96 protein-coding genes and 2 pseudogenes (2 of these 98 only partly in view) are annotated in these 115,343 nt (G+C 60.2%); 41 read left to right on the forward strand and 57 right to left on the reverse strand.

Features of this window, described 5'->3' with window-relative positions; all coding sequences use genetic code 11:
- Window positions 1-1,083, reverse strand: the 5' portion of a protein-coding gene (locus J5278_RS22630; RefSeq protein WP_219258378.1) for a sugar ABC transporter substrate-binding protein. The gene continues 231 nt to the left of window position 1, outside the view; 1,083 of the gene's 1,314 nt are visible here — the first part of the coding sequence; its start codon is at window positions 1,081-1,083; its stop codon lies beyond the left edge, outside the window.
- A gap of 312 nt (window positions 1,084-1,395) precedes the next feature.
- On the opposite strand from J5278_RS22630, the gene J5278_RS22635 reads away from it, so the two are divergent.
- Together J5278_RS22635 and J5278_RS22640 are read left to right on the forward strand one after the other, a co-directional pair.
- Window positions 1,396-2,385, forward strand: coding sequence for a sugar kinase (locus J5278_RS22635; protein WP_209207154.1), 990 nt, complete (start codon window positions 1,396-1,398; stop codon window positions 2,383-2,385).
- Window positions 2,385-3,689 (forward strand): D-tagatose-bisphosphate aldolase, class II, non-catalytic subunit, encoded by a 1,305-nt coding sequence (locus tag J5278_RS22640; protein ID WP_219258380.1) that lies wholly within the window; start codon window positions 2,385-2,387, stop codon window positions 3,687-3,689. Before J5278_RS22635 ends, J5278_RS22640 begins: the two co-directional genes overlap by 1 nt.
- An 85-nt stretch (window positions 3,690-3,774) precedes the next feature.
- On the opposite strand, the gene J5278_RS22645 is transcribed toward J5278_RS22640, so the two are convergent.
- Window positions 3,775-5,046: a dicarboxylate/amino acid:cation symporter gene (locus J5278_RS22645; RefSeq protein WP_244615553.1), complete on the reverse strand. Its 1,272-nt coding sequence runs from the start codon at window positions 5,044-5,046 to the stop codon at window positions 3,775-3,777.
- A gap of 289 nt (window positions 5,047-5,335) precedes the next feature.
- Between J5278_RS22645 and J5278_RS22650 the strand changes: the two genes are divergently transcribed.
- Both J5278_RS22650 and J5278_RS22655 read left to right on the forward strand, forming a co-directional pair.
- Window positions 5,336-7,195 carry an ATP-binding protein gene (locus tag J5278_RS22650; protein ID WP_257623411.1) on the forward strand — a complete coding sequence of 620 codons (1,860 nt, stop codon included), beginning with the start codon at window positions 5,336-5,338 and terminating at the stop codon, window positions 7,193-7,195.
- Window positions 7,192-8,541 carry a sigma-54 dependent transcriptional regulator gene (locus J5278_RS22655; protein ID WP_209186329.1) on the forward strand — a complete coding sequence of 450 codons (1,350 nt, stop codon included), beginning with the start codon at window positions 7,192-7,194 and terminating at the stop codon, window positions 8,539-8,541. The genes J5278_RS22650 and J5278_RS22655 overlap by 4 nt, the downstream gene beginning before the upstream one ends.
- Window positions 8,542-8,552: 11 nt before the next feature.
- Here the strand turns inward: J5278_RS22655 and hydA are convergent, their stop codons facing one another.
- From hydA to J5278_RS22680, 5 genes are all read right to left on the reverse strand, one after another.
- Window positions 8,553-9,962: a dihydropyrimidinase gene (hydA, locus tag J5278_RS22660; RefSeq protein WP_219258384.1), complete on the reverse strand. Its 1,410-nt coding sequence runs from the start codon at window positions 9,960-9,962 to the stop codon at window positions 8,553-8,555.
- A gap of 29 nt (window positions 9,963-9,991) precedes the next feature.
- Window positions 9,992-11,254, reverse strand: a complete 1,263-nt coding sequence (locus J5278_RS22665; protein ID WP_219258386.1) for a cysteine desulfurase-like protein — start codon at window positions 11,252-11,254, stop codon at window positions 9,992-9,994.
- 30 nt (window positions 11,255-11,284) lie between these two features.
- Window positions 11,285-12,022: an amino acid ABC transporter ATP-binding protein gene (locus J5278_RS22670; RefSeq protein WP_142832192.1), complete on the reverse strand. Its 738-nt coding sequence runs from the start codon at window positions 12,020-12,022 to the stop codon at window positions 11,285-11,287.
- Window positions 12,019-12,693, reverse strand: a complete 675-nt coding sequence (locus J5278_RS22675) for an amino acid ABC transporter permease (RefSeq protein WP_143123379.1) — start codon at window positions 12,691-12,693, stop codon at window positions 12,019-12,021. Before J5278_RS22675 ends, J5278_RS22670 begins: the two co-directional genes overlap by 4 nt.
- Window positions 12,694-12,761: 68 nt before the next feature.
- Complete coding sequence (locus tag J5278_RS22680; RefSeq protein ID WP_142832194.1) at window positions 12,762-13,559, reverse strand: ABC transporter substrate-binding protein; 798 nt, start codon at window positions 13,557-13,559, stop codon at window positions 12,762-12,764.
- Between the two features lie 173 nt (window positions 13,560-13,732).
- Here J5278_RS22680 and J5278_RS22685 point away from each other — a divergent pair, with 173 nt between their 5' ends.
- Together J5278_RS22685 and J5278_RS22690 are read left to right on the forward strand one after the other, a co-directional pair.
- On the forward strand, window positions 13,733-14,422 hold the full coding sequence (locus J5278_RS22685) for a FadR/GntR family transcriptional regulator (RefSeq protein ID WP_142832195.1): 690 nt from the start codon (window positions 13,733-13,735) through the stop codon (window positions 14,420-14,422).
- A 204-nt stretch (window positions 14,423-14,626) separates the two neighbouring features.
- A complete protein-coding gene (locus J5278_RS22690) occupies window positions 14,627-14,983 on the forward strand; it encodes a universal stress protein (RefSeq protein WP_244615552.1) in 357 nt (118 codons plus the stop codon).
- A 24-nt stretch (window positions 14,984-15,007) separates the two neighbouring features.
- Here J5278_RS22690 and J5278_RS22695 read toward each other — a convergent pair whose 3' ends face one another.
- Window positions 15,008-15,640, reverse strand: coding sequence for a TetR/AcrR family transcriptional regulator (locus tag J5278_RS22695; RefSeq protein WP_142832197.1), 633 nt, complete (start codon window positions 15,638-15,640; stop codon window positions 15,008-15,010).
- 288 nt (window positions 15,641-15,928) lie between these two features.
- Here J5278_RS22695 and J5278_RS22700 point away from each other — a divergent pair, with 288 nt between their 5' ends.
- The 6 genes from J5278_RS22700 (at window position 15,929) to J5278_RS22725 (ending at window position 22,283) form a co-directional block, all read left to right on the forward strand.
- A complete protein-coding gene (locus J5278_RS22700; protein WP_143123378.1) occupies window positions 15,929-17,506 on the forward strand; it encodes an ABC transporter substrate-binding protein in 1,578 nt (525 codons plus the stop codon).
- A gap of 130 nt (window positions 17,507-17,636) precedes the next feature.
- Entirely contained in the window at window positions 17,637-18,584 is a 948-nt protein-coding gene (locus tag J5278_RS22705) for an ABC transporter permease (protein WP_142832199.1), read from the forward strand.
- Window position 18,585: 1 nt separating this feature from the next.
- A complete protein-coding gene (locus J5278_RS22710) occupies window positions 18,586-19,431 on the forward strand; it encodes an ABC transporter permease (protein ID WP_142832200.1) in 846 nt (281 codons plus the stop codon).
- A gap of 185 nt (window positions 19,432-19,616) precedes the next feature.
- On the forward strand, window positions 19,617-20,435 hold the full coding sequence (locus J5278_RS22715; protein WP_142832201.1) for an ABC transporter ATP-binding protein: 819 nt from the start codon (window positions 19,617-19,619) through the stop codon (window positions 20,433-20,435).
- Window positions 20,432-21,202 (forward strand): ABC transporter permease, encoded by a 771-nt coding sequence (locus J5278_RS22720; RefSeq protein ID WP_142832202.1) that lies wholly within the window; start codon window positions 20,432-20,434, stop codon window positions 21,200-21,202. Before J5278_RS22715 ends, J5278_RS22720 begins: the two co-directional genes overlap by 4 nt.
- 49 nt (window positions 21,203-21,251) lie before the next feature.
- The gene (locus J5278_RS22725; RefSeq protein ID WP_219258388.1) at window positions 21,252-22,283 is read left to right on the forward strand and encodes an ABC transporter substrate-binding protein; all 1,032 of its coding nucleotides are present in this window, start codon (window positions 21,252-21,254) and stop codon (window positions 22,281-22,283) included.
- Between the two features lie 87 nt (window positions 22,284-22,370).
- Here J5278_RS22725 and J5278_RS22730 read toward each other — a convergent pair whose 3' ends face one another.
- Both J5278_RS22730 and J5278_RS22735 read right to left on the reverse strand, forming a co-directional pair.
- Entirely contained in the window at window positions 22,371-24,533 is a 2,163-nt protein-coding gene (locus J5278_RS22730) for a malate synthase G (RefSeq protein ID WP_219258391.1), read from the reverse strand.
- A gap of 110 nt (window positions 24,534-24,643) precedes the next feature.
- Entirely contained in the window at window positions 24,644-25,540 is an 897-nt protein-coding gene (locus tag J5278_RS22735) for a LysR family transcriptional regulator (RefSeq protein WP_219258392.1), read from the reverse strand.
- 180 nt (window positions 25,541-25,720) lie between these two features.
- Between J5278_RS22735 and J5278_RS22740 the strand changes: the two genes are divergently transcribed.
- The 4 genes from J5278_RS22740 to J5278_RS22755 all read left to right on the forward strand — a co-directional run bounded on the left by J5278_RS22740 (window position 25,721) and on the right by J5278_RS22755 (window position 30,429).
- Entirely contained in the window at window positions 25,721-27,160 is a 1,440-nt protein-coding gene (locus J5278_RS22740) for an FAD-linked oxidase C-terminal domain-containing protein (protein WP_219258394.1), read from the forward strand.
- Window positions 27,157-28,353: an FAD-binding protein gene (locus J5278_RS22745; RefSeq protein ID WP_219258395.1), complete on the forward strand. Its 1,197-nt coding sequence runs from the start codon at window positions 27,157-27,159 to the stop codon at window positions 28,351-28,353. Before J5278_RS22740 ends, J5278_RS22745 begins: the two co-directional genes overlap by 4 nt.
- Window positions 28,354-28,384: 31 nt before the next feature.
- Window positions 28,385-29,728, forward strand: coding sequence for a glycolate oxidase subunit GlcF (glcF, locus tag J5278_RS22750; protein WP_219258397.1), 1,344 nt, complete (start codon window positions 28,385-28,387; stop codon window positions 29,726-29,728).
- Window positions 29,729-29,889: 161 nt separating this feature from the next.
- Window positions 29,890-30,429 carry an RES family NAD+ phosphorylase gene (locus J5278_RS22755; RefSeq protein ID WP_257623412.1) on the forward strand — a complete coding sequence of 180 codons (540 nt, stop codon included), beginning with the start codon at window positions 29,890-29,892 and terminating at the stop codon, window positions 30,427-30,429.
- A 442-nt stretch (window positions 30,430-30,871) separates the two neighbouring features.
- Here the strand turns inward: J5278_RS22755 and J5278_RS22760 are convergent, their stop codons facing one another.
- Genes J5278_RS22760 through J5278_RS22810 form a run of 11 tightly spaced genes read right to left on the reverse strand, consistent with a single transcriptional unit; the run spans window position 30,872 to window position 40,845 of the window.
- Window positions 30,872-31,291, reverse strand: a complete 420-nt coding sequence (locus J5278_RS22760; RefSeq protein ID WP_142832233.1) for a heme-binding protein — start codon at window positions 31,289-31,291, stop codon at window positions 30,872-30,874.
- A gap of 53 nt (window positions 31,292-31,344) precedes the next feature.
- On the reverse strand, window positions 31,345-32,430 hold the full coding sequence (locus tag J5278_RS22765; protein WP_209186308.1) for an ABC transporter ATP-binding protein: 1,086 nt from the start codon (window positions 32,428-32,430) through the stop codon (window positions 31,345-31,347).
- Window positions 32,417-33,454 carry an ROK family protein gene (locus tag J5278_RS22770; protein WP_219258401.1) on the reverse strand — a complete coding sequence of 346 codons (1,038 nt, stop codon included), beginning with the start codon at window positions 33,452-33,454 and terminating at the stop codon, window positions 32,417-32,419. The genes J5278_RS22765 and J5278_RS22770 overlap by 14 nt, the downstream gene beginning before the upstream one ends.
- Window positions 33,451-34,176: a ribulose-phosphate 3-epimerase gene (locus tag J5278_RS22775; protein ID WP_219258403.1), complete on the reverse strand. Its 726-nt coding sequence runs from the start codon at window positions 34,174-34,176 to the stop codon at window positions 33,451-33,453. The genes J5278_RS22770 and J5278_RS22775 overlap by 4 nt, the downstream gene beginning before the upstream one ends.
- Window positions 34,173-35,003, reverse strand: a complete 831-nt coding sequence (locus J5278_RS22780) for an alpha/beta fold hydrolase (protein WP_219258405.1) — start codon at window positions 35,001-35,003, stop codon at window positions 34,173-34,175. Before J5278_RS22780 ends, J5278_RS22775 begins: the two co-directional genes overlap by 4 nt.
- Entirely contained in the window at window positions 35,000-35,821 is an 822-nt protein-coding gene (locus J5278_RS22785) for a sugar phosphate isomerase/epimerase (RefSeq protein ID WP_219258407.1), read from the reverse strand. The genes J5278_RS22780 and J5278_RS22785 overlap by 4 nt, the downstream gene beginning before the upstream one ends.
- Window positions 35,821-36,897 (reverse strand): Gfo/Idh/MocA family protein, encoded by a 1,077-nt coding sequence (locus J5278_RS22790; protein ID WP_219258409.1) that lies wholly within the window; start codon window positions 36,895-36,897, stop codon window positions 35,821-35,823. The genes J5278_RS22785 and J5278_RS22790 overlap by 1 nt, the downstream gene beginning before the upstream one ends.
- Window positions 36,898-36,909: 12 nt before the next feature.
- Complete coding sequence (locus J5278_RS22795) at window positions 36,910-37,728, reverse strand: sugar phosphate isomerase/epimerase (protein ID WP_219258410.1); 819 nt, start codon at window positions 37,726-37,728, stop codon at window positions 36,910-36,912.
- Between the two features lie 3 nt (window positions 37,729-37,731).
- Entirely contained in the window at window positions 37,732-38,568 is an 837-nt protein-coding gene (locus tag J5278_RS22800) for a carbohydrate ABC transporter permease (RefSeq protein ID WP_219258412.1), read from the reverse strand.
- On the reverse strand, window positions 38,565-39,497 hold the full coding sequence (locus tag J5278_RS22805; RefSeq protein ID WP_142832224.1) for a carbohydrate ABC transporter permease: 933 nt from the start codon (window positions 39,495-39,497) through the stop codon (window positions 38,565-38,567). The genes J5278_RS22800 and J5278_RS22805 overlap by 4 nt, the downstream gene beginning before the upstream one ends.
- A 1-nt stretch (window position 39,498) precedes the next feature.
- Window positions 39,499-40,845, reverse strand: a complete 1,347-nt coding sequence (locus tag J5278_RS22810) for an ABC transporter substrate-binding protein (RefSeq protein WP_219258420.1) — start codon at window positions 40,843-40,845, stop codon at window positions 39,499-39,501.
- A gap of 177 nt (window positions 40,846-41,022) precedes the next feature.
- Here J5278_RS22810 and J5278_RS22815 point away from each other — a divergent pair, with 177 nt between their 5' ends.
- Together J5278_RS22815 and J5278_RS22820 are read left to right on the forward strand one after the other, a co-directional pair.
- Complete coding sequence (locus J5278_RS22815; protein WP_219258421.1) at window positions 41,023-42,171, forward strand: Gfo/Idh/MocA family protein; 1,149 nt, start codon at window positions 41,023-41,025, stop codon at window positions 42,169-42,171.
- A 14-nt stretch (window positions 42,172-42,185) separates the two neighbouring features.
- The gene (locus tag J5278_RS22820) at window positions 42,186-43,139 is read left to right on the forward strand and encodes an alpha/beta hydrolase (RefSeq protein ID WP_219258423.1); all 954 of its coding nucleotides are present in this window, start codon (window positions 42,186-42,188) and stop codon (window positions 43,137-43,139) included.
- Window positions 43,140-43,154: 15 nt separating this feature from the next.
- On the opposite strand, the gene J5278_RS22825 is transcribed toward J5278_RS22820, so the two are convergent.
- The gene (locus tag J5278_RS22825; RefSeq protein ID WP_209186299.1) at window positions 43,155-44,189 is read right to left on the reverse strand and encodes a LacI family DNA-binding transcriptional regulator; all 1,035 of its coding nucleotides are present in this window, start codon (window positions 44,187-44,189) and stop codon (window positions 43,155-43,157) included.
- A 321-nt stretch (window positions 44,190-44,510) separates the two neighbouring features.
- Between J5278_RS22825 and J5278_RS22830 the strand changes: the two genes are divergently transcribed.
- Window positions 44,511-47,036 carry a HAMP domain-containing methyl-accepting chemotaxis protein gene (locus J5278_RS22830; RefSeq protein ID WP_219258426.1) on the forward strand — a complete coding sequence of 842 codons (2,526 nt, stop codon included), beginning with the start codon at window positions 44,511-44,513 and terminating at the stop codon, window positions 47,034-47,036.
- 149 nt (window positions 47,037-47,185) lie between these two features.
- Here J5278_RS22830 and J5278_RS22835 read toward each other — a convergent pair whose 3' ends face one another.
- The 10 genes from J5278_RS22835 to J5278_RS22880 all read right to left on the reverse strand — a co-directional run bounded on the left by J5278_RS22835 (window position 47,186) and on the right by J5278_RS22880 (window position 58,780).
- Complete coding sequence (locus J5278_RS22835; RefSeq protein WP_219258428.1) at window positions 47,186-48,760, reverse strand: amidohydrolase family protein; 1,575 nt, start codon at window positions 48,758-48,760, stop codon at window positions 47,186-47,188.
- A complete protein-coding gene (locus J5278_RS22840) occupies window positions 48,757-49,806 on the reverse strand; it encodes a questin oxidase family protein (protein ID WP_219258430.1) in 1,050 nt (349 codons plus the stop codon). The genes J5278_RS22835 and J5278_RS22840 overlap by 4 nt, the downstream gene beginning before the upstream one ends.
- A gap of 16 nt (window positions 49,807-49,822) precedes the next feature.
- Complete coding sequence (locus J5278_RS22845) at window positions 49,823-51,481, reverse strand: CocE/NonD family hydrolase (RefSeq protein WP_219258432.1); 1,659 nt, start codon at window positions 51,479-51,481, stop codon at window positions 49,823-49,825.
- Between the two features lie 2 nt (window positions 51,482-51,483).
- The gene (locus tag J5278_RS22850) at window positions 51,484-52,302 is read right to left on the reverse strand and encodes a creatininase family protein (RefSeq protein WP_219258434.1); all 819 of its coding nucleotides are present in this window, start codon (window positions 52,300-52,302) and stop codon (window positions 51,484-51,486) included.
- Window positions 52,299-53,813, reverse strand: coding sequence for an NAD(P)-binding domain-containing protein (locus J5278_RS22855; RefSeq protein ID WP_219258436.1), 1,515 nt, complete (start codon window positions 53,811-53,813; stop codon window positions 52,299-52,301). Before J5278_RS22855 ends, J5278_RS22850 begins: the two co-directional genes overlap by 4 nt.
- Complete coding sequence (locus tag J5278_RS22860; protein WP_142832213.1) at window positions 53,810-54,607, reverse strand: ABC transporter permease; 798 nt, start codon at window positions 54,605-54,607, stop codon at window positions 53,810-53,812. Before J5278_RS22860 ends, J5278_RS22855 begins: the two co-directional genes overlap by 4 nt.
- Window positions 54,604-55,482 (reverse strand): ABC transporter permease, encoded by an 879-nt coding sequence (locus J5278_RS22865; RefSeq protein WP_219258437.1) that lies wholly within the window; start codon window positions 55,480-55,482, stop codon window positions 54,604-54,606. The genes J5278_RS22860 and J5278_RS22865 overlap by 4 nt, the downstream gene beginning before the upstream one ends.
- Window positions 55,482-56,564, reverse strand: a complete 1,083-nt coding sequence (locus J5278_RS22870) for an ABC transporter ATP-binding protein (RefSeq protein WP_219258439.1) — start codon at window positions 56,562-56,564, stop codon at window positions 55,482-55,484. Before J5278_RS22870 ends, J5278_RS22865 begins: the two co-directional genes overlap by 1 nt.
- Before the next feature lie 2 nt (window positions 56,565-56,566).
- A complete protein-coding gene (locus J5278_RS22875; protein WP_257623413.1) occupies window positions 56,567-57,649 on the reverse strand; it encodes a PotD/PotF family extracellular solute-binding protein in 1,083 nt (360 codons plus the stop codon).
- A 138-nt stretch (window positions 57,650-57,787) separates the two neighbouring features.
- Window positions 57,788-58,780 (reverse strand): LysR family transcriptional regulator, encoded by a 993-nt coding sequence (locus J5278_RS22880; protein WP_224129450.1) that lies wholly within the window; start codon window positions 58,778-58,780, stop codon window positions 57,788-57,790.
- Between the two features lie 336 nt (window positions 58,781-59,116).
- Between J5278_RS22880 and J5278_RS22885 the strand changes: the two genes are divergently transcribed.
- From J5278_RS22885 to J5278_RS22920, 8 genes are all read left to right on the forward strand, one after another.
- On the forward strand, window positions 59,117-60,760 hold the full coding sequence (locus J5278_RS22885; RefSeq protein WP_257623414.1) for an ABC transporter ATP-binding protein: 1,644 nt from the start codon (window positions 59,117-59,119) through the stop codon (window positions 60,758-60,760).
- Window positions 60,761-61,048: 288 nt separating this feature from the next.
- A complete protein-coding gene (locus J5278_RS22890) occupies window positions 61,049-61,534 on the forward strand; it encodes a MarR family winged helix-turn-helix transcriptional regulator (RefSeq protein ID WP_142832293.1) in 486 nt (161 codons plus the stop codon).
- 24 nt (window positions 61,535-61,558) lie between these two features.
- Window positions 61,559-62,257 (forward strand): SDR family NAD(P)-dependent oxidoreductase, encoded by a 699-nt coding sequence (locus J5278_RS22895; RefSeq protein WP_219258441.1) that lies wholly within the window; start codon window positions 61,559-61,561, stop codon window positions 62,255-62,257.
- 1 nt (window position 62,258) lies between these two features.
- Complete coding sequence (locus J5278_RS22900) at window positions 62,259-63,590, forward strand: FAD-binding oxidoreductase (protein WP_219258443.1); 1,332 nt, start codon at window positions 62,259-62,261, stop codon at window positions 63,588-63,590.
- 87 nt (window positions 63,591-63,677) lie between these two features.
- The gene (locus J5278_RS22905) at window positions 63,678-65,354 is read left to right on the forward strand and encodes a peptide ABC transporter substrate-binding protein (RefSeq protein WP_209186288.1); all 1,677 of its coding nucleotides are present in this window, start codon (window positions 63,678-63,680) and stop codon (window positions 65,352-65,354) included.
- A gap of 96 nt (window positions 65,355-65,450) precedes the next feature.
- Entirely contained in the window at window positions 65,451-66,401 is a 951-nt protein-coding gene (locus tag J5278_RS22910) for an ABC transporter permease (RefSeq protein ID WP_219258445.1), read from the forward strand.
- Between the two features lie 10 nt (window positions 66,402-66,411).
- Window positions 66,412-67,296, forward strand: coding sequence for an ABC transporter permease (locus tag J5278_RS22915; RefSeq protein ID WP_219258447.1), 885 nt, complete (start codon window positions 66,412-66,414; stop codon window positions 67,294-67,296).
- A gap of 10 nt (window positions 67,297-67,306) precedes the next feature.
- Complete coding sequence (locus J5278_RS22920) at window positions 67,307-68,629, forward strand: FAD-binding oxidoreductase (RefSeq protein ID WP_219258449.1); 1,323 nt, start codon at window positions 67,307-67,309, stop codon at window positions 68,627-68,629.
- Between the two features lie 39 nt (window positions 68,630-68,668).
- Here the strand turns inward: J5278_RS22920 and J5278_RS22925 are convergent, their stop codons facing one another.
- The 7 genes from J5278_RS22925 to J5278_RS22955 form a co-directional block, all read right to left on the reverse strand.
- Entirely contained in the window at window positions 68,669-69,667 is a 999-nt protein-coding gene (locus J5278_RS22925) for an ABC transporter permease (RefSeq protein WP_142832300.1), read from the reverse strand.
- A 3-nt stretch (window positions 69,668-69,670) separates the two neighbouring features.
- Window positions 69,671-70,693 (reverse strand): ABC transporter permease, encoded by a 1,023-nt coding sequence (locus J5278_RS22930; protein WP_219258451.1) that lies wholly within the window; start codon window positions 70,691-70,693, stop codon window positions 69,671-69,673.
- Complete coding sequence (locus J5278_RS22935; RefSeq protein WP_219258452.1) at window positions 70,683-72,227, reverse strand: sugar ABC transporter ATP-binding protein; 1,545 nt, start codon at window positions 72,225-72,227, stop codon at window positions 70,683-70,685. Before J5278_RS22935 ends, J5278_RS22930 begins: the two co-directional genes overlap by 11 nt.
- A 70-nt stretch (window positions 72,228-72,297) precedes the next feature.
- On the reverse strand, window positions 72,298-73,311 hold the full coding sequence (locus J5278_RS22940) for a sugar ABC transporter substrate-binding protein (protein ID WP_209186283.1): 1,014 nt from the start codon (window positions 73,309-73,311) through the stop codon (window positions 72,298-72,300).
- A gap of 150 nt (window positions 73,312-73,461) precedes the next feature.
- Window positions 73,462-74,859: an LLM class flavin-dependent oxidoreductase gene (locus tag J5278_RS22945; RefSeq protein WP_219258453.1), complete on the reverse strand. Its 1,398-nt coding sequence runs from the start codon at window positions 74,857-74,859 to the stop codon at window positions 73,462-73,464.
- A 50-nt stretch (window positions 74,860-74,909) separates the two neighbouring features.
- Window positions 74,910-75,968, reverse strand: coding sequence for an ABC transporter permease (locus tag J5278_RS22950; RefSeq protein ID WP_219258454.1), 1,059 nt, complete (start codon window positions 75,966-75,968; stop codon window positions 74,910-74,912).
- The gene (locus tag J5278_RS22955) at window positions 75,965-77,446 is read right to left on the reverse strand and encodes a sugar ABC transporter ATP-binding protein (RefSeq protein ID WP_219258455.1); all 1,482 of its coding nucleotides are present in this window, start codon (window positions 77,444-77,446) and stop codon (window positions 75,965-75,967) included. Before J5278_RS22955 ends, J5278_RS22950 begins: the two co-directional genes overlap by 4 nt.
- A 240-nt stretch (window positions 77,447-77,686) precedes the next feature.
- On the opposite strand from J5278_RS22955, the gene J5278_RS22960 reads away from it, so the two are divergent.
- Together J5278_RS22960 and J5278_RS22965 are read left to right on the forward strand one after the other, a co-directional pair.
- Window positions 77,687-78,733 (forward strand): substrate-binding domain-containing protein, encoded by a 1,047-nt coding sequence (locus J5278_RS22960; protein WP_219258460.1) that lies wholly within the window; start codon window positions 77,687-77,689, stop codon window positions 78,731-78,733.
- A gap of 67 nt (window positions 78,734-78,800) precedes the next feature.
- On the forward strand, window positions 78,801-80,012 hold the full coding sequence (locus J5278_RS22965; protein ID WP_219258461.1) for an acyl-CoA dehydrogenase family protein: 1,212 nt from the start codon (window positions 78,801-78,803) through the stop codon (window positions 80,010-80,012).
- A 126-nt stretch (window positions 80,013-80,138) separates the two neighbouring features.
- Here J5278_RS22965 and J5278_RS22970 read toward each other — a convergent pair whose 3' ends face one another.
- Window positions 80,139-81,356: an SfnB family sulfur acquisition oxidoreductase gene (locus J5278_RS22970; protein ID WP_219258464.1), complete on the reverse strand. Its 1,218-nt coding sequence runs from the start codon at window positions 81,354-81,356 to the stop codon at window positions 80,139-80,141.
- Between the two features lie 375 nt (window positions 81,357-81,731).
- Between J5278_RS22970 and J5278_RS22975 the strand changes: the two genes are divergently transcribed.
- Both J5278_RS22975 and J5278_RS22980 read left to right on the forward strand, forming a co-directional pair.
- Window positions 81,732-83,159, forward strand: coding sequence for a mannose-1-phosphate guanylyltransferase/mannose-6-phosphate isomerase (locus J5278_RS22975; protein WP_209184901.1), 1,428 nt, complete (start codon window positions 81,732-81,734; stop codon window positions 83,157-83,159).
- Between the two features lie 573 nt (window positions 83,160-83,732).
- A complete protein-coding gene (locus tag J5278_RS22980) occupies window positions 83,733-84,647 on the forward strand; it encodes a recombinase family protein (protein ID WP_257623489.1) in 915 nt (304 codons plus the stop codon).
- 960 nt (window positions 84,648-85,607) lie between these two features.
- On the opposite strand, the gene J5278_RS22985 is transcribed toward J5278_RS22980, so the two are convergent.
- The 4 genes from J5278_RS22985 to repA (J5278_RS23000) form a co-directional block, all read right to left on the reverse strand.
- Entirely contained in the window at window positions 85,608-85,919 is a 312-nt protein-coding gene (locus tag J5278_RS22985; RefSeq protein WP_143123450.1) for a KTSC domain-containing protein, read from the reverse strand.
- A gap of 1,986 nt (window positions 85,920-87,905) precedes the next feature.
- Window positions 87,906-89,120 carry a plasmid replication protein RepC gene (gene repC, locus J5278_RS22990; protein ID WP_219258466.1) on the reverse strand — a complete coding sequence of 405 codons (1,215 nt, stop codon included), beginning with the start codon at window positions 89,118-89,120 and terminating at the stop codon, window positions 87,906-87,908.
- A 153-nt stretch (window positions 89,121-89,273) separates the two neighbouring features.
- Window positions 89,274-90,311, reverse strand: coding sequence for a plasmid partitioning protein RepB (repB, locus tag J5278_RS22995; RefSeq protein ID WP_219258468.1), 1,038 nt, complete (start codon window positions 90,309-90,311; stop codon window positions 89,274-89,276).
- A complete protein-coding gene (repA, locus tag J5278_RS23000; protein WP_142832361.1) occupies window positions 90,308-91,477 on the reverse strand; it encodes a plasmid partitioning protein RepA in 1,170 nt (389 codons plus the stop codon). Before repA (J5278_RS23000) ends, repB (J5278_RS22995) begins: the two co-directional genes overlap by 4 nt.
- Window positions 91,478-91,972: 495 nt before the next feature.
- On the opposite strand from repA (J5278_RS23000), the pseudogene J5278_RS31510 reads away from it, so the two are divergent.
- Window positions 91,973-92,780 (forward strand): annotated as a pseudogene (locus tag J5278_RS31510) (type II toxin-antitoxin system HipA family toxin); the annotation flags it as partial.
- A gap of 132 nt (window positions 92,781-92,912) precedes the next feature.
- On the opposite strand, the gene J5278_RS23010 reads toward J5278_RS31510, so the two are convergent.
- From J5278_RS23010 to J5278_RS23045, 8 genes are all read right to left on the reverse strand, one after another.
- Window positions 92,913-93,374 (reverse strand): MEKHLA domain-containing protein, encoded by a 462-nt coding sequence (locus tag J5278_RS23010; RefSeq protein ID WP_219258469.1) that lies wholly within the window; start codon window positions 93,372-93,374, stop codon window positions 92,913-92,915.
- 322 nt (window positions 93,375-93,696) lie between these two features.
- Window positions 93,697-94,110 (reverse strand): curlin, encoded by a 414-nt coding sequence (locus J5278_RS23015; RefSeq protein ID WP_143123453.1) that lies wholly within the window; start codon window positions 94,108-94,110, stop codon window positions 93,697-93,699.
- A 169-nt stretch (window positions 94,111-94,279) separates the two neighbouring features.
- Complete coding sequence (gene csgH, locus J5278_RS23020) at window positions 94,280-94,678, reverse strand: curli-like amyloid fiber formation chaperone CsgH (RefSeq protein WP_209186272.1); 399 nt, start codon at window positions 94,676-94,678, stop codon at window positions 94,280-94,282.
- 61 nt (window positions 94,679-94,739) lie between these two features.
- Window positions 94,740-95,177: a curlin gene (locus J5278_RS23025; RefSeq protein ID WP_142832365.1), complete on the reverse strand. Its 438-nt coding sequence runs from the start codon at window positions 95,175-95,177 to the stop codon at window positions 94,740-94,742.
- A 252-nt stretch (window positions 95,178-95,429) separates the two neighbouring features.
- Entirely contained in the window at window positions 95,430-95,963 is a 534-nt protein-coding gene (locus tag J5278_RS31675) for an acyl-CoA thioesterase (RefSeq protein WP_374109195.1), read from the reverse strand.
- A gap of 3 nt (window positions 95,964-95,966) precedes the next feature.
- Window positions 95,967-96,824, reverse strand: a complete 858-nt coding sequence (locus J5278_RS23035) for a DUF3313 domain-containing protein (RefSeq protein ID WP_247750714.1) — start codon at window positions 96,822-96,824, stop codon at window positions 95,967-95,969.
- Window positions 96,825-96,896: 72 nt separating this feature from the next.
- Window positions 96,897-100,001, reverse strand: a complete 3,105-nt coding sequence (locus J5278_RS23040) for an efflux RND transporter permease subunit (RefSeq protein WP_219258472.1) — start codon at window positions 99,999-100,001, stop codon at window positions 96,897-96,899.
- Window positions 99,998-101,074, reverse strand: coding sequence for an efflux RND transporter periplasmic adaptor subunit (locus J5278_RS23045; RefSeq protein WP_219258474.1), 1,077 nt, complete (start codon window positions 101,072-101,074; stop codon window positions 99,998-100,000). Before J5278_RS23045 ends, J5278_RS23040 begins: the two co-directional genes overlap by 4 nt.
- Before the next feature lie 237 nt (window positions 101,075-101,311).
- Here J5278_RS23045 and J5278_RS23050 point away from each other — a divergent pair, with 237 nt between their 5' ends.
- Both J5278_RS23050 and J5278_RS23055 read left to right on the forward strand, forming a co-directional pair.
- Complete coding sequence (locus tag J5278_RS23050; RefSeq protein WP_219258479.1) at window positions 101,312-102,037, forward strand: response regulator; 726 nt, start codon at window positions 101,312-101,314, stop codon at window positions 102,035-102,037.
- Complete coding sequence (locus J5278_RS23055; RefSeq protein WP_219258480.1) at window positions 102,030-103,355, forward strand: ATP-binding protein; 1,326 nt, start codon at window positions 102,030-102,032, stop codon at window positions 103,353-103,355. The genes J5278_RS23050 and J5278_RS23055 overlap by 8 nt, the downstream gene beginning before the upstream one ends.
- A gap of 449 nt (window positions 103,356-103,804) precedes the next feature.
- On the opposite strand, the gene J5278_RS23060 is transcribed toward J5278_RS23055, so the two are convergent.
- The 4 genes and pseudogenes from J5278_RS23060 to repA (J5278_RS23075) all read right to left on the reverse strand — a co-directional run bounded on the left by J5278_RS23060 (window position 103,805) and on the right by repA (J5278_RS23075) (window position 107,792).
- Window positions 103,805-104,143 carry a hypothetical protein gene (locus J5278_RS23060; protein WP_219258481.1) on the reverse strand — a complete coding sequence of 113 codons (339 nt, stop codon included), beginning with the start codon at window positions 104,141-104,143 and terminating at the stop codon, window positions 103,805-103,807.
- A gap of 239 nt (window positions 104,144-104,382) precedes the next feature.
- Window positions 104,383-105,386 (reverse strand): annotated as a pseudogene (gene repC, locus J5278_RS23065) (plasmid replication protein RepC); the annotation flags it as partial.
- 156 nt (window positions 105,387-105,542) lie between these two features.
- Window positions 105,543-106,520, reverse strand: a complete 978-nt coding sequence (repB, locus tag J5278_RS23070; protein WP_219258482.1) for a plasmid partitioning protein RepB — start codon at window positions 106,518-106,520, stop codon at window positions 105,543-105,545.
- Window positions 106,521-106,595: 75 nt separating this feature from the next.
- Window positions 106,596-107,792: a plasmid partitioning protein RepA gene (repA, locus tag J5278_RS23075; RefSeq protein ID WP_142831347.1), complete on the reverse strand. Its 1,197-nt coding sequence runs from the start codon at window positions 107,790-107,792 to the stop codon at window positions 106,596-106,598.
- A 303-nt stretch (window positions 107,793-108,095) separates the two neighbouring features.
- On the opposite strand from repA (J5278_RS23075), the gene J5278_RS23080 reads away from it, so the two are divergent.
- Window positions 108,096-108,881: an SDR family oxidoreductase gene (locus J5278_RS23080; protein ID WP_143123302.1), complete on the forward strand. Its 786-nt coding sequence runs from the start codon at window positions 108,096-108,098 to the stop codon at window positions 108,879-108,881.
- A gap of 5 nt (window positions 108,882-108,886) precedes the next feature.
- Here the strand turns inward: J5278_RS23080 and J5278_RS23085 are convergent, their stop codons facing one another.
- Window positions 108,887-109,528, reverse strand: coding sequence for a GntR family transcriptional regulator (locus tag J5278_RS23085; protein ID WP_219259201.1), 642 nt, complete (start codon window positions 109,526-109,528; stop codon window positions 108,887-108,889).
- 361 nt (window positions 109,529-109,889) lie between these two features.
- Between J5278_RS23085 and J5278_RS23090 the strand changes: the two genes are divergently transcribed.
- The 6 genes in view from J5278_RS23090 to J5278_RS23115 are tightly spaced (at most 23 nt apart) and all read left to right on the forward strand, a layout consistent with a single transcriptional unit that may run on beyond the window.
- On the forward strand, window positions 109,890-111,020 hold the full coding sequence (locus J5278_RS23090) for a BMP family ABC transporter substrate-binding protein (RefSeq protein WP_143123301.1): 1,131 nt from the start codon (window positions 109,890-109,892) through the stop codon (window positions 111,018-111,020).
- 23 nt (window positions 111,021-111,043) lie between these two features.
- Window positions 111,044-112,174 carry an ABC transporter permease gene (locus J5278_RS23095; RefSeq protein WP_219258483.1) on the forward strand — a complete coding sequence of 377 codons (1,131 nt, stop codon included), beginning with the start codon at window positions 111,044-111,046 and terminating at the stop codon, window positions 112,172-112,174.
- Window positions 112,174-113,100, forward strand: a complete 927-nt coding sequence (locus J5278_RS23100) for an ABC transporter permease (RefSeq protein WP_219258485.1) — start codon at window positions 112,174-112,176, stop codon at window positions 113,098-113,100. The genes J5278_RS23095 and J5278_RS23100 overlap by 1 nt, the downstream gene beginning before the upstream one ends.
- 10 nt (window positions 113,101-113,110) lie before the next feature.
- Window positions 113,111-114,127: a formamidase gene (locus J5278_RS23105; RefSeq protein WP_219258486.1), complete on the forward strand. Its 1,017-nt coding sequence runs from the start codon at window positions 113,111-113,113 to the stop codon at window positions 114,125-114,127.
- 10 nt (window positions 114,128-114,137) lie between these two features.
- A complete protein-coding gene (locus J5278_RS23110; RefSeq protein ID WP_219258488.1) occupies window positions 114,138-114,839 on the forward strand; it encodes a cysteine hydrolase family protein in 702 nt (233 codons plus the stop codon).
- Window positions 114,839-115,343: the start of a ring-opening amidohydrolase gene (locus J5278_RS23115; protein ID WP_219258494.1), read on the forward strand. 554 nt of this gene lie beyond the right edge of the window; 505 of the gene's 1,059 nt are visible here — the first part of the coding sequence; it begins with the start codon at window positions 114,839-114,841; the stop codon falls past the right edge of the window. Before J5278_RS23110 ends, J5278_RS23115 begins: the two co-directional genes overlap by 1 nt.

A 115,343-nucleotide genomic window follows, 5' to 3' on the forward strand; every position in this document is an offset into this window, starting at 1 on the left:
GGCAAATGGCGCTGCCTTCTGGTACTCCGGCAGGTCATAGGTCGATTTGCGCGTGCCCGGCGGCACGGCGACCCAACCTTCCTTCTCTCCCACCAGCTTCACATAGTCCTTGGAGGTCGCCCATTTGACGAACGACTTGGCGGCCTCGACCTTGGTCGATGTTGCCGGGATCGCCAGGTTCCACGACCACGACCAGCTGGCGCCGTTCGGGGTGACCGCTATCGGGGCGGCCGTGAAAGCGATCTTGTCGGCGACTTTGCTCTGTTTCGGATCGAACACGCGGCCGGCGGCCGACGTCGCGTCGATCCACATGGCGCAATGGCCGGTCGCAAACAGCGCCTGGTTTTCATTGAAGCCATTCGATGTCACACCGGGAGGACCGTATTTGGTCAGCAGCTCGACGTAGTCGGTGACGGCCTTCTTCCAGGGTGCCGAATTGATCTGCGGCTTCCATTTCATGTCGAACCAGCTGCCGCCATAGGTGTTGATCATGGTTCCGAGGAACGCCATGTTCTCGCCCCAGCCCGGCTTGCCGCGAAGGCAGATACCGTACTGCTCCTTCGACTTGTCGGTGAGCTTGGCCGCGTATTCCTTGATCTGGTCGTAGGTCGGCTGCTCCGGCATCTTGAGACCGGCCGCATCAAACAGGTCCTTGCGGTACAGCGTGAACGAGCTTTCGGTGTAGAACGGTACTGCGTAGAGCTTGCCGTCGACTGTCAGGCCGGCCTTGATCGGTGCCAGAAGGTCGTCGTAGTCATAGTCGCTGCCGAGATCGCCAACCGGCTCCAGCCAGCCGGACTTGCCCCAGATCGGCGCCTCGTAGCCACCGATGGTCATGATGTCAAACTGGCCGCTCTTCGTGGCAATGTCGGTGGTCAGCTTCTGGCGAAGGACATTTTCCTCGAGCACCACCCAGTTCAGCTTGTTGCCCGTCTTCTTCTCCCACTCGGGCGCCAGCTTCTGCATGATGATCATGTCACCGTTGTTGACGGTGGCAATCGTCAGTTCCTCGGCCTGGGCCATTCCCGCCATCAGGCCGATGCCGACGGCGGATGCGGTCAGCGTGCGAATAGTTGTTGTCATGACTTCGTTTCTCCTCCCGAAAGGAAACCTAAACATAAAATTACATGCGTAAAGTTTTATCGCAACGAAGCGCCCTGCTGTCAACCGACCGGAGATGGCCGCTGCCGAATTTTCGGTCATATCTCGAAAATCACTTAGCATAATGGCTATTTCGTTTGCTTGATTGCGCTTACCTGCACAGGCGATAAGCAATTCGTAAGGCGTGCTTTAATTTACTCGCGTCAAATTCTGTTGACTCGCGATTTCCCTTTCTTTAGCCAAGACGGACCGCCGCATTGCATTATCCGTCCTTGGCGGGGCGAGGGAGGTAAGATGTCTGCTTTACAGACCGGAGGGCTTGCGCCTGAAGCGCTCGGGCCGACGATCACGATCGGCGAAATCCTGGTGGAGATCATGGCAACGACGGTCGGCCACGGTTTTCTGGAGCCGCAGGCCCTGATCGGCCCCTTTGCCAGCGGCGCGCCCGCGATCTTCATCGACCAGGTCGCGCGCATGGGCGGATCGGCTGGCATCATCGCCAGCGTCGGTAACGACGATTTCGGCAAGCTCAATATCGACAGGCTGCGGCGCGACGGTGTCGACGTCTCAGCCATATCTGTCATCGGCGATCTCCCAACGGGGAGCGCTTTCGTACGTTACCGGCCGGATGGCGCCCGCGATTTCGTGTTCAATATCGCCAGCTCCGCTGCCGGCCGGATCCAGCTGACGGCGCCTGCAACGGCGCTGATCGAGCGCAGCGGCCACTTGCATGTCATGGGATCGGCTTTCGCCATTCCGGGCGCCTCCGACATCATCCATTTTGCTGTCTCGGCGATAAAGGCCCGCGGCGGCTCGGTATCCTTCGACCCTAATGTTCGCAAGGAACTGGCGAATGGCGGGGAGGGCAGGCAGCTGCTCGACGATATGCTCGCCGTCACCGACCTCCTGCTCCCGTCCGACGACGAACTGCTGATCGCAGCCGATACCAGCGACGAACCGACGGCCATCGACAAGCTCCTTGGTATTGGCATTGGCGAGATCGTGCTGAAGCGCGGCCGCCATGGGTCTTCCTGTTTCGCACCCGGCTCGCCGCCGCTTCATGCAGCCGCCTTCGCGGTTTCCGAAGTCGATCCGACCGGCGCCGGCGATTGTTTCGGCGCCACCTATCTTACTGCCCGGCGAATGGGCTCGACGCCGGAGCGTGCGCTGTTGCTGGCCAACGCCGCCGGCGCCCGCAACGTCACGCGGCAAGGGCCGATGGAAGGTGTTTCCAGCCTTGAGGAACTGCAGGAATTTGCGCGAACCACACCGAGGGTGATCTGATGAACCAGCTGCTGACACGCCTCGCTTCTTCCCGGCAAGAGGGCTCGCCGTTCGGCATCACCTCTGTCTGCTCCGCCCACCCGACGGTGCTGCGGGCAGCGTTGCGCCGCGCCAGAAACAGCGGCCGGCAGGTGCTGATCGAGGCAACGTGCAACCAGGTCAACCAGTTTGGCGGCTACACCGGCATGACGCCGGCAGACTTCATCGGCTTCGTCTGCGGGATCGCCGCAGACGAAGGCCTCGAGCGCTCCCGCATCCTTTTCGGCGGCGATCATCTCGGTCCAAACCCCTGGAAGAAAGAGACTGCCGAGGCGGCCATGTCGAAATCTGAGACGCTGGTCCGACACTACGTTCTGGCAGGCTTCAGCAAGATCCATCTGGATACGTCAATGGCTTGCGCCGGCGAGCAAGCGAGCCTCGGCGACCGGATCATCGCCGAGCGGGCAGCCCGCCTTGCCGCAGTCGCCGAGCAGGCCGCCCGGGCCAACGGCCTCGCCATGCCGGTCTACGTGCTCGGCACCGAGGTACCGACACCCGGCGGCGCCGACCACGCCCTCGATACAGTGGCGCCGACTTCAGCCATTGACGCACGTTCGACCATCGAGATCCACCGCGAGGTATTCGAGCGGGCAGGACTTGCCGATGCCTTCTCCCGGGTAATCGCCTTCGTCGTCCAGCCCGGCGTCGAATTCGGCAATGCCAACGTCATAGCCTACAGGCCAGAAGCGGCATTCGATCTCGGCGCTGTCCTCGACGCGGTCCCGCAATTTGTCTTCGAGGCCCATTCCACTGACTACCAGACCGTCGAGGCGCTGTCGGCTTTGGTGCGCGATGGCTATCCGATCTTGAAGGTCGGACCGGGCCTAACTTTTGCCTACCGCGAATCGCTGTACGGGCTCGACCTGATCGCGTCGGAACTGGTCCCGGGCTATGGCGACCGGTCGCTTATGCGAGCCATGGAAGACACGATGCTCGCCGATCCCGCGAACTGGCTTGGCCATTATCATGGGGAGGCGAATGCGCTGAGAGTGGAGCGGCATTACAGTTACAGCGACCGGATCCGCTATTACTGGGGCAAGCCGCAAGCGACGGAAGCAGTGGAAAATCTGCTGATGGCGTTGCGGGGCGTCGTCATCCCGGAAACCGTCGCCAGGCAGTTCCTACCGAGCCTTGTCATTCCGTCGGGGCGGCCGATAGATGCCGAACTCGTTCTCATCCAGTCTGTCGATGCCGTCCTTGAGACGTACGACGCCGCGTGCCTGGAGCAACCGACGTCGGCTCGATGCGGCGGCGACATCGCTTAGCGCATCGGCGGATAGGTGATTTTCAGGGGGGGGGCATGGCGATCGAGGTGCGAGCGCCATGCCGAAGATCAATAGATGCCTGGGATCACTCTGCGGCCTGCAACGCGGGGATCTCGGGGGTACCCGAAAGCTCCCCCCTCATCGCGGCCGCAAACTGGACTTCGTCCAGCTCGTTTTCCCAACGTGCCACGACCACAGTCGCGACCGCATTGCCGACCAGATTGGTCAGCGCACGGCATTCCGACATGAAGCGGTCGATACCGAGGATAAGCGCCATGCCGGCGATCGGCACAGAGGGGACAACCGACAGTGTTGCGGCCAGCGTGATGAAGCCCGCGCCGGTGATGCCTGCAGCGCCCTTGGAGCTCAGCATCGCCACTGCCAGGAGCAGGAGCTGGTCGCCGAGCGTCAGCGGTGTGTCGGTTGCCTGGGCAATGAACAGTGCCGCCAGCGTCATATAGATATTGGTGCCATCGAGATTGAACGAATAACCGGTCGGAATGACCAGCCCGACGACCGACCGCTTGACGCCGGCCCGCTCCATCTTGTTCATCAGGCCCGGCAAAGCAGCCTCCGAGGACGACGTGCCGAGCACGAGCAGAAGCTCTTCCTTGATATAACGGATCAGGTTGAGGATTGAGAATCCGTTGTACCAGCCGACGGCCCCGAGCACGACCAGCACGAACAGGAGCGACGTCAGGTAGAACGTCCCGATCAGGAAGGCGAGATTGGCAATGGAGCCGATCCCGTATTTGCCGATGGTAAAGGCCATGGCACCGAAGGCGCCGATGGGCGCAAAGCGCATCAGGATGGCGACGAGACGAAAGATCGGGGCCGTAAGGGCCTGAAGGAAATCCGAAACCACGCGTCCACGCTCACCGACGGCACCGAGCGCGATGCCAAAGAACACCGAGAAGAACAGCACCTGCAAGATATCGCCCTTGGCAAAGGCGCCGACGATGGTATCGGGGATGATGTTCATCAGGAAGCCGATGATCGTCGCATCGTGCGCCTGGGCGGCATAGGTGTTGACCGCCTTGGTGTCGAGAGTGGCCGCATTGATATGCATGCCCGCGCCGGGCTGCAGGACATTCGACACCACGAGGCCGACGACGAGAGCAAGCGTCGAGAAGATGAGAAAGTAGAGCAGCGCCTTGCCGACGACGCGACCGAACTTCTTCAGGTCCGACATGCCGGCGATACCCGTCGTCACCGTCAGGAAGATGACGGGGGCGATGACCATGCGTACAAGCTTGATGAAGGCATCGCCAAGCGGCTGCATGGAAGCGCCGACCTGGGGATAGAAATGGCCGAGCAGAATACCGGCGGCAATGGCCGTCAGAACCTGCACGTACATCTGTCGATAAAAGGGAAGTTTGCCCTTGGTCGGGCTACCAGCGTCAGGAATTATCACAAGATCCTCCTCTTCGCCCAAACCGATCTCTCGGCCCTCCGGGCTGCAAATGACAAGCAGCCCTCCGACTGCAAGCTACATGACTAGCAACATCCATGCCAAACTCCCCAAGCGTCATAAGTGTTTGCTTAAAATAGACTTTGGTGAAAGCCGTTCGGCCAATTGGGCGCTTGCAGTGCGGAAATCCGCACAAAACCGTTGAGGTCTGGCCGGGATTATGCACAGATGCAGCATGCTTCATCGCCCCCAACCTCACAACCAGACGCCTCTGGACCTTGCCAAGCGACACCGCCGCGTATGGCTTGCCTTTGCTGCTACCAGCGCGCTGGTCCTGACCGTTGTCCTTTATACGGCCGGCGTCTATGGACGCTCGGTTGCAGTACATGCGCTGGCAGACCAGGGGCGGACCGATGCCAATCTGAAAATCGCCTTGCTGCGGGCAGTCCTCGAGCGGCCACGCGCCCTGCCGTTGCTGCTGGCCGACGACCTGCAGGTTCGCGACGCCCTTGCTACCGCAGACGACCAGCCCGTGCGGCTACTGGATCGCAAACTTGAAAGCCTGGTCTCCGGCACCAAGGCCTCCGTGCTCTATGTCATCGACCGAAACGGCATCGCGATTGCCTCCAGCAACTGGCAGGACCAGCTGACATTCGTCGGCAAGGATTACTCCTTCCGCGACTATTTTCGCCGCGCCATTGTCGACGGAACGGCCGAACATTTTGCCCTCGGCAACACCAGCAATCGGCCCGGCCTCTATATCTCCCGCCGCGTCGGAGACCCTCGGTCACCCATCGGCGTGGTCGTCGTCAAGATGGAGTTCGATCAGCTGGAAGCCGACTGGCGCGAGACGGCGCGCCCTGCCTATGTCACCGACGACCGGGGCATCGTCCTTGTGACCAGCATCCCGTCCTGGCGTTTCATGACGGATGCACCGCTGGCAAGCGACCGCCTGTCGGCCATCCGCCGAAGCCTGCAGTTTGGCGACGCGACGCTCACTCCCCTGCCGATCACCGCGCCGGTGGCGCTCGATGCGGATGCCTCGATCGTCCGCGCCGTGCTGCCTGGCACCAACGCTGGAGAATATCTGCGCCTGAAAGCGCCGGTGCCCTCGACGCCGTGGACGCTGAACTATCTCGTGCCGACGGACGCTGCGATTGCGACCAATATCCGCGAGGATCGCTTCATCGCGCTTGCGATAGTCCTGCCGGTGCTGGCGCTTGCCGCCTTCCTGTTGCGTCGCCGGCATGTCTCGGCGATGGAGCTTGCCGTCGGACGGGTGGCGCGGGAGGAACTGGAACGCCGGGTGCTCGAGCGCACCGACGATCTCAGCCGCGCTCGGGATCGCCTCGAGGCGGAGATCTCCGGCCACCGGACCACCGAGGCAAAGCTACAGGTGGTCCAGCAGGAACTCGTCCAGGCGAACCGGCTGGCGATCCTCGGCCAGGTCGCGGCCGGCGTCGCCCATGAAATCAACCAGCCGGTTGCCACCATCCGTGCCTATGCCGACAACGCCCAGATCTTTCTGGAACGCCATCAGCCCGGGCCGGCCAGGGAAAACCTCAGCCTGATCGCCGCGCTGACCGAGCGGATCGGCACGATTACCGAGGAGCTGAAGGCCTTTGCCCGCAAGGGCCGGACCTCGCCCGTGCCGGTCGATGTCCGCGGCATCATCGAAGGTGCCGTGGTGCTGCTCCGCAGCCGTTTTGCCGGGCAAATCGAGGCCCTGGCGATCGACCTGCCGCCACGGGGTATGATGGTCATGGGCACCCGCGTCCGCCTCGAGCAGGTGCTGATCAATCTCTTCCAAAATGCGCTGGAAGCGCTCGAGGGGCGCAACGACGCGCGGGTTGCGGTATCGGTCTGCGAGACAGCGCACGAAATCGCCATCAGCATCGCCGACAACGGGCCGGGCATCGCGCCGGAAATTCTCGATTCGCTGTTTACCCCGTTCAACACCTCGAAGCCCGGCGGCCTTGGTCTTGGCCTCGTCATCTCCAAGGACATCGCGGCCGATTTCGGCGGTCGCATCGATGTCGACAGCGGCGAGACCGGCACGCGCTTCGTCCTCCATCTGCCAAAGGCACCCTCATGAAAGAAGCGCCGCTCATCCTGCTCGTCGACGACGATACCGACCTGCTGCGGGCAACGGCCCAGACACTTGAACTTGCCGGCTTTTCCGTCAGCGCATTTTCGCGCCCACGCGATGCGGTCGAGGCCCTCGACATCGCTGCCGTCAGCGTCGTCGTTTCGGATATCCGGATGCCGCAGATGGACGGGCTGGAGCTTTTTGCCCGCGTCCAGCAACAGGACGACGACCTGCCGGTGATCCTGATGACCGGCCACGGCGATATCCCGATGGCGGTGCAGGCCATCAAGGACGGCGTCTACGACTTCATTCCGAAACCCTTCGCGGCGGACAGGCTGGTGCAGAGCGTGCGGCGGGCCATCGAGAAACGGCGGCTCGTTCTCGACAACAGGAGGCTGCGCGAAGCAACGGACCAGGCGCAGGACGGCCTGCCGCTGATCGGCCAGACACCGGCGATGGAGCGGCTGCGGCGCACCCTGCGCCAGATTGCCGATACCGATGTCGACGTGCTCGTGACAGGCGAGACGGGTAGCGGCAAGGAGGTCGTGGCAAGCCTGCTGCATCGCTGGAGCCGCCGCTCGAAGGGAAATTTCGTCGCGCTCAATTGCGGCGCGCTGCCGGAAAGCGTGATCGAGAGCGAGCTGTTCGGCCACGAAGCCGGCGCTTTCACCGGCGCCCAGAAGAAGCGCATCGGCCGCATCGAACACTCCGGCGAGGGCACGCTGTTTCTGGACGAGATCGAGAGCATGCCGCAGTCGGCGCAGGTCAAGATGCTGCGGGTGCTGGAGATGCGCGAAGTCACACCGCTCGGCACCAATGACATCCGGCCGGTCGATCTTCGTGTCGTCGCGGCCGCCAAGGTCGACCTGAGCGATCCTGGTCAGCGGCAAGGCTTTCGCGAGGATTTGTTCTATCGGCTCAACGTGGTGACCATCTCCATTCCGCCGCTGCGCGACCGGCGCGCCGACATCCCGCTTCTTTTCGGCCATTTCGTCGATCGCGCCGCCGTCCGGTTCAACAAGCCGCCACCGGCCGTGCCGCCGGACGTACACCGCTATCTCCAGGCGCACAAATGGCCGGGCAACGTCCGAGAACTGGCGCATTTCGCTGAGCGCTTCGTCCTCGGCCTCGCCGACACCGGCCCTGCGGCGCCTGGAACCCATGACGGGTCCAGCCCGATCCTATCGCTGCCTGCGCGGATGGAGCAATACGAAGCCGATCTGATCCGAAGCACTCTCCGGGATCATGACGGCGACATCAGGCTGACGATCGAAGCACTCGGTATCCCCCGCAAGACGTTCTACGACAAGCTGCAAAGGCACGGTATTACGCGCGGAGACTATGTGAAGTAGGGGCTGGCGCCTCAGGCACGCTCGGCGCTGACACCACCCGGACGCTGGAGGTAGCGGCCCATCTGCTTGGTGCCTTTCAGACTATCGCCGTTGACGATGGTCTTGCCCCGGAGGATGACACGCACCGGCCAGCCGGTGACCTCGAGGCCCTCATAGGGCGTGTAGTCGGCGCCGTGATGCAGGATATCGTTGGTGATGGTTACGGACCGCAGGGGATCCCAGAGAGCGATATCGGCATCCGAGCCAATGGCGATGGTGCCCTTCTGCGGATAGAGGCCGTATTGTTTCGCATGATTTGTGGACGACAGCGCGACAAAGCGGTTGAGATCGATCCGCCCCTTGCCGACACCCTCGGAGAACAGGATCGGCAACCGCGTCTCGACACCCGGAATGCCGTTCGGTATCCAGCGGAAATTGCGCTTTCCCTTCTCATTGAGCTTGCCCTGGTCGTCGTCGTAGCGGAACGGGCAATGGTCAGACGAGAACAATTCGAACGTACCGTTCTGCAAGCCTTCCCAGCAGGCGATCTGGCTTTCCGCATCGCGCGGCGGCGGCGAGCAGACGAACTTGGCGCCTTCCAGCTCGGCCGCATCGAGATCGTCAGCGGTCAGCATGAGATATTGCGGGCAGGTTTCGCCGGCGACATTGACGCCGCGTGAGCGCGCCCGCTGGATCTCTTCCATCGCCTGACGATTGGAGACATGCACGATAACGATCGCCGTCTCGACGATTTCGGCAAGCGACAGGGCGCGATGGGTGGCTTCCCGCTCGGCGGCAATCGGCCGGCTGGAGGCGTGGTATTTCGGCGCGAGCTCGCCTTGCGCCTCGTGCTTGCCGATCAGAAACTGGATGGCGTCTTCGTTCTCGCAATGGACCATGACGACAGCACCGGACCGTCTTGCGGCGTCGAGCGTATCGAGGATCTGGTCATCGCGAAGCCGCAGGCTTTCATACGTCATAAACACCTTGATCGAGGTGTAGCCGTCATTGACCAGCGCCGGAAGCTCCTGGCCGAGCACGGCCGCGGTCGGGTCGGTGACGACGAGATGAAAGGCGACATCGACGTAGCACTCCCCATCGGCCTTGGCGTGATAGACTTTCAGGCCTTCGCGCAGGCTGGTGCCCTTCTCCTGCATACAGAAAGGCAGCACCGTCGTGTTGCCGCCAAAGGCCGCTGACAACGTGCCGCTGGCAAAATCGTCGGCCATGACGATACCGTCGCCGGAAGGCTGGGCAAGATGTACGTGGCTGTCAATGCCTCCCGGCATGACATAGAGCCCTGTCGCGTCGATAATCTCGGCGGCATCAGCGAGACCAGTCTCAATCGCCGCGATCCGGCCATCGATAATGCCGACGTCGCATTTGAACGTTTCGCTATCGGTTACGACAGTTCCGTTCCTGATGATCGTATCGAACCGCATGCTGCACTCTCTCTTTTTCAGGCTCTTCTTCAGGCTGTCGCGCTGAGCATGCCGACGTCACTGCCAAGGATCGCGTCAAGCGACGCAATCAACCGGTCGACTTCCTCCAGCGTGTTGTAGTGGACCATGGAGACGCGCACCGCCCCATGATATTGCGGCAAGCCGATGTGGTCGCCAAGCCGTCGCGCGTGGAAATCTCCGAAGCGGATGGCGATCTTGTGGGCATCCATGGCCTTGCAGATGCTTTCGGAATTGCGCCCCTCGAATGCAAAGCTGATGGTCGGTATGCGGCTTCCGCGCGCATTATCGCGTTCGCCGAAAATACGGCAGTCGTTGCGGCTGCCGAGATAGGCGAGCAGCCGGTCCGCCAACGCGTTTTCCTGCTTCGCGATGACGTCGAAGGCCGCGACGATCTTTTCACGGAGACTGCCGCTTGCGCCAGCGCGTTCACCGAGTTCGGCAAGATAATCGACGATGCCGGTCAGCGAATAAGCGAGCTCGTAGTTGGCATTGCCGGGCTCGAGCTTGCCGGGTACTTTGTCCCGCCCGTAGAAGAAATGATAGAGCGGATCCAGCTCGAGCAGATGATCGTATTTGCCGTACATCATCGCGTAGTGGGGGCCGTAGGTCTTGTAGAGGCTGAAGACGTAATAATCGACATCCCATGCCTGCACGTCGATGGCGCGGTGTGGCGCGTAGGCGACGGCGTCGACGCAGATGCGGGCGCCGCGTGCATGGACGAAAGCGGCGATCTCGGCGATTGGATTGATCGATCCGAGAATATTCGAGACATGGGTGACGCAGACGAGCTTCGTCCGCTCCGTCATCAACGGCGCGAGATCGGCCATGTCGAGCACGTAGGTCTCGGTATCGAGCGGCCAGAACTTGAGGACGATACCGGCATCCGTCAGACCTTCCCAAGGGCCGATGTTCGATTCGTGGTCGGAGATCGTGACGATGATCTCATCGCCCGGCTTCAGCTGGCTGCGCATGCCCTTCGCCAGGTTCTGCAGCAGGACAGTCGTCGAGCCGCCGAAGACGATTTCCTCGGGACGCGACGCATTGACCAGCAGCATTGCCGCCATACGCCCGTCCGCAAGCGCCTTTGCCGCCTGCAGCGAGACGTCATAGCTGCCGCCGATCTGGACGTTCTTGTCATAGAGGAAGCTGGTCATGCGATCGACCGCCGGCTTCAGGATTTGCGAACCACCGGCGTTGTCGAAAAATGTCCATCCGTTGCCGAGCCCTGGAAACTGGCTTCTGGCAAAATCGATGTCGAGGGGGCGTTGCATGAGGTGATCTCTCCCGGAATATTTTGTTTTTCAGTGATTGAGAACGGCGCGCAGGAAGCTTTTGGTGCGCTCCTGTTGCGGCGCGTCGAATATCTCCGCCGGCGTGCCGGCCTCGATGATGCGCCCGCCATCCATGAAGATCACCCTGTCGGCTACCTGGCGGGCAAAGCCCATCTCGTGGGTGACGACGATCATCGTCACGCCGGTGCCGGCGAGCTTGCGCATGACGTCAAGCACCTCGCCGACCATTTCCGGATCGAGCGATGAGGTCGGTTCGTCGAACAACAGCACCCGCGGCTCCATGGCCAGCGCCCGGGCAATGGCGACGCGCTGCTGCTGGCCGCCGGAAAGCTGCTCCGGATATTTGTCAGACTGCTCGGAAATGCCGACACGGGTCAGCAACTCGCGCGCCTTGCGGGCGGCATCCGCAGTTGTCGTGCCGCGCACCCGCATTGGCGCCAGCATGACGTTTTTCAGCACGGTCAGGTGCGGAAACAGGTTGAACGACTGAAACACCATGCCGACTTCGGCGCGGACCTGCGCCAGCGCCTTGCCGCGCTCGACCTTGATGCCGTCAACATGGATTGTGCTCTCCGGCGAAAATCCCTCGAGATGGTTGATGCAGCGGATCAGCGTCGACTTGCCGGAGCCGGATGGCCCAATGACGCAGACCACCTCGCCTTCGCCGATCTCGAGATCGATGCCGTGTAGCACCTCGAAATCGCCGTATGACTTCTTGAGGCCCTGGATGCTGATGATCGGTCTCATGAGCGCCTCCCGACATTGAAGCGTTTCTCAAGCCGGGCAACGATGGTCACCAGCGGCCAGAGGAAGGCGACATAGATAATGGCAGCGCCGATCAACGGAGAGGGGTTGGCCATCAGCGCCTGCGCCTGTGTCGCCTGCTTCAGCAGATCCGGCATGGCGACGACGGAGGCGAGCGCCGTGTCCTTGATGACGTTGATGCAGTTGTTGGTCAGCGGCGGGATGACGATCTTGATCGCCTGCGGCAGGATGACGTCGATCATCATCGGCCGGTAGGAAAGACCCAGCGCCTCCGAAGCCTCGAACTGGCCACGAGGGATAGCCTCGATGCCGGCCCGGAAAATCTCCGCAGTATAGGCAATCGACACGAGTGTCAGGGCTGCCACCGCCGAGAAGAACGGCGAAAAGCGGATGCCGACGAAGGGCAGGGCATAGTAGACGATGATCAACAAAACGAGCAGCGGGATGGACCGAAAGAAATCCGTATAGATCTTGGCGATCGCCCGCACCGGTGCCGGCGCGTAGAGGCGAAGCAGCGCCAGGAACATGCCGCCGACAAGGCCGGCGAAAATGCTGGTGATACCGATCTCCAGCGTCACCCAGAGCCCCGATATCAAAAGTGGAAACGCCCTGATGAGGACAGGAACGTTGAAGAATGTCGTGAATATATCCATGAAACCGCCGGTCAGATCGTCGGGAAAAGGATGGCGACATCAGCCGCCATCCCCGTCGGGCTAGCCGGTTACTTGGCGGCCGGCATATCCATGACCTTGACCGTCGAGGTGGTGTCTTCGGCCTTTGCGCCGAACCATGTCTGGTGCAGCTTGGCGATATAGCCTTCGCCCTTCAGCGTGGTGATGACGTCGTTGACCTGCTTGGCAAGAGCATCGCCCTTGTTGAACATGATCGAATACTTCTCGCCCGTCGGAATACGCTCGACGACTTTCAGGTTCGGCTTGTCCTTGACGTAATACTGCAGAGCCGGGATGTCGCTGATGTAGCCGTCGATGCGGCCGGCAACGAGATCGAGCATCGCAGGCTGCAAGCCTTCGAAGCGGCGGATTTCGCCGAGCCCGTATTTGCCGGTGTTCTCGGTCGCCCACATGTCGCCGGTGGAACCGGTATCGACACCCACGACCTTGCCCTTCATCCCGGCAAGATCGGCAATGCCGCTGGCTGCCGTCACCGTCAGCGACTGGTCGCTATCGTAGTAGGGCTGGGCGAAGGTGACGGATTCGAGGCGCTTGGGCGTGATGGTGATCGACGAAACGGCCATGTTAATGCGGCCGGATTGCACCGCTGAGAATAGCCCGTTGAACGGGATGTTGACGAACTCGACAGACTTGCCGAGACGCTTGGCAATCTCGGTGACAAGATCGACTTCAAAGCCGACAGTCTTGCCGGTATCGTCCTGGAACTCCCAGGGGACATTGCCGATGTTGGCACCGACCGAGAGATCGGCTGCGAAAGAGATCGAAGATCCGGCAAAGGCCAGGATTGCTGTGAGAATGGTTGTTTTTAGAAATGACGGAGTGCGCATGGGTTCCCCTTGATTTATTTTACCCATCAGTTTTATGTGGTCGAACTGGTCAGACCAGTTCGACCAATCAAGCATGGCGGCCTGGCATTTGCAAGACGGCAATAAAGTAAAATAGAGTTCACGACATTAGTGGCACGACATCATCGGCCGCGCCGGCACAAAGAAGACGTTGAATGCTCACCAGAACACTCGTTCCCCAATCGGCCGCCCGGCTTATCCAGGATATGATCAAGGCCGGGGAGTTGAAGGCAGGACAAAAGATCCCCTCGCAGCGGGAGTTTTCCGTTCGACTTGGCATCAGCCGGGCATCGCTGCGCGAGGCGCTGCTGACGCTCGAAACGCTGGGCCTGCTCAAGACAGAGGCGGGCAGGGGCACCTTCGTGGCCGGCAACCGCCCGTCGGCGACCAACGCCATGGCACCGTGGCGCTACGCCGACAGCTATTCGGTGTTCGATGTCTTCCAGACGCGCATCATGCTCGAAGGCAACATTGCGGCCCTTGCGGCCGGACGGTTGACGGGAGGCCAGCTGCAGGCAATGGAGGACGCGACGAGGACCATGGAGGAGTGCTGGGCCAGCGAGGATCTGCTGACGAATGTCGAAGCCGATCTCGAATTCCATGGCATCATCGCCTCGGGCTGCAGCAATGCAATGCTGCGGGCACTCTACCAGACGGTCCGCGAGCAGCTGACCGAAACGCAGCGACAGCCAATCCCGATCACCGAACCCTCGCGCATGCTGGCATCGGTGGCCGAGCATCGCGCCATCATCGCGGCGCTGAAATCCAACGATGTCGAACGCGCCAGGCTGGCCATGGAAACCCATGTGCGCAACACCGCGCGCTGCGCAGGTCTGTTTCCATGACACGCCACATGACCAGGTTTATTGCGCCGGCTATACAATAGAGCGACCAAAACAGCTATTCCGGTTGATCTTTGTCAAAGCCAAGCCGAGGGTGGAAGGTCCAAGTGATCTTGGACGGATCAACTCTCTCTCGGTGGTAAAGACAGCATGTATTCCAGGATAATTTGCGCCATAGGACTAGGCCCGCGTGAAAAGGCGGAACACATGTTGCGTCGCGCATCCGCGCTGCTCGACAGTGATGGCGAGATCATTGCGCTGCACGTCGTGGAATCAGTTCCGCATTACACACCCCAATCCGCGCCATCGAGCGCCGATATGGACTGGATGAGCGACGTCGAGGCAAAGTTAAAATCCCTCTGCTCGCGCCTCAACATCGAAGCCACCTACATGATCAAGGCCGGCCGCGTTGCCCCGACGATCCTCGATGCAGCCCGTGAGCGCAATGCCGACCTCGTCATCGTCGGCACCCATGTGCAGGACATCACGGATGCCCTGTTCGGGTCGATCGTCGACCGCGTCACGCGCGCGGCCAGTTGCTCGGTACTTGTTGATCGCCACTGAAACGGCGACCTGGGTTGCCTGCCGTCAGGAGACGGAAATCCCGCGGCAGAATATTGTTACGAACTCCCTGAGGTAGGGCACCCGCGTCAGGGGTCCGACCACAGCCTCGGATCGGTTTGGCGGATAGCCGAGGGCGACGTTCATGAGCATCTGGGCGATCATCGTTGCATCGTCGATGATCAGCCGTCCTTGCGCCTGCTGCTTCAGCAGCCAGGCCGTCAGCCGCTCGGACTCCTTGCTAGTCGTGCACCGGTAGATCTCCCAGAGCTCGGGATGGTCCTGCCCTTGGGTGTATACGATCCGTAGGATGGCATCCCGGTCGTCCAGCTCCGACTCATGACCGTCGGACGGTGGCAGAAGGATCGTCTCGAGGGTCTTGGCAACCGAGCCACCTTCGATTTCATCCGGAATTTCCAGGCGGACGGCAACCTCAACCACCGATGTGAAAAGGTCACGCTTGCTGGAGAACGCACTATAGAGCGTGGCCTTGGAGATTGCGCAGCGTGCGGCGATCATTTCCATCGTCGCGTCGACGAAACCCACCTCGATGAAAACCCTGAGGGCGGTCTCGACGATACTTGTCTTGCGGAGATCGGGGTCCAGGCGGGGTCGGCCGCGAGGCAACCGGTGAACCGTTTCATTTTCAGTGACAGACATATCTGTGCCGCTTAAATCTTTATAGCGTGAACGCCGTCACGCCGACGGAGCCGAACAAGCCTGCAAATGCAATGACTGACAAAAGTCACACAGTTAAATATCGAACCGAACCGTACAGTTCGATATACCATCGCGGCGGGCGTTGCAAGTCACATCCTTTCGCGGTGCAGCATGGAGACGGATGCCTCTATGATCGTATGGCGCGACCTGCCATGTGTCAGCGGACTTGCATCGACCCGCAAATTCCGCTGTAGCTTTCCAGATATCGCCGTCAAGGAAAGAATCTCCATGAGGAACTGGACGAGAGCAAGGCGCAACGCATGTGCAGGAGAGCATCTGGCGACGGTCGCGCGCGCATCGTTGATCCGACCGGCTCGACGTCTGGCAATCTGGGGAGCAGTTTCCACCAGCCTTCTGATTTTCGGTCCTGCGCCTGCAGAGGCGGCCAAAAGCTCGCTCGATCTCGGCATGACGATCGAGCCTTCGGGCCTCGACCCGACCATCGCCGCTCCCGTCGCCATCGGCCAGGTCAGCTGGCAGAACATTTTCGAGGGACTGGTCGCGATAGACGAGGCCGGCAAGGTGCAGCCGCAGCTGGCCAAAGGCTGGGAAATCTCGCCGGACGGCCTGACCTATACGTTCCATCTGCAATCCGGCGTCAAATTCCACGACGGCCAGCCATTTGATTCGACAACCGCCAAATTCACCCTGGATCGCGCCCGTGGCAGCAGCTCGGTCAATCCGCAAAAGCGGTTTTTCACCACCATCGCCTCCATCGACACGCCGGATCCGCAAACCCTTGTGCTGCATCTGTCGGCACCGACGGGCAGCCTGCTCTCTTGGCTCGGCTGGCCGGCGGCCGTCATGGTGTCACCCAATTCGGCCGCCGACGACAAGACCAGACCGATCGGCACCGGCCCGTTCAGGTTCGTCAGCTGGGCGAAAGGCGACAGGGTCGAGCTAGAAAGGAACGACAACTACTGGAACAAGACCGTGTCTGTCAGGCTGGACAAGGTGACGTTCCGGTTCATCTCCGATCCGCAGGCCCAGGCCGCGGCGTTGAAGTCCGGCGGCGTGGATGCCATTCCGGAATTTGCGGCACCGGAGCTGATGGCTTCCTTCGCAGGCGACGAGGCGCTTGTGACGAGGATCGGCAACACCGAACTCAAGGTCGTGGCCGGCATGAACAACAGCCAGAAGCCCTTCGACGACAAGCGCGTCCGGCAGGCGCTGATGATGGCGATCGACCGCAAGACGCTCGTCGACGGCGCCTGGTCTGGCCTCGGCACACCCATCGGTAGCCACTACACGCCGAACGATCCGGGCTTTCTCGACCTGACCGCCAGGTGGCCCTACGATCCGCAAAAGGCCAGGGCGCTTCTCGCCGATGCCGGCTATCCCCAAGGCCTTTCCTTCACCATCAAGTCGCCGCAGATGGCGTACGCTTCGCGCAGTGCGGAGATCATCCAGGCGATGCTGGCGGACATCGGCGTGACTGTCACCATCGAGACCACCGAATTTCCGGCCAAGTGGGTGCAGGATGTCATGCAGGACCAAAACTACCAGATGACCATCGTCGCCCATGCGGAGCCGATGGACATCGACATCTATTCGCGCGATCCCTACTACTTCAACTATCGCAACCCGGCCTTCGACGCCTTGATGAAGAAGGTGCAGGAAACCACGGATCCCGCCGAGCAGGCCGCGATCTACGGCAAGGCGCAGACCGTTCTCGCAGACGATGTGCCGGCGCTCTTTCTCTTCGTCATGCCGAAGCTCGGCGTCTGGAGCCGGAAATTGAAGGGGCTCTGGGAAAACGAGCCTGTCCCGTCGAACGTTCTCACCAATGTCTTCTGGGAAGAGTGAGAGCAAGCGTGGCCAAAACCCGAATCAGGACGCTTGAACAGCCGATGGTATTGCCATCCTCCTCGCCGAGCGTATCGGGGCTAGATGGCACACCGTTGCTCGCCCGCTCACGCCGACCGGGAGTGACCGCTTGATCGCACTCATTGCGCGGCGCCTTGCCGGCCTCCTCGCGACCCTGATGATTGTCTCGCTGCTGCTCTTCACCGTGGTCGACCTCATGCCGGGCGACCAGGCCTCGATCATGCTCGGCACCTCTGCCTCGCCGCAAACCCTTGCCTCGCTGCGCCACCAGCTTGGCCTCGACCAGCCTCTGCCGCTGCGCTACGGCCATTGGCTGGCCGGCGTTGCAACGGGGGATCTTGGCCAGTCCTCGACCTACGCTGTCCCCGTCGCCGGCCTCATCGTCGAACGGCTGGCCGTCACGCTGCCGCTGGCGCTTGGTGCCGTCCTCATCTCCATGGCCATCGCCATTCCGCTCGGCGCGCTCGCCGCATCGCGCCGGGGTGGGCTGTTCGATTGGATCGCCTCTGTTATCGCCGAGGTCAGCATCGCCGTACCTGCCTTCTGGGTGGCGCTGTTGCTGATCATGCTGTTTTCCACCACGCTCGGGCTGATGCCGTCGGGCGGCTTTCCCGGCTGGAGCGGCGGCTTCTGGCCTGCCGTCAAGGCACTGCTGATGCCGGCCGTTGCCCTGGCGCTGCCGCAGGCGGGGGTGCTAACCCGCGTCACCAGAGCAGCTGTGGTCGATACCACGCACGAGGACTTCACCCGCACGGCAAAGGCAAAGGGCCTCTCCGACAGCGCCGTGCTCTGGCGACATTCCGTGCCGAATGCGATGATCCCCATCCTGACGGTGCTCGGGTTGCAGTTCACCTTCCTGGTGGCGGGTGCCGTTCTCGTCGAAAACGTCTTCAACCTGCCGGGCCTCGGAAGGCTGGCGTTACAGGCTCTATCGCAACGCGACGTCATCGTGCTGCAGGATGTCGTGCTGTTCTTTGCAACGCTCGTGATCGTCATGAACTTCCTCGTTGACCTCTCCTATCTGGCGATCGATCCTCGCCTACAAAAAGGAGGTTGAGATGGTGGCCGCCTTTTTGCCGGACACAGGCCCCTCCCGCCGGCGAAAAGCTCTCGTTGCCGGCGCCACCCTTGTTGTGCTGCTGATTGCGGTGGCGCTCTTGTCGCTTGCCTGGACACCGGCGTTGCCAGCCAAAATGCAGATCGCCCACAAGCTGCAGCCGCCACTCGCCTTTGGCCTGCTCGGCACGGACCAGTTCGGACGCGACGTGCTGTCGATGCTGATGGTCGGCTGCTGGAACTCCCTGTCGATCGCCATCGTCTCGGTCGCCATCGGCGGCACGCTCGGCTCTATCATCGGCATTACCTCGGCGGCCCTGCGCGGCGCCTTCGAATTCGTGACGATGCGGGTGTGCGACGTGGTCTTCGCCCTGCCGCCGATCCTGTCGGCGATGCTGCTCGGGGCTTTTCTCGGACCCGGTCGTTTGACAGCGATCCTGGCGATCGCCACCTTCATGATCCCGGTCTTTGCCCGCGTCAGCATGGCAAGCGCCCTGCAGGCCTGGAGCCGGGATTACGTTCTCGCCGCCCACGCGCTCGGCAATACCCGCCTGTCCATCTCCCTCCGGCACGTGCTGCCGAATATCGCCAGCCAGATCATCGTCCAGGTAACCATCCAGCTGGGCCTTGCGATCCTGACCGAGGCAGGGCTCAGTTTCCTGGGGCTGGGACTTTCCCCGCCGGCTCCGACGTGGGGGCGGATGCTGGCCGACGCGCAGACCTATCTGGCGCTGGCCCCATGGCTTGCCATCCTGCCCGGCCTTGCCATCGCCCTATCTGTAGTCGGCTTCAACATGCTCGGCGACGGCCTGCGCGACCTGCTCGATCCACGCAACGCAAGCCGCTGATGCACGAGAAAGCGCCTTTCTTCTGCCTCGCTACCACGGGATAGAGCTGACATAATTTGCCAACAATGTCTCGGCTATGGTCCGCCGACGAGCTTGACGGCAGAATGGGGCTTTGATTTCATGAAGCAAATACGCGCACCAAGTTCCTGGAACGCTAAGCGGCAGTCGAAAAAGGAACGCATGGCATGACGTCAGGGACCCCGAGGGCGGTCAGTCTGAAGAACGTGGCGATTTCGTTTGGCCACATCGGGAAGAAGCAATACCAAGCCGTCGCTCCGACCAATCTCGATATCGATGAACATGAATTCCTGGCCATCGTCGGACCGACGGGATGCGGCAAGTCCACGCTTCTCAACGCTGTGGCCGGCCTTCTCGCGCCTGCCTCGGGATCGGTGGAGATATTCGGAAAACCACTGAAGGGCCTGAACCGCGAAGCAGGCTATCTCTTCCAGCAAGATGCCCTTATGCCATGGAAGACGGTTCTCGAAAACGTCGCGATCGGCCTGGAGGTTGCAGGTATGTCCTCGAGCGACGCCCGGCGAATGTCGCTCGAATGGCTGGAGCGCGTCGGGCTCGGTGCTTTCGCCGACCGCTTCCCGGCAACACTCTCCGGCGGCCAGCGCAAGCGCACCGGCCTGGCGCAGGTCCTGATCCGCAACCCGAAGATCCTGCTGATGGACGAGCCCTTCGGCCCGCTCGATGCCCAGACACGCCAGATCATGGGAGATCTGCTGCTGAGACTCTGGTCTGAGGATCGCAAGGCTGTCCTGTTTGTCACCCACGATCTGGATGAGGCGATTGCTCTTGCCGACAGGGTGTTGATCATGTCGGCCGGCCCACGGTCGCGGATTATCGGTGATTTCAGGGTGCCGCTCGCCCGCCCGCGCGAGATTGCCGATATCCGCCACGACGCGACGTTCAATGAGCTTCATCGCGAGATTTGGGAGGCGCTGCGCGACGAGGTCATGACTGCCTACCGGCAGACGAGCGGGGCTGGCCGATGAACCGCGTGCTTCTCTTCTCCCTGCGTGTGCTGGTCGCCGCCCTCATCCTGGCGACCTGGCACGTGGCAACCACCACAACGCTGTTCGGAAACCCAAAAACCATGGCATTTTTCTTCGCAGATCCATGGAAAGTGTTGTTGCGCATAGTTGACTGGTTTGCGAGCGGCTCGATCTGGTACCATCTCTGGATCACCCTATCGGAAGCCACGCTTGCCTTTCTGCTCGGCTCTTTCGGCGGTGTTTTTCTGGGCTTCTGGTTTGCCCGACAACCGATGCTCGCTGCGGTCTTCGATCCCTATGTCAAGGCTGCGAACGCCTTGCCCCGCGTCGTGCTGGCGCCGATTTTCGCATTATGGTTCGGTCTCGGCATCTGGTCCAAGGTGGCGCTTGGCTTCACCCTGGTGTTCTTCATCGTGTTTTTTAACGTCTACCAGGGTGTCAAGGAGGTGAGCCAGCCTATCCTCGCCAATGCCCGAATGCTCGGCATGAACGAACGGCAATTGCTTCGCCACGTCTACCTGCCCTCCGCCCTATCATGGATGTTCTCCAGCCTGCACACCTCGGTGGGCTTCGCAGTGGTTGGCGCAGTTGTCGGTGAATATCTCGGTTCATCCGCCGGTCTTGGATATCTGATCCAACAGGCCGAGGGGGTGTTCGACGTGACCGGCGTCTTTGCCGGCATGTTCGTGCTGATGGCGTTCGTCTTGATCGTCGACGGTCTGGTGACTGTCGTCGAACGCCGGCTTTTGGCCTGGCGGGGCCAATAAGTTCAATTTCCGCCTACCGCTGTAGCGAAACCGAAACCAAGGAGCAGACATGAAACGCAGGACTTTTCTGATCGGAACGACGGGTGCGATATTCGGCGCATCTCTCAACGGCATCCCGTCGGCGATGGCACAGGACGCCAAGCCTGAAAAGACCGACGTGTCTATCGGAGTGGGCGGCAAGCCCCTGTTGTACTACCTGCCGCTGACAATCGCGGAACGCAAAGGCTTCTTCAAGGAGGAGGGCCTGAACGTCACGATCAATGATTTTTCGGGTGGTTCGAAGTCACTCGAAGGTCTGGTCGGCGGTTCGCTCGATATTGTCGCTGGTGCCTACGAGCACACGATCCGCATGCAGACCAAGGGACAGGATATCGTCGGGATATGCAATCTCGGCCGCTTCCCCGGTATCGTCATTGCCGTGCGCAAGGATCTCGCCGGCGAGATCAAGTCTATGGCCGACATGAAGGGGCGCAAGGTCGGCATCACCGCGCCCGGCTCCTCGACAGCGCTGATGTTCCAGTACGCGATGCTGAAGAGCGGATTGAAGGCCGACGATGCCTCGCTGATCGGGATCGGCGGAGGTGCAGCCGCACTCGCAGCCTTCAAGAGCGGTCAGATCGATGCCCTATCGCATGTCGATCCTGTCATCGCGCAGCTGCAATACGACAACGACATCGCCATTCTCCTCGATACGCGCACAGAGGCCGGCACCCGGTCCCTCTTCGGCGGCCCTAATCCAGCTGCGACGGTCTATATCAAGAAGGAGTTCACTGTCGCCAATCCGGTGACCACGCAGCGCACCGTCAACGCATTCATGAAGGCGTTGAAGTGGATTGGGCAGGCCAGCCCCGAGGATGTGGCCAGCGTGGTGCCAACGGAATACCAGCTGGGTAACCGCGATCTGTACATGCAGGCGTTCAAGAACTCGAAAGAGATGTACTCGCTGGATGGTCTGGTCACCAGGGAAGGCTACGACTCGATGATGGGCGTGCTGAAGACGCTCGATCCAGGACTTGCCAATGCCGATGTTCCCTTCAGCAAGACCTTCGATCCGACGTTTGCCAAAGCGGCGAAGACTTGACCGGCCCGGAGATCATGGAACGTTAGCCTGACGTGAATGCCAGAGTGGAGCAGAAACCTACCGCCCACTCTGGCAACAGCTATGGGATCACGCAGCTTTCAGCGCGATCCGCCGGCGGTGCAGGACAGGCTCGGTGTAGCCGTTGGGCTGATTGCGGCCTTCGAGCACCAGTTCAAGCGCCGCCTGGAACGCGATGGAGGCATCGTAGTCCTTTGCCATCGGCCGGTAGAGCGGATCGCCTGCATTCTGACGATCGACGACTTCAGCCATCCGCCGCATGGTCTCAATGATCTGGCTCTCGCTCACCACCTTGTGGTGCAGCCAGTTGGCCATGTGCTGGGCGGAGATGCGCAGCGTCGCGCGATCTTCCATCAGGCCGACATTGTTGATGTCGGGCACCTTCGAGCAGCCGATGCCCTGGTCGACCCAGCGCACGACATAGCCGAGGATGCCTTGAGCATTGTTGTCGAGCTCGTGCTGGATTTCCTCCGGCGTCCAGTTCGGCCTGACGGCGACCGGAACGGAAAGAATATCGGACAGCTTGGCTCGGGCGCGGTCCTTTAGCCCTTGCTGGACGGTTGCGACATTGACGCGATGGTAATGCGTGGCATGCAGGGTGGCGGCTGTCGGCGATGGCACCCAGGCTGTGTTGGCGCCGGCCTTGGGATGGGCGATCTTCTGCTCCAGCATCGCCGCCATCAGCTCCGGCATGGCCCACATGCCCTTGCCGATCTGCGCATGGCCGGACAGGCCGCAGGCAAGGCCGATATCGACATTCCAGTTCTCGTAAGCGGCGATCCAGGCGGCCTGCTTCATGTCGCCCTTGCGGATCATCGGGCCTACTTCCATCGAGGTGTGGATCTCGTCGCCGGTGCGGTCGAGGAAGCCTGTGTTGATGAACACCACGCGCTCCCGGGCAGCGCGAATACACTCCTTCAGATTGATGGTGGTGCGGCGCTCCTCGTCCATGATGCCCATTTTGATGGTGTTGCGGGGCATGCCGAGCACGTCCTCGACGCGCGAGAAGATCTCGGCTGCGAAGGCCACTTCTTCCGGCCCGTGCATCTTCGGCTTGACGACGTACATGGAATCCTCGCGCGAATTCTGGTGCCGTCCGTTGGGGCCGATGTCGTGAAGGGCGATCAGCGCTGTGATGGCGGCATCCATGATGCCCTCCGGCACCTCGTGCCCGTCGCGGTCGAGAATAGCCGGATTGGTCATGAGGTGGCCGACATTGCGGATCAGCATCAGCGAGCGGGCGTGCACGAGGACGCCTGTTCCATCCGGCGCCGTGTAGGAGACATCCGGGTTGAGGTGCCGCGTGAAGGTCTTGCCGCCCTTTTCCACCTCTTCCGTGAGATCGCCCTTCATCAGCCCAAGCCAGTTGCGGTAGACAGCCGTCTTGTCCTCGGCGTCGACTGCGGCGATAGAATCTTCGCAATCCATGATCGTGGTGATCGCCGATTCCAGCCGGACATCGGAGATGTGGCCGGCGTCGCTCTTGCCGATCGCCGTCGTCGCATCGATGACTATCTCGATATGGATGCCGTTGTTCTTCAAAAGCAGATGGGTCGGCGCGGCGCTGTCGCCGAGATAGCCGGCAAACTGCGCAGCGCTGGTCAGCTCAACCGGCTTTCCAATAGCCGCAGTAACGTCGAGCTTTCCGTCGACGACGGCGAACCCCGTAACATCCTTCCAGCTGGCACCGGAGAGCGGCACGGCCGTATCGAGGAAGTCGCGGACCCAGGCGATCACCTTGGCACCGCGCGTTGGATTGTAGCCCTTACCCTTGTCAGCCCCGTCGCTCTCCGGGATGGCATCGGTGCCGTAGAGAGCATCGTAGAGCGAGCCCCAGCGGGCGTTGGCAGCATTCAGCGCATAGCGTGCGTTCATGACCGGCACGACCAGCTGCGGCCCGGCGATGGTGGCGATCTCAGCGTCGACGTGGGCGGTGGAGACGGTGAAATCCGGACCTTCCGGGAGCAAGTAGCCGATCTCGCGCAGGAAAGCCTGGTAGGCCTCCATATCAGTGGGCGCGCCGTTCTTGCGATACCAGTCATCGATCTGAAGCTGCAGTTCGTCGCGGCGGGCAAGCAGTGCCCGGTTCTTCGGGGCAAGGTCATGGACGATAGCCGAAAAGCCGGCAAAGAACGCATCGGCCGCAACGCTTGAGCCGGGCAAGGCCTCGTCGACCAGGAAATCGTGCAGCGCTGCATCGATCTGCAGTCCGTTCTTGTCAATACGCTTCATGTCGCTCGCTCCTGAAATTCGCATGGAGCGTAGTTAGCGGCGACGAACTCACCTAGTCAATTCGGCGATAGTGAATAACATTTATGCCATCTGAGAAATAACGGCCTGGGCTAAAGCTCCCAGTAGGGGACGGGGCCATAGAGGTCGGCGAGAAAGTCGATGAACAGGCGCACCTTGGACGGAAGATGCTGGCGGCTGGGGTAGACGGCTGAAAGCGCCACATTCTGCGATCCCTCGAACTGCGGCAGGACCTGCACGAGCCTGCCCTGCTTCAGCTCGGGACCGACATCCCATGTCGAGCGCAGGGCAATGCCCAGGCCGGCGATCACCGCCTCGCGGATCACCTCGCTGGAGTTGGTATTGAGCATGCCCTCGGGCCTCAGCGTCACATGCCCGCTTGGCCCCTCGAGCCGCCAGGCATCGTTGTTATGGGCGGGAATGCAGGTATGGCGGTCGAGATCGTCGATATTGGATGGCGCGCCGTGTTCGGCGATGTAGGCCGGCGAGGCGCACAGCACTCGCCGCACCGGTGCCAGCCGGCGTGCTACGAGGCTGGAATCGATCAGCTCCGCGATGCGGATGGCAACATCGAAACCGCCACCGACGATATCCGTCATCTCGTCGGTCAGGACGAGGTTGATCGCCAGATTGGGGTGTCGGGCCATGAAGACCTTCAGGTTCGGCGCGACATGCATGCGGCCGAAGGAGGTCGGCGCCGAAATCTTGAGGATGCCCTGTGTTTCCGCAGAACGACCGGCGATGTAGGACTCGGCATCCTCCAGCCCCGCCAGGATTGCGAGCCCCCGGTCGTAGAAGCCCTGGCCTATCTCCGTCAGCGACAGCTGCCGCGTTGTCCGCTGCAGCAGCCGCGTTCCAAGCTGGTCTTCCAGCCGTTTGATGCGTTTCGAAACCACTGCCGGCGAAAGCCCATGCGCGCGCCCGGCATCGGACATGCTGCCGCTCGAGACGACTGCAATGAAGATCTGAAGGTCATTGAGATTGATCATCCGGAGATCCCCGTCCTATCCTGTTCGTGCCCCGACGAGCCGGAATTTCCGGGCGTGCCAGGGCTTCTTCGATAGGACATTTGTTCCGGCTTTGCAAAAGTCCTTTGCACTATTCACCGCTTGGCAAGAATGCCGGATATGCTAGACATGAAGCTTCTGGGTGTCGCTGAGGAGGGCGCCATGACTGATGCGATCGAGTTCCTGACGCTGCGACCGTATGTACTGGCCCGACGCGCGGAGATCGTTGCCGACCTCGTCGGTCTCCTGCCGCCGGAGTGCCTCATCCACGAGCCGCGCGAACTCATGCCGTTCGAGACGGACGCCTTCGTTTCCTACAGGCGCATGCCGCTGGCCGTGGCTTTGCCGCGCACGACTGACGATGTGGCCGTCGTGCTCGGCTACTGCCACCGAAACGGTATCCCGGTCGTGCCGCGCGGCGCGGGCACCTCGCTCTCCGGCGGGGCCATTCCGCAGGAAGACGCCGTCGTCATCGGCCTGTCGAAGATGAACACCATCCTCGATATCGATTTTGACAACCGCACCGCCACCGTTCAAGCCGGCGTCACCAATCTCAGCATTTCCGAACGCGTCTCCGGCGACGGCTTCTTCTACGCCCCGGACCCGAGCTCGCAACTCGCCTGCACCATCGGCGGCAATATCGCCATGAATTCCGGCGGCGCGCACTGTCTGAAATACGGCGTGACGACCAACAACCTGCTCGGCGTCACCATGGTGCTCGTCGATGGCACCGTCATCACACTCGGCGGCAAGGCGCTCGATGCGTCCGGCTACGATCTCCTCGGCCTCGTCTGCGGCTCTGAAGGCCAGCTCGGCATCGTCACCGAGGCGACGGTGCGGCTGATCGCCAAGCCTGAGGGAGCCCGCCCGGTGCTTTTCGGCTTCGACACGTCGGAGCATGCAGGCGCCTGCGTTTCCGAGGTCATCGCGTCAGGCATCATCCCCGTTGCCATGGAATTCATGGACAAACAGGCGATCGAGATCTGCGAGGCCTTTGCCCATGCCGGCTATCCGCTCGATGTGGGCGCGCTGCTGATCGTCGAGGTCGAGGGATCGGAGGCAGAGATGGACCTGATGCTGAAGAGCATCGTCGAGATCGCCGGCCGGCACCAGGTGAAGACCGTCCGCGAATGCCAGTCGGCCACAGAGGCGGCACTGATCTGGAAGGGCCGTAAATCGGCTTTCGGCGCCACCGGACGCATTGCCGACTATATCTGCATGGACGGCACGGTGCCACTCAGCCAGTTGTCCTACGTGCTGCAGAAGACCGGCGAGATCGTTGCGCGTTACGGCCTGCGGGTCGCCAACGTCTTCCATGCCGGAGATGGCAACATGCATCCGCTGATCCTGTTCAATGCCAACGACCCGAAGGAATCCGCCGACGCCGAGGCGGCCGGCATGGACATCCTGAGGCTCTGCGTCGATGCAGGCGGCTGTCTGACCGGCGAGCACGGGGTCGGCATCGAGAAACGCGACCTTATGCGGCATCAATATGCCGAGGTCGACCTCGCCCAGATGATGGCAGCCCGCAGCGCCTTCGACGAAGGCTGGCTTCTCAACCCCTCCAAGGTCTTCCCCCTCGATGGACGCGCCGCCCGATGACGCTGATCCCGACCACGGAAGAGGAAGCGGCCACTATCATCCGCGATCACGCCTCCAAAGGCCACGCGCTGTCGATCGTTGGCGGCAACAGTCGCGCCGGTTTCGGCAATGCAGTTTCCAGCCATTCGGAGCTGACGTCGCGCGGAATGACGGGCATCGTCGCCTATAATCCCGGCGAGATGGTAATGACGGCGCGTGCAGGCACGCCAGTCGAGGAAATCGAGGCGGCGCTGGCGGCCAGCCACCAGATGATGGCCTTCGAGCCCATGAACCATTCTCCCCTGATGGCAACTTCCGGGGTTCCGACCATCGGCGGCATTTTCGCCGCCAATGCGTCCGGCCCGCGTCGCATCCTCGCAGGGGCTGCCCGCGACAGCCTGCTCGGCGTGCGTTTCGTCAACGGTCGCGGCGAGATCGTCAAGGCGGGCGGGCGGGTGATGAAGAATGTCACCGGGCTGGATCTTCCCAAACTGATGGCCGGGTCGCACGGCACGCTTGGCCTGCTCACCGAGGTCACTTTCCGCGTACCGCCGAGCCCCAAGACGGAGCAGACGCTCGTGATCTCCGATCTTACGGATGAAGCTGCGACCAAGGCGATGGCCGCCGCCATGGCGCTGTCGGTAGAGGTATCGGGTGCCGCGCACCTGCCGGTCACGGTCGCCTCGACATTCGCGCCCGCCGCCTGGTCCGCTCATTCCGCCATGGTCCTGCGCATCGAAGGTCTTGCCGCATCGGTTGACGTGCGGATGGAGAAACTCAGTCGCGCCATGGCAGGCATCGGCCCCGTCGGCCAGCTGCCGGATGCCGAAAGCAAAGCCGTGTGGCGCGCGATACGCGATGTCGTGCCCTTTGCCGACGGCACGATGCGGCCGGTCTGGCGTGTCTCCGTCGCCCCCGGCGCCGGCCATCGGCTGGTCGCCGCCCTTAGGCAGGAGGCCGGAGTCGATGCCTTCTACGACTGGCAGGGCGGCCTTGTATGGCTGCGGATGGAAGCCGAGCCGGATGGCGCCGTGCTGCGCCGTCACATCGCCAATGCCGGCGGCGGTCACGCGACATTGCTGCGCGCCACGCCGGACGCCCGCGCGCAAAACGACGCCTTCGAGCCGCAACAGCCAGCGGTGGCGCTTCTCTCGGCGCGTATCAAACAGAAATTCGATCCGGCAGGCATATTCAATCCAGGGAAGATGGGATGAGCGGTGACGTTCCCCATCAGCGAAAGATCCGATGCAGACCAATTTCACCGCCGAACAGCTGACCGATCCGAGCGTTGCTTTTTCGGAGCAGATCCTGCGAAAATGCGTCCATTGCGGCTTCTGCACCGCCACCTGTCCGACCTATGTGACGCTCGGCAACGAGCTCGATAGCCCGCGCGGCAGGATCTACCTGATCAAGGACATGCTGGAAAACGGCAGGGCCGCCGACGCCGAAGTGGTGACCCACATCGACCGCTGCCTGTCGTGCCTTGCCTGCGTCACCACCTGTCCGTCCGGTGTCGACTATACCCACCTCATCGACCACGCCCGCGCCCATATCGAGGAAACCTACAAGCGGCCGCTGATGGACCGCATGATCCGCAATCTGCTGGCATCGGTCCTGCCTTACCCCCGCCGCTTCCGGCTGGCGCTCGGTCTCGCCAGGCTGGGGCGGCCGTTTGCCTCGCTGCTTCGGCGCGTGCCGGCGCTGCTGCCTTTTGCAACGATGCTCGACCTCGCACCCCGCGCCATCCCGCCGTCCTCGCCATTCGCAAAACCCGGCACCCATGTCCCGAAGGCTGAAAAGCGCGGCCGCGTGGCGATCCTGACGGGATGTGCGCAACCGGTGCTCGATCCGGCGATCAACGCGGCGACGATCCGGCTGCTGACGCGGCTCGGCGTCGAGGTCGTGGTACCAGCCGGCGAGGTATGCTGCGGCTCGCTTGTCCACCATATGGGCCGCGAGCATCAGGCGCTGGTGCAGGCGCGCGCCAATGTCGACGTCTGGGTCGGCGAAATCGACCGGGGTGGCCTCGATGCCATCATCATCACCGCCTCCGGCTGCGGCACGACGATCAAGGACTACGGCCATATGCTGCGGCTCGACCCGGCCTACGCAGAAAAGGCCGCCCGGGTCTCGGCGCTGGCCAAGGACATCACCGAATATCTGTCAGGGCTGGATCTCCCGCGACAGCAGCCAAAGGGCATCGCCGTCGCCTATCATTCCGCCTGCTCGATGCAGCATGGCCAGAAGATCACCACCGCGCCGAAGCTGCTGCTGAAAGCTGCTGGCTTTACCGTGAAGGATCCCGCCGAAGGTCATCTCTGCTGCGGCTCGGCCGGTACCTACAACATCATGCAGCCCGTCATTTCCGGCCAGCTCAAGGCCCGCAAGGTGCGCAATCTCGAAGCCACCCGCGCCGATATCATCGCCACCGGCAACATCGGCTGCATCACCCAGATCGCCACCGGCACCGCAACCCCGATCCTGCACACGATAGAACTGCTGGACTGGGCCTATGGCGGCGATGTCCCGCAAAAGCTGCAGGGGTTGGCTGGACTGGGAGATCAGGTTCAATGGCCGCTTTCGCCATAGGTTTAGGGCGCAATCGCGTGAAAGGTCAAACGCGAGGACCAACAGCAGGGCCATTTTGGATCACATGGCATATATTGGGCGCTTCTACGCGCGTCACTCGACCGTCTTAATCTCGGGATAATCCATCGTTTTGCCGTCAGTTGGCTAAAATGAGTAACTGCATGATCGAGATCCAAGGTCCCTTTAGGAAGATTTCCGGACGCTTCTTCCGTTCTGTTTTGTTGGATCGTGTTGACCACGTGCTGGAACCTCCCATTGGGACGCATGCAGGTCGTTATCACCGGCACGGAGAGCCAACACTTTATACGAGCGCGACCTTCGAATGGGCCGTTATGGCGATAGCCGGATATATGCGTCAGGACGGTCGGCCACGCGTCGTTGTCCCGCTTCGCGCCGGCGAAGCTCTTGTGCTCGATCAACATGACGAGAATGCTTGCAGTCAGCTTGGTATCGATCGAGAATTGTCAAATGAGTCCTGGCAAATTGCGTTGTCGGAGGGTCGGGAGCCACCCTCCTGGCACAACGCAGACATAGCCCGGCGCGCCGGCGCCGATGGAATTATCGACAGATCGCGCCTTATCCCGGGCGGGTGGCACCTCAATCTGTTCCGCTGGAATCAACTCGGCGGCCCCACTGTTGACGTCTGTGGTCCGCCGGTGCCTATTGAGCTCACTGCCGATGGAGCCGTTTGGGGTCTTTGATCACAAGCGGATGCCCCGTCGATGTCCTCGACCCGCCGCTAGGGCCTGAGAGCGATCATTCGCCTTTCGGCAAAGATAAACTCAGTCTGCGCAAGGTGCCGCGCCGCCTTTTCCGCCCTTGCCAGCAGCGGTACCTTTGCCTGCTTTCCCGTCCTTGCCATTTCGTCCGGAGACACCGCACCTGATCCCGATGTGCGCCGACTGATCCCAGGACGCAGCGGCGGACGTGCTCGCGGCACCTTGCTTTGGCGGTCGTGGAACTACTTTGACCTCGTCAGCAGCGGCGATACCCCAACTTACGAGAAATAATGCCGAGACAGCTACGAACGTCATCCGGCGCGAATTGGAAGCATACATGTCGCAAACTTTTCGCCATCGGTCGTGCACCGCGTGACGGCGGTCTGCGTTAGCAGGTCTTTCAGCTGCTAACGCCAGCAAATCCTCAGACCGGATCTGCGCCGATGGCGGCAAGCGCGGCGCGGGCGACTTCGAAATCCTGGTCGCCGCTGCCGGAACCGATGCCGATGGCGCCTGCAAGCTTGCCGGCGAAACGGATCGGCAGTCCGCCCGGCAGGTGGGTGACGCCGCCCTGGGAGGCGATGCCGGCGGCGGCCCCGAATTCAAAAGCCATACCGCCCGTCGGCGCGTTGATCGACGCCGCGGTGCGGGCCTTGGCGCGGGCGGTGTGCATGCTGAGATATTTGGCGCCGTCCATGCGCAGGCTGGCGATCGTCTCGCCGCTGGCATCGACGATGTGGATGCACTGGGGCACGCCCATCGCAACGGCCTTGTCGACTGCGGCCGATACGGCCTGCAACGCGCCGGCATGGCTGAGGGTCAGGGTTTCGCGTGTGAATGTCATGTCTCTTACCTCGATTTCGAAGGAATGACCGATCGCATGGCGAGCGGTCCTTGTCAGTTCAACTTGGCGAGAGCCTTCCCGGCCTTGTCGAAGAGATGGCAGTTGTGCGGCTCTATGCCGAGCTTGATCGGGGCATGGAGGGCGGTTTTGTCAGCGCCATCCGTCTGTACCACAAGTGATATGTCAGGCGAGATGTCGACGTGAAAGACCGTCAATCCGCCAAGCCTTTCGGCAAGGATAGCCTTGCCGTCGAACTGACCGGTCTCGCCGATACGGATATGCTCCGGCCGGATCCCGAGCGTGATTTCATCGCCGACCTTGATCTCGCCAGGGGCGACAGCGACGGGTATCTCAACACCGTCCAAAGCAACCACCGTCACGCCAACCGGACCAATGGCATCGACGCGGACCGGCAGCAGGTTCATCTTCGGCGAGCCGATGAAGCCGGCAACAAAGATATTGGCCGGGTGATTGTAGAGATCGAGCGGCGATCCCACCTGCTCGATGCGGCCGGCATTCAGCACGACGATCTTGTCGGCCATGGTCATCGCCTCTATCTGGTCATGGGTGACATAGATCATCGTCGCTTCCAGCGTCTGGTGCAGACGCATCAGTTCGAGACGCATGTTGACGCGCAAGGCGGCGTCGAGATTGGACAGCGGCTCGTCGAACAGGAAGATCTTCGGGTTGCGGACGATGGCCCGGCCGATGGCAACGCGCTGGCGCTGCCCGCCGGACAGATCTTTGGGTCGCCGGTCGAGCAGGTGCGAGAGCTCCAGGACCTTGGCTGCCGCATTGACCTTGGCGTCGCGCTCACTGACCGGGATGCCGGCGATCCGAAGTGCAAAGCCCATGTTTTCCGCCACCGTCATGTGCGGGTATAGCGCATAGGACTGGAACACCATGGCCAGCCCACGCTCGGAGGGATCGATATCGTTCGCCCGGACACCATCGATGACAAGATCGCCGCCGGTGATATTCTCGAGACCGGCGATCATCCGCAGCAGGGTGGACTTGCCACAGCCCGATGGCCCAACGAACACCACGAATTCGCGGTCGACGACGTCGAGGTCGATGCCCTTGATGACTTCGACCGCACCATAGGCCTTGCGGGCATCGCGAAGTTTAAGATTGGCCATGACGAGCCTCCGTTGTGCTGGCGGGACTGTCCCCGCCTGAATTGTTCGGGTGGGCCGCAAACGTGGCGGTATCCCTGTCGTCGCTGTGCAGGACCAGGCTCGCCGCCCCGATCAGCCCGGCGTGACGACCGAGTTGGGCCGCGACAATCGGAACGTCGCGGTAGGCGGACATGGCACGCTCGGCGACCGTGGCCTTGATCTGTGCATGCAGCATATCGAAGCCGTGGGAGATGCCACCGCCGACGACAATGATGTCCGGCGAATAGAGGTGCAGCAGATTGGTGAGACCGATGCCAAGCCAGCGAGCTTCGACCGCCAGCATCTCCAGCGCCTGCCGATCACCCCGGCGTGCCGCATCGACGACATGCCGGCCGGTGACATCGCCATCGGCCGACAGCGCCCGCATCATGGATCCGTCGAAAGGCCGCGTGCCGGTGGTCGCCCTTCGGCCGAGCGCGGTGCCCGAGGCCAAGGCTTCGAAGCAGCCGATCGCGCCGCAAAAGCAGCGCGCTCCCTCGTTGGTGATCGTCATATGGCCGATTTCAGCCGCAAGCCCCCGTCGCCCGTGCAGGATACGGCCATCGGCGATGACGCCGCCACCGATACCGGTCGAAACGGTGGCAAAGACCATGGAGGCCGCGCCTCTGCCGGCGCCGTATCGCCACTCGCCGAGAGCGGCGGCGTTGGCGTCGTTCTCGAGCCAGACCGGCAGCTTGAAGTGCTCCAGCAGGATGTCTGCGAGCGGCACGTCATGCCAGCCGGTGAGGGTCGGCGGCGCGATGACGATGCCGGAAACGGGATCGAGCGGCCCGGGAGCACCGACACCGACGCCGATCGGTTCGATGTTTGGCGTTTGCCCCCTGATCTCGGCGGCTAGCGCCTGCATCTGTCCGATGACGGCACGCGGACCGTCCGCTGCCAGCGTTGGCACCGACAGGAATGACAGCAGGTCGCCCGCGCGGTTCACCATCGCGGCCCGCAGCTCCGTTCCACCGAGGTCGAATGCGAGGGCGGCGTCTGTCACTGGGCGTGGCTTTCCAGGGCATGCAGCCATTTCATCCGGGCGGCCAGATCCTTGTCGCCAAAGGCCAGCGACCCCAGGACGACTGTCTCGGCGCCAGCAGCGCGCAGAAGCGGCACGGTCTGTTCGCGAATGCCACCATCTGCGGCAAGGACGATTTCGGCTTCACGACCGGCAGCGCGGATGAGCGCGCGCGCCTCGATCAGCCGATTACATGCCTTTTCCGACAGGCTCTGACCTTTCACGCCGATAGACGTTCCGAGCAACGTCACGAAGGCAACATGCGGCAGGAACGGCTTGACCGCTTCCACCGGCGTCTCCAGCCGCAGGACAACACCGCCGGCTGCGCCCATTTCCTTGGCGATCGCCAATGCCCGAAGACCGGCCTCGCCGTTTTCCGCATGGACGCTGATGAGGTCGGCACCGGCCTCGATGAACTGACGGGTCTGCTCCTCGACGATCTCGGCTTCGACCATCAGGTGAACGTGGATGGGCTTTGAGGTGGACTTGGCAATGCGGGCCACGAGATCGGGGAAGAACAGGAAGCCGGGGGTAAAGCGCGCATCCGCAACGTCGATATGATGCAGGTCGACGTGATCCTCGATCCGTTTGAGATCGGTTTCCATGTTTATAAGATCGGCCGACCAGAGTGAGAATTCGCCGAGCAGGCGGTCGCGGGGGAGGGCGGCGATGGCGGCGGGGCCAGAGAGGGTCTTCGTGATCATGATGCGAAACGGCTCCGGAGGGTTTCAGAGGAGAGGAATTGCGAGATGGCGCTTTGTGTCTCTGCGAAATGACGGGCCTTGTCGGCAGCCTTGGCCGCCACCTCGATGAAGGCGGCGCGTCGAATGGTGGCCGCAAGCGTTTTGGCTGATGACAGCGGGTGGATGGCGTCCTGGCGGTTGCCTATGACGAGCGTCGGAACGTCAAGCGCAGCGGCCGAGGCCTTGGTCACGTCTGGTCCGTCGCTCGCGATATCGACGAGTACCTTTGCGAAGGCGGCAGCGTCAGGTCGATCGAAATAGCCCAGCAAGGATGCAAAATTGTCCGGCGCGTCCCGTTGAAGGTCGGACGCGGTCTCTGAGGCGACAAACAGGTCGCGTGCTCGCTCGAGCGGATGAGTAAGGATGAGTTTGCCGACAGTGCGGATCGGCGCCATGTTTTCGGGCGCGGCTTCGAAGGTCCAGGCCGGCCGCACCAACACCAGAGCTGCGATGCGGTCCTTGTGGAAATGGGCCAGATGGAGGGCGATGGCGGCGCCCATGGAAATACCGCCGACGGCGAGGCGCTCGATGCCGCACCGATCGGCAGCCGCGAGAACGTCCTCGGCAAACATGGCGATTGAAAATGGGCGCCGGCTGCCGAGCGACGAGCTGCCATGGCCGCGACATTCCACAGTCAGGCGCCTGAAGCCACGGCCGGCGGGAAAGGCCTGCGCCACCTGCACGTCACTGCCTCCCAGCCCGTGCTGGAAGAGCACCGGCAGACCGTTGCCGAAGTCGAAGACGGCAAGGTCGGCATCGTCGCGGGTGAGATAGACTGGCTCGCTCATCCGACCATTTCCTTCAGGAAGGCTGCAACGCCGTAGGCCTCATCGGCTGCGAGCCCATGGGTAACGAGGGGCCCGTCGAAGCCGGAGGCTTTAAGGCGGGCGAGGAAATCGCCGAAATCCACAACGCCCTTGCCGGCAGTGGCAAAACTGCCATCCGAATGGCGGTCCTTGGCGTGCGCCATGGCGACGTGTCCGGCAGCCGTATCGACCGCTCTCGCCACGATGGACCGCGCCTCGTCAGGCGTGGCCGCCTCGAAGAGGTTGGCCGGGTCGAGGACGATGCGCAGCTTGCGCGATCCCATCTCGGCGATCAGCCGCATGGCATCTTCTGCCGAGGTCACGATGTTCGCCTGCTCGGGCTCGATGCCGAGCATGACGCCATAGCCTTCGGCCAGCGCCAAGGCCTTGGCCATCTCCAGGGCCATGTCGGCCCAGGCAGAAGGGTCGGCGTTATCCGGGTGGTGCGCCCATTGATCGACAGGGTTGCGGCTGCCTGTGCAGAGCGTGACCAGCGGGATGGCAAGCGCCGCAGCAGTTCTGATCACGACCTCCAGCTGCCGCAGCCCGGCCTGTCTGACGGCAGGGTCCGGATGGGCCATATTATAGGTCCCGGACAACGCCACCAGCGACACGCCACTCGTCTCGGCAGCCGTCCGGATAGCGGTGACAGTGCTCTCCGGCACGGCGTCCGGCATCGATGGCAGGCCGCAGCAGGCAAGATTGAACTGCGTCGCTGAATAGCCGTTGCCGGCGACCGCCGACAGGACGGCAAGCGGATCTGTCCCCGGAAAGGTCTTGGCGAAGATACCGACCTGCATCAGACCGATCCCGTCACGGATGCGATTTTGACGCGTTCGCCGGTTTCAACCGAACGGGCGATGGCGACCATGGCGCGGATCGAGGCAATGCCGTCATCGACATTGGCGCCACGCATCGGAGCCCCGGTCAGAACCGTATCGGCGAGACCCTCCAGCTGGCGGCGGAAGAAATGCCCATCGGCGCCCAGAGGCCTGCGGGTGGTCGCGTCCTTCTCGTGGAAGAGATCGACCTCGCTGGCGCGGAAATACCAGGGATTGAAGGTCTTTGCGAGAACGGACCCGTGCTCGCCATAGAGCTGGAAGCCCTCGTGCCAATCCATCCTGACGGCAACGGTCAGATCGAGATGGCCGAGCGCTCCGTTGGCAAATTCGGTTTCGACGAACCAGCAATAGGCACCGGCGCGCTCCAGCAGGCGTGCTCGGACTGCGACCAGTTCGCCGCAGAAAAAGCGCGCCGTATCGACCAGATGAGAGCCGTGCGCCAGCATGAAATACTGCCGAAGATCGGCCTTCGGATTACCGCCCGGCTTGCGTGCCAGCTTGCTGGTTACCGGCAGCGGCTGGACGGCGTCGGTGTTGGTGTAGCGGTGCGTGGAATCGCAGTACCAGGCCTTGAGCGCGAAGATCTGGCCGATATCGTCGCGCACGAAGTCGCGCGCCGCTTCCAGAGCCGGATCGAAGCGCTTCATGTGGCCGACCTGCAGGATCTTGCCCGAGCGTTTCACCGCATCGGCCAGCTGCTGGCCTTCCTCGACGGAAACGCCGATCGGTTTTTCGCAGAGAACATGCTTGCCTGCGTCGAGAGCCTTGATCGACATCGGCACATGGTAGGCATCGGAGGTGGCGACGATCACGGCTTCGAGCTCGGGATCGGCCAGCATGGCGTCGTAGTCGCCGTACATCTTCTGCGGCTCGTAGGTCGCACCCATGCGCGCCAGGAGATCCGGTGCTGCATCGCAGATTGCGTAGAGATCGGCGTTACGCGCTTTCACACAAGATTCGAGATGGGCAAATTGGGCAATCGGCCCACAGCCGAGAACGCCCACCCGCAATCGACGCTGTTCTTTCTCGATCATTGCACTTCTTCCTTATGCACCATAGCCGCGCATTGTCTGGCGGTTGAGTTTCACGGCAGCGGCGGGATCGCGCCCCGCCGTCTCGGATTCTTCCTCGAGTACCAGCCAGCCGTTGAAGTTCGGCGCCTTGCCGACGATGTCGAGCACGGCCGGCGTGTCGAGCACGCCCTCGCCAAGCATCACCCACTGGTCGTTGGCATCGACATCCTTGAGGTGAAGGTAGCGGATGCGGGCCTGGTAGGTTTTGAGAGTGTCGAGGATGTCGTCGTGACCGCGCAGGATGTGCCCGGTATCCGGGATCCAGCCGACCAGCGCGGGATCCAGCAGCCCGAAGATCGTGTCGTAATCGGCCCGGTCGAACAGCAGAGTGTTATGATGCGAACTCGGATGCACCGCCACCGTGACGCCCGATGCCTGGCCGATGGCCGCAGCACGATTGTAGAACTCGGCGGCGACTTTGAATTTCTCCCCGCGTGGGCCGTCCGAGACGACCGTTGCAGAGCCGATCGACACCAGTGCGCCCTCGAAATGGGATGCGAAATCGACCCAGCGCTGCGCGACGACCAGATCGGCGTCAATGTGGTCGGCAACCGTGAACCCGGTCTGCGAGCCGAAGGCGAAGGACACCAGGTGCAGTCCGTGGTTGGCCAGCGCCTTCTTGAAATCGGCAGGCTTGTCAGCATAGCGGCCGATCATCGTATCGGTGATTTCGATGCCCTCGTAACCGCCGGCGGCGATTGCTGCCAACAGGTCATCGGCGGTCCCGCTCCAGCCGGCGCCCAGCATCTCCCATGTAAACGTCTGGCAGCCGACCTTGAAATCCGTGGTCATTGTCTATTCCTTGATTCCGCCTTGCGTCAGGCCTTCGATGATGTGTCGCTGGAAGACCAGCACGAGTATGATAAGCGGCACGGTGACGACAGCCGACGCAGCCGCGATATCTCCCCAGGGCACGTAGTACTGGTTCGTGAAGTTGGCGATGCCGACGGGAATGGTCTGGCTGTCGGGATCGGAGGTGAAGGCCAGCGCGAACAGGAACTCGTTCCAGGCGGTGATGAAGGCCAGCAGCCCTGTCGTCACAAGGCTCGGCAGCGACATCGGCAGGATGATGTGCCAGAGTAGGCCGACGACACCGACGCCATCCATCCGCGCCGCCTCGTCGATTTCGCGCGGCAGGGTTTCGAAATAGCCAAACAGCACCCAGGTCACCAACGGCAGCCCCAGCGCAAGATAGGTGATGATCAGAGCGGTATGGGTGTCCAGGAGACCGATATCCGAGGCCAGCAGATAAAGCGGGCCGACGAGCGCGATCTGCGGGAACATCGACACCGACAGGATCACCATCAGGATCCCGAACCGGCCCTTCACATCGAGCCGCGACAGCGCAAAGGCCGACAGGGAACCGACGATCAGGCAGAGCGCCGTGGTCGACAGCGAGACGATCAGCGAGTTCAGCACATAGTGATGCAGGCCCTTCTCGACGAAGGCATTATAGTAATGCTCCAGCGTGAAGGGATGCGGAATGAGAGACGGCGTGCCTTCGGTCAGCGCCTTGTCGAGCTGCAGCGAGGTCGAGAACTGCCAGAGGAACGGCCCGGCCGACCATATCAGGATAAACAGCGCACCGGCATAGATCACAGTACTCTGGAGAACGGAGCGGCCCTGGGTCATGTCGTCTTCCTTATCTGCCGGACGAGGAAGAGGCAGAACACCACCGCGATCACGCCTTCAGTCAGGAACATCGCCGTGGAGACTGCCGAGCCGTAGCCGAACTGCAGGGTCGAAAAGAGGATCTTGTAGGACAGCGTCGACAGCGTTTCGGTGGAATCGGCGGGGCCGCCGCCGGTCAGCACGTAGACGAGGTCGAAGATGCGGAACGCGTCCAGCGCACGGAACAGTCCGGCGATCAGCAGCGTTGGCAGCAGCAGCGGCAGGCGGATGTTCCAGAAGATCACCCAGGCCTTGGCGCCGTCCATCCGCGCCGCCTCGATCAGAGACTTCGGAACGGTCTGCAATCCGGTCAGAAGCAGCAGCGCCATGAACGGCGTGGTCTTCCAGACGTCGGCAAGGATGATGGTGAGGAGAGCGGTGTTCGGCGATCCGTACCAGTTGACGTTCTGGTCGATCAGCCCGAGATGCAGGAGAATGAAATTGATGATGCCGTGCTGGCCATCGAACAGCCATCCGAACATCTTGGAGGTGACCACGGTCGGCATTGCCCAAGGCACGAGCATGGCCGCCCGGATAATCCCGCGTCCCCCGAAGGTTTCACAGAGAATGAGGGCCATGCCGAGACCGATCAGCGTTTCCAGCACAGTGGATGCGACGGTAAACCACATCGTATGGCGCCAGGCATTCCAGAACGCCGGATCGTTGAACAGTTGCACGTAGTTGGCAAAGCCGACGAAATCATTGTCCTGGGTGATCAGCGAGCGGTTTGTCAGCGACAGATAGAGGCCGTTGACGATCGGATAGAAGGACACAGATGCAAGCGACAGGAAAGCCGGCAACAGCAGGAGCCATGGCCAGAGGGCGCGTGGCAGCGCCCTCCTTGCTTTGCGTGACTGCCCCGTTGCCGGGACTGTGGCTGAAACCGCCATGTCAGGCGACGATCTTGTTGATTTGCGCAGCGGCAGCTGCGAGCTCGGTCTTCACGTCGCCGCTGACCAGGGCTTTGGAGATACTCGACTGCAGCGCCAGCGTGACCTTGGCATATTGTGGCGTGATCGGCCGTGGTGTGGCGCCGGTGAAGACGCTTTGCAGGCTCGCCATGAAGGGCTGCTCGGCCTTGAGCTTGGCATCCTCGAAGATCGCCGGACGCGAAGGCGCCAGACCGAAATTCAGTGCCAGCCGGGTCTGGGTTGCCGGCGACGACATCCAGGTCAAGAACTCGATCGCGGCTTCGCGCTTCTTGGAGTTGGCGTTGACACCCAGCTGGTAGCCGCCGAGGCAGGCCGCGCTCTTGCCGCCGGGAAAATGCGGCAAGGGCGCAACCGCCACCTTGTCGACAACCTGCGAGGCCTTAGGATCCTGGGCAATCGGATAGACGTAGGACCAGTTGCGCATGAACATCGCTTCGCCGGACGTGAATGGCTGGCGCGAAGGCTCTTCGTCCCAGGAAAGAACGTTTTGCGGGCTGATCTTGGTCTTGTTGATCGTGTCGTGGAGGAACTGGATGGCCTCGACCGCGGCCTTGTCTCCGACCACGGAGGATTTCCCGTCCGGCGCCAGTATGGAGCCCCCGTTCGAGGTGATGATCTCGACTGCATCGCAGATCAGCACTTCGGCCTGCTTGCCCTGCCAGAGGTAGCCGAACTTGGCATCGCCGGCCTTCTGGGCGGCCGCCGCCATCGTTGCCATCTCGTCCCAGGTTTCAGGGACCTTGCCGCCGTGCTTTTCGACGAGGTCCTTGCGATAATAGAACATGCCGGAATCGACGAACCAAGGCAGCGCCGTCAGCTTCTCATTATAAGTGCAGGCAGCCACCGTGCCGGGGAAATAGTCGGTGCGCTTTTCCTTGGGGAAATACTCGTCGAGGGGCAGCGCCCAGCCTGCGGCGGCAAAACCTGCAATCCAGACGACGTCCTGCGTGAAGACGTCGGGCGTCCCGTTGCGGCGGGCCAGCTGCTGGATCAGCCCTTGATAGACTTCGGTCGACGAACTCGGTGGTGGCAGTTCGATGAACTTCACCATGATGCGGTCCTGCGACTCGTTGAACGCCTTGACGAGATCGCCGAGGCCTTCCTTGCCGAAGAAGCTGGCGCTGGCAAAGCTGATCTCTGTCCGGTCGGCGGCTCGGGCCGAGCGCACGCCCAGGCTCGAGGTGACGCCAAGGGCAGCGGCACCGACCGCAGCCCCGGCCGCCCCGATAAGAAGCCGGCGGCGATCAATCATGTGCGAATTTAAAGTCGAATTCGAGCGCGAAGGCTCGTCCTTAACATCAGACATGTTTTCCCTCCCAGGAAGACTGGCAACCTCCAAAACTCCGCGCCAGCATTTCCGCATGATTTATAAAAATTTGTCGCGCGTCAAGAAATAAAATGGTTTAGTCTGGCCATCAGTCGCTGATAAGGAGACCGTAGCGAGGTGCGGCAACCAGCGAAATCAATGGGAGGAGTGGGCTTTATGACCAGAAAGAACAACGCAAAAATCGGCCTCGGCGTAATTGGCTGCGGCAATATCTCGATGACCTATTTGCGCAACACAGCCCTGTTTGCCGGTGTCGAGTTGAGAGCCTGCGCCGATATCTCGCCCGATATGGCAGCCTTGCGGGCCGGCCAATACAATATCCGCGCGCTCACCGTCGACCAGCTGCTGGCCGACCCGGAAATCGATCTTGTCCTCAATCTCACGATCCCGGCAGTGCATTTCGATGTGACGATGTCAGCGCTTTCGGCCGGCAAACACGTCTTCACCGAAAAGCCGCTGGCCACATCGGCGGCGGACGGACGCACTCTGGTGGCAGAGGCACGGCAGCGTGGACTTCTGCTCGGATCTGCACCCGACACTTTTCTCGGTGCGGCCGGCCGGCGGGCGCGGCGCCTGATGGAGGAAGGAGCCATAGGCCGTCCCGTCAGCGGCACCGCCTTCATGATGGGCCGCGGCATGGAGCACTGGCATCCCAATCCGCAATTCTACTACCAGCCGGGCGGCGGCCCGGTTTTCGACATGGGACCCTATTACCTGACGATGATGGTCAACCTGCTGGGCCCTGTGGTCCGCGTCATGGCGATGGCCACCAAGGGGCAGGAGGAGCGACTGATCACCGCTGAAGGCCCGTTCCAGAACACCACCTTCACCGTTGGCACGCCGACCAATGTCCTCTCGCTTCTGGAATTCAAATCCGGCGCGACGGTGAATTTCGGCGCCTCCTGGGATGTCTTCCGCCACTCCAATCATCCGATCGAGTTGCACGGCACGGAAGGTTCGCTGCGTCTGCCGGATCCCGACACATTCGGCGGCACTGTGTCCCTGTCCGAGCACGGCGCCGAGTGGCGGGACTTCGATAGCGACGGCGAACTCTATGGCACCAGAAACTGGCCATATGCCGCACCGGACAGGGCAAATTACCGGATGCTTGGCGTCGCCGACCTCGTCCGGGCGCTCGAGGAAGGCAGGGCGCCGCGCGCCTCCGGCGATCTTGCGTTGCATGTTCTCGACATCATGGAAGCCATCCTTGCATCCGGAGAGAGCCAGCAATCGATCACAATCGACGGGACTTTCCAGCAGCCACCATTGCTCGGCGAGGATGAAGCGCGCAGCTTGCTCGCATGACAGGAGAGGGGAGGATGACTGGCAGAATCGATGCCGGAGCCCAGCGGGTGCTCGATCTCGGCAGGGCCGCAAGATCGAGGCCTTTCGAGGACGGCACGCCGGAACAGGCCCGTAAAGATTACAACGCGGGAGCGCCCGCATTAAAAGGCGATCTGCAGCCTGTCGCCTCTATTGAAAACCGCACGATCACGGGACCGAATGGCCCTATCGACATCCGGATCTATCGCGGCCTCGGTGCACCGGAGAGCGGCGGGCGCGGGCTGCTGTATCTTCACGGCGGCGGATGGGTGATCGGCAACCTCGAGTCCCATGATGACATCTGCAGGTGGTTTGCCGACAGCGCGGCCTGCACGGTCGTCTGCCCCAACTATCGCCTGGCGCCTGAACACAAATTCCCCGCCGGGCTTGAAGATTGCCTCGCGGCGCTGGCATTTATGACCGGAGAGGCCGATACGCTCGGCATCGACCGAGAAAAAATCGCCGTGGCCGGAGATAGCGCCGGCGGCAACCTCGCTGCGGTGGTGGCACTGATGTCCCGGGTATCCGATCGGCCGCCATTGACAGCGCAACTGCTGCTCTATCCGAATACCGACGCTGCCCAGACCGCAGACAGCTACCGGCGCTATGCAAAGGGCTTCGGCTTGTCGGCCTCGACCATGCACTGGTTTCGCGATCATTATATTCGCACGCCGGACGATATCGACGATTGGCGCGTCTCGCCGCTTAAGGCAGAGAGCCTCTCAGGTGCCGCCCCGGTATTTATAGCCATCGCCGGCCACGACATCCTCGCTGACGAAGGTGTCGCCTATGCCGATCGCCTCAAGCAAGACGCCGTTCCCGTGGTCCTGCGCCATTGGCCGACGCAGATCCACGGCTTCGCTTCCATGGGCAAGTACATCCCGGAAGCACGCGCGGCCATCGATGAGGCGGTGATTGCGTGGAACAGCTTCGAGACATCAACTCCATAGTAAGTGGACGGTGGATCAGGCGGACTGGCGCATCACAAGGGTGCCGTCCGAGCGCATGGCATGGACGATAGCGCCTGTCGTCGTCTCTCCTTCGCCGAGAAGGGCGAGCAATGTGTCGACGCTGTTGGCCGTCATTGCCGCGAAATCCTGCGCCATTGTCGTCAGCGGCGGCGATGCATATCGGCTGAGGGGATGGTCGTCATGGGCGGCGATCCTGAGATGAGCGCCCTTTCGGCGTCCGACCTTCTGGTTGTTGGCAAAGGCTGCCGCCATCACACCGAAGGCCAGGCGATCGTTAGCACAGAGGATCGTCTTGCTCGGCAGGGACTTCCTGCGCAGCATATCGTCCATCTGTTCATAGCCGATCCGCTCGAAATCCCAGGTATAGTCCGCGCTCGTCTTGATCACCCGCGGCTCGAACCCGGCCGCCTTGACGGTGGCGACATAACTTGCCAGCCTTTCCGGCGAATTGTGATTGATATGCGGAATGTCGAGATAGGCCGGCGCGTCGCCGGACCGGCAGAGATAGTCGACGATCGTCGCGACGCTCTGGCTGTTGTTGTTGCCGACAAATGGCGTGCTGCCTTCGATGAAGGTGTCGAAATAGACCATCGCCAGGTTCTGGCCGAGTTTCTCGAAGACGCGCGGATCGGACTTGAAGCCGAGGGGTGCCACCAACGCCCCGGCCACCTTCAGCGACAGCATCGTTTTGACGGCCTCGGCCTCCAGTTCCGGCAAACCATGCGATGAAATCACGATCGGCCAGTAGCCGCTGGTGCGCAGGCGGAGTTCCAGCCGGTTGACCATTTCAGCATAGAAGGGGTCGCCGAGAGCAGGCACGAGAATGCCGATGTTGCGGGTGCGCTTGCGGTTGAGATTGCGCGCATAGAGATTGGGCTGGTAGTCCGAAGACCGCAACGCCGCCTCGATCAGAGCACGGGTGGCTGGCTTTACGCTGGTCGGATCGTCGAAGAACTTGGACAGGGTCGGACGCGATATCCCGCTGGATTTCGCAAAATCCTCCATCGTCCGGTGCGTCAGCTTTTTCATCGATATGCGACGTTCCTGTCTGCCAGAATGTGCAGAGGTGGAATTATGCGTTGTTAATCAACGAAGTGCAACCGCTGACCGGAAATTCGCACAACCGTCCCGGCCCGCCAAAAAGATTGCCGGTGACAACTTTTAAAATGACGTACGACTAAAGAGCTTCCGGCTGAAGATCGTGCTCGCAACGTCGAACGAATCCGACCGAGCACGGCGCAAGTAAAACGGGAATAAGGCCGCAGGTTTCCAGTATGCTTAACGGCAATTTTATAAACTCGTGGCACCTTGAGCGACAATGAGACGGGGACGGTCGGGAAAATGAAAAATATGATGGACAAAATGATGTCGCGGGTGCGGATCCAGACAAAAGTTCTGGTGCTCGTGACACCGTTCATTCTGTGTATCGGCGCGGTCGGCCTGACGGGCTATTATGCCTCTCGGTTGCTCGAAGGCAGGATGGAGGTCTCGAACAGCGTCCTGCAGTCGCTCAGCGGCTTCAAGCATGTGTTCGCCAGCATGAGCACATTCCTGATGCAGCCTTCGCAGGAAACGCACGACGGTGCTGCGGCCCAGGCCCGCGACCAGCTCGGCCTCCTGAAGCAGACCACCGAAGGTTTGCGCGCCGGAACGGATGTCTCCCTGCTGGACCAGTCTCTTTCGGAATCCGCAGCAATTCCCGACAAGATCGAGGCAATCTGGCAGCTCCAGCTCAACCAGCAGAAGATCTGGGATGACATCGTTGCGAACTCGGCAGCGCTGCTCGATCTGCAGGGACAGATCGGCAAGCGCTCCTTCATGCTGATGGCGGCGGCGAAGAAAAAGGACAACACCAACAAGGCCGGCTTGAAGACTTCGGTGACATTGGGAACGGCAGCCTCGATGATTGCCGACCTCGAAAAGGCCTATGCCGAGGCAGCGCTTCCCGATGCCAAGATTGCGGCGCTGAAGAAGCTCGTGCCGGACCTGGTCACCGCGGTCTCGCTGCTTGCCGACGCACTGCCGGATGACCAGAAGAGTGTTGCAAGCGACATCCAGGCATCTGTCGCTGTTCTCGATCAACAGAGCAAGGCGACAAGCCCGGACGCCGCAGTCGCGCTTGCCGACCAGGCACTCCTCGCCCTCCAGGCGCCGACCGCGAAACTGAAGGCGACCGGTGACGCATTGATGCGCCGTTCGGTGCTCGATCTCGCCACCTCCGACAAGGAAATCTCCATGGCAGAAGCCGTCGGCAACAAGCTGCGCGGCATCGTCAACATCAACAATGAAATCCGCGTCGTCTTCGCCGAGCTCGTTTCCAAGCCCGACGAAGAGAGCGTCAAGAAGGTCCAGCAGTCGCTCTATATGTACGCCAACGAGGTTGCAGCCCTTGCCGCGCTGATGAGCGACGACCCGGTCCTCTCGGTGCTTCCGGCCAAGGTCAAGCCGGTGCTCGACACGCTTGCCTCCAAGGCTGCCGACATCGCTGCCAACTCCCTGGAAAAGCAGGCGCAATTTTCCGCCGCCGCCAAGTTGATCGACAGCACCTGGAACCTGCTTACGCAGTTTGCGGAAAGCCAGAAGGCAAATGCCGGTGTCGAACGCCAGCAGGCGAACACGATCTCCATCGGCGCCATGACCATAGGCGTCCTCGTCGCGATGTTGGCTGGCGCAGCCCTCGTGATGACGCTGAAGGGACCGATCGCCCAGATCACCATAGCGATGCGCAAGCTCGCCGAAGGCAAGCTCGACACCGCCATTGCCGGCGAGGGTCGTCCTGACGAGATCGGCGACATGGCGCGCGCGCTGATGGTCTTCAAGGACAACGCCACATCCCGCTTGGTCATGGAAAAGGAGGCCCAGAGCGCGAGAGAGCTCTCCGAGGCCGAGCGCGTCAGAAATGATCGCGAGCGCCGTGAGGCACGCGTCCAGGTCGACGGAGCGATCGAGGCTCTCGGACTGGCGTTGAAAAGGCTCTCCAAGGGCGAACTCGATTTTGCGATCGACGTGCCGTTTGCACCCCATCTCGATGGGCTGCGCGACGATTTCAACCAGTCCATCGAAGGCCTCAGGGCGACGCTGGTCGACATCCGCGGCACAGCCGAGATGATCTATGACAATGGCCGGCAAATGGGGGAAGCCGTCAACGATCTGGCAATGCGCACCGAAAAGCAGGCCGCATCGCTGGAGGAGGCCGCTGCCGCCGTCGAACAGATCGCCGCCACTGTGGATACCTCTTCGGATCGCTCCGGCCTTGCGCTGAAACTGGTGCAGAACACCAAGCAGCGCGCGGAAAACTCGGCCATGGTCGTGCAGAACGCCGTCTCGGCTATGGCAAGGATCAAGGAATCCTCCGACAGGATCTCGAACATCGTCACCGTCATCGACGGCATCGCGTTCCAGACGAACCTGCTGGCGCTCAACGCCGGCGTCGAGGCTGCAAGGGCAGGCGAGGCCGGCAAGGGATTTGCCGTCGTCGCCCAGGAAGTCCGTGAACTCGCGCAACGCTCGGCAAAGGCCGCCAAGGAGATCGCCCAGCTTATCAATACCTCGGTCAACGAAGTCGCCATCGGATCGCAATATGTCGAGGAAACCGGCGGCGCCCTTATCGGAATCTCGGGAGAAATCGTCGATATCTTCGGTCACGTCGAGCGGATCGCCTCTTCCGCCCAGGAGCAGGCGCAGTCCCTGCGGTCAGTCACCTCGTCGGTCAACGAAATCGACCGCATGACCCAGCAGAATGCCGCCATGGTCGAGGAAACCAGCGCCGCGACACGCCAGCTCTCGGACGAAACCCACGCCTTGACCGAACTCATCGGCCGCTTCAGCCTGGAAAAGAACCCCAGCTTCACCAAACCCGCCAGCCGCGCCGCCTGACCAGGCGTTGCGCCTGGATGGGTGAGATGAACCTCGGCTGACGTTTTGCAGCCGAGGGGACACGCGAAGCATTTTGAATTTACGCTATTGTTATTTTCTCTTTTCCCGGACGGCGTCGCCTGAAAGTGCCGTGCAACCCCTATCCGCCCTTAATCCATCCCGTCCGCCATCGCATTGTATCGATAGGGGCGATATCCTGGCGTCGGTGTGAACTGACGGTGGTGCGCCTCGAGATGCGGCATGAGGGCGTTTATCGCCTCCCAGGCTTGGCCCTCGCTTGGCGTTTCCGGACGCTGCAGCCGCTCGCCGATCTCGGCGAGAACCGCGTCGCGATCGATGGTTGTGACCTTTCCCTCGTCGACCACCAGACGACCGCCGACGAAGACCTGGCTGATCGCGTGGCGTCCACCCCGGTGCAGGACGCTTTCGACGACGGGAGTGCGCGCGCTCACATGCGGCCGGCCGATCTTTCGCCTGTCCATCAGGACGATATCGGCCTGTAGTCCGGGTTCGAGCCTGCCGGTAAAGCCACCGAAACCGACAGTTTTCGCGCCATGTTCGGTGGCCATCTGCAGCACCGCGCCGGCATCCGGCCGTTCGTTCCAAAACCCGGTTTCGCGATGCAGCGCCCAGACCAGCTTCATTTCGAGCGTCATGTCGCGGTCGTCGGCAATGTTGGACTGGTCGATGCCAAGCGCCACCGGAATGCCGCGACGGCGCATTTCGTTGACTGGGGCGATGCCACTCCCGAGCCTGAGGCCCGAGGAGGCGTTATGGCACAGGCTGCAGCCGCATGCTGCTACGATGTCCATATCCTCGCGGCTCATCCAGTTGCCGTGCCCGAGCGTCACATTTGGCCCGAGGCATTCGAGCGCTTTCAGATGCTGGACGGCGCTGTGGCCGAATTTGTCGTGCGCGAAATGCGACTGCCGTTCGGTTTCGAGAAGATGCATGTGAACCTGGGCGTCGGCTTGCCGCGCCGTCTCGAAGATCGCCTGCAGGCATGCGTCCGAGCACCAGTGCAGGTTGGCCGGGGCAAGATTGATGCGCACATGATCCGGGCGGTCCGCAAGCCAGGCTTGCCGCAGCTCGCGGTAGAAGCCGAGAAGCTCCGGGACCGGTATGTTCGATGCCGCAAGCCTCGGCGCGATCCAGCTGCGAACGGTATCCGGAAGGGCGGCCAGCACCTTGGCGTCGTCATCGTAAGTCAGAATATTGCGGTCACGGATCATGAAGGAAAAGCCGGCCCGCATGCCGATCTCGCCATAGGCGTTGAGCGTGGCATTCGCAGCAGCCATCCAGTTGTCCGGCGTACCAGACAGTCCGCTGTTGATGTGCTGGACCGTCGTCGTGCCGCTCTCCAGCATCTCGATGGCGGAATAGAGCGTATCCAGCCGCGTATCGACCTGGCGCATGGCCCGAAACTGCGGCAGCCATAATTCCAGCGGCGCGAAGGGCACGCCCTGCATCAGCGGCGTGACGCCGAAATGATGATGGCTGTTGACCAGCCCCGGCATGGCAATCATCTCGGCAGATCCGAAACGGGGCAGATGGTCGTTGCCGTATGTGACGGCTTCCATCGCCCCGATCTGCGCGATCATCCCGCGATCCACCCGGATGCCGACGTCATGGCGCATCGACATGCTGCCATCCGGCATAAGCCCCGACAACACTGTCCCGGCCTCAATGATGCAATCGCCTGTGATGGATGCGTCCGGGCTCATTTGGTATAGTCTCCGATAAGCCCGAGTCGACGGGCGACAACAACGCGATAGAGCGGATCCCCGTAGACCTTCATTTCTTCGCTGGCCGAAAAAGCAAGACTGATATCGTGTTCGTCGTAACTGCGCGCGGCGATCGCATGCAGTTCGGGCCAATCCGGCACTTCGATATGACGCCAGCGATCAAGCTGGCTCGCCTCCGGAATTTCCGGAAAACCAAGCTCACCCATAAGCGCGGCGATCCCTTGCCAGAACACCCGCAACATCCGGTGGAACGTGGCCTCGTCGCAATGAGGCTCGAGGAGACGGATCCAGTGCAACCCGGTGATGATGTGAAGTGCCGCAAAATGCTGGGTTGCCGCAAAGACGGAAAGCGCCGTGGCCGCCATTTTTTGCAGTGTGCCAGGCCCGATATCAAGCCAGTCCACCACGGGTGCAAATTCGGGAACGCTGCTGGCATCGCGCATATTTTGCCACAGCAGGTCGTGAAGCTGCATCCCGTGCAATGGCGTGAGACCCGCTGTCAGAACGAGAACTTCGGCCGGATCAGACGTGATCGGGTGAGTTCCCCTGGCCGCCGGAAGTGGCAGATAGGTTGCCGCCCAGTAGGCAAGCGCAATTGCTATATCGGTGTTGTCCGCGCGAAGCACCCCGTAAGCCGTTCGCATCAGTGCATGAAAGGCGCTGGCTGCGATGCCGTTGGCAAGATCCGGTAGATAGAGCTGCAAAGCCTCATGAATGCCCAGGCGCGCCAGTTCGCCGGTAAAGAAAATTCGCAGATCCGGTTCCCGTTCGCGTATCCCGATCGCAGTCTTCCAGCTGTCGCGGTTGAGTGGCTTCAGAGGCAACGCGAATGGCAGCAGTTGCTTTGTATCTCTGTAGTGGTTGAAGAAGCGCCGAAGCTGAGACGGCGTGCCGCCTATCCGGTCCAGTGCGACGAGTACCATGGGAGCATGATTGGCGAAGGTGCGTGAGAACTCCGAGCCCCATGCCGGCATGTCGCCCATGACAGCCTCCAGTCCTTCGGATAGGTTTTCTGTTGCAGTCATTGATCAAACTTCTCTTTTACGATGCTGTACCGCCGGCAGTGGCCTGCGACAGCATCGGCAAGCGCAAGACGGAGGGGTAGCCGTCGCCGGAGCGGAGCATGAGGGTCGTGACAAGCCGATCCGTGACGCTCGCGTCCTGGGGGCGTGCGCCGGTGCCCGGATTGACGGGGAAGGCGGGGAAAGAGGCTGACTGGATCGACAGGCGCAGGCAATATCCCGCCGGGATCGTCAGATACGTCGGCCGTAACCTCAGCAGAACGGCCAGTCCATCTTTATTCGCCGTTATTGTCTTATGTGTCGACGTCAAGCAAATTACGGCTCCATCCGGGGCCACTGTGCTCAACGTGCAATCGAGGTCGAAACTCGGCCTGTCGGCAGTGACGAAAAGATCGACTTCCGCCACTGCACTCAGCAGAACCGGGAGGGCGAAAGGTTTCGAGGTATAGACGAGCACATCGGCCCTATCGTCGACGTCCGACCTGTCGGCAAAATCGGCAGGCGTTCCGAGATGAAGGCCCACGCTCGGTGCTGGCCGCCATGGATCGTGCACGAGGTGGTCAATTCTCGAAGGCCCTGGCGTTTCAACAAGCGATCCATCCGTGCTCGTTGCCGCTGCACGACCGTCAGATGCGAGATGAAGCACAAGTGTCTGCGCGTCCGGAAGCCGCTCGAAGCCGGCCCAGGCCTTGTCGAAGACGTCATAAAGCTTGATCTTCGGTTCGATATTCTCGCGGCCTTTGAGCACTTCGTCGAAGAAGCCGACGATCTGGCGGTCTATGCCGTCTGCAGCCTCCGCCCCGGCATCGAGGGCGCCGACCCGTCGGCCCCAGGGAATGTGCGACCAGGGTCCAACACACAGTCTCTGCAGACTGCCGCCAACGGAAAACTCCTCGAAGGCTGCGAATGTGCCTTCGAGCATAATGTCGTTCCATCCACCGACATGCAGCACAGGCACATCCAGCGTCATACCTTCAAGAAGCGATTTTGGCGACCTTGAACCCCAATAGGAGGGATCGTCGGTCAGCCAGTCCTGGTAATGCGTGTAGCGTGCTGCCTGCTGCAAAGCCTCAGGCTTTCCCGAGAGAACACCGGAATGCAGGGATGGCTTTGCGGCATGTAACATATGAGCGGTGGCAAGATCGCCGGCCCGCCTGGCGTTTTCGACGGCCATCTGGCACGCCCACATCTGGTTGGACTGAAGCCGAAACCCATCGCCTTCGAATGCCCAGTGATTGCGGACATCGAAAGCCGCCATGGCGATGGCCATGGCATCGGGCAATTTTCCGCCGGTCTTCTTGGCGCCGGCAAGGGCTAGGAACTGGTTCATGCCGTGGTAGCTGAAGCCGTAGCTCGCCACCATGCCGTTGCAACCGTCGAGATCGGCCGCCAGCGACAGCGTCTGCGCGCCGTCGGCAACATCGTCTTCGAGTACCCTGAATACACCCTCGGAATCACCCCGGCCACGAACATCCTGCACCAGCACGATGTAGCCTTGCGCCGCATACCATGCGGGATGGGCAAGGACGACAGTCGAGGCAACTTTACGCCCATAGGGAAGGCGCATGACCAGAACAGGATAGCGTTCGGGGCCCACAGGACGATAAACGTCGGCCGCCAGGTAAAGACCGTCCGCCATAGGCATCCGAAGATTTTCGATGTCGCGAAGTGCCAGCATGGTTATCTCCCGGCCGAAAAGCGGGTTTCGGAGGTAAGCCTCTCCATGTCAAAATCGCCCGTTGCCGCAATCAGGCGCACCAACCCCGCGGCCGCACGGTCAAGCACGAGAGCGCCCTTGGTGGCGTCGGCATTGGCGGCATTCCCGCTGACACCTGCCGGGTGAAGGTCCTGCGCCTGCCAGCCAAAGCCGACCGCGCCTTCAGCAGTCAACGGGCTGCCGGACTTTTCGATTTCCACGGTCAAGGGTACGAAATCCTCTGCCTTGTCCATGGCCACCAGCTCTGGCGCGATGGCTAGCATCATACTGGTCTCGATATCGCCGCCGTGAATGCCGTGCGTGATTTCCGCGGCCGAAAACAGGTCATCGACCTCTACGATCCTGAACCAGGAGCAAGCGACCGCAAGCATATCGAGCTCTACACGGATATCCCGGCAGGTCATTTCCATGAGGGAAATCTGGCCGCCATGCGAATTGAACAGGATGATTTTGCGCGCACCGGCGCGTTTTACGCTTCTGGCCACATCGAGCCAGACGAGGCGAAGTGTCTGGGCCGATACGGTAAGCGTACCGGGATATGCCAAATGCTCGTCGGACTTGCCGATGCCGATCGACGGCAGGATCAGGACGTCTGCGTTCGTGTCGAGCAACCGCACCATGCGGTCCAGGATGGCAGCGTTTATGGCCGCATCCACCTGCACGGGAAGATGCGGCCCATGTTGCTCGACAGCTGCGATCGGCAGGATAACGACAGTCTCGCTCAAATCGCGGGCTGCAAAGTCGGCGGTCGAATGATCCGCCCAATAAAAGGATTGGGTCACGTGCCACTCCACAAATCGGATCTGCCGGTTTCAAGCAAGCTAGCCGCTTGCCGATTGGCCTCGGCTACCACTGTTTCGAAGTCATCCGGTACAGGGAGGTCCGCCGAGACGTAGGAGACCAGCTCCGGCAATATCTCCTTTTCGCGATCGAGAAGCAGCCGGCGCAGAACGCCGCGCACCAGCCTTGGCACCGCATGCTTGTGCCCACTGATGGAGGTGGAGTGAGGGCCGTGACTGACAAAGCTGCTGCTGTTGAACGCGAACACCCGGCTGACCCATGTCTCATCTGGATCCCTCGGGATGAATCCGTAGAAGCCGTCGAGGTAGGGGAAACGCGCAAGTCGGGCATCGGCGCTGCCGTCTTGCGGGGTATAGCGGTCGCCCCAGAGAGCAACCCGGTCGTGAAGGGTTTTAAGTTCGGGCCTCGCGGCGAGATCGACATCCATGCCCGTGGCAAGAAGCAGGTGATCGAACTCCAGGATATCGTCGGGGGTCGTTACATGGATTGCATCGGCCTGCTGAGAGACGTCCAGCCAGGGCGTGGCGGGACGCAGCCGGAAATTGTCGAGGCTCATCGCCGTCTCGAAACTACGCACCGGCGGCGGTTGATCGGCACTGCGAAAGAACCTGGCTATATTCCAGCGCGTGGTTTCGGAGAGATCGGGGTAATGCGTCATCATTCCGGGCGTCTCGACCGCGCGGTGGGGATTGGTGCGGGGCAGTCGCGCACGCCGGAAGCAGAGATCGACGGAGGCAGCACCAGCTTCCAGTGCCTTGATGGCATTATCGAATGCAGAGGCCCCATGGCCAAGCACGCCGACGCGCCGGCCCTTCAATGCTCCGAAATCGACCGGACCGTTGGTGTGATCGAACCTGTCTGGCGCAAGCGAGCCAGAGACGATTGCCGGCACCCTCCATGCGCCGGCGCCATCGTATCCGGTGGCCAGCACGACAGTTCTCGCCAGGCACTTTTCAACCTTGCCGTTAATGCTGGTGGTTACCGCGATGAGGTCGCCGTCCGGCGCAACATCCAGAACCGTGCAATGATTGGTGATGGCGATCTCGAATACGTCGGCATACCAGTCGAGATAGGCCTTCCAGTCCGTGCGCGGAATGCGCGGCAAATCCGCCCAAGCTTTCTGCCCGTAGCGTGTTTCGAACCAGCGGCGTACGGACAGGTTGACGACGTTGAACTCGTTGCCGACCTGAGTTTTCGGCGTGCGCAACTCTTCCATGCGCGCAAACGTCAGCCACGGACCCTCTGCGCCCGGTGCACTGCTATCCAGCACGCGGATACGCCTGAGCCCGTCCCATTTCAGGGCGGCCGCTATCGTGACGCCGGACTGGCCACCACCGACAACGATCACATCGGCAATCTCTGCGGCGTCGGGCCTTGGTAGATCGCTGAGCCACGGCGCGCTCGGATAGCCAAGTGCTTCAAGATCGGCAAGCGCTGCCTGCTTCAAGTCGTCAAGGGCCGTCCCTGGGATATCGACGGGGGAAATCATCATAGCTGGTCTCGCAAATGAGCCATGCGGCCACGCAAGCGGCGGCGGCGATTGAGTTCGGTCAGCGCCACGATCAGAGCCGTCAGCACGAGTACCGCAACTTGCATGGCATTGAGGTCGGGCTTGAGTTCGCGCCGGAACTCCGATGCGACGATCAGCGACAGGGGCTGCGTTCGTCCGGCAAGGAACATGGAGATGGTAAGATCGGCCAGGGAGAGGATGACGCCGATGGAATAGGCCGCACTCAGCGCGACACTCAGCTGCGGCAGCAGCACACGCCGGAAACTTTGCCACGGCGTTGCGCCGAGATCTCGCGCTGCTTCCTCAAGACGCGGGTCGAGACGAACCATCACAGCGGCAAGTATGGTGGTGGTGAAGGGAACGACGACCAGAGTCTCAGCCAGGATCAGCGCAGTCGCACCGCGACCCAGCCCCACCCAGCTCATGAGCATGGCCTGCGCGATCGAAAGGACCGTCTTCGGCACCAGAAAGGGCACGAGAACCAGGATAGCAAATGCTGCCCGAAACTTCATGCGTGGCGACGTCAGGGCCAGTGCGGCCATGAGGCCAAGGAGAGCACCCAGTAAGCCCACAGGCTGAGCGATCAAGAAGCTGGTGGCAAAGCCGCCCCGAAAGGCGTCATTCCCCAAAAGACTGCCGTACCAGGAGAGGGTGAAGCCGCTCAAGGGGAAAGCCATGGTGCTTGCGGCGTTGAAAGAGAATATTCCGAGAACGACGATCGGAAGATAGAAGAAGCATCCGGCGAGCGCGAGCGTGAGAATGACCATACGGTTCATCTTGCACCCCATCGAAACACTGCCTTGGCGCCACTAACCCGCAGAAGGATTGTTAAGAAACCGCTGGCAAGCACGAAAAGAACGATGAGAAGGCTGAGCGATAGCGCCGATGCCAGCGGCCAGTCGAAGGCGGTTCCGAACAAATTGTCGATCATGGCCATCGGAGTAGCGCCAGACGTTCCCCCGAGAAGACTTGGCGTCATCATGTCACCTGCGGCAAGTGCAAAGACGGTAAACACGCCGACAGCCAGTCCGGGCGTCGTCAGGGGAAGGATAACCTTGAAAAACGCGTCCAGAGGGCGGGCACCCAGATCCCTTGCCGCTTCTATCAGGCGATGGTCGATCAGTTCAGCCGAAATCCAGATTGCCAGCACCATGAAGGGCAGGTTGTTGTAGAGCAGCACAAGATGCGTGGTGAACGGTGTAAACAACAGGAACTTCAACGGTTCACGGATGATGCCGAACCATTGCAGGGCTGCATTGATCAGGCCTTCCGAGCCAAGAACAACCCGCCAGGCATAAATGCGGACAATTTCACCGGTATAAAGCGGCGTCAGAAGAACGATGCTACCGATCCCTTTCCAGAGAACCGGGAGGCGCGTCATCGAAATAGCGATCGGGTAGCCGACAATGGCGGCCAGCACGGCGGTGCCTGCGCCTGAGACAACAGCCTTGCCGATCAGAAACGCAAAGACCGGGTTGCTAAACATCTGCGCCCAGCTTTTCCCGGAAAAGGCCGGAACGAGCGTGAAAGCATCGAGATCCACCTCGAAGACGCTGAACACCGCCAGCAAGGCGAGCGGCAAGATGCATCCAACGATCAAGAGACAGGCGACCGGCACGGCAAGCTGCGCCCGATGAAATACCGGATCCATCAGTCGATCCTCGTGATGAAGGCGCGCTCGCGATCGATGACGAGGGCGACATCGGCCCCCGGCATCATCGGGTGATCGGCCATGTATCGCACGACAACGCCGTTCACGACGGCTTCGACGAGGTATCGGTCACCCTTGAAGACCACGTGCTGGATGGTCGCGTTCAACCCGCCTGCGCCGACAAGGACGTGCTCCGGCCTGATTGCCAGCATTGCCTTTTCGCCCTGCGACAGGCCATCGAGTGCCGGACATTCGAAAACACCGATCGCCGTGCTGATCGCGGCCGATCCGGGAACTGAACCGTTCCCGACGATCTCGCCGGGAACAAGTGTCGCTGCACCGATGAAGTCAGCAACGAATGCGTTTGCTGGGCGGGTGTAGATCGTCAACGGTGGTGCCTTCTGGACGATGCGGCCCTTGTTCATCACGACGACGATATCGGAGAGCGCAAACGCCTCCTCCTGATCGTGGGTGACATAGACAAAGGCGATGCCGAGGCGCCGCTGCAGGTCTTTCAGCTCGATCTGGAGATGTCCGCGCATCTTCTTGTCCAGCGCCGACAGGGGTTCGTCGAGGAGAAGCAGGTGAGGTTCGGCAATGATGGCCCGCGCCACGGCGACCCGCTGCTGCTGGCCACCCGAAAGCTGGTGCGGATATCGGTCCGCAAATTCTGCCATGTGGACGGCGTCAAGAGCGCGTTTCACGCGGGCTGCCACATCGATATTGCTTCGACGCAGCGTCAGCGAGAAGGCCACGTTTCCGAATACCGTCAGATGCGGAAACAAGGCGTAACTCTGGAAGACCGTGTTGACCGGGCGCCGCTCCGGCGGCACGCCGGAAAGCGACCTGCCATCCAGCACGATGGAACCTGCATCCGGCTTCTCGAAACCTGCAATCATCCGCAGGATTGTCGTCTTGCCGCAACCGGAAGGGCCGAGGAAGGTGGTGAACGCCCTTTCCGGGATGTCGAGATCGATGCCATCGACCACCCGCTGCCTGCCGTAAGTCTTGGTCAGGCCGCGGGCCGAGAGCAACAACCCCGCTCCCGGCAGATCAGGCGCCCTGTCAGGCGTATTCACCATGATCAGCTTGCCTTGACTTCATTCCAGACCTTCAGCCACTCTGAGTAATTCTCAGGGGCAACCGGCCACATGAAGGACTTCATCACGTCCATGTCGTCTACGAAGATCGCTTCCTGCTGTTCCTTGGACAAGGTGTCACGAATGACGGAGGAGGTCGTGGCGTAATTGCCGATCTTGGCGATCTGCGTTGCGAATTCCGGACCGAGCAAATAATCGATGAACTTGTAGCCGATCTCCGTCTTTTCGGGAGACAGGGTCGCCGGCATGGCAAAGCAGTCGCACCATCCCATGATGCCAGCCTTGGGCTTTGCCATGCCCAACGGCAACTTGTCCTTCAGGGTATCGTAGGGAACACGCCATGAAAATGCGCAGGAAACCTCGCCCGTGGCGAACAGGTTGGTGAGATCTCCGATCGTCTGCCAGTAAGTCCGTAGTAGCGGCTTTTGGGCAATCAGCAGCTTCTTGGCTTCCGCAAGCTCCTTGGTCTCCATGAAAAACACCTTGTCGCGCGGGATGCCGGCAACCAGGCCCGCGATACCGATCGATTCCAGCGCATAGTCGCGCATGGCGAGCTGGCCCTTGTACTTTTCGTTGAAAAGCGTCGTGTAGTCGGGCTCGCTTTCGAACTTGTCCTTGCGGTAGACGATCGGGTTGAGACCCCAGAGGTAGGGGACTGCGAACTGCTTGCCGGAGGCATCGAGAACCTTGGGTGTGGTCTTGAAGACATCGTACATCTTGGCGGAGTTGGGGATCTTGCCCATGTCGATTTGTTCGAGCAGCCCCGCTTTGATATAGCGCCAGCTTCCGTTCAGCGATGGGTTAATCATATCCCAATCCGAGGCAGTGCCGGTTTTCAGCGCCGCAAACTGCGCGTCTTCGCTGGAGAGGTAGGACAACTTTACCTTGACGCCCGTCTGCGCTTCGAAGTCTGCGATGTATTCAGGGTGGCCGTTGGAATCCCAGGTTGCCCAGACCATCTCCGACACGGCAGCGCGCGCGCTGCTCAACGAGCCGAAAGTTCCTGCCGCCGCGCCAGCGGCGATACCTGCAAGCATTTCACGTCGGGTAATTCCTGAACCTGCCATCGTGCTCTCATCTCGTTGCGAGGAAACTGAGAGGAGTGTGGTCTGTTTGGTCAGGAATGCCTATAACCGATACACAATAGACTATATTGCGCTTTGCCAGTTTTGTGCGGCCGGACATTCTGAACGGAAGCGGTCCTTTCAATTGTAGAGCGATGCGTGAGGAAGAAGGGCTTTGGGTGACAAGGGGCCCGTCGGATCGCAGGCGCGAATGTCGGCTGCAACCGACTTGATCATCTGTCTCAGCCAGAGGTGATCGGGCGACTGATGCTTGCACTCGTGCCACAGCATATAGAACTGCATCTGCCCGAGGTCCCTTGGAGCCTCCCTGACGACCAACGGAAACGACTGGGCGATCTGCTCGGCAAAAATACGACCCGTGGTAAAGACAAGGTCGGATTGGGTCAGCACGTAAGGTGTGATCGCATATTCGGGAACCGAGACGGCTATATTGCGCTTCAGGCCGAGTTCTATCAGCCGGCCGTCGATCGGGCTGAGATGCGCACGTTTGTCCGATGTCGGCGACAGATGCTTCTCTTTCAGAAACTCGTCCATGGTGATCGGCTTGTGCTGGCTGGCAAGCCGGTGGCTTGGGCGGAAGACGCAGACGATGTCGGTCGTCAGCAACGGGGACATCCGCAGGTATTCCGGCGGGTGTGGCCAGTTGCCAATGACCGCGTCGATGGAGCCGTCTGCCAACTGGCTTATCAGATCCTCGTAGCTCGGCATATGAGATGCATCGACACCCACATTGGGCGCCTTTTGCGCAATTCTGCCGACGAGTTGAGGCAGAAACACTGCTCCAAGGCAATTATCGGCAATGATGCGGAAGTTCCGCGCTGCGGTTTTCGGGTCGAAGGTTGCATCTGGAGAAAGATGAGCGTCGATCTGGCCGAGAATGTCGCGCAACGTCTGCTTCAGCGCAAGGCCCCGTTCCGTCGGCACAAGTGTGCTGCCAGACCTCACCAGCAGCGGGTCGTCCAGCATTTCCCGCAGCCTTTTCAGCGTTAAACTGACCGTTGGCTGAGCCTGGCCCAGAATATCGGCCGTTCGAGAGACACTGCATTCCGTCAACAAGGTCAACAGCGTCCTCATCAGGCGCACATCCATCATACCGTTTGCCTGTCGCGTCATGACTAGCCTTCTTCCCATTTGGAATGTGACAGGCTGGTGAGAAGCATGTTTTATGCCAAGCTGTGTGCCGCAACCTGGCGAGACGTTCGCCGCATCGTCTTCGATATTGATGCTGCAGACCATTATCCGACGTAACGCCGATCCCACTGACCGGGTGAGACGATACGGTTCACTTCAGTTTTTAGAGTTAGAAATGCGGTCCGCTCATCCGATTGTCCCAGCCGTAGTATCATCAACAAGGGTGCTTCGGCATTCGCCCGCACGGAAACTCCCGATATTCGGCATCATTCTTGCATAACCCCAAGCCTTCGCGAAAATCGGAAAGGGCCCGCCATCATGCAGACTGAAACTATGCCACTGGAAGCTGGCGGAGATGTTGCTCTGTCCGTCCGGCAACTGACCGTCAGTCTTCCGAAGAACATGGAGCGCGCGCATGCGGTGAGTGACATTTCCTTCGATCTGAGATCGGGGGAAATTCTCTGCATCATCGGCGAGTCCGGGTCAGGAAAGTCGGTGACGGCCAATGCAATCATGGGGCTGTTGTCACCGGCCATCACCGTCACGCATGGCAGCATCTGGTTCAAGGGGCGGGACCTGATCCAGGCGGATGAAAAGACTTTGCGGGCGTTGCGCGGCCGCGCCGTCTCGATCATTTTTCAAGATCCGCTTTCGGCCCTCAATCCGCTGATGACGATCGGCGATCAGATCGCCGAGGTGATGGAAGCGCACAAGGTGGGGACGCCGGAAAGCCGTGCTGCCAAGGTTCTCGGTCTTCTCGATGAGGTCGGCCTTCCCGACCCAGGCCTGCTTCAGCATCAGTATCCGTTCCGTCTCTCCGGCGGACAACGCCAGCGGGTCATGATCGCCATGGCGCTCGCGCTTGATCCCGAAGTCCTGATCGCCGACGAGCCGACAACGGCGCTGGATGTCACGACCCAGGCGCAGATTCTCGAATTGATCCGCAAGATCCAGCGCCGGAAGAACATGAGCGTGATGTTCATCACCCATGATTTCGGCGTCGTGGCAGAGATTGCCGATCGGGTGATCGTCATGGAGAAAGGACATCTTGTGGAGCAGGGGCCTGCCGATGTCGTCTTGAACGCGCCCGAGCATCCCTACACGAAACGCCTCATTGCCGCCGTTCCGCGCATGACCGCGCAGGATCGGCAGGGAGCAGCGGATACGCCCGTCGTGCTTGAGGTATCTCATCTCAGCAAGACCTACCACACGTCCGGCGGGTTCTTTACCAAGGGTCGAACTGTGTGCGCCGTCAACGATGTCAGTTTTTCGATCCGCAAGGCGCGAACCCTCGGCATCGTCGGCGAATCCGGTTCCGGAAAGTCTTCGCTCGGCCGGGTTCTGCTGAAGCTTATGAATTCGGATAGCGGCCAGATCCTGTTCGACGGTCGCGATATCGCACCGATGTCGAACGACGCATTCCGATCGATCCGACCCTATATCCAGATGATCTTCCAGGATCCGTTTGCCTCCCTCAATCCGCGTCATACCATCGGCAGGGTCCTGACCGTCGGGCCCGTGGCGCATGGGATGTCCATCTCGGAGGCGAAGGCCAAGGCGCTTCGAACGTTGAAGCTGGTCGGGTTGGACGAGGGTGCCTATGACAGGTTTCCGCATGAATTTTCCGGCGGCCAGCGGCAGCGGATCGGCATCGCCAGGGCGCTGATGTTCGACCCTGTGCTGTTGGTGGCCGATGAAGCGGTGTCGGCCCTCGACGTGTCGATCCAGGCGCAGATTCTCGAGTTGCTGACGCGAATCCAGAAAGAGACAAAGGTGGCAATGATTTTCATCACCCATGACCTTAGGGTCGCGAGCCTGATCTGCGACGAGGTCGCCGTCATGTACCGGGGGGAAATCGTCGAGTATGGGCCACCCTCGCAGATTTTCCGCGCGCCGGGCCACGATTATACCCGCAAGCTTGTCGCGGCGATCCCCGGTGCCGAGTGGGAGCCGGCCGCCTGAGGCGCCCATAAACTGATCCCGTATAGCGTGGCCGCCCTGAACCCGTGTCAGGGCGGCTTTTTTGTCGTTTTGCCTCATATGAATATGCGTATCCGCCCAATAAACGGGCAATTCAGAACGGTGAATAAAATATCGGCGAACTCATCAGAATATAGTTGCAATTATCCACTATCTGGCAAATCATGACCTTGGAAGACTACTCCTATGTCTCTCGTTCCGAGATCGTAATAGCTATCCTTATCAGAAAGGATAGCTTGGTATCGCTTTGCTTTTTTGAGGCTTTCGACTGTGCCAGAACGAAGAAAGACGCCACCCGTTTCGCTTGAGGACATCGATCTTGATGTGCTGGAAGATACGCTGAGCTTCTACATCCGCACGGTCAATATTGCAGTCTCGCGCGATCTGGATGAGCGCCTTGAGGGATACGATGTCGCCAAGGGGACCGGAAAGATCACTACCTTGCTCATGGTCGACAGTCATCCGGGAATTCGCCCGTCTGTGATCGCCCAACTCATTCTCAAGGATCGTTCCGCCATGGGCCGCCTTGTCGAGCAGATGGAAAGCCAGGGGCTTCTGACCCGCGAGACGTCGGTAGACGACAACCGCGCACAGGAACTTTACATCACCGAGAGAGGCGCAGAGCTGGCTGTCGAGGTGCGCGCCATCGTTACCCGGCAATCCAGGGACTTCTTCGACTTCGTGCCGGAGGGCGACCGGCAGCTGTTGATGGACATTCTGCGCAGAACCTACCGGCGGATCGCCGGCCTGTCCTGATCGTTGTTTTCGAAGGATCATGCCATGATGGCAGAGCGTGTAGCGTTGATATCGGGTGCCAATCGTGGCATCGGCGCGGCAGTCGCGGTTTTTCTGCATGAGCAGGGATGGCGCCTGTCGCTTGGCATGCGCACGCCGGCGCTGCCTGCCTGGGCCGATCCACGGCGCGTTCATGTTCACACCTACGATGCATTTGAAGCAACTGCCGAGCAGACCTGGGTCGATGCGGCAGTCGACCGTTTCGGCCGCATCGATGCTATCGTCGCCAATGCCGGGATCATGGTTCCGAAATCGGTCATTGAGGCCGATGAGGTGGACATCGACGCGATGCTTGCTGTCAATGTCAAGGCGCCGCGCCGGCTTGCCCGGGCTGCATGGCCGGCTCTCAGCAAAAGTGGCCGGGGCAGGGTTATCATTCTCGGTTCGTTGTCCGGCAAGCGCGTGAAGTCGGCCGGCGCCGGTTCGTATTCGATCTCCAAGTTTGCAGCTGTTGCCCTTGCCCACGGCATCCGCCATGCGGGCTTTGATCTTGGTATACGCGCTACCGCCGTCTGCCCGGGTTTCGTTGCGACAGACATGGCGCTCGGTATCACCGACCGCGCCGCCGAAACGATGACCGACCCGCGCGATCTTGCCCGGATCATATCCATGCTGCTGGACTTGCCAAACGAAGCCAGCGTCGCCGAATTCAACATCAATTGCCAGCTCGAGGAATCCTACTGAAATGCCCGGACCCTATGTCGTTCCCGTTCACGGCGATGCCGACCTGCCTGCCGAAGTCGATATCGTCGTCATCGGTGGCGGCATCATCGGCACATCAACAGCGCTCGAACTTGCCGAGCGCGGCCTGCGCGTTGCCCTTTGTGAAAAAGGTGGGATCGGTCACGAGCAGTCGAGCCGCAACTGGGGCTGGGTGCGTATTTCCAGGCGAGATCCGCGCGAAGTGCCGCTAATGGCGGAAGCCCTGCGGCTGTGGAGCAATCTCGACCAGAGGATCGGTCGTGCGACCGGCTACAAACGCGCCGGCATCCTGTTCACCTGCGCCAGCGATCAGGAGTTTGCCGATCACGAGCGCTGGAACCGTAACCTCGAAGGCTACCAGCTGGATTCCAGGATGCTGAGTGCCGGCGAGTTCCGTGCGATGTTCCCAAATGCGGATATGGACATCAAGGGTGCGCTCTACACCTCCGCGGACGGACGTGCCGAACCGCAGGTCGCAGCCCCCGCAGTTGCCGAAGCCGCCCGCGACAAGGGAGCGACGATCCTGACGGAATGCGCAGTGCGCGGCATCGAAACGTCCGGCGGCCGGATCTCGGGCGTTGTGACCGAGCGTGGCCCGATCGCCTGTTCGGCAGTGGTGCTCGCCGGCGGGGCCTGGTCCAGCCTGTTTTCCGGAAATTTCGGCATCGACCTGCCGCAGTTGAAGGTGATGAACTCGGTCCTGCGGACAAAACCGCTGGAAGGTGGGCCGGAGCAGGCAATCTGGTCGCAGGGTTTCGCCGTGCGCAAGCGCCAGGATGGCGGCTATACGATTGCCTCCGGACATGAGAACGTCGTCGATATCGTGCCGAAATCCTTCCGCTATGCCCGCGACTTCATGCCTGCTTTTGGAAAAGAATGGCGCTCGCTGAAATTCCGGGTGGGCGGGCGCTTCCTCGACGAGGCGCGTATCCCCAATCGCTGGTCCATGGATGAGGCAAGCCCGTTCGAATACAATCGCGTACTCGACCCGAAGCCCGCCAACAAACTGTCCGACCTGGCGCTTGCCAACCTCAAAAAGGCATTTCCGGTATTCGAAAAGGCAGAGATTGCCCAGCGTTGGGCGGGTTATATCGATGTGACGCCGGACGCCGTGCCGGTGATTTCAGCTGTCGATCAAATCCCCGGCTTCCATATCGCGACCGGCTTTTCCGGCCATGGCTTCGGCATCGGTCCTGCCGCAGGCAAGTTGATGGCCGACATCGTTACCAGCAGAACGCCAGTGGTCGACCCCACGGCTTTCCGCCTTTCCCGCTTTTCCGACGGCTCGAAAATCGAGCTGATCAGCGGTTTCTAATTCTGCCCGGGCAAAGAAGGCAGATGACATGACGTGCCGAAAAACAAAGTGGAACAGTGACTGAGCAACATCAAAGGGGAAAAGCCGATGTCTGACGAAACCAAGCATGCAGTCTTCAATCCGACGCGCCGCCAGGCGCTCACCATGATGGCTTTGGCCGGTGCATCCGGCTTGATCATGCCCGGCCTTCTCGGCCGCGACCAGGCCCTTGCAGCGACGCCGCCGGCAAAGCCGACAGGCCAGATGATCGTCGGCTTCTCACAGGAGCCGACCGTCTTCAATCCGCATATGCTGCATATCGAAGTCGACGAAGGTATCCATTTCAGCCTGTTCGACCCGCTTTTTGCCATCGACCCCCAAGGCAAGTTCACTCCGGCGCTGGCCGTCGAGGTTCCCAGCGTTGAGAATGGCGGCATCTCTGCCGATGGTCTTTCCTGGAAGGTCAAGCTGCGCGACGACGTCAAGTGGCATGACGGGTCGCCTTTCACTGCCGAAGACGTCAAGTTCACATTGGAACTGATGGTCGATCCAACCTTCCTCAGCTGGCGCAAGACCGGCCATGAACTTGTGCGGGACCTGACTGTCGTGTCGCCGACCGAAATTACCTGGAAGATGGAAAAACCGTTCGCCCCCTATCCCTCGATCCTCGCCTCGACCTTCATAGTGCCCAAGCACATCCTCGGCGCAGAGAAGGACAAAAACAACGCTCCGTTCAACCATGCGCCCATCGGCACCGGTCCGTTCAAGTGGGTGGAGCGGGTCCCAGGCGATCACATCACCCTTGAAGCCAATACCGGTTATTTCGGTGACGGCCCCTACCTCGAGCGCATCATCTACAAATACATTCCTGACCTGACGGTTCTCTACACCCAGTTCAAGACCGGCGATATCGATGTCGCGGGCCTGCAGTGGATCACGCCGGACCACTATGAAGAAGCCAAGGCGCTGGATGGCAAGACTGTGCTCGTCGTGCCGGGCTCGACAGTCGAATCCGTGACCTTCAACATGGAGAGGCCGCAGTTCAAGGATCTTGCGGTTCGACAGGCGCTCTATCATGCGCTGGACAAGACGACGATCATCGACACGCTCTATTATGGCCTGCCGACACCAACGGAAAGCTATATGCCGCAGCAATCCTTCTATGCCAATCCGGATCTGCCCAAGCATGAATACGATCCCGAAAAGGCCAAGAAGCTCCTGGACGATGCAGGCTGGGTGCCCGGCAGCGACGGCATCCGCGCTAAGGGTGGCGTCAAGCTTTCCTTCTCGAATTCGACCACGGCCGGCAATCATATCCGCGAACAGGTGCAGCAGTTCATGCAGCAGTCCTTCAAGGATCTCGGCATCGAAATGACCATCTCGAACCTGCCGCCCGCCGTGATGTGGGGCGAATACTGGTCGAATTCGAAGTTCGACAGCGTCGTCGTCGGCCTCGACTTCCTAACAGGCGCCGATCCCGATACGTCTGACTATTTCAAGTCGACATCCATTGTTGCCAAGGGCGGCTCTGGCCAGAACACCTGGCAGTATGCCAATCCCGAGGTGGACAAGCTGCTGACCGAGGGCGGCCAGACCTTTGTGCCGGAAGAGCGCAAGAAGATCTACCTTAAGATCCAGGACATCATACGCGCCGATCTGCCGTTACTGCCCATCTTCCAGTACGCCACAGTGCGCGGCTACAAGAAGGGTGCCGAAGGCATCGCCTACAATGTCAACGTCCGCATCGACAGCTGGAACCCCGGGAGCTGGTACTGGGCATCCTAACGCCGATCCCTTACCCGCCCTTTCCTTTTGCGGGAGGGGCGGGAGAGGCATTCGACGTCCGGGACTATGCGTCCCGCAATCATCGGAGAGACCGCGATGCTGCACTATCTTCTGGGCCGTTTATGGCAGAGCCTGATCCTTCTGGTTCTGGTGTCGATGATCGGCTTCGCCGTCCTCAATCTTGCGCCTGGAGGGCCGTTGTCGCAATACGCGCTCACCCCCGGGATGACCAAGGAAACGCTCGACCGCATCTCCGAGCAGATGGGCCTGAACCGGCCGCTGCCGATCCAGTATCTCGATTGGCTCTGGCATCTTCTGCAGGGTGACTGGGGTCACTCCTATCGCGACAGCCAGCCGGTGCTCGGCATCATCACCGGGCATCTCTTTGCCACGCTGCTGCTGATGGGCTCATCGACCGTGTTGTCGATTGCCGTCGGGACCTGGGTCGGCATCAAGGGCGCGACCAAGCGCTATTCGATCTTCGATTATTCCGCCACCGTGGGTGCCATGGTCGCCCTGTCGATCCCGACGTTCTGGTTCGGACTTGTCGCGATCTATCTGTTTGCCCTCAAATTGCGGTGGCTGCCAGCGGGCAATATGTACACGATCGGCAACGGCTCGGTCAGTGACTATGCCATCCACCTGATCATGCCGACGGTGGTTCTGGCGCTCGTCAACGTCGCCGTCTGGAGCCGCTACATGCGCACCGCGACGCTTGACGTCATCAACCAGGACTTTGTTCGCACCGCAAAGGCCAAGGGGCTGTCGGAACGGCGGGTCCTGATGAAACACGTCATCGGCAATGCACTCCTGCCGATGATCACGCTAGCGGGGCTGCAGCTTCCGACCATTCTCGGCGGCGCGCTGGTGACCGAGACCGTTTTCACATGGCCTGGCATGGGGCGGCTGTTTCTGGATAGTCTCGGGTACAACGACTATCCGGTTGTCATGGGTCTCCTGATGTTTTCGGCGATCCTCGTGCTGTTCGGTAGTCTGATCGCCGATCTCCTCGTTGCCTTCGTCGATCCGCGCATCCGGCTGAGTTAGGAAAAAGATCATGTCAGCAATCGCTTCCATACCCGGCTCCGGCAAATCCCATTGGTGGCAAAGCCGCACCTTCCGTCGGTTCGCGCGCCACAGGCTTGCCATGATCGGCCTGATCATGATCACGCTGCTGACGCTTGCCTGCGTCATCGGTCCCTATCTGCTACCGTTCAACGAACTCTACATCGACCTTCGCGCCCGCTTTGCCCCACCGCTGACCGGATACCATATCTTCGGAACCGATCCACTTGGCCGCGATCTCGCTGCCCGCCTGTTCATGGCCGGACGCATTTCGCTGCTCGTCGGTTTTTTCGCCATGGTGCTCAGCACGATCTTCGGCACCGTCATCGGTGTCTGTGCCGGCTATTACGGCGGACGTATCGGTGCGGCGCTGATGCGGTTCGTCGATGCCTTCCTGTCGTTTCCCAGTATCTTCCTGCTTCTGGCGCTGGCGGCCTTCATCAAGCCCAGCCCGTTCATGATCACCGTTATCATTGCAGTCACAAGCTGGATGGAGATCGCCCGTATCGTCGAAGCCGAGGTGCGCTCGCTGCGCGAGCGAGATTTCGTGCTGGCTGCCCGCATGCTCGGCCTTTCCAACCGCTGGATCATGTTTCGCGAACTCCTGCCGAACGCCATCGGCCCGATCATCGTCGCCGCCACACTGACCGTCGCGCGCGCCATCCTGCTCGAAGCCTATGTCAGTTTCCTCGGTTACGGCATCCAGCCGCCGCTGCCGAGCTGGGGCAATATGCTGAACGGTGCGCAGCAATATCTCGACCGCGCCCCGTGGCTCGCGATCGTACCGGGCGTGGCGATCACACTGGCGGTAACAAGCTTCAACTTCATCGGAGACGGCCTGCGCGACGCACTTGACGCGCGCAGCGATGCAAACTGAAGGGCGCGATATGACCCGGTTTTCTCCGTTCAAGACGACCTTGTGGTACGAAACCGCAGCGCCTGCTGTCGAAACGAAAGAGCTGGAGGGCACGCTCAAAGCCGATGTCTGCATCGTTGGCGGGGGCTACACCGGGCTGACCACGGCGCTCGACCTTGCCAGCGACGGCATCAGCGTAGTGCTTCTGGAGAGGGAAGAGATCGGCTTTGGCGGTTCCGGGCGCAACGCCGGCCATTGCACGCCGACGTTCACTCATTACAGCCTGCCGGAGTTGCGCCGGATGCTCGGCGAGCCTTGGGCAGAACGGCTGATCGCCAGGCAGACTCGCGCCAACGACCGCGTATCCGCCATGATCGAGCGCTACCAGATCCAGTGCGAATGGCAGCAGCACGGCTATGTCATGGGTGCCGCCTATCCCGGCATGATGAAGACAATCGAAGAGAAGGTGCGCACTTACAACGCCGTCGGCGCGAAAACCCGGGCCCTGGACAGGCACGAGGTGGCGACGATTACCGGTAGCCCGCGCTTTCACGGCGGCTGGCTGCATGAGGAGGCTGGGCACCTCAACCCTCTCGGTTATTCCCGCGGCCTTGCCCGAGCGGTCATCCAGGAGGGCGGAATTATTCATACGCAATCGTCGGTGACCGGTTGCGAGCGCGACGGAACCGCCTGGGCGATCCGCACGCCCAAGGGAAAAGTCGTTGCAGACAAGGTGATCTTCGCCACCGGGGCCTATACGGTTGGCGGATGGCCGAAGCTCGACCGGACCTTCAGGATCCAGAAGGTCTTTGTCGCGGCAACGCAGCCGCTATCGGAAGACGAGCGCCGCTCGATCCTGCCACGTAATACCACCGTCCACGATGGTCGCGGCGATATCTATGTCTACAAGTACAATGCCGAGGGGCGGATCGTCGCGTCGATGTTTCCGATGGGGCGGCGCGGCCGAGACATGGAGTATACCCGCAGGGTGATGAGCGACAGGTTGAAATGGCTGCATCCGCAAATCAGGCAGGAGATCCGATGGGAGTATTTCTGGTTCGGCGAGCTCGACATGCAGTACCGCACCGTGCCGCGTCTTTACGATCTGGCACCGGGCGTCGTTGCGCTGACCGGCCTTTCGGGTCGTGGCGTGCCGACCGGCAGCATGCTGGGCGGCATCCTGTCTGACTGGGCAAAAGGCGTTCCGCAGTCAGATCTTTCGCTCAAGCTAGAACCTCTGACAGCGGCACCTCTTTACATGAAATACGGACCGCCGCTTACCCTGCGATATTACCGTGTTGCCGACTGGATCAAGACGAAACTCGCAGGCGCCGCCTTACCGCCGCATGCCTGATCTGGCTCAACATCGCGTGGTCAAACGCACAGCGTCACGTCAAGCGTGCGCTTTCCTGCTGGCGAAGCTTACGGCAAGAACGGCGAAGATGAGCGTTCCTGTTCCGACCTGCTGCCAGTAGAAATTCAGGTCGCTGAGCAGCAGGCCGTTGGCAACGATGGCGAGCAGGAGGACGCCGAGAACTGTGCCAGGGATGTTCGGGCGGCCGCGTGGACTGAAGGTAGTGCCGATGAAGGTTGCGCCGATGGCGTTGAGCAGGAACGCATTTCCGGACGAGGGGATGTAGACGCTGACGGTCGCGGTCAGGATCAGCCCGGCTGCAGCAGCAATTGTCCCGACCAGGATGAAGACGAGGGCGACATGGGCGCGGATCGACAGGCCGGAATAGCGCACTACGCTGGGCTGGATGCCGGATGCCAGCAGCACGCGTCCGAACCGGCTGCGGGAAAGTATAATGGCTGCAGCCACGATGATGAGGAATGCGACGAACAGCGGGGTCGGCACGCCGGCGATCGTGCCATGGCCGATAAAGCGGAAGGAAGCGGGCACGCCGTTCGGGGGAAGATAGACCGGGTTACCGCCATTCGTGAGCATCTGCTGGATGCTGCGGCCGATGAACAGCGTTCCCAGCGTCGCCAGAAACGGCGATATGCCGATGCCGGAAATGAGCAGCGCGTTGAATGCGCCGACCAGCCCGCCGGCGACAAGCCCAGCAAGTGCGGCAATCGCCACTGGCTGGCCCGCCAGCACCACCGAGACGAAGGCAAAACTTGCCATGTCGACCGCCGTGCCGACGGATAGATCGATGCCGCCTGAGGCGACTGCGAAGGTCATGGCCACGGAGACGATAGCGAGCAGCGTGAAATTGTTGACGAGTACGCTCTGCAGGTTGGCGAAGGTCAGAAAGGTCGACGTCGTTAGGCTGAAAATGGCAAAGACGACGATCAGAGCCAGCACCAGTCCGTAGCGACCAAGGTTATGCAGGGTGCGGTGGGCTGATGCAGCGTCTGTAACTGGCAAGGGTGCGGTTAGGGACATCGATCAATTCTCCTGTCGACGCAGCAATGTGGTCGCGGACACGACGATCAGGATCAGCGCACCCTGGACGCCGCTGACAAGCGTGCTCGATATATTGAGCAGTTGAAAGCCGTTGACCAGGAACCCCACCAGCAGCGCCGAGAGCAGCGTTCCCGGGATGGTCGGCACGAGGCGACGGGAAAAGACGGATCCGAGCAGCGCAGTCACTACGACCGGAAGCAGCATCTCGCCAGCGCCCGTCGTGCTCCCGCTCAGATAGGAGACTGAAAGAATTCCAGCCAGGCCGCCGCAGACGCCGCTGGCGACAAATGCTCCCGCCACCAGCCGCTTGAGGGGTAAGCCTGCAGCGCGCGCCGCCTCGGCAAATTCACCGACGGCGTAAAGGCGTAATCCGAGGGGTGTAAATTGCACGATGCCGGTCACCAACAGTGTGAAGCCGAGCAGGACATAGGCGAGAACAGGGATGCCGAACGGGTCGGTGGCGGAGAGGAGAGAAAGAAACGGCGTCGATGCCGGCAGCACGGTGTTCTGCGTCAGTACCAGTTCCAGGCCCCCGACCACATTCATCACCGCCAGCGTTGCCAAAAGCGGCACGATACCCGCAAGGACGACCGCCGCTGCATTGACAGCACCGATCAACGCCCCGGTCGCGATGGCGGCCGCGATGGCCGTTGCATCGCCGAAACCGAACTGGATCAGGCTGGCATAGACTGCGGCGCTGAGACCCATATTGGCTGCCAGCGACAGGTCGATGCCACCCGTCACCACATTCGATCCGCCGGCAATGAGAACGAGGGTAAGCCCGATCGCCAGAACGCCCGATATGGCCGATTGGCCAAGCACATTGCCGATATTGCCGACGCTCAGAAAATAGGGAGCGGTCAGCGAAAAGATCACTAGGATTGCGGCAAAGGCCAGGAGCGAGCCGCCACGAAGGGCCGCAGTCGTGAAATTGCGACCGAGCCTCGGGCGAATGTCTTGCGCCGGTTCGAAATCGCTACCCGCGTAGTGAGCGTCAGCCGACATGGCGCAGTTCCTCCTTCGAGCCGGTCGATTGGGCAAGCACCGCATCGGGCGTGGTCTCGCGCGACGCGAATTCGCGCACGATGCGGCCCCGGAAGAAGACGAGGATGCGGTCGGTTATCCCGACCAGTTCGGGCAAGTCCGAGGACAGCACGATAATGCCGGCGCCCCTTTCGGCGAGGTCGCCGATCAGCGTGTAGATCTCGACCTTGGAGCCAATATCGACGCCGACGGTCGGCTCGTCTAGGAGGTAGATTTCGGAATGCCGGCTCAGCCATTTGGCGATGGCGACCTTCTGCTGATTGCCGCCGGAAAGCGTCCGAACCAGCGCCTCGCGTCCTGCGGTCTTGATCTCGAGCCGGTGGATCAGCCGCTCCGTTTCGGATGCCTCCCGGCTCCGGTCGATCAGTCCATACTGGGTGAAACGCGGCAAGGAGGCCAAACTGATGTTCTCGCCGACATCCAGATCGAGCGCCACTCCATTGATGCGGCGGTCCTCTGGCACCAAGGCTATTGCGCGGTCGGTGGCCTCAGACGGATCGGCAGGCTGTATCGTCTTGCCAAGGACCGCGATGGTGCCGGCGGTGGCGGTCTCAAGGCCGAACAGTGTGCGGACCAGCTCCTTCGCGCCAGAACCGAGCAGCCCCGTCAACCCGAGAACTTCTCCACGCCGGAGTGTGAAAGACACATCGGCATATTTGCCGGGTGATGTCAGATTTTCCAGCTGCAGCAGGTCCTCTCCGACAGTCACCGCTCGCTTTGGAAACATGTCTTCGATGTCACGCTCGATCATCAGCCGCGCAATCGCGTTGGCGGAGGTGCTCGCCATCGGTAGCGCCGCAACGGTACGGCCATTGCGCAAGACAGTGACATCGTCGCAGATAGCCTCGATTTCGTTGAGGTAGTGCGAGATATAGATGATTGTCACGCCTTCATCGCGGAGGCGGCGGATCAGCTGGAAAAGGATTTCCGCTTCCCGGTGCACGAGCGCGGCAGTGGGTTCGTCGAAAACGAGGATCTTAGGCTGGTTGAGCAATGCCCGGGTGATCTGGACGATCTGCTTTTCCGCAGTCGACAGTTCGCTGACCAAGGCGCCGGTGGGCAAGTTGATGCCAAAATAATCCTCGAGTATTGCGGCCGCGCGACGCTGCATGGCACGGCGATCCAGAAACGGCGTTCCAGCAATACGCGGCTCCCGCCCGAGGAAAAGCGCCTCGCCGACGGTAAAGGTCGGAACCAGCAGGCGGTCCTGGTGAATGAAGTGGATACCGAGCTCTTCCACCAGATGTGGCGTCAGCTTTTCGAATCTCTGGCCGTCGATGACGATGCTCCCGGCGTCCGGCTGGTGCAGTCCCGCCAGCAGCTTGATGAGCGTCGACTTGCCGGCCCCATTCTGGCCCACCAGGCCGTGAACGGTACCACGGCGAACCGCGAGCGACGCACCGGACAGCGCCTGTGCCCCACCGAAGTGCTTGTCGATACCTTCGAGGCGGATGATATCGCGATCCCCGGGCGGAGGTGTGGATGTAATCGTCATGGAACCCTCGCGCGGCGCGCAGCATCGGGAGCGATCTGCGGCCGGGCCGCAGACATTGATGACCCCGAGATCAGCCGATGCCGAGCTTTTTGGTGACTTCGTTGACATTGGCCTTATTGGCGAGCAGAGCCGGGACGTAGGTTTCGCGCGGCAGGGTCTGGCCGGCGAGCAGCTTTGCAACATTGTGGATGGCTGTGCGTCCTATCTCCGCCGGTTGCTGCGCGACATCGGCGCCGGCCGGCGAGTTCGGATCTGCGACGAGCTGCAGCACTTCCGGGCTGCCATCGACCCCGTAGGTCCTGATTTCCGTGCGGCCTGCAGCCGCCAAAGCCTGGGTGGCACCGAGTTGCGGGATATCCCATGCCGACCAGATTGCCTTGATCGATCCCTTTTCCGGAAACTTGTTGAGCAGCGCGGTGATCTGGGTGAAAGCATCCTGCACGGTATTGGGGATGACGTCGCGCAGTTCCGGCTGGAGGATTTTCACCTTCGGGAAATATTTAACGACATTGACCAGCTGGTCGTAGCGGATGGCGCAGGGCGTGACACCGTAAAAGCCGTTAAAGGCGACGATGTTTCCTTCACCGCCAATATCGGAAATCAGCTGCAGTGCCAGATCCTTGCCGATCCCCCAGTTGTCCGACGTCGTGTTGTTGAGCGAGTTGGTGGAGCCGACATCGATCGTCAGCACCGGTATGCCGGCATCGCGAGCCTTCTTCAGCCATGGATCGATGACGCTGAGCGTGCCGAGAATCTGGACGATCGCATCCGGCTTCTGGGCAATCAGGGTTTGCAGCTGCGACACAAGCTTGCCGTCGTTGCGACCGGCATCGACGGCGATCGGCTCGCCGCCAAGGCGCTTCACTTCGGCAATCTGGGCGTTATAGGCCTGAAGGTCGAAGAAGTGATCCGTGCCCGTAGCACTGATCGCGATGCGTTTGCCCTTCAGAGACAGTTCGCCATCGGCGGCAGATGCAGGCGCCCGCCCGACCAATGTTGCTCCCGCCACCGCAGCGCCAGCTATCGCCGACAGCTTCAACAGATCACGCCGGCCAATTCCACCCTTAGAACGCTCGTATTCCATGTCCCTCTCCTTTAATAAATAATGTCGATAGAATAAGTATTCTAACGATATAGACGAGGAACAGCTTTTCAAATTTCTGCGGAACCGGGCAATGTCCGCATCGAATTTCGCCCCGGTTTCAGCCTATTACGCTCATACCCGGACAGGGTCTCAGCCGCTCGCCCGCATTTGTTCGAAGTCGCGAACGAGATTGCGATATCCGGCCGCCGGATGGGGTGCTGTCAGTCGCGGTCCCCGGGCGCCGAGTTTCTCGCGCAACGTCCCGGCCTTGTATTCGGTTTTGTAGACCCCGCGCTTCTGTAACTCAGGCACCAGGAGGTCGACGGCATCCTCGAAGCTCTCCGGTGTGACGGCGTAGGCAAGGTTGAAGCCGTCGACATCGGTGTCCTCGACCCACTCCTGCAGGAGGTCGGCGACTGTCTGTGGCGAGCCGACAAACACCGGACCGAAGCCGCCGATGCCAACCCAATCGGCCATCTCGCGCACCGTCCAGACTTTGTCGGGATCGATGGTGGTAAAGGTTTCGACGGCCGATTGAACGGCATTGGTATAGCGATGCCGCAGCGGCTCGTCGGGGCCGAACTGGCTGAAGTCGATGCCGGTCCAGCCGGAGATCAGCGTTAGCGCACCCTCGTAGGAGACGTATTTGCGGTATTCGTCGAACTTCTTCTTCGCCTCGGCGTCGGTTTCGCCGAGGATGACAGTCTGCAGGTTGAAGGCGAGGATCTCGCGAGGATTGCGGCCGTTGCGCTCGGCCGCCTCCCGGACATTGGCGACGTAGCGCTTGAGCACCGGCTTCGATGGCGCAGCCACGAAGATGCATTCGGCGTGTGCCCCGGCAAAATCCTTGCCTCGGCTGGAGGCGCCTGCCTGGTAGAGTACTGGTGTGCGCTGTGGCGATGGCTCGCTGAGATGGATGCCGGGCACGGTGAAGTGCTTGCCGGCATGGCCGATCGGGTGGACCTTCTCGGGGTGGGTGAAAATCCCCGTCGTGCGGTCGCGGACGACGGCGTCGTCCTCCCAACTGCCCTCCCAGAGCTTGTAGCAGACTTCCAGATATTCCTCCGCCAGGTCGTATCGGTCGTCGTGCTTGGACTGGGCCTGCTGGCCGATGTTGAGTGCGCCGCTGTTCAGATAGGAGGTGACGATGTTCCAGCCGACGCGGCCCTTTGTCAGATGGTCGAGCGTCGAGATGCGGCGGGCGAAGGTGTACGGGTGCTCGAAGGACAGCGACGCCGTCAGGCCGAAGCCGAGATGCTCGGTGGCATGGGCCATGGTCGGAATCAGTTGCAGCGGATCGTTCACCGGCACCTGTGCGGAGTGGCGCAGCGCCGCATCGACATTGCCGTTCAGCACGTCGTAGACGCCGAGCACGTCGGCGATGAACAGTCCGTCGAACTTGCCGCGCTCCAGCGTCTTTGCCAGATGAACCCAGTAGTCGAGATCCTTGTATTTCCAAGACTGGTCGCGCGGATGGGTCCAAAGACCTGGCGACTGGTGGCCGACGCAGTTCATGTCGAAGGCATTCAGCCTGATTTCACGGCTCATGATATTGGTCCTTTCGCAGTAAAACGATGCTACCGCAGCAGCTGATGGCCTCAGGCATTGCCGCGGTTGAGGCCGTAGGTAAGGGCGAGGGCACCGACCAGCACGGCGCCCTTGACGAAATCCTGCGTGTAATAGGGAGCATTCAGCATGGTCAGCCCATTGAGCAGCACACCGACGAAGACGGCACCGGCGATGGTGCCGAGCACGTTCGGGCGGCGCAGGCCCAGCACTGCATAGCCGATCAGCGAGGCCGCAACGGCGTCCATCAGCAACGATCCGCCCGAAGACACGTCACCGCGGCCAACCCGGGCCGCAATGATGATGCCACCGAGCGAGGCGAGTGTGCCGGAAATCACGTATGCCAGCGTTTTCAGCCTAAGCGTGGAGGCGCCGGCCAGCCGTGTCGCCACCTCGTTGCCACCGGTAGCAAACAACAGCCGCCCGATGCGGGTCCTCTCCGTCAGCACGTGGAGAGCAAAGGCCACCAGCGCCATCAGGACGACGGAGACCGGTACGATGCCGAACAGGCTGTGGCGGCCGATCAGCAGGAAGGCGGGATCGTAGGCACCCGATGCCTTCGATCCATCCGGTAGGACCAGCCCCGCCGAGATCGACCGACCGGCCGTCGGAATAAGCTGCAGGCCGGACAACAGGAACATCATGGCCAGCGTCGCCAGCAGATCCGGCACCCTCAGCCTGACGATCAGCAGTGCATTCAGCAGGCCCACAACAGCGCCGAGCGCCAGGACCAGAGGGACGGTCTCGTAGACGTTAAGCCCCCAGACGATCATCGTATAGCTGGCGGCCATGACGCTCGAGGCGGCAACGGCGCCGATCGAAAGGTCGAAGCCGCCGACCGCAAGTGTCACCGTGACGCCGGCGCCGAGGATGGCAACGACGGAAACGGCCTGCAGGATGCTCATCAGGTTGCCGAGGTTGATGAAGGCCGGCTGGGCACCGGTGAAGATGATGACAAGCGCTGCCAGAAGGATGAATACGGCGCCAGCGCGCACGAATGAATGGAGGCTGGCGATCCACCCACGACCGCCGATGCGAGATGGCGGGAGACCTTTTTCCGTTTCGAAAGATCGGCTGTCGGTGGCGCTCATGCCGGTACTCCTTCTCGGGTATCTTCGTGGCGGTCCGGCTTCAGCGACTGCAGCCCGTGGCGATCCATGACGAGGATGCGGTCGGCCACTTCAATCGCTTCTTCAGGATCGGAGGTGGCAATCAGCGTGGCGCGATCTTTGCGGCTGCGGATCGCCTGGATGATGTCCTGGCGTGCACCGACATCGACCCCCTGGAAGGGTTCGTCGAGAAGCAGCAGGCGGCTGGGTTCGGCCTCCCAGCGAGCCAGCACGACCTTCTGCTGGTTGCCGCCCGACAATGTCCATACGGATGATGAGGGTCCGGTCGCCTTGATCCGCAACCTGTCGATGGCCTTTTCACCCTCGCGACGCTCGCGGGCGCTATCGAAGAACCCATGCCGGGACCACTTGGCCAGATGCGGCAGGCTGATGGTTGCGGCGATGCTATTGCCGGGCCAGGAGGGCGGCATCAACGACGAGCGATGCCGGTCCTCGGCTGCCATGGCGACGCCGGCGGCAATAGCGTCGGCAGGACGTTTCGGGCGGTAGGGCAATCCGCCGAGCGTCATCTCGCCAGACGTCAGCGGCACTAGGCCGAAGATCGCCGACAAGAGGCGGCTCTTGCCGGCACCAAGGACGCCGGTTATGGCAACAACTTCCCCGGGCCACATGCGAAGATCGAAAATTGGGCTTCCGGGTAAAAGGCACGCGCCCCGCATCGTGAACACAGCTTCGCCTTGCGCCGCCCCCACGCCCGGACGCATCGAGCGAAGCGGGCGACCGATCATCGCCTCTATTGCGCGGTCAAAATCGATCGGTTGACCGAAGGCGCCGACGATGACACCGCCGCGCATGACCAGCGCCCGGTCGGCAATAGCCTGAAGATCCGCCGTGCGATGGGAAATGTAAAGGATTGCGAGCCCCGTCCGCCGGGTTCGCCGCAGGATATCGAACAGCCGGTTACTCTCGCTCGCCGACAGGCTGGCCGTAGGTTCGTCCAGGATCAGCAAATCTGCCCTGTTTGCCACGGCCCTCCCAATCGCCACGAGTTGACGTTCTGCGGCCGACAGCTCACCAAAATCTCGGTCAAGCGGCAGATCGAAGCCGGCAATGTCCAGGATTGCCTGCGCCTGTCTGCGAATGCTGGCTCGCGAGACGAAAAAGGGCATGCTGCCATCGGCGAAGCGGTTGAGCAGAAGCGCATCAGCCACCGTTTGCCCTGGTGCGCCGACAAGATCGGTCGATTGGTGCACCGTCACTATACCGGCCATTGCCGCCTCGGCCGGGCTGCCGGGCGCAAACTTCTGCCCCTTGAGCCGTATTTCGCCGCCATCGGCCGGCAGCACGCCGGACAGTATTTTCACCAAAGTTGATTTTCCGGCACCGTTCACTCCCATCAAAGCGACGATCTCGCCGGGCTCGATAGACAACGAGGCGCCATCGAGTGCCTTCGTCTCGGCAAAGCTGCGGCGGAGGTTGAGGACATCGAGTAGAGGCACGGTCGAACTTTCGTTGTTTCGACAATTCTGCCAGCTGCGATGCCGATGAGACAGGCAAAGCTTTGCTGCCGAGAGGCTATCCGGGAAACAAACAATCTCCTTCAGCCGGAAACAACGCATCAAACAGTCTACAAATTTAATAGGTAATTAGATCTACTGAAATCGCGTCGCCAGGGCGGTCAAACGGTCTGTCGCACGACGCCCCGATGGACCCGACAGACATGCAAAAGGAATGCGAACATGAGATCTTATCTACGGCTCGCCGCCGGCGCCGCCATCCTTCCGCTGCTGATGAGCCAGGCCGCTACGGCCGGTGGCATTGCGGGCGCTCCGGCGCCGTTCGACAAGGGTGGCGTCAAGCTGGCCCTTATCGGTTACATCTCTGCCGGTGATTTTTTCCAGGCCTACCAGGCCGGGGCAGTCGCCCAGGCCAAGGCGCTCGGCATCGACCTTCGTGTCTTCCCGGGACGACAGGATGCGTCGGAACAGCGCGAGCAGATCCTGCAGGCGATCAATCTTGGCGTCCAGGGCATCGTCGTCGACCACGGCCTGCCGGAATCGCTCACCGACGTTGTGCAGCAAGCACTCGACAAGGGCGTCAAGGTGGTTGCCTTTGACGTCAACCTCAACAATCCCAAGATCCCGCAGGTAGAGCAAAGCGACCATGCTCTCGCCAAGCAGGCACTTGAACAGGCCGCAAAAGAAAATGGCACCGCGTTCAATGCGGCCTACGTCTATGTTGCCGGTTTTGCGCCTCTCGACCGCCGTAACGAGGTCTGGGAAAAATTCAAGGCCGACAATGCCGGCGTCGTCGAGAAGGCGCGTTTTGGGAATGTCAGCGATACGACGGCGACGACGACCGCTGACCAGGCAAAGGCGGCCCTGACGGCAAACCCGGACATCAAGGTGGTCTTTGCGCCCTACGATGAATTTGCCCGTGGCGTGAAGCTGGCGGCCGGCGATCTCGGCATCAAGGACAAGATCCGAATTTATTCCGCCGACGTTTCGACGGCCGACATTCAGGAAATCACCGAAGAGGGTAGCCCATGGGTTGCCACCGTCGCGACCAACCCGGCAGTCGTCGGAGCGGTTTCGGTCCGCGCGGCGGCCCTGGAGATCGCCGGTCAGCCCGTCCCCCACCAGATCACGGTCGAGCCTACCCTCCTGACCCAGGCGGCTCTTCGCGCCGCCGGTGTTAAGACAATCGAGGACCTCGCCGCGAAGCTGCCCGCCTTCAATACAAGCGGCGCGGCCACTGCCAGCTGGATCCCGCAGGCATTGTTCTGATCATCTGCGGTGGGGGCAGGGCGTTCGTACGCCTTGCCCTCCGCGCTTTTCAATTGGAGGATTTGAGATGAGCCAGTCGAATGTCGTCTTTGCAGCAGCCCACGGCATCGGGCGCGAAGCGCTATTTTCAAGGGCATTAGAGCTTTCCGCAGATTTCGCGCGTCGCGGTGCGGAACTTGATCGTGATGGCCTGCCGCCTATCCCTGAGATTGTCCGGTTAAAGAACGCCGGTCTTCTCAATGCGCTGCACGCGGCCGAGATCGGCGGGGGCGGGCTCGACTGGATCGATGCCCTGAAGCTTGTGCGGATCGTTGCTCGTGGCGAAAGCTCGCTCGGCCAGCTGCTTGGTTACCACTACGTCAACAGCCAGTCGATCTACTGGTCCTTCGCCGACCAGTCGCGCGCCAAGGCGCTCGGCGCCGAGACGGTTGCGCGCAGCCTCTACTGGGGCGCTGCCGTCAATCCGCGCGATCCGGGGCTGGTGCTCACGCAACGCGGCAACGGCTATGTGCTAAACGGCCGGAAAACGTTTTCGACCGCTGCCCGCGTTTCCGACTACATCAACGCCAACGCGCTTCTCGAGGGACAGATCGTCAACTTCGCCGTTCCGACCGACCGGCCCGGCTATGTCGCCAATGATGACTGGGACAATATGGGCCAGCGATTGTCGGACAGTGGCAGCGTGGAGTTCCGCGATTTCCCGGTCTATGAGGGCGATTTCGTCGCGCCGCCTGCGGATGCCGATGCGCCGCCGCCCGTGCTCGCTACCTTCAATACGCCGCTCATTCAGCTGGTGTTCGTGAATTTCTACCTCGGTACCGCGGAAGGAGCATTGGCTGCGGCGCTGGATTATGTTCGCACGACCACGCGTCCCTGGATCACCTCCGGCGTTGCTCGTGCCGCCGACGATCCCTATATCCTGGAGCGGGTCGGCGAGTTCACAGCATCCCTGAAAGCCTCGGCGGCTTTAGCCGATCTCGCCGCAACCGCTGTCCAGGCAGCCCTGTCGCGCGGCCACGATGCAACCGCCCGTGAACGCGGTGAAGCGGCGGCTGAGGCCTATGCTGCCAAGGTTCACGCAACGCATGTTTCGCTCGACATCACGTCGAAAGTCTTCGAGATCATCGGCGCGCGCGCAACGGCCTCGAAATATCGTTTCGACCGCTACTGGCGCAATGTGCGGACCCACACCCTTCACGACCCAGTATTCTACAAGGCCAGGGAAGTCGGTGAATTTGTACTCAACGGGACGATCCCGGAGGTCAGCCTCTACAGCTGATCGGTAGTCTAGGAACAGCCGGAAGGCCTCGTTCGGTAAAGCGAGCGAGGCCTTTTCAGATGAACGCGGTCCGATATCCGTAGAACTTCCCGCAAGACTGCGAGGACGTTTGTATCCGGAACTTCTCTATAGCGCGCCGCTCCTCGGCGGCTTGACGCCGTTCAGATGGTAATTGCCGACGACGTGATATTTCCAGCGGACCGGGTCGTGGAGAGTATGGGTGCGGGCGTTTCGCCAGTGGCGATCCAGATTGAGGCCTGCGCGCGTCGAGGACGTACCTGCGAGCTCAAACAGCGTCGTCGATGCCTCCAGGGCAATTTCGGAGGTCAACACCTTGGCTGTCGCGACGGCCAAGGTCGCATCTATGGCATTTGCTTCCGTAGGATCGACCTGGGCGCTGTCGATCTTTCGCCCGGCCCGCTCGACGACGGCAGACGCAGCCTCGATGCGGATCGCGATCTGGCCCAGCTTTGCAATTGTCAAAGGGTCGTCCGATGCCCGGTCGACACCGCTGTTCGTCCATGGGCGTGACTGGCTATTGACGAACGCGATGGTGTCCTGGAAGGCAGCGCGGGCGATGCCGAGATCGATGCCGGCGTGAATGATCTGGCCGACAGAGCCGATCGTGGTCGCCCGTTCGAAACCTTTGTGGTGCGCAACGACGGCATCGGCCTGCACATAGACATTGTTGAGGATAGTGGTGCCGCTGCCGGTGGTTCGCTGGCCAAAGCCATCCCAGTCATCGATAATCTCTATGCCTTCCGTGCCCCTCGCCACGAATGACATCGTCAGCTTGTCGTCGGCATCAAGTGCAAAAATCGTAACCCAGTCGGCAAAAAGGACGCCTGTCGAATAGAACTTGCGACCGTTGATACGATGGCCGATGCCGTCCCTGGTGATGCGAGTATTGTAATGGCCGACCGTTTTGGTGCCCTTTTCCGATAATGCATTGCCGAACCGGTCGCCTGCCAGCGCCCGACCGAAGAAAAAGCGTTTCTGCTCTTCGCTGCCGTCGACGCGCAGCGCTTCAAGAATATAAAAATGGTTCTGGGGGATCTGCCCGATCGACGCATCCGCTTCTGCAAGGATGGCGGTGACCTCGGCCAAGACAGCATTCGAGACATCGAGACCGCCATACTCGGATGGCACGGTGATCGCGAGCAGTCCGGAGCGCGACAAGGCATCCATCTCGGCGAAAGGCATCGTCCGCTCCAGATCTCGCGCGGATGCCGTTTGGGCAAACACCTTTGCAAGCGTTCGCGCAGTCGAGATCGCGTCTTCCTCGCTCTTCAGCGCAGGCACCGGGTCCCCATTGTCTCGATTAAGCAGCCGTAGTTCGCCCATAAGCTTTCCTCCCGTCGCATCTGCGTGCAAAGGTACGGACCAGCCATTCGCCTTAAAAGTTAAAACCACCTATTTTATAGACGTAGTGGAGAAATTCTGACTTCATTGTGCCGGCTGCCCATTGGGTTCAGCGGGATGACATAGATAGCGTAAGCTCCACAAGACCGGACTGCAGCCTTAACCTTGTGTCTCATTTGATCGACAAATAGACAATGAACGATTGGAGAAAGCGCAAGACACGATACAGTCGTCGTGCTCGCATGCTTTTGACGAGCGACCCAAATCAGCGTTCGTAGATCCCGGAGCCAGACAGCGGCCAGGGCGGCCTCGCCTGCAGAAACTCATCGACGACAAGTTTTAAAGAGGATCGAATTCATGGCAGCAAAAATCGTCCCGGTCATCATGGCCGGTGGCAAGGGAACTCGATTGTGGCCGCTGTCGCGCGCCACGGCGCCAAAGCAGTTTATCCAGTTCGTGGGAGACCAGACACTGTTTCAGAACACCCTGTCGCGCGTTTCCGACAGGGACCTTTACGAAGCGGCCATCGTCGTCACCAATGAGGAGTTCCGTTTCCTCGTGGCAGAGCAGGCCCGCGAACTCGGCATCGAACTTGCAGCCGTGTTGCTCGAACCGGTTGCCCGCAACACAGCCCCCGCCGTCGCCGCCGCCGCAACGCTCGCCAACGATCTTTTCGGCAACGACACCATCATCCAGGTTCTGGCCTCCGACCACGAGATCACGGCAGACGCCACCTATTTCGATTGCATCCGCATCGCCCGTGCCACGGCGGCGGAAGGCAAGCTGGTCACCTTCGGCATCACCCCGACCGAGCCTGCCACCGGCTACGGTTATATCGAAGTCGGAAAGTCGCTGGCCTCTGGCGCCCATGCGGTCAAACGCTTCATCGAGAAGCCACCCGCCGACAAGGCCGAAGCGATGCTCGCTGCCGGCGGCTTTTACTGGAATTCCGGCATCTTCGTTTTTCCGGTGACGCCGCTGCTGGCGGAGCTGACCGAATTTGCACCGGCCGTGGTCAAGGCGGCCAAGGAAGCCCTTGCCAAGGGCGTTCGCGATCTCGACTTTACCCGTCTGGACAGCGAGGCCTTTTCCAAGAGCCCCGACATATCCATCGACTATGCCGTCATGGAAAAGACGTCGAACGCCGCCGTTGTCCCCTCGTCCTTCCTGTGGTCGGACCTCGGCAGCTGGGATTCGGTTTGGAAGGTCGGCAAGCAGGACGAGAACGGCAACGTGTCGGCCGGCAACACGACGCTGGTCAACACCAAAAACTCTCTCGTCATGACCCACGGTACTCATCTTGCCGTGCAGGGTCTCGAGAACGTCGCCGTCATCGCATCCGAAGATGCCGTCTATGTCGGACATCTGAAGGACAGCCAGGACGTCGGCAAGCTGGTCAAGCTGCTGGCCGGCCACAAGAAGACCGCGACACTCACCGAAACCCATCCCACGTCCTATCGCCCCTGGGGCGGCTACACGTCGCTGATCAAGAGCGACCGCTTCCAGGTGAAGCGCATCTTCGTGACGCCCGGCAAGAAGCTGTCGCTGCAGAAACACCATCACCGCTCCGAGCACTGGATCGTCGTCAAGGGAACGGCCGAAGTCACCATCGGCGACAAGGTGCAGGTCGTGCGCGAGAACGAGTCCGTCTACATCCCGCTCGGCGAAGTCCACCGCATGGCCAATCCGGGCAAGATCCTGCTGGAGCTCATCGAGGTGCAGACCGGCTCCTATTTCGGCGAGGACGACATCATCCGCCTCAACGACGAATTCGGCCGCACCTGATAGAAATATTTTGCGATCGCCGGTGGCGGCGTGAGCAATAGCCTGATGGCCGACCCGTAACCACGGGACCGGCCGGCGCTTGGCCAGAGGGAACGGGCATCGAGACGCTCTCAGTAGAGAGCCGTCTGAGGCGCCCTTCGTGCCTTGATCTCCCTTTGCACATCGCCAAGCGTCGAATGACGCTTGTATGTCCCAGGCGGCGCTCGCAATGTTTTCCCGCAACGACCCCGCGCACTGCGTCGACTTCTGCGTCAAAGCAAGATGACGGCGCGGCGCCCTCTGTGAACAATCAGACCGGGTCACCATTTGCCAAGCTGCCGTCATTCCTGTGGTTCAAGCAGCATTGCTGACTTGGTATCACCCTAATGCGTTCGCAAAGTCTTAGGCGCCAGTTTCCTCACAAGCCGTCACCAGGCGATTTTACGCCCTGTGCTTCTCCACGCTTCACGACAAAGGCGTTTTGCCGCTCAGGAGGCCGTATACGAGTATCAAAAACTTACTTGTAATGGGGCGGTTACTGATCCACATTGTTTGTACAGTAACGCATCGGGCCAATTGGGAGGACGCACGACTGTGATCCAACGTGCATCCAACGACCTGTTGAAGCAGCAACGGATCATCGGCTATGCCCGCACTGCGAGCGATGAGCAATTTGAGGACACACAGCAGGCGGAACTGCTTGCAGCGGGTTGCGAGCGGATCTTTGATGAGCGTCCGTCTCATCCCTCTCACGGTCATCCCGTCCTGACGAGACTGCTCGGCGAGCTTCGGGCTGGCGACACCCTCGTCGTCGTGCGCCTCGACCGACTGGACCTCTCGCCAAGCTCCTTGCTGCTACTGATGGAGGACTTTGAGAAGCGTGGCGTTCATCTGCGCTCAATCATAGATATGATTGACACTTCTCCTCCCCATGGCATTGCGTGTCTTTCAATTGTTCGGGCGTTGGTCCAGCTTGAGAAACGGCGTGGCAGCGAAAAGACCAAAGCTGGCATAAGGGCCGCAAAGAGCCGAGGAAAGCTAGCTGGAAATCCGGGTCTACGGGATCGGCGGCCGGAGGCGATCCAAGCTGCATCGAAAGCACGCGATAAAAACTATCTTTCCCAGTTGGTTGGCTCGGCAGATGTCTGGCTGCCGACAGTCAAGAAGCTTCGACCGGATCACAGTTGGGATAATGTCGTTCGCGTGCTCAACCGTCGCGGCATGGACTGGACTGTCGAGCGCCTCCGGCGCGCTGTCCACAGGATGGCCCGGGCCAATCTCGCCGATTCGGCCTTGCTCACCCGGTCACCACGCCGCACGCCGGACGATCGCCTCATGACGCTCATTGCTGCAATAGCGATTGCCGATCCGACCTTATCGCTTCGAGGGATTGGGGCTCAATTGGAATTGCTCGGCGAGACACCGCCCCGCGGTGGCCGAAAGTGGCAACCATCCTCGGTTCGTCATTTTCTCGACGAGGCCCGCAGGTTCGGGCTGATACGCGACTGAGAGCAAAAACGAGATACCGGGTAAGCACCTCCGCCCTTACCTCAGCATCCAGAAAAATGAATTTTCACTTTGTCGCACCCGCCTTCTTGCAGGTATCAAATTCATCCACGCAAGTTCCCAGACATCTCATATGCTGGTCGGCATCTTTCTCGGAGTCGCATATATCGAAGCAAATATCTGCTCTGATGCGACATTGATTTTCGATCTTTAGGCCGCCACTCCGTGTTGACTTTGGAGTAACGGTCGTATCGGCATTTGCGCTCAAAGCAGAAAGGCTCACTACCAGAATCATACAGGCAGTACGAAATTCTGTTCTTAACATCCGTCGGCACCCGCTGGTACATTCTCAAATCAACGAAGATCATCGTCCGGGTCGGAATGTGTTGGCATCATCTTCCCTAATCCAAACCAATTGGCAAGAATTAATAGTAACATCAACTGGCATTCAAAATTTATCGGCGGTTGCCGATAATCGCACCGACTATTGGAAGCGAGAAAACATTTCAATTTGACTGCGCGACGTTGGCGCCATTTACTTGTGATGCATTGATTTTTAATCTGGCGGTATTTTCCCATTTTTTTAAAACAGGAAGTACCAAAGGAATTTCCGCGGGACTACAACAACTAAAATGCAATACGCGCAGATGATGCTTGATGCAGCATACTGCCAGCAGTCAACTTGTCGGAAGATGGACAATCTGGATAACGCCGCCGGAAGCGGATTGGCGTCGAACTCAAGGTTGGTGGATATGAGGGAGGGTTGCCCACCAGCATTGCCACTGGGCAACAAGTGGGTGGGGTTACCGAGGCGACATCACCATGGTCGAGTATAAGAGCGATATACCTCGAGGTCCATTGGATGGTTCAGCGCAACACGTGGACGTGCCGGCCTGACATTTCGCGGGATGCATCGAAAAGACATGTGGCCAGCCTGTCTTTTACATCAATGCACATCGCCAGCTAGGAATAGACCGTCAGGTTAACATCAGCAGGCGAGGTCGTTTCAACACGCTTGATACGCCTGAGCAACACGAATTTGACGAGCAAGTTGGACAAGAGTTGCGGCCTGAGCGCCGCCCTTAGATATTTCTCATAGAACACGCCAGGCGTCGGATGCTCCGCAAAGGCCTTCACAAGCTCAAATGGTATGCTGCCGTAAACGCGGGTCTTGCCGTGCGCCGTGATAACTACAAGTCGGTTGCTCGCGAATTCATAGTGAACCGTCCGTACCGCTCTCGACTTAAAGTTAACTGTCAGGATTTCTGCGTCCATTGGATAAACCCCCTAGTATCGACTTATAATGCACTGCAACACAGAAAGTTCAAGTGTCATGAAATGACGCCAAGGGCTCGGTGCGCTCGAATCCAATGGGCCCGCGGGAAAAAGCAGGGGTCTCACCGCGCTTTACTCTGCCTTCACTGGGAAAATAGTGTCTTTATTTATGGCAATTATCGACTTTAACGCTCCATCCCTTGTTTATTGACTCAAACAACTGGAAGCTATTTAAAACCTTATTTCGAAGCCCTCACAGGCTGTGAGCAACACCGGTACTTTTACCCAATGCCGGCGTTTCAAGGCGTTCGATGACAGTGAGAGCCGGTGTAATTTCAAATCTCAAACTTCCACGACTGGAGAATGCCAGAACTAGTCCCATTGCAGTGGCGTTACTTGGAACGAAACAACCCGATCGGGTGCCTCCTCAAGCAGATTGTTTAATTCCCCAAGCGGCGATCTACGGCGTCCACATGCTGCTACCCGCGCGAAATATGCCGGAAAACCTCACACTAACGCCGCGGGATTATTTCAAGAGGTCAGACCACGGCCGCCAGCAACCCATTCGCAAACTCGCGTCGGGGGCTTGTGTTCTTCGGCTTCGTGTCATTTCTGCCAATGAAAATTCCCCTCTATCTGGCAGACAAGCCAAATGCTGGGGCGCTCGTCTCTGGTCATCAAGTTGAATGCCGCCTCTCCTTGGGAGTTACGTCCTCTCTGTTCGTCATGCAACCGTCCGCTTGACAAGGACAGTGCTCTGGAAAAGCGGAGACCGACAGAAGCGCCGCACGAACGTAATGAATGCTGGCGGGAAGGAGCAGTCAAAAGAGCGTCCAGCATCCTGAGAGGACCGATCTGTCGGGCACCGGCTCCGCGCTTTGGCCGTTTTACCCTCGGTTGCGTATCGACTTCAACCGTCATATGAACGGAGAGGAGTGACGTAACGCTCATAGCGTCAACCACACTTGTCTAGTCTGCGTCACAATCCCGAGGCGTCGCCACCCAACATGACCTGCTTGGCACTAGCTACCGTCTTTTTCGCCGAAACGTGGAAACGTCTGGCGTTTATCATTTTCCCTGGCGCTCATTGCTTCTGGCGTATGCGACTCCACAGCAACACTTTTTTGGTGCCTTGCGCTTCAACTTCACCGGCCTTGTCAGCTGGCTGAGAGCGTTGCTTCTTTCGTTGGAACATGAAATTGCGCAGGAACTCTTCCGCCGTCGTGGGGATGAAAAAATCCTTGCGTTGGACAACGAAGTCGGTGTCTGCATTTTATGGCCCGCGGAGCGGCGCAGTCCCAACTTAACACGGCGTCCACACGCCAATGCGTGAAGCACACATGTCTCCTGCCGAGAATTTGCCCACAGGGGGGAATGCCGCTTACCGCGAGGCGGCTGCAAAGCTATGGGTGAAGAATTGCGATGCAATGTCGAACAGTCTCCGGCTTAGCTGCTGAGTAGAATGAATTTAGGCTTCTTGCTGGCCGCTAGTCTAAGGCCGGTCGTCGAACGGCGCCGTCTGACCAAGGGCGTGTTGCTGGCCCATAGGTTGCTGCAATATGGAGTTCCGAAACTGCACGGAGCGCTTCGTTCGCACCTCTTATGTAGGTTCAGTGGGCACATGCTTGGGGTTCTGCCTGTAACTCTCTCAACCGATCGGGAAATCCTATTCTTTCGGCTGACTGCTCACTGTGTAGGACCAGTCTGGTTTCTATTGCGTTGTCGGCCTTTCGGAGCCTCGTTGGGGTCCAGTCATGTTGCCGTGCGATGTTCCGGCGTTCACATTGGTTACCATGCTGTGGGCACGGGATAAGCTCGTCTTGGCATTCCGATCGTGCCTGTGACCCTCTTTGTTTCGTGGGACGAGGGGGTTTTGAGAAGTCACGGGACCGTTTAAATCGCGATTGACTGTTCCTTGGGCTGATGAAATGCGCAGTTTGCCGCGGCAAACTCCTAAGAGGGGAAAGTTTGCCGCGGCAAACTTTGCTAACCAAACGAGTGTTCCTCGCCAATGCTGGATTTAAGAAGCGCCATAATCATGGGACCGAGGGAAAATCGCCCCTCTCTCGCCCGCCCGGTTAGACTTCGAAGGTATCCGCCCGCAGACGTAATAAAATTTGTGCGCTGTAAAATGCATGAAATCGTTGCAGCTGCGTTTTCTGGTCCCATAAGTTCGCATGCGTCCCGATAAGCAGACGGGCTGACTCCCAGCATAGACTTGACGACGACGGCCGCATTCATAAGCTCACGCCAATTGTTGATGGTCCCTCCTGGGCCATAGTCCGAGATAAGTGGGCACGCCCGCAAAATTGTTTCCAAAGGATACATCGCCCGTGCATCTCTTGGCGTGCTTTCGCTTCCAATTGGACGCCGTTGTGCGGTTTGTTTCACAGGCGGTTCAAATTCAATAGTAGAGTCAGGATCTGAATTCTGTATATGCCGGTCATTTTGACTGTCATTGCCGTTCATTTTTCCAGGATTAACCAACAAATGCAGACGGTTGATAAGATCGGCCTCGAGCATTTCCATCTTAGCTAGAGAAGCCTCTATTTCTGTAATCGTGGGTGAACGGGACATGCGGCGGACAATACCCAGATAGGTGTTTTCCATCTCATACCAATTCCCTTCTGCGCCTTCTTCGATCGCGGCTGTGAGGATCTTACGGACGTTACGACGGCATATCGTCAAGTCGGCCTTTGCCTTTCGCAATGCGTCTCGTTTGGCGGCCACTTCCTCGGCCAAACACAGAAACTCATCGGCTCTGGCGAGCAATGGGGAGAGATCGAAGCCGAACGCAGATTCTATGGCGCCGGATCTGTCCTTGCGGGCGTAGCGCTTGCCGTTGGCGCTGTCCTTGCGGATAATCAGACCCTTCTGGACCAAGGCGGCAATATGTCGGCGGATGGTTGCATCGGACATCTGATGGGCGCGCAGGGCAAGTTGAACGTTCGAAGGGAACACAACGAGCGCTCCATCCTGACGCAACTCTGCGTCAGGATGGAAGCTCAGCAGCGCGTTCAGAACTGTAAGGCTGCTAGATTGAAGGCCAAGCAGTGATTTTCCTGCCGCAATGTCGCGAAACACCTTCCATTTGTTTGCTGATTTTCCTGGTTTGATTTCCACAGCCGCCATCTGCCGTTTGATCAAGGCAAGCGTCACTGGCCGCCGCCCAAAGGGCGTCGTTACGCTTTCTGTGTGCATTATCTCTTACCTTTCGATAGGCAAAAGAAATCCGCTCACCAAAATGGTGCCGAGACTCTTGACTGTTTTTCAGGGAAGTGCGATTCTGTGTTTGCGGACTACAGAAGGGGCTTCCATGACGGCAACGTTTTGGGGGCCTTTTTCTTTTCCGGTCTACTCTCCGTTGCGTTGATGTTCGGCACTTTTCGATTTAAATTCATCGTAGAGTGCAGGTACTTGGTTCAGCAAAAACGCGGCGAAATCGGGCGCGTCTTTCGTGCTTATCGAGATATCCAGCGTGGCTTTGCCGTGTTTAATTAGCCCAAGACGATGCTGCCGGGGGCTTGTCCAAGGCTCTGCTGTTTGCCGCTCCGCGTTGGGCCTCAATTGTTTCAAAAGAGCCTTGAACCGCTCGTCCGATGGCAGACCCCGCACATCTTCGCTTTCGCTGATATCGATTGCCCTGTCGAGGTTGTTTCCTACGGTCAAATAGTCGGCAAATTCCATCCAACTACGACGACCTATGCCCGGAGCGGGACCGATCGCATCTATCAGCTCTCCTGGTATCTTGGCGATCACGGACAGCATGACCGACAGATCCCCCTTCTGAACAGAGAGGGCTGACATGATCACGTCCCGGGCAAAGCGCGCCTTCAAGCGATCAGCAAACCTAGCTTTTTCAATGTAGGTGAGATCCTGGCGCTCATTGTTTTCTTGTCCCTGCGCAACCACAAGCTGATCGTCGCTGAGATCGCGGACGATTGCCTTGACCTTCAGTCCGAGTTCTGCAACGGCACGAAGGCGCCGATGGCCAAACGCGACCTGGTATCGGCCTGGGACATCGGGGTGAGGGCGCACAAGAATGGGTACTTGTTGCCCTTGCTCACGAATTGAGACCACTAGCCCATCTATGTCGCCGGGCATTCGGTCTTGTAGAAACGATGCGTCAATTGTACTGGGATCCATATCAATGACCGATTGGCCGGCGAGCAGGCGCTTCTCGATATCGTCGGCACGCGCCTGACGCTCGCGTTCCAGTTCAAATGTCGAGCCGACCTGTTTGACGATCTTGTTTTCCGCTTTCGGCTGCTCAACGAGAGACAGCCTATCTTGCGGCTCGGGCATGAGTGGCAAAGTGCGCGGTTTGGCCTGGCGCGTTGTTTCGACGCGGCCAATGTTCTGCGGAATTGGCAAGATGTCTTTACGGCTCATGCTGCCCGTCCCCATGCTTTCCTGATGAGAGATTCAATCTCTCCGTTTACATTGTTCATCGCCTCCATGGCCCGATCATACGTCGCCCGCGTAAACGCAGCACGCTCAACCTCAAACAGCGTTTGATTGGTGAGGCCAGCATCAGAGACAGCTGTGGTCTTGAGCATGGGATGGATCAGCACGTTGTCGCCGAACATGGCGCGAAGATAGCCGACCATTTGGTTTTGCGGCCCATCGCTCGGTTCGAAGCGCGTGATGAGGTAACGCATCCATTTGTAGTCGAACTCCGCGCCGTGTCCTGCGATCTCGCGCAAAAGATCGGACATCATCGATAAGAACTGGTTCATCGACATCACGTCCAGCATTTGCGGGTGAACGGTCACCAATAATGAGGTCGCGGCGGCGATTGCAGACAGTGTGAGATAGCCAAGTTGCGGCGGACAATCCACGACGACAACATCATAGTTGTCTTTGACCGAGGCGAGGGCTGCCTTCATCCGCTGGAAGAACATAACATCGCCGGGCTTTCGCTTCATCAGCGCACGCGGGGTGTCATGCTCGAATTCCATGAGTTCGAGGTTGCCGGGTACGAGATGAAGATCGGGAATATACGTCCCCCTGACGATTTCGTGCATGGGCCGAGGGGCCTCGTAGCGCAGCGCACCGTAGAGCGTCTCTCCCTCGCCGACATCCGTCTCGGGCTGAACCCCTAGGAGGGTGGACAAGCTTGCCTGCGGATCGAGATCGATCGCAAGAACGCGATAGCCCCGCAACGCCAGATATTGTGCGAGATGTGCGGCGGTCGTGGTCTTGCCGGAGCCACCCTTGAAATTCATAACGGAAATGACCTGTAGATCTTCTCCATTGCGACGGTGTGGAAGATAACGCCGACTTCCGCGGCCGACCTTGTCCAAATGATTGCGGATTTTATGCATATCCATCGCTGAATATGATCGCCGGCCTGCTGGGCCGGTGCTAACGTCGAGATCGTCGGCTAAGTCGTTCGCAAGGGTTCTCAGGTACACCTCTTTCACACCGATAAACCTTGCGGCTTCAGCCGGCTGAAAATAGCGGATCGTTTTATCCGCATGGGGCGGAAAGACGCTTAGATGATGGGCCTGAAGCTGACTTGACAGCGTATCGGAATGCCGCTCGATAAGCCCCATGAGACTTTCGTCTGCGGGCGGGATGTTACCAATGAGTTGAGCCATTTCAGAAGCCGATTATCCTAAATAGCGTTGCCAAGCGGAAATATGGCGTTGCTCCGATGCTTGCACTAAGCAGCGATTCTGGACGTGCTGCAACCGCATTTTGGGTAACGAGATGTTAACATCACTCGCGTTAATCTCAAATGGTGTTATCTTTCATAGCCTTAGTGCCTGTAGATAATTTACAGCGCTCAGGTGAAACTCGGTCATTTATCTACGTTATAGGACCCTAAAACAGGCCCGCGAGATGCGACCCACCGACTCAGCGTTGCAGTTGAGGCCTCTGTAGCCTCCTTGCGTCGCCGTCGATCACGCTTACATTGGATGCGTTACGTCTGCCGGTTGGGGTGAAAATATAGGTGCGGTTGCCACCTTGAGGGACGGCCAGGCAACTGCGCGCGCGCAGACATGGTACGAGATGAGCTCGCCGATCGCGAGCAGCCTCTCTAGGCAGCCTTGCGGTTTTCGCTGGCCGGCGTGCAGCTGAAATTCTCGGGATTCTGGAACACGGGAAAGGCAGGTGGCCTGACCATACCGGCGGACGGGATGGCGGTTCATGGATCGTGAACTGCCGTCGCAACAATATAGCGGCGTTCCCGAGAACGAGTTCGCGATGATGACGATCGCCGGTATGACGGGAATGAACGTACCCGAGATTCAGCTGGTCGATCTGGAAACCGTCAGCGGCCTACCGCAAGTCTCAGTGAGTTGCAAGGGTAGGCGCTGGCGATAAGGCGCTTTGATCGCACAACGCACGGGCCGGTCCATATCGAGAATTTCGCACAGGTGTTCGGCGTAAAACCCGCCGATAGGTACAGCAAAGGCAATTACCCCAGCATCACGCGCATGCTGGGAATCTCGTCGCCGAGTTCATACGGCGGCTCGTATTTAGTACGCTGATATGCAATGGCGACATGCATCTGAAGAACTGGTCGCTGATCTATCCCGAGAGACGAACACCGGCGCTTTCACCCGCTTACGACCTGCTATCGACGATACCCATATCGAAGGTGAGGATACGGCGGCACTAAACTTCTCGAGGACGAAGAACATGGCCGCGTTGTCAATGGACGAACTGGCGCATCTCGCCGCCAAGGTGGAATTGTCCGAAAAGCTGGTGCTCGACACCGCACACAAGACAGTCGAACGTTTCCGCGCAGTGTGGGACGCGGAGAAAGGCCACCTGCCGATGGCAGCCAAGGTCCGCAATATGATTGATGGGCATGCCGCCTCGACTGAGCTGTACCGTGAACCTGCATAAGCAGCGCTGGATCGACAGGATCGTCGATAAGCAGAAAAGACGGAAGCGATAGGGCGTCAGGCGTAGGCGTTCGCCGGGCGAGCGGTGCTCAACGACCAGCCCCACTTTCGTGCGCGTAAATTAGCAGACCGCCTAGTCTGTGATCGAAAATGTTGCAGCTTGCCCGTACGTCAGACCGTCTTGCTCGGTCAACTGCCAGACACAGCCATCCTCGATCCAAAAGCGACGCCCAGACTTTGCTATCCGAGCGCCCCTGTACCCGGAAGCATGCCCGTCGCGTGCAACTGTCTCCAAAAGCAGTTGTCGGTCAGCACGATTGGGAACTTCGGCGGAAAGACGGGATGGTAAGGACGTAAACTCTTGCCAGTCATATTCAAAACAACGTTGAGCTGACATATTCGCATAGATGAAGAGCGGATCTGGATCGGTGTTGTGAGCGACCACAGCGAATGGGGCGTGATGATAGAGCCAATGCGCATCGCTGTCATCGGGCACCAGCGCCTTGCCGACAATGCGCCGGTAACTGTCAACCAACAGATGGAACAATGCTTTGTCGTACCAGGGTTCAAGGACGATTCGGTCGGTTGATGGCATGCACTTTCCTCAATTGTGTGGACTGGATCAGGCGCCCAGTTGGACAATTGAGTGAGCCCATTTTGGTGCCAGCCGCATCCGAACTTCAAGTTACACAACGGCGCGCTTTCTGTGCGTGTCAGCTCTCTTAGCGCAGCAATTAGTCAACGGCAAATGCCGCGTCGTTCCCGGTCGCCAACGTATGCGTGGCCGCATCGCCGTTCTCCTTGCGCACCAGGCTTTCTATCGACCTGCTGACCGATGCACGCAAGCGCCGCGTTGTCCTGAGTAAGGTGACGCGTATGACCGACCTCGACCAACCTCTTTACATTGATGAACTGCGTTACCAGCCGTAGCTAAAGGTAGCGCCGCTGCCGTTGTTCCCGTCCTGGACCACGTCGGTTCGAGCATTGCGCCCATATTGAAATATACCGTAGGCGTTGTTGTCGCCATTCTGCCGCAAGGTTGCGGAATGACCGTTGCCGTGTTGCTGGATGAATCCAAGATTGCCGCGACCCGCCTGAGCGATGCCAGCCACATTCCCCCGGCCCAGCTGGCGGATGTCAGCACCTTTCAGGCCGCGGAAGAGCGAATAGACGCGCAGTCCTGTTGAGAAAAGACCGCTATCCTCAGCATTGTCCGGCGCGAGATTGAAAGAGATCTGGCCGCCGGCATAGGCTGGCACAGACAAGGCTACTTGCCCGATGCTCCCAGCAAGAAGAGCGACGGTAAGGATTTTAATCACGTTGCGGGTCATCCTCGTCTCCATTCATCGGCTACCTCGGCCGTTGATCAACTTTCGCATCCTGTCGCTGAACCAGATTGGAATTGCCCGTTCACTTGTCGTTCAGTGGTGTGGTGTTGGTCGAAAGCAAAAAGGGCGCCAAAACGGCGCCCTTTTTCAGGGATTGCAGAGTGCTGAGCCTTTAGCTGCCGGGGATCTGTTTCGAGCAGCTGAAACTCTTGTCCCCGATCAGAACATCCAATGTGGCTTTGTATTTGATGCCTCCAGTTTCGAGGGAGACGGAGCTGAGGATTGTCGGATGTCCGACTGTCGCATCAAAATCGCCACTCTGATTAGTCGTAGAGATACCGCCGTTCCCCGTCTTCTCGACACGGAATGTGTAGGTTCCGCTGACATGCTTATCGACGTCGACACGCGCGTCCAGTTTCACCACACCTGCTCCGGGCGATACTTCGATTTGGCAAAGCTGCGCCGCGTCAGGTTGCCCAGCCGTCATCATCGCCGCGACGGCGGTCACGGGAAGCAGGGCCAGCGCAAGAATTGTCATCAGACGGCGCGGATATTCAACGCTATTTGGCATGGGTCATCCCCTATTGTCTGCGGTTGCGAACTTGACCTCTTCGACGTCATCGAGCCGCAGCTTACGGGCAGGTCTGGACGAAGGCTGCGACGTTGCCGTTGCCGCCCTGGCTGACATTTGCGCTGCAGCCGCTACCGACCTGGACGCCGGCTGCGATATTGCCGTTGCCATCCTGGGTAAGGATAGTCGTGTGATTGGAGCCAAACTGGCCAATACCAGCTACGTTGCGGTTACCGTTCTGATAGGTGGCGCCGTAATTGCCATTGCCCTCCTGACCGACAGCCGAAAGGTTATGACGACCGTATTGATGGCCGACAATCCGGTTGTAGCCACCGTTCTGATAGGTCCTGATCCTATTTTCGAACCCTTCCTGCGCGCCACCGGCAGAATTCGACCAGCCATATTGTTCGATACGCACATCGTTGGCCATGGCAGGGGCTGCGGCGGTAAGACCAACGAGAGCGACGAGTGCGGTTGCAATGAAAGACGTGCGGATCATGACTTTGTCTCCTCAGGCGGATAGGACCGCGGTTGAACACCCCTTTTCTAGACGCCAGCTTTGGAATGGAAGCTGAAGACACTATTCAGTCAGCGTTCACTCTCAGAGGCCGCCGCCAATGTTGTCACGGCCAAGTAACTGCTTTGAAAAGCGAAGGAATTGAAAAAACGCGCTTTAAGATTTGGGGTAATTTGGCCGGACCGCGCCAGATCGCTCGATTGATAACGCCAGTCGTGAGATTTACTCCCTCTGTCACGCAGGCAGGAAGGCCCTTATGATTTCCCTTGCCAGTCGATGGGGACGCCTTGTCGAGGCGTCGATGCAGCACCAGGAGCTTTCTATTTCCGCGCAAAGCTCATCGCGACGCTTCACCAGCGTTGTGAAGGATGCCCGAGGTCCAGACGCGTGGGTCGCGGTCACCAACGCACGGATGGGATCGCCCAGGAGCACCGGCTTTCTATATCGGATGTGATGAGCTAGTGCGACCCAAACCAGATCGCTCCGGGCATCGGTTGGTGCGATGTGGTGCCAGTAGCCGAGGACGGCTTTCTGCACCCACTGAAGATAGATGGAATTGTTGACGTGCCCCTGCTCATCGATGTCGGTCGGCGAAACGACGATTGCAAGATCGAGCGTTGGCGCGAACGAAGGAAGAGGCGAGGTCTCAGGTAGCTGCCTTTTATCAACTGGTTGAAATATCAATGGTCTTGCTCTCGGTATTGGGACGCAGCTTGGCTGCAGCGCGTCAGGAAAGGGCGCTGCCTCTTTGAAAGATGTCGTGGCCAAGCGCTAAAGCTTAGGGCCAGAATCGCTCCAGGATGGTGGCGTGCCAAGAAGGCTCAGGGCCAATCCGGAGACACCGGGTGCACGACCGTAGGCTTCACAGGCAGCGTTCTTTGGTGCCCCACCGAGTTGTGACCGCAATTTCTGCCGGGATGGGAGCGACACGTGTAAACCAGAGGTGTTCTTTCCTTTCACAAGCATTTCTGCGAATTGACCGGCAAAGGCAGAGGCAAGGCCGTAGGCGTCTCCGACTTCGGAGACCCTCGCTTGATTGGTGATCGAGTTCGCGCCGCGGGACCAGACGATGGCTGCCCTCTGCATGCCGTCCTTGTCGAGGGCTTCCGCTTCCACCGCTAGTCCTCCAAGGCCAATGGGGAGGCGAGGCACGCCAACGGGCAGGACGACCGAGCTTCCCAGACTGACGGCCGTCGATAATCCGGCCGCGAACTTGCCGGTTGGCACGATGTCCGTGATGACGGCCTTGACGGTGATGTCGGCGGGCTCGCCGGGACCAACGATGTTGTATCGATCGCTGAGGCCGATGCAGAGCGCTCGATCAAGGGCATTGGAGACCAGACGCCCGTCGCCAGTATTGTGAATGCTCGAGGAGGCCTGAGGCGACAAGCGTGTCGAAGAAATTGCAACTGTAGTCGCAGCCAGCAATGCTGGTGTATCTACGTAGGAGCGGGACTTGCTAAAGCGCCCTTCGCTCGCTCCCAGACTGCCGTATGACGTCAGCGCCCCGGACTCGGTCAGCGGAACCGAGCTGCAACTTGCAAGACTGAGCGCGACACAAAGTCCGGCCGCCTTCCAGATGACGAGATGGGTTTTGAAAAAGGTCTGGTGCAAGCCTTTGATCGTCATAGCCATTAAAGTCCAATTTTCAGGGAGATACACATTGTCGTGGAATCGGGTTGCCGTTGCGGCTCGCCTCCGTCAACCCAGGTCTACAGCGCTCTGCTGCGATCGCGCGGGAACGGCCCGCCTGGCTTCTGCCGCAAGCAAAAGCGACATCGCTGAGGGCAGGAGGGTCAGGGTCAGGAGCGTGGCAACCGCGAGCCCGCCGATGATCGCCGAGGCCATCGGGCCCCAGAAGATCTCGGAGGCGATCGGGATCATGCCAAGGATGGCAGCGCAGGCTGTCAGGACGATCGGTCGTGCACGGTGGAGGGATGCCGCGATGATCGCCTCGTCGGGCAGTTGTCCCCGCGCAACATTCTGGTCGATCTCCTGAATGAGGATGACCGCGTTGCGAATAATCATGCCGGCAAGGGCAATCACACCGAGTTGCGCAACAAAGCCCATTGGCGTGCCGGTCGGCAGCATCGCAAGAACCACACCGACAAGCCCGAACGGAGCCATCAGGAGAGCAAGCGCCATGCGCGTGAAACTCTGCAATTGGATCATGAGGAGGGCGACGATGACGAATATCATGACGGGAACGACCGCGAAGATGGAGGAATTGCCCTTGTCGGATTCTTCCGTGATACCGCCTGCGGTGATGGTGTAGCCGAAGGGAAGATCCTGACGCAGCGCGTTGAGCTGTTCGTCGACCTTTCCAGCGACCGTTGCGGCGAGGGCGCCATTCTGGACGTCCGACTGCACGATGATCATCGGTTTGCCTTGCCGCCTCCAGATGATCGGGTCTTCCATGCCGTAGGCAACGGTCGCCACCTGACGAAGCGGCACATGGCTTCCGTCGCCGGTACGAAGCTCAAGATTGCTCACCTCGGCAACGGACGTGCGGTCAGCCTCGGTGCCCTTGACGACGACATCCACCAGCCTGTTCCTGTCGCGGATCGTGGTGACGGTCGATCCGGAAAAGATCGCTGTGATCTGGTTGGCGATCGATTCCGAACTCATGCCGAGCGCCCGGGCCTCGGTCTGGTTCACCTGAATGGTCACGCTCTTTTGCGGCTCTCCGGCGGTCATATTGACGTCGCAGGCATCCGGATTGCTGCCGATGATGGATGCGACTCTTGCCGACAGGACGCGAACCTGCTGATAATCGGGCCCGGACACCCGAAATTTCAGAGGCCAACCGACGGGAGGCCCAAGTTCGAGCGGCGAGACGCGCGTCACCAGATCCGAGAACTTGTCGTCCAGCGCAGTTTCAATTCTCTGGCGGACGGCGTCCCTGGCCTCGACGCTCTTGGCGACCACAACGGTTTCGGTCACGTTGTCGTTTTCGAGTTGAAGGTCCATCGGAAGGTAGAAGCGGACAGACCCCGATCCTACATAGGTGGTGTAGTGATCGATGTCCGGGTCCTTGGCGAGAACATCCTCCAACTGCTTGGCGCGGATCTCTGTTGCTGCCCGCGACGCGTTCTGGGGCAGGGTCAGGCCAATTAACAGCTCCGGCCTGTCGGATGCCGGGAAGAACTGCTGCTCGAGGCGACCGAAGCCCGCAACCGACAGGCCGAATGCCACAAGCGAGCAGATGATCGTCAGCCAGCGATGCCGCAGCGTCCAGGCCACGCTCCTGCGATAGAGGGTCGATATCCGGCCCGCTTCGCCGTGAGAGTGAGCCAGTGCCTTCGGCAATATCCACGTGCCGAGAAGGGGCGAAAAGAGAACCGCCACGATCCAGGACGACGACAGTGCGATGAAGATCACCATGAACAGCGAGAATGTATATTCTCCGGCACTGGACGCCGCAAAGCCGACGGGAATAAAACCGGCGATCATGACCGCTGTGCCGGTCAGCATGGGGAAGGCGGTTGTCTCGTAGGCGTATGTCGCGGCAACGGAGCGCGACTTGCCATTCTCCAGGCAGGAGACCATGCTTTCGACGGTGATCATGGCATCGTCGACCAGCAGACCCAGGGCAATGATGAGAGCCCCCAAGGAGATCCGCTGAAGACCGACGCCGGCGATTTCCATACCGAAAAATGTCAGGGCCAGGACGAGAGGTATGGAGATCGTCACCACCAGGCCGGCCCTTGTGCCCAGCGACACAAAAGAAACGGCAAGGACGATAATGATCGCTTCGACCAGGACTTTCGTGAAGCCGTCGACTGCATCCTCGACCACTGTGGACTGATCCGCGACCTCGCTCATTTCGATGCCGGCTGGCAGCTGGGACGCAATGGCTTTCATCTGCGTTTTCAGGGTCTGGCCAAAGGTCAGGAGGTTGCCGTCCTTCGCCATGGAAATCGCAAGTGCGATCACTTCCTTGCCGTTGACGCGCACGGTTGGTGCGGGCGGGTCAACGCTGCGTCTCGAGATGGTCGCTATCGAATCGAGCCTGAAATAGCGACCGCCGAGCTTCAGCGTCATGTCCCTGAGAGTGTCCTCGGAAGCGAAAGCCCCGCTGACCCGGACAGAAATCTTTTCTTCCGTCGTCTGGATCAATCCGGCGGGACTGACGGCGTTTTGGGCGCGGATCGCTTCGATTGCGGCAGCCGGATCGATCCCGAGACTGGCAAGCTTGCCCGGCGAGAACTCGATCAGAACCTGTTCTTCCTGGGTGCCGAGAAGATTTACCTTGCCGATATTGGGTAGCGAGAGAATTGCCTCGCGGATTGCCTCGACGCGATCGCGCAGTTCTCTTGGGCTAAATCCATCGCCATGGAAGGCATAGATGCTTCCATAGGTGTCGCCGAATTCGTCGTCGAAGAAAGGCCCGGAGACGCCTTCCGGTAATGTCGATGAGATATCCGACACCTTCTTGCGAACTGTGTACCAGATTCCATCGACCTCTGCGGGCGGGGTGTCGTCGCGCAAGTTCACCATGATCACGGCTTGGCCGGGACGCGTATAGCTCTGCGTATAATCGAGGTGTGGCGTTTCGGAGAGTTTCTTTTCAAGCTTGTCGGTCAGCAGACTAACAGTTTCGTCGACGTTCGCGCCGGGCCAGCTCGCGCTGACGACCATCGTCTTGATGGTAAACGGAGGGTCCTCGTTACGAGACAGCTTCAGATAGCTCAACACGCCGCCTGTGATCGTCGCGAGCATCAGGAAAATCACCAGTGAGCTATGGGTGATCGCCCATCTGGACAGATTGAAGCGGTTGCCGGAGGTGCTTGGGTGAGGTCTCATAGACGGTCGTCTTTCTCGACGGTGACGGCTTCGCCGTCACGCAGCTTGGTGACACCGGCTGTCGCGACAAGATCGCCGTCGCCAAGGCCGTCGGAAACAAACATGCTCCTGCCCGCGTACCGCTCTATCTTGACGGCCCGCGCATGAACGGTTTTGCTCGGAGGCACGTAGACAAAGACTGCCTGATCCTGTCCGAGACGGACAAGTGCTGAAGATGGAACCTCGAACAGGCGCTTTGGCGAAAGGATCACCTTGCCGCTGACGGCAGCGCCCATCGGGAAGCCCTGGACCGGGTTTTGCAAGGTCACCCTGACGCGATAGGTTCGGGTTTTTGCATCAGCCGATGGCGTGACCTCCCGCACCTTTCCCGTTGCGGTCTTGGTCGGGTCGGATAGGAGCCTGATCTGGATCTCGGGGTCGTTCAGGTTCTCGTTCCACAGTTGCTCGGGGATATCGAAAACCGCATCCAGTTCCGCGTTCGAGCTCAGCGTCATTACAGTCTGGCCGGAGGTAACGACCTGGCCCACACTGGCAGAGACGCCGGAGACTATGCCATCGCGATCAGCTCTCAGGTCTGTGTAGGAGAGAGACTGTCTGGCGCTATCCAAAGCCGCGCTCGCGGCTTCCAGCTTTGATTTTGCTGCGTGCAGATTGGCGTCGCCTTGCTGAAGCTGGGCGCGCGAAATGGCATCTTTTGAAAACAGTTCCCAATTGCGCGCTGCGGTGAGCTCGGCGAGCCCTACGTCGGACTTTGCTACATCGACTTGCGCCGACGCGGACGAGACGTTGATAGATGACGGGATCTTGTCGACACTTGCGAGGACATCGCCCGCTTTGACGGAGGTGCCGTTCTCGATCCGAAAGACAATCTTGCCCTCCAGCCGGAAGCTCATCGGGATCTGATAGCGTGGCTGAACCTCGCCGGTTTGACTGAAGGCTTGGCCAATAAGCTGCGATTGAACTGTCACGACCCTGACAGTGCGCGCCCTCGGTGGAGGCGCCGCATCGTCCGAGCAGGCAGTTAGTCCTGTTGCGCACAGGGTGGCGCAGCAGGCAAAGATACGGCTGAGCATGGGAACTCCAGTAGGGCTGCAAGCCGCTCGACAAAGCGACGCAAATTCAGTGCCTGATCTCTGCCACATGGGTTTCGGGGCGTGCATTGCATTGTGTTAAGTTTTGTTTCAGCCGAGGAACCGGTCTTGCCCGCCAGCAACAAAACTTAATCTTTCGCCTCCCCAGGTGCGCGCCGTACCGTGTTATGAGAGATAAACGACGGGAGATAATTGCTCATGGAGTCGGCCTGCCCCCCCATGTCTAACGTGCCGAAAATCCTCATTGTCGAAGATGATGCCCAGATTGCAGGTCTCGTTCGGGACAGTCTCGTGGAGCAGGGAATGGTGGTCGATATTGCGGCAGACGGTGCGGCCATGGATGCAAGGATGAGAGCGGATGACTTCGATCTCGTCGTTCTCGATGTGATGCTTCCTGGTGAGGACGGGTTCAGCATATGCCGGAGGCTTCGCGGGGCCGGCGATATTCCCATCCTGATGCTGACATCCGTCAGTAGCGATATCGACAGGGTTGTCGGGCTCGAGATCGGTGCGGACGACTACGTCACCAAGCCCTTTGTCCTCAGGGAACTCGTTGCCCGCATCAAAGGGCTACTCCGCCGATCGAGACTCGCCTCTCCCCCGATCGAGGTTCGGCGAAAACGCATTTTCCGTTTCGACAACTGGCGTATTGATCCGATCCGGCGGCAGGTACACGACCCGAGCCATGCGCGCGTCGCCATGACAACACATGAGTTTGACCTCCTGATCGCTTTTTGTCAGAACCCCGGTCAAGTGCTGACCAGGGAACAGCTGCTGGCTCTCACCCACGCGGGTCTGGCCGGCCCGATCGAACGCAGCATCGACGTTCATATAAGTCGCCTGCGGCAAAAGATCGAACTCGACCCTCGCGATCCCTTGATTGTCAAAACGGTCCGGATGGGTGGCTACGTCTTCACGGCGGCGGTGGAGGAGGTCGATGCCTAAGACTGCCACCAGCATCCCCAAAACCCTTCGTGGTCAGATCACGCTCATCATTCTGGTGGCTTTGGTGACGGTCATTGTCTGTGGGCGGGCGCTGGAAAACCTTGCCAAACGAGACTTTACCGCACCCAACCTCGAAAGGGCTGTTGAGCAGGTGAAGACCCTGGCGATGCTTCTGTCGCAGACCCCTTCAGCGGATCGTTCCGCCATTGTTGCAACTGCCCGACGTGCAGGACTGGACGTCTCGCTCGCACCGATTTCGATGGTTTCGCAATTCAAGGGCTCGTCCGAACTCCAGAGCGTTGCCGAGACGTTTGCAGACTTGCTGTTTCCTCCGGACGGCGAGCCGCCTCTCGGCGGATGGCGAGCGCTGCTAGATGGGCGACGGGTCATTGCGGAGCGGGTCGACGAGCAAAACATCGTCGTGTCCTTCGGTTTTCCGGACACGATCATAACGAGCTCATTCCTCAGCCAAAGCACGTATTATTTCATGGCGGTCATCGTGCTCATCGTCTTCTTCTTCATCTTCGCGATTCGGACGGTGACAGAACCCATCAAGAAAATCTCCGAAGCAGCAACGCTTTCGGACATCAGCAGCGGCTCGCGTATTTTCGAAGAGCGCGGCAGCGTCGAGATTGTCTCTCTGGCGCGCGCGCTCAATGGCATGCGAAACCGGATCCATCTCATGGTCGAGGGCCGCACGCAGATGCTGAGAGGCATCAGCCACGATGTGCGCACGCCGCTGACGCGGCTCAGATTGCGGATCGAGCGTATGGGCGACGGCTCTACGCGAGACGCGCTGCTGACCGATATCGACCATATGGACAGGTTGCTCACAGAAAGTCTGAACTATCTTCGCGATGACTACGCCACCGAGGAGGTGGAACGGGTCGACGTCGCCAGCATCCTGCAGACCGTGTGCAGTGATTTCTCAGACGTTGGGTTCAACATGACCTATCGCGGGCCCAATAAAATGATCGCCAATTGCCGTCCGCTTTCCATGATGCGCGCTGTTACAAACCTCTGCGACAATGCCTCGAAGTTTTCCAACTCCGCCTGTGTTGAACTCCGGCAAACCGCAACCGGCTTTTCCATCTCGGTCGCCGACGACGGGCCGGGAGTATCCGAGGAACTCCGCGAAAAGGTGCTCCAACCGTTCTTCAAAGGAGATCCGTCACGACGCGGCCAAGCAGGCTTCGGTCTCGGCCTGTCTATTGTGGCCGACATCGCCCGCTCCCACGGCGGCAGCATCTCCTTGTCCTCCAATCAGCCCCACGGTCTGATTGCGCGGATCAGCGTACCTGATGCTAGACATGATTGAAGCGAAACGGAGACTTCCAAGAAGGCGAGCGGCGTGGATACAGGAAAGCGATTAGTGGCGTCGGTGACGAATTCGCTTGCCCCTCAAGGCTGGTGATCACGGCGTCTGCCGAACTGCTGACTATCCTGTCCCCTGCCTTTGTAGTGACTTCGGCGCAATGAGGTTCGAGCTCTGCTTGCACATGAGGGTGTGAGTCTAGACTATGCCATATGCCATATGCCATGCTTATCCGGCATTTGGCGCTGGCGTCGAGACGGCGTGGATTGAGGCGTCGCCTTACCGCCACATGCCTGATCTGAATGCGTACGGCTGGCTTTTGACGGCGCTGGAAGGATGTGGTCACCTCGGCATCGCGTGCTCAGACGGACAGCGTCACGTCAAGCGTGGGCCTTCCTGCTGGCGAAGCTTACGGCAAGGACGGCGAAAATGAGCGTTCCTGTTCCGACCTGTTATCGGCTGCCGGGCTTCGTGAAGGGCACCACGCGACCGTCCTTGGACTCCCCCTCATCCAGAGCATGCCGACCGATCAGCCTGACAAGAGTGGGTGAGACGTTCCAGTGCTTTTCGTCATCGGTATGGATCGTGACGGTTTTACGATTTCGACGGATGACGATCCCCGTAATCGTTTTGCCGTCGGTCGCCTCGAACATGACGGCACTGCCAATCTTAATCTGCCGCAATGCTTGATCTGTTTTTTGCCGATGGAGAAGATGAAGCCGCTCGACGATACGCTCGTTCAATGCCAGCAGTTGGGCCTCATCGAGCGTGTGGATATCGATATCGGTCATGGCGCAGCTTCATCCCTCAATGACAGTTTTCTTCAAGGACCATTTCGATTATGATGTAAGCTGCACACCGACACAATTGCCTGACAAACCGGAGCCGCGATAAAATCTGCCCATATACCCATTTTACAGCTCAAGACTTCGACGAATTTCTAACGAATAACTCTATATTTTATTTGCATTTTGTACTCATAACGGCACCCAAAGGGAGCCAAATTTCCGCTGTATCTACCACTCCCGCACCCTGTCTGCTCGCGTCTACCGGCATTGGCCCTTGCGAGCGACATCAGCATCGGGCCGATGGCGAACTCGCCGCGCTCCGTCCTGCGGGTGAGGTCGCGCAGATATCTGACGGCCGACGTGATGCTGCCGGCCCGTTCCAGCACGCAGGCCGTGACGGTCGCCGCATTCTCGGGCCCCATGATGGCGCATGCCTCCTCGCAGGCGCTGGGGCTGACCCCCATCAGGTCTCGCCAATTGCCGATACTGCCGCCCGGGCCGTAGGACAGGATTTCCGGGCAGGCCTGCAACACAAGCCCGAGCGGAAACGCCTTTAGGCCCGGTTGATCTCTGCTCGCCGTCGTGGTTTCACCAAACGGCCATCCGTTAGGCTTTTGCGCTCGAAAGCCTCATCCGCCGCAGGGGCCTCATCGATCTCTTCGACAATAGGCGTGATGTCATGGATGTCGGGCGAGCGTGGGATCCGGGCTATGAGATCGCGGAAATGCCCTTGTACCATAGGCCAGTCACCCGGCACGCCCTCTTCCAGCGCCGTCGCGATCAGCTTGGCAATGTCACGCCGGCAGAGCGACAGGCGCTCGCGCATCGCCCTGAGCGGGCTCGGTCGACGGTGACCTGCGCTGCCAGTGTCTGGATTCATCAGAGCGGGCAATCAGCGGGGCGATATTGAAGCCATAGGCCTGGTCGACCTCCCCCTCCCCGTCCCGGCGCGCAAAGCGCTTGCCGTTCGGGCTATCCTTGCGCACCAGCAATCCGGCGTCCATCAGCGCTGCCAGATGGCGGTGCAGCGTCGCTGGCGCAATGCCGTGGGCGCGGATCGACAGCTGGGCGTTGGAGGGAAAGACAGCGAGGCCGTGCTTTGCACTGAGCTCATTGCCCGGATAGAAGCTCAGCAGCGCGTTAAGCACCGCCAGCGCCCTGTCGGAAAGACCGAGCATTGGCTTGCCAGCAGGCCAAGCGTCATCTCCCGCCGACCAAAGGGCGTCGTCACACTTCCTGTCTGCATTTTCTCGTCACCTTCGATAAGGCAATAGAAATCTGCTCACCAAACGGAGCCAACATTCTTGATGGTGTTTCCGGAAAATGCCGATTCATAGTCGGCTATAATTTCGAGAAGCGCTTCCACATCCACAACGTTTTGCGGGCCTTTCTCTGGTGTGGTTCAGTCTTTTGCTTTATTCGCGTCACGGATGGAAAATGAGTGGTAAAGCTGTTCCAGATTTTCCGACAGATAATCTCCGAACGCCGCAGCATCCTTGGATTTCAGCGCCAGCGAGAATGTCATACCATCATGCTTTGCTGTGACGCTGACACTTTTGTTCGCCAGCGACCATGATTTTTCCTGAACCTTGCGCGCGACCCGCTTGCTCTGCTTGAGGTGTGACATGAGCCTTTGAAAGCGCTCGTCACTGGTCCCCTCCGCAAATTCAGGGCTGACAATGAACGTCATCGCCTTGTCCAGACTGGATGGCTTCTCCAGTAAGATCTTCAATTCGTACCAGCGATCTCGGCCGATCGACTTCGCAGTCCCGATAGCCTCCAGTATCTCCGGTGGAATGCTTGTGACCGCCAGCATTTTTGAGAGCGTCGCACGATCAAGCGACAGCGCCGTCATGATGATGTGGTTGTCATTGTCGTAGTGAAGACGCGACAGCTCACCGGCAAAGACTGCGCGTTCGATGAAAGAGAGGTTGGCACGGGCAGAGTTCTCCTGTCCCTGCGCAACGACATGCTCCCGATCTTCCATATCCTTGACGACGGCACGGACCTTACGCCCCAACGTCTTGGCCGCCCTTAGCCGCCGGTGGCCGAAAACCACCATGTAGCGACCGTCGGTCTTGGGATGCGGACGGACCAGAATGGGACTATCCTGTCCCCTGTCCCTGATGCCGTTCACCAGCTCCTCGAATTCCTTGGCATCGTCTTCGAGGCGATCCCTGATGAAGGAAGCATCTACGACATCGGGATCGAGTTCGACAATCGTTTGTCCTTCGAGCAATTTGTCTGCACGGCTGGCGAGCTCATCGATGGAATTCAAAATCGACCTTGAAGCGCCCTTGACGGTATAGTCGAGCAGCGGCCGGGTTTCATCCGAAACATGGTCGTCCATGACATGGGCAAATGGGTTCTTACGCGCCATCTGTGTTACCCTCCAATTGCATTAGACCCTTGAATAATATTGAGAAATCCTTGCTTTTGACGGCAGTCAACATCGTCACATCCGCCCCCACGCACGGTGAATCAAACCCTGGATCTCGAAATTGACGGCATCCATGCATTCGATGGCCCGGTCATAAGTCCCACGCGTGAAATTCGAGCGCTCAACTTCGTACAAGGTCTGCTTCGTAAGGCCCGCATCTGAGATCGCCGTGGTCTTGACCATCGGGCTTTTCAAGATCTCCTCTGCGAGCATCGATTGCATGAATCCGAGCATCTGGACCTGCGGCACGTCTGTCGGCTCGTATCGGGTGATGAGATAACGCAGCCAGTCCATCCGCACGTCCGCACCCGCCTTCTTGATCGTCCGGGTGATATTGCCGAGCATCAGCAGGAATTGGCTCATTGACATCAGGTCGAGCATTTGCGGGTGAACGGTGATGAGAACGGATGTCGCAGCAGTCAAAGCGGTCAGAGTCAGATAGCCGAGTTGCGGTGGGCAATCGATCACCACGACATCGTACCTGTCGTCGACTTCCAGCAGGCCCTTGCCCAGACGCGTGAAGAAACGCTTCCCCTCGGTGCCGACCTGCATCGCCAACGGCGTGTCGTATTCGTATTCCTGCAGCTCAAGATTTGCCGGAATGATGTCGAGGCCCGGGAAGTTGGTCTGCAGGATCACGTCGCTGATCGGCTTGCGTTCGTCATCATAACGGATCGTGTCGTAGAGCGACGGGTTCTTGTCCAGCTCCGGCTGAAATCCGTGAAGCGCCGAGAGCGAGGCCTGCGGGTCGAGATCGATTGCAAGGACCCGGTGGCCGGTCAGGGCAAGATGCTGGGCCAGATGGGCGGCCGTCGTCGTCTTGCCTGACCCGCCCTTGAAATTGACGACGGCCACCACTTGCAGTTTGTCGCCTGCCTTGCGATGCGGCACATACTTCTTGGCTTCGGCCTTTCCGGTCTTATCCAGCAGCAGGCGAAGTTCCGACATCTGTTCCGCAGTATAGAGACGCCGACCTCCGGACGAGGTCTCGGGGACCGGGCCCTTGCCTTCCAGATGCAATCGCTTCAGATTGTTGGGGCTTACACCGAGATAATGCGCCACCTCCGCCATCGAAAACTTGCGCAGCGTCTTGCGTGCATTGGGCGGAAATTTCTCGAAGCGAAGCTGATCCAGCTTGCGCGAGATTTCTGCTCCCTGCTGCAGGATTTTATCGTCGAACTCAAACGACGGCAGCGGGGTGAAAGCATTCATGTCAAAGGACCATTCTGGCGATATTTTTCTGTGTATCGATGAATTGCCGCCATTATCTCCTTTTCTTTGATTCTGACAAGCAATTTAGAAGTCTGGCAAAGGGTAAAAGGTGCTGGGGCGCGCGCATCTCGTATCGACGGAGGCTTTTACCGGGGATGGGAGCAACCATCATGAAAACGTGAATGGTTTCTCGTCGCTTCAGGCGTAATGCTCGAGATGGTGGCCTGCTAGTCTGGCCGCCGCGCTCTGGTTGCGCTGCCTGGCGAACAGGCTCTGCGACCGGTCGGGGGATATAGACAGGAGATGGATGTGCATACGAAAAGCTTCAACGACAAGATCGTTCTCGTTACCGGCGGCTCGAAGGGTATCGGCTTGGCATGTGCCAAGCAATTTGTCGGGGAGGGGGCCCGTGTCGTCATCAGTTCTCGCTCGCAAGCCAATATCGACGAAGCGCTGAAAATGCTGCCGGGTGCAGTCGGCTTTGCCGCCGATCTCTCCGATGGTGCGGCTGCAGCGGCTTTGGTCAAACGGGTAGGACTGGATGTCGGTCCTGTCGACGTCCTCGTCAACTCGGCCGGTGCAGCCAAGCGATCGCCACCGGAGGACCTGACGCCCGCCTTCTGGCGCGCAGCCATGGATGCAAAGTTCTTCTCGACCATCAACGTTGTCGATCCCATCGTCAAGGCGATGGCTGCGCGGGGTCATGGCGTCATTATCAATATCATCGGCGCTGGCGGCAAGGTGGCGAGCCCCATCCATCTTGCGGGCGGTTCGGCGAATGCGGCGCTGATGTTGGCGACTGCTGGTCTCGGCAATGCCTATGCCGCATCCGGAGTGCGTATCGTCGGCATCAGTCCCGGTCTGACGCAAACCGGGAGAGTGGCGGAGGGAGTTGCAGCGGATGCGCGCCTTGCCGGCATCACCATCGAAGCCGCCATCGAGAACAGCGTTAAAAAGATCCCGATCGGGCGTATGGCGCTGCCGGAAGAAGTGGCCGACCTCGCGCTCTTTCTGGCCTCGGACAAGGCACGCTATATCACCGGCATCACCATTACCATGGATGGCGCCCAGTATCCTGTGGTCGTGTAGGAAGCTTACTTCTTGCTCGACGCCTGGTTATCGCTATCGCGGGCAAACACCAGACTGGCGTCGCTGACCGTGGCGACGTGCGCGTGGGCAGCGCGGCCGGCGAGCGCCGCCTCGCCGCGCAGGATGGCCATGACGATGGTCTCGTGTTCCTCAAAGGACCTCACCATGCGCCCGGAGAGCCTGAACTGCGCCCTTCGAAACGGCGCAAGTCGCGCGCGGGTCTGGGTTACGAGCTCGTAAACGTGGTCGTTGTGCGCACCGCGATAGAGGCGCGTATGAAATTCGGTATTATGCGCCGCATATTCCTCTTCCCCGCCGAGATGTACAAGCCGCGCCGATGCGCGGTGCTCGAGCTCCAGCTGGCGTCGTTCATCGACGGTCATGCGCTCGGCGGATAGCCGGGCGCAGATGCCTTCCAGTTCGGCCATGGCCTCGAACATCGATACGAGATGCTGTTGTGTCACCCTCGTGACCACGGCGCTGCGGTTTGGCTGGCGGCCAACAAGGCCAATGGCGCAAAGCTGGCCCAGCGCTTCGCGCACCGGTGTCCGCGAAACCTCGAAACGTCCCGCGAGAGACACTTCGTCAAGCTTGTCGCCGGGTTGCATGGCGCCGGTGATGATCATGTCGGCGATAGCGCGGACCATTTGCTCGACGGTGGTCCCGGCGCGCACGACTGCTTTTTTCGAGGGCGATTTCACACGTTGTCTCTACATCTAAGACGTACTGCATACAGATGCATCGAGAACAACAGGATGTCAATGTTAGCACAAGCCATTGTTATGAAACATTATTTTTTAGAGTTTGGCGATCGACCCATTCGGGAGCTCGCAGAAATCCGAAAAGCCGATAATATATTCATCAGCTCAGAAAAAGTGCATACAGTTTGTGCTCATCCCATGTCGGCATCTCATAAAGCATTGATATCATGATACTTTCAAAGTGGCATGGCAGTTGCTTCAAGACTTTCGTAACCTGTTGACCCGGCAATGCCGCGAGGAGATCACCATGACCAAACTCCTGCCAATGAACCGCCGTACATTTCTCCAGACGACCGCGGGGGCCGGCGCGGCCCTCGGCCTCTCGTCTTCCCTTTTCGCGACCGGTGCCGCGGCGCAAACCGCGCTGACTGTGGGCTTCATCTATGTCGGCCCCAAGGACGACTACGGCTACAATCAGGCGCACGCGGAAGGCGCTGCTGTCGTCAAGGCGATGCCCGGCGTCACTGTCATCGAGGAGGAGAATGTACCGGAAACCGTCGACGTCCAGAAAACCATGGAATCGATGATCAATCTCGATGGTGCAACGCTGATCTTCCCGACCTCCTTCGGTTATTTCGACCCCCATATGCTGGCAGTTGCAGCAAAGTATCCAAACATTCAATTCCGCCACTGCGGCGGTCTCTGGCAGAAGGACAAGAACCCGATGAACACCGGGTCGTACTTCGGCTATATCGGCCAGGGGCAGTACCTGAACGGCATCACGGCAGCCTACGCGTCGAAGAGCAAGAAAATCGGATTCGTCGCTGCAAAGCCGATCCCGCAGGTGTTGCAGAACATCAATTCCTTCCTGCTCGGCGCCCGCTCGGTTGATCCAGCCATCACCTGCCAGGTCATCTTCACCGGAGAATGGTCGCTTGCCGTCAAGGAGGCCGAGGCCACCAATGCTCTGATCGACCAGGGCGCCGACGTCATCACCTGCCACGTGGACAGCCCCAAAGTCGTGGTCGAGACGGCCGCCGGGAGAGGCGCGTTTGTCTGTGGATACCACGCCAACCAGAGCCCGCTTTCGCCCGAAAAATATCTGACCGGCGCCGAGTGGGCCTGGGGGAATGTCTACACAAACTTCGTCACGGAAGCCCAGGCCGGCAAGCCGCTTGGAAACTTCGTGCGCGGCGGCCTGAAGGATGGCTTCGTCAAGATGAGCCCTCTTGGACCCGGCGTGTCGGCAGAATCCCGCACTAAGTTCGAAGCAACGCTGGCATCGATGAAGGCCGGTGGCTTCTCGGTATTCAAGGGGCCGCTGAAGGACAACAAGGGCAATGTCGTCGTGACCGCAGGGCAGTCTCTTGCCGAGGACGCCATTGAGCTCGAAAGCATGGGCTACCTTGTCGAGGGCGTCGTCGGCTCGACGGCTTGAGCGTGAAGAGGGGAGGGCAGGTCATGGCCGCCGAGATCGAAACGTCCACGATATCGTCGCCGGCAGCGCGAGCCGCGTTATTGCGGCCGGCACTGGGGTGGTTGGCGCGTCGCGCCGAGCCGGTTGCGATTTCGTTCGGAGCGGTTTTTGCGGGCCTGGCTGTCTTCTCCCTGTTCATTCTGGCGGTCGGCAAATCGCCGGCCGTCCTTTTCCAGTTGATGTATGCCGGTGGCTTCGGCAGCTGGTTTTCAATGCAGAATGCGCTCAGCCGGGCAGCACCGCTCCTGTTGACGGCGCTGTGCGTGGCGCTGCCGGCGCGGCTGGGGCTGGTCATCATTGGCGGGGAGGGCGCGGTTGTTCTTGGTGGCGTTGCGGCGGCGGCGATCGCCCTACCGCTCACCGCAACCCTGTCGCCGGTCGTCGTCGTTCCTCTGATGGCGCTTGCCGGCATGCTGACCGGCGCCATCTGGATCGGCTTTGCCGGATTTCTGCGTCACTACAGGGGTGTCAACGAGACAATTTCCAGTCTCCTGCTTGCCTATATCGCCATTGCCTTGATGAACCACCTTATCGAGGGACCGCTCCGGGACCCCGCCAGCCTCAACAAGCCCTCGACCGCGCCTCTGCCGGCAAATTTCATGCTTGGTCATATCCCTGGCATGGACGTCAACTGGGGTCTTGCCATCGGCGTCATCGCCTGCATCCTTTGCTTCGTTCTGATCGAGGCCACCAGCATCGGCTTTGCCGCGCGCATCGCCGGCGGCAATGTCCGCGCGGCGCAAGTCCAAGGATTGCCCGTGGGCCGCCTGATGGTCGGCTTTACGGCTCTGGCTGGAAGCTTTGCCGGTCTGGCCGGCATGGTGCAGGTCTCGGCGGTGCAGGGCACGGCCAATGCGTCGCTCGCCTCCGGCTATGGCTATACTGGCATCCTTGTCGCATTTCTCGCGCGCCACAATCCGCTGGCAATCATACCCGTCGCCATCCTTCTCGGCGGCATCGATGCGTCGGGCGGGTTGATCCAGCGACGCATGGGCCTGCCGGACGCGACCGTACTTGTGCTGCAAGGCACGCTCTTTCTCTTCATCCTGTTCTGCGAGACCTTTTACGGCCGCTTCAAGATCTTCAACCCCGACCTCTGGAAGAGGAGCGCCTGATGGACGACACCGCAATCGGTCTTTGGGGCGTACCGCTGGCCATTTTCGCTGGCGCGATCCGTGTCTCGACGCCATTCATCTTCGTCAGCCTCGGCGAATCGATCACCGAGCGCTCCGGCCGCATCAATCTTGGCCTCGAGGGGACGCTGGTGTTCGGCGCAATGACCGCCTACGCTGTTGCCGTCATGAGCGGTTCGCCCTGGCTCGGCGTGCTCGCGGCGATGGCGACCGGGGCAGTCTTCGGCCTCGTGCACGGCTTCATCTGCAAATTCCCCAAGATCAACGATATCGCGATCGGCATCGCGATGATGCAGTTCGGCCTGGGCCTTGCCTTCTTCCTCGGCAAGTCCTTCATCAAGCCTGCGGCACCGCACTTGCCATCGATCCCGCTCGGCGGCTGGTCGCGCCTGCCGCAGATCCAGGCGGCGCTGAACATCAACGTGCTGTTCGTCATCGGCGCGCTTTTGGCGGTGGCGCTGTGGTGGGGCTTCCGCAACACGCGCCTCGGCCTGATCCTGCGGGTGGTCGGCGATAGCTCGGATGCCGCCCGCGCCATGGGTCTTAACCCCGATACCGTCCGCCTGCTGGCAACTGCCGCCGGAGGGTCGCTTGCAGCCATCGGCGGCGCCTATCTGTCGCTGTTTTATCCCGGCTCCTGGAACGAGGGCATTTCATCGGGGCAGGGGCTGATGGCGGTGGCGCTGGTCATCTTTGCCCGCTGGAACCCGATCGGCTGTTTTCTAGCTGCATTGCTGTTCGGCGGCGCCGGTGCGCTCGGTCCTTCGCTGCAATCTGTCGGCGTGACGCAGGGCTACTACCTGTTTTATGCGGCGCCGTATGTACTGACGCTCGTCATCCTGATCGCCACATCCTCGCCCACCCGGTCGCTCTCAGGCGCGCCCGCCTCGCTATCGATAACCAAGTAAAGGACACGCCATGAACGGTCTCGGAGGACTGAACATCTCGGAAAACGGCGTCGGCATCGGCCTGGTTCAGCTCCAGTTGCCGGTGACGGTGACGAAGGACGACCTGGCCCGCCAGACGCAGGTGATCGTCGACCTCGTCGGCAAAGCGCGGCGCAACCAGTCCGGCATGGATCTCGTCGTCTTCCCGGAATATGCGCTGCACGGACTGTCGATGGACATCAACCCGGACATCATGTGCCGGATGGACGGTCCGGAAGTGGCCGCATTCAAGCAGGCCTGTCGCGACAACCATATCTGGGGATGCTTCTCGCTCATGGAATTCAATCCCGGTGGCATGCCCTACAACTCCGGCATCATCATCGACGACCAGGGTGAACTCAAACTCTATTATCGCAAGATGCATCCGTGGGTGCCGGTCGAGCCGTGGGAACCCGGCGATCTCGGCATTCCGGTCATCGACGGCCCCAAGGGCGCAAAGCTGGCACTGATCATCTGCCATGACGGCATGTTCCCGGAAATGGCTCGCGAATGCGCCTACAAGGGCGCCGAGATCATGATCCGCACGGCCGGCTACACCGCCCCGATCCGCGAAAGCTGGCGCTTTACCAACCAGTCGAATGCCTTCTGCAACCTGATGGTGACAGTCAGTGTCTGCATGTCCGGCTCCGACGGCAGCTTCGATTCCATGGGGGAGGGGATGATCTGCAATTTCGACGGTTCGATCATCGCCCACGGAACATCCGGCCGCGTCAACGAGATCATCACCGCCGAGGTGCGGCCTGATCTCGTCCGCGAGGCACGGCGCGGCTGGGGCGTTGAAAACAACATCTACCAGTTCGGCCATCGCGGCTATGTGGCCGTTGCCGGCGGCGCCGGCGATGCGCCCTACACCTACATGCACGATCTGATGGCAGGGCAGTACAAGCTGCCTTGGGAGGATGAGATCAAGGTCAAGGATGGAACGACCTGCGGCTTTGAGAAGCCGACGAGGTCCTATCGCGAAACACGCAAGATAGCCGGCGAATAGGAGGCCTGATATGGATTTGCAGACGGAAACCAAGGGACGCTTCATCACGTCCGATCCCTATCCCTGGCCCTATAACGGCGCGCTGCGCCCCGATAATACGGCGCTTATCATCATCGACATGCAGACCGACTTCTGCGGCGCCGGCGGCTATGTCGATCATATGGGCTATGACCTCTCGCTGGTGCGAGCGCCGATCGCCCCGATCAAGGCGGTGCTGACAGCCATGCGCGCGAACGGCTATCACATCATCCATACCCGCGAAGGCCACCGGCCTGACCTTGCAGACCTGCCGGCCAATAAGCGCTGGCGTTCGCAGCGCATCGGCGCTGGCATCGGCGATGTGGGCCCCTGCGGCCGCATCCTGGTACGGGGCGAGCCCGGCTGGGATATCATCGAGGAACTCTACCCCATCGCCGGCGAGACGATCATCGACAAGCCCGGCAAGGGCTCGTTCTGCGCGACCGACCTTGAGCTCATTCTTCACCAGAAGCGCATCGAGAACATCATCCTTACCGGTATTACGACGGACGTCTGCGTCCACACGACGATGCGCGAGGCGAACGACCGCGGGTTCGAATGCGTCATGCTGGAGGATTGCTGCGGCGCCACCGACTACGGCAACCACCTCGCCGCCATCAAGATGATCAAGATGCAGGGCGGCGTCTTCGGCGCCGTCTCGACATCGCAGGCGATCATCGAGGGGATCGGCTGATGTCCTCCCGCCGCGCCTTCGTCGCTCGCATCGCAGCAGATGGCCCCAATGATATTGCCGGCGTCGAGGCCTTGTTCGATGCTGCCCTGCCACCTGGCGATCTCGTTGCCATTCTCGGCAAGACCGAGGGCAATGGCTGCGTCAACGATTTCACGCGCGCCTTCGCCACGACGAGCTTCGAAACGCTGTTTGCAAAGCACGGCATATCCGGCGCCTCGATCGTGATGTCCGGCGGCACCGAAGGCGCGCTGTCGCCGCACTGGACAGTTTTTGGCCGGCAGCAGGTGGCGGATGAGGGAACCGGCGCACTTGCAATCGGCGTTGCCCGCACGTCTGTATTGCCGTGGCAGCATCTCGGCCGCAGGCAACAGGTGCTGAGCGTGGCAGAGGCGGTACGCGCGGCGATTGCCGATGCCGGGATCGACACGTTGGAAGACGTGCATTTCGTGCAGATCAAGTGCCCCCTTCTGACCCAGCGACGGGTCCTCGAAGTCGAGCACGCCG

Origin of the sequence: Rhizobium sp. B21/90 (assembly GCF_019355815.1) — a bacterium.
Lineage (GTDB): Bacteria > Pseudomonadota > Alphaproteobacteria > Rhizobiales > Rhizobiaceae > Rhizobium > Rhizobium rhododendri.

Coding starts and splice junctions, on each gene's coding strand:
- J5278_RS22970 (WP_219258464.1), bottom strand. CDS start 81,356: ATGGGCGAACTACGGCTGCTTAATCGAGACAATGGGGACCCGGTGCCT.
- J5278_RS23090 (WP_143123301.1), top strand. CDS start 109,890: ATGACCAAACTCCTGCCAATGAACCGCCGTACATTTCTCCAGACGACC.
- J5278_RS22675 (WP_143123379.1), bottom strand. CDS start 12,693: ATGGATATATTCACGACATTCTTCAACGTTCCTGTCCTCATCAGGGCG.
- J5278_RS22715 (WP_142832201.1), top strand. CDS start 19,617: ATGACGTCAGGGACCCCGAGGGCGGTCAGTCTGAAGAACGTGGCGATT.
- J5278_RS23110 (WP_219258488.1), top strand. CDS start 114,138: ATGGATTTGCAGACGGAAACCAAGGGACGCTTCATCACGTCCGATCCC.
- J5278_RS22670 (WP_142832192.1), bottom strand. CDS start 12,022: ATGAGACCGATCATCAGCATCCAGGGCCTCAAGAAGTCATACGGCGAT.
- J5278_RS22760 (WP_142832233.1), bottom strand. CDS start 31,291: ATGACATTCACACGCGAAACCCTGACCCTCAGCCATGCCGGCGCGTTG.
- J5278_RS22765 (WP_209186308.1), bottom strand. CDS start 32,430: ATGGCCAATCTTAAACTTCGCGATGCCCGCAAGGCCTATGGTGCGGTC.
- J5278_RS23095 (WP_219258483.1), top strand. CDS start 111,044: ATGGCCGCCGAGATCGAAACGTCCACGATATCGTCGCCGGCAGCGCGA.
- J5278_RS22785 (WP_219258407.1), bottom strand. CDS start 35,821: ATGCAGGTCGGTATCTTCGCCAAGACCTTTCCGGGGACAGATCCGCTT.
- J5278_RS23080 (WP_143123302.1), top strand. CDS start 108,096: ATGGATGTGCATACGAAAAGCTTCAACGACAAGATCGTTCTCGTTACC.
- J5278_RS23045 (WP_219258474.1), bottom strand. CDS start 101,074: ATGCTCAGCCGTATCTTTGCCTGCTGCGCCACCCTGTGCGCAACAGGA.
- J5278_RS22800 (WP_219258412.1), bottom strand. CDS start 38,568: ATGACCCAGGGCCGCTCCGTTCTCCAGAGTACTGTGATCTATGCCGGT.
- J5278_RS23100 (WP_219258485.1), top strand. CDS start 112,174: ATGGACGACACCGCAATCGGTCTTTGGGGCGTACCGCTGGCCATTTTC.
- J5278_RS22690 (WP_244615552.1), top strand. CDS start 14,627: ATGTTGCGTCGCGCATCCGCGCTGCTCGACAGTGATGGCGAGATCATT.
- J5278_RS22685 (WP_142832195.1), top strand. CDS start 13,733: ATGCTCACCAGAACACTCGTTCCCCAATCGGCCGCCCGGCTTATCCAG.
- J5278_RS22745 (WP_219258395.1), top strand. CDS start 27,157: ATGACGCTGATCCCGACCACGGAAGAGGAAGCGGCCACTATCATCCGC.
- J5278_RS22875 (WP_257623413.1), bottom strand. CDS start 57,649: ATGGCAGGTTCAGGAATTACCCGACGTGAAATGCTTGCAGGTATCGCC.
- J5278_RS22640 (WP_219258380.1), top strand. CDS start 2,385: ATGAACCAGCTGCTGACACGCCTCGCTTCTTCCCGGCAAGAGGGCTCG.
- repB (WP_219258482.1), bottom strand. CDS start 106,520: ATGGCGCGTAAGAACCCATTTGCCCATGTCATGGACGACCATGTTTCG.
- J5278_RS22790 (WP_219258409.1), bottom strand. CDS start 36,897: ATGATCGAGAAAGAACAGCGTCGATTGCGGGTGGGCGTTCTCGGCTGT.
- J5278_RS22695 (WP_142832197.1), bottom strand. CDS start 15,640: ATGTCTGTCACTGAAAATGAAACGGTTCACCGGTTGCCTCGCGGCCGA.
- J5278_RS22735 (WP_219258392.1), bottom strand. CDS start 25,540: ATGATCAATCTCAATGACCTTCAGATCTTCATTGCAGTCGTCTCGAGC.
- J5278_RS23085 (WP_219259201.1), bottom strand. CDS start 109,528: ATGGTCCGCGCTATCGCCGACATGATCATCACCGGCGCCATGCAACCC.
- J5278_RS22805 (WP_142832224.1), bottom strand. CDS start 39,497: ATGGCGGTTTCAGCCACAGTCCCGGCAACGGGGCAGTCACGCAAAGCA.
- J5278_RS22870 (WP_219258439.1), bottom strand. CDS start 56,564: ATGGTGAATACGCCTGACAGGGCGCCTGATCTGCCGGGAGCGGGGTTG.
- J5278_RS22820 (WP_219258423.1), top strand. CDS start 42,186: ATGACTGGCAGAATCGATGCCGGAGCCCAGCGGGTGCTCGATCTCGGC.
- J5278_RS22725 (WP_219258388.1), top strand. CDS start 21,252: ATGAAACGCAGGACTTTTCTGATCGGAACGACGGGTGCGATATTCGGC.
- J5278_RS23055 (WP_219258480.1), top strand. CDS start 102,030: ATGCCTAAGACTGCCACCAGCATCCCCAAAACCCTTCGTGGTCAGATC.
- glcF (WP_219258397.1), top strand. CDS start 28,385: ATGCAGACCAATTTCACCGCCGAACAGCTGACCGATCCGAGCGTTGCT.
- J5278_RS22775 (WP_219258403.1), bottom strand. CDS start 34,176: ATGATCACGAAGACCCTCTCTGGCCCCGCCGCCATCGCCGCCCTCCCC.
- J5278_RS22915 (WP_219258447.1), top strand. CDS start 66,412: ATGTCAGCAATCGCTTCCATACCCGGCTCCGGCAAATCCCATTGGTGG.
- J5278_RS23025 (WP_142832365.1), bottom strand. CDS start 95,177: ATGATCCGCACGTCTTTCATTGCAACCGCACTCGTCGCTCTCGTTGGT.
- J5278_RS23060 (WP_219258481.1), bottom strand. CDS start 104,143: ATGACCGATATCGATATCCACACGCTCGATGAGGCCCAACTGCTGGCA.
- J5278_RS22935 (WP_219258452.1), bottom strand. CDS start 72,227: ATGACGATTACATCCACACCTCCGCCCGGGGATCGCGATATCATCCGC.
- J5278_RS23010 (WP_219258469.1), bottom strand. CDS start 93,374: ATGCCATCAACCGACCGAATCGTCCTTGAACCCTGGTACGACAAAGCA.
- J5278_RS22700 (WP_143123378.1), top strand. CDS start 15,929: ATGAGGAACTGGACGAGAGCAAGGCGCAACGCATGTGCAGGAGAGCAT.
- J5278_RS22855 (WP_219258436.1), bottom strand. CDS start 53,813: ATGATGATTTCCCCCGTCGATATCCCAGGGACGGCCCTTGACGACTTG.
- J5278_RS22645 (WP_244615553.1), bottom strand. CDS start 5,046: ATGTACGTGCAGGTTCTGACGGCCATTGCCGCCGGTATTCTGCTCGGC.
- J5278_RS22905 (WP_209186288.1), top strand. CDS start 63,678: ATGTCTGACGAAACCAAGCATGCAGTCTTCAATCCGACGCGCCGCCAG.
- J5278_RS22840 (WP_219258430.1), bottom strand. CDS start 49,806: ATGACTGCAACAGAAAACCTATCCGAAGGACTGGAGGCTGTCATGGGC.
- csgH (WP_209186272.1), bottom strand. CDS start 94,678: ATGCCAAATAGCGTTGAATATCCGCGCCGTCTGATGACAATTCTTGCG.
- J5278_RS22900 (WP_219258443.1), top strand. CDS start 62,259: ATGCCCGGACCCTATGTCGTTCCCGTTCACGGCGATGCCGACCTGCCT.
- J5278_RS23035 (WP_247750714.1), bottom strand. CDS start 96,824: ATGACGATCAAAGGCTTGCACCAGACCTTTTTCAAAACCCATCTCGTC.
- J5278_RS23105 (WP_219258486.1), top strand. CDS start 113,111: ATGAACGGTCTCGGAGGACTGAACATCTCGGAAAACGGCGTCGGCATC.
- J5278_RS22665 (WP_219258386.1), bottom strand. CDS start 11,254: ATGCAACGCCCCCTCGACATCGATTTTGCCAGAAGCCAGTTTCCAGGG.
- J5278_RS22830 (WP_219258426.1), top strand. CDS start 44,511: ATGATGGACAAAATGATGTCGCGGGTGCGGATCCAGACAAAAGTTCTG.
- J5278_RS22920 (WP_219258449.1), top strand. CDS start 67,307: ATGACCCGGTTTTCTCCGTTCAAGACGACCTTGTGGTACGAAACCGCA.
- J5278_RS22925 (WP_142832300.1), bottom strand. CDS start 69,667: ATGTCCCTAACCGCACCCTTGCCAGTTACAGACGCTGCATCAGCCCAC.
- J5278_RS23050 (WP_219258479.1), top strand. CDS start 101,312: ATGTCTAACGTGCCGAAAATCCTCATTGTCGAAGATGATGCCCAGATT.
- J5278_RS22985 (WP_143123450.1), bottom strand. CDS start 85,919: ATGGACGCAGAAATCCTGACAGTTAACTTTAAGTCGAGAGCGGTACGG.
- J5278_RS22795 (WP_219258410.1), bottom strand. CDS start 37,728: ATGACCACGGATTTCAAGGTCGGCTGCCAGACGTTTACATGGGAGATG.
- J5278_RS22960 (WP_219258460.1), top strand. CDS start 77,687: ATGAGATCTTATCTACGGCTCGCCGCCGGCGCCGCCATCCTTCCGCTG.
- J5278_RS22930 (WP_219258451.1), bottom strand. CDS start 70,693: ATGTCGGCTGACGCTCACTACGCGGGTAGCGATTTCGAACCGGCGCAA.
- hydA (WP_219258384.1), bottom strand. CDS start 9,962: ATGCGGTTCGATACGATCATCAGGAACGGAACTGTCGTAACCGATAGC.
- J5278_RS22975 (WP_209184901.1), top strand. CDS start 81,732: ATGGCAGCAAAAATCGTCCCGGTCATCATGGCCGGTGGCAAGGGAACT.
- J5278_RS23040 (WP_219258472.1), bottom strand. CDS start 100,001: ATGAGACCTCACCCAAGCACCTCCGGCAACCGCTTCAATCTGTCCAGA.
- J5278_RS22730 (WP_219258391.1), bottom strand. CDS start 24,533: ATGAAGCGTATTGACAAGAACGGACTGCAGATCGATGCAGCGCTGCAC.
- J5278_RS22940 (WP_209186283.1), bottom strand. CDS start 73,311: ATGGAATACGAGCGTTCTAAGGGTGGAATTGGCCGGCGTGATCTGTTG.
- repA (WP_142832361.1), bottom strand. CDS start 91,477: ATGGGGCTTATCGAGCGGCATTCCGATACGCTGTCAAGTCAGCTTCAG.
- J5278_RS22780 (WP_219258405.1), bottom strand. CDS start 35,003: ATGAGCGAGCCAGTCTATCTCACCCGCGACGATGCCGACCTTGCCGTC.
- J5278_RS22880 (WP_224129450.1), bottom strand. CDS start 58,780: ATGACGCGACAGGCAAACGGTATGATGGATGTGCGCCTGATGAGGACG.
- J5278_RS22755 (WP_257623412.1), top strand. CDS start 29,890: ATGATCGAGATCCAAGGTCCCTTTAGGAAGATTTCCGGACGCTTCTTC.
- J5278_RS22910 (WP_219258445.1), top strand. CDS start 65,451: ATGCTGCACTATCTTCTGGGCCGTTTATGGCAGAGCCTGATCCTTCTG.
- J5278_RS23015 (WP_143123453.1), bottom strand. CDS start 94,110: ATGACCCGCAACGTGATTAAAATCCTTACCGTCGCTCTTCTTGCTGGG.
- repC (WP_219258466.1), bottom strand. CDS start 89,120: ATGCACACAGAAAGCGTAACGACGCCCTTTGGGCGGCGGCCAGTGACG.
- J5278_RS22650 (WP_257623411.1), top strand. CDS start 5,336: ATGCTTCATCGCCCCCAACCTCACAACCAGACGCCTCTGGACCTTGCC.
- J5278_RS22710 (WP_142832200.1), top strand. CDS start 18,586: ATGGTGGCCGCCTTTTTGCCGGACACAGGCCCCTCCCGCCGGCGAAAA.
- J5278_RS22740 (WP_219258394.1), top strand. CDS start 25,721: ATGACTGATGCGATCGAGTTCCTGACGCTGCGACCGTATGTACTGGCC.
- J5278_RS22845 (WP_219258432.1), bottom strand. CDS start 51,481: ATGCTGGCACTTCGCGACATCGAAAATCTTCGGATGCCTATGGCGGAC.
- J5278_RS22635 (WP_209207154.1), top strand. CDS start 1,396: ATGTCTGCTTTACAGACCGGAGGGCTTGCGCCTGAAGCGCTCGGGCCG.
- repB (WP_219258468.1), bottom strand. CDS start 90,311: ATGAGCCGTAAAGACATCTTGCCAATTCCGCAGAACATTGGCCGCGTC.
- J5278_RS22825 (WP_209186299.1), bottom strand. CDS start 44,189: ATGAAAAAGCTGACGCACCGGACGATGGAGGATTTTGCGAAATCCAGC.
- repA (WP_142831347.1), bottom strand. CDS start 107,792: ATGAATGCTTTCACCCCGCTGCCGTCGTTTGAGTTCGACGATAAAATC.
- J5278_RS22860 (WP_142832213.1), bottom strand. CDS start 54,607: ATGAACCGTATGGTCATTCTCACGCTCGCGCTCGCCGGATGCTTCTTC.
- J5278_RS22965 (WP_219258461.1), top strand. CDS start 78,801: ATGAGCCAGTCGAATGTCGTCTTTGCAGCAGCCCACGGCATCGGGCGC.
- J5278_RS22865 (WP_219258437.1), bottom strand. CDS start 55,482: ATGGATCCGGTATTTCATCGGGCGCAGCTTGCCGTGCCGGTCGCCTGT.
- J5278_RS22680 (WP_142832194.1), bottom strand. CDS start 13,559: ATGCGCACTCCGTCATTTCTAAAAACAACCATTCTCACAGCAATCCTG.
- J5278_RS22950 (WP_219258454.1), bottom strand. CDS start 75,968: ATGAGCGCCACCGACAGCCGATCTTTCGAAACGGAAAAAGGTCTCCCG.
- J5278_RS22815 (WP_219258421.1), top strand. CDS start 41,023: ATGACCAGAAAGAACAACGCAAAAATCGGCCTCGGCGTAATTGGCTGC.
- J5278_RS22885 (WP_257623414.1), top strand. CDS start 59,117: ATGCAGACTGAAACTATGCCACTGGAAGCTGGCGGAGATGTTGCTCTG.
- J5278_RS22655 (WP_209186329.1), top strand. CDS start 7,192: ATGAAAGAAGCGCCGCTCATCCTGCTCGTCGACGACGATACCGACCTG.
- J5278_RS22810 (WP_219258420.1), bottom strand. CDS start 40,845: ATGTCTGATGTTAAGGACGAGCCTTCGCGCTCGAATTCGACTTTAAAT.
- J5278_RS22835 (WP_219258428.1), bottom strand. CDS start 48,760: ATGAGCCCGGACGCATCCATCACAGGCGATTGCATCATTGAGGCCGGG.
- J5278_RS22720 (WP_142832202.1), top strand. CDS start 20,432: ATGAACCGCGTGCTTCTCTTCTCCCTGCGTGTGCTGGTCGCCGCCCTC.
- J5278_RS22895 (WP_219258441.1), top strand. CDS start 61,559: ATGATGGCAGAGCGTGTAGCGTTGATATCGGGTGCCAATCGTGGCATC.
- J5278_RS22945 (WP_219258453.1), bottom strand. CDS start 74,859: ATGAGCCGTGAAATCAGGCTGAATGCCTTCGACATGAACTGCGTCGGC.